Origin of the sequence: Pseudomonas syringae, from assembly GCF_001698815.1 — a bacterium.
In the GTDB taxonomy this organism is placed as follows: Bacteria; Pseudomonadota; Gammaproteobacteria; order Pseudomonadales; family Pseudomonadaceae; genus Aquipseudomonas; species Aquipseudomonas syringae_A.
In genome coordinates this window covers 1-108,233 of the sequence record NZ_LGSI01000035.1, presented here as the reverse complement: position 1 = coordinate 108,233, position 108,233 = coordinate 1, and the positions used below count along the sequence as shown (strand labels likewise).

Below are 108,233 nucleotides of genomic sequence, written 5' to 3'. Positions count from 1 at the left end.
GTACGCCAATGTTAAAGAGGAATAACCGGGTACTTAACAGTGCCTTTGTAGAGGCTTGAGCCGTGTGCTGGGAAACTCGCATGCACGGTTCTTAGGGGGTTGGACGCGGGTAACCGCGTCTGACTACCCGACAACCAGATCAGGCCATGGGCTCTTGGGCGCAAGAACTGGCTCTTCGCAGGATCGCTACGCAGCGGAAAACGGGCTGCGGCGATCATGAGTTTGATCCAGTCTTCACGGCTGAATGGGCATGATCCGTATGCTTATTTGAAGGACGTCCTCACGCGCCTGCCGACGCAGCGGGCGAGTGCGATTGCCGAACTGCTGCCGCATAGATGGCAACCGGTTTAGTTGCGCAAGACGGGATGCCCGGACGCATACGGTGGGGTAGGAAAAACCACAGTTGCGGCCAATCTCGGTGGACTGCTGGCGGATGCCGGCCTCCGCGTCCTGCTGCTCGATCTGGATAGCCAACCCACCCTCTCCAGCTATTACGCTTTGAGCCAGAAGGCTGATGCAGGTGCGTACGAGTTCATCGCACTCAACCTAATAACTCTTGCACAGATTGTTTCCAATACAGTGATCCCAGGGCTCGACCTGATCCTCTCTAACGACGATCAACGCCGGCTGAGCGCCTTGCTGCTGCATGCCCCTGACGGGCGATTACGGCTGCGCAATCTGCTCGACAACTTCCGTCCCAATTATGACCTGCTTTTGATCGACACCCAGGGTGCACGTAGCGTGCTGCTGGAGATGGCCATCCTGGCTTCTGACCTCGCCCTCTCTCCCATCACTCCGGAAATGCTCGCCGCCCGCGAACTGCACCGCGGTACCTTGAAGCTGATGAGTGAACTCGAGCCGTTCCGTCATCTGGGCATTCCACCGCCACCCTTGCGACTGCTACTGAACCAAGTAAACAGCATCCGGGTAGACACGCGAATGATCATCCATGGCCTACGCGAGACCTTCACTGAAGCTACCAATATCTCGGTTTTAGACACGGTAGTTCCAGACCGAGTGGCTTATCTCAATGCGGCGTCCCGTGGCCTACCGGTCCACCGAATCGAGACGCGCCGGCCACGCGAACGATGCTCGCCCTCACCTTTAGTAACCATGCAAGCGCTGGCCATCGAACTGTTTCCGGAATGGCGCGAGGCAATCTCTACAGTGAGCCGATGCACGGAGGTTCAATGAGACGAATCACCAAGCCCGCATTTCTCACCCAGTCATTGTGTTTGATCGACCTTGAGGCCAACCGTGTTTGGCTAGGAGTCTTCTGATGTTGGATCAACTTCCCATCATCGTTCCACCCTCCATTCAACCACACCACCCACCTTGCGAGGAGTACTGCACCGTGGTCTTTCGCCTGCAGGGTGGGCGCTCGGCCATGGGTTGGTTCCTCGCAGAACTTTCCCAACATTTCGAAGGTTCGGGCACTGCCGAGATCGTCAAGTTCGAGGTCGGTGACCATTTGCGTAACCGGCGTTAACTGAGGTTGCTCCGATGAAGAAGCTCAGTCAGGAGGAGATCACCGACAAGCTGCATCAGGACCATTTCCCTCGAGGGCCAGAACTGGAGCGGCTGTCCGATCCACTTGCTGACACGCCCATGCTGGTCACGTTGGAGCAGTTGCGGCCATACGAACACAACCCGCGTTTCATTCGTAATCCGCTGTACGACGATATCAAGGCTTCGATCCGTGAACGCGGGCTGGATCAACCGCCACCGATTACCCGCCGCCCGGGTGAAACCTATTTCATCATCCGCAACGGCGGTAATACGCGCTTGGCGATTCTCGCCGAGCTGTGGCAGGAAACCCGCGACGAGCGCTTCTTTCGCATTCATTGCCTGTTCCGACCTTGGAGCAATGAAATCACCGCCCTACTCGGCCATCTGGCCGAAAGCGATCTGCACGGCCAACTCACGTTCATCGAACGGGCTCTGGCGGTAGCCAAACTCAAAACCATGCTCGAAGCAGAGGGAGCTGTGCTCTCACAACGTGAGCTGGTTCGACGTCTTGCCGCTGGAGGCTATCCGATTTCGCAGTCGCACGTCAGCCGAATGCTGGACACCCTCGAACACTTATTGCCCGCCATTCCACAAACCCTGTATGCCGGTTTAGGTAAACCCCAGATAGAGCGCCTGATCGGTCTACGTAGCCAGGCTGAACGAACTTGGAACCGATATCCAACCGCCCCCGTTGCGTTCGCCGATTTTTGGCTCGACACCCTGGGCTACTTTGATACCGAACCCGAGTCCTTCGATCTTGAGCAGCTCCAGGATGAACTGCTCGAACGCATGAGCCGCTTGCTCGGACAGTCATACCGTATGTTGGCCCTGGAGCTGAGCGATACCCAACGGGTCATCTCGACGCCTGGCATTGTCATTACCACCCCCTCAGAGAACAGCCATCTGCCGAGTGTTAACGAAGCCGCGGCAGAACCTCTCTCCTCCGATCCTCATCCCAAATCAACTGAGACCAAGTCCCACACCGAAACAGCGCAAGAGGAACTGCTCGCACCGCCCGAAACGAATGCCGTATCAGCCGTCAGCCCTCCGTCACGCGTTCAACAGATTCGCGAACAGATAGATCGTGAGACCGCCGAAGCAGCACTCACCGTCGAGGTCTGCGCGATCGACGACATCTGGACCATCGCACCAGCACTAGATAGCCCCGAACAACTGCGTTTAGCCATTGCTGGACTGGCGCGGGAAATGGTGGTCTATGCCGGACATCCCGAGAGCGTCATCCATCAGAAGCTTGGCTTGGGCTTCGCTCTGAACATCGAGCGACTTGGTCTTTCCACACCTCGCGCGACCAGCGTTCACCTACTACTCCTGGCCCTGTTGCGCGCTCATGACAACGTGAACTGGGAGGATCGCAAGCAACTGCCCTCAGCCCTGTTCGGCCAGTTGTTGTTGGGGGTCTATCAACTCCCGCTGACAGATCGTCCCGCCGTGGATGTGGGACTGGAGCGATTGCCCGACAGTCTGCTCATCAAACTGTATCGCCTGATCCGCCTAGCCCGTCGCCTGATCGACTTAACGCTTACCCCTGAAGATGACTCACCGAAGGAGCTGCCATGAACCTGTCCTTCAATGTGCTCACCCAGGCCATGCTGACCCAGGTGCTACACGAGTTGCGCCAGGGCAACCTGCAGCGCTGCAAAGCACTCGGACTGGGTGAGGACGACATCTTCCTGCTGCAATCCTTACCGCCCACCACCCTGTCGCGTCTGGCCCATGCCACTGTACCCTGGGTTGAGGTCAAGATTGACTCACCGGTGCTGCATCGGTTGATCGAACAATCTGAACGCGACGAGCAGAACGAGCGATTGATCAACCGAGCGCTCAAGCTTAGCGCCAGCAGCACCATCATGTATCAGTGCTTCGGCCTGGCGCATTCGGAAACCGCCCTGCGTCGGCGTCTGCTCAAGATAGAAACCCGTAAGGGCCGTCCTCAGCATTTGAGTGGAGCCCAGGAACATGCGCTCTGGCAGCGATGGTGCCAGCTACGCGCGCAAGATGGTACCGAGGATCAGCTCGACGCCATGATGATGCTGGCGGAGGAGCAACAGATCAGCTTGACCATCGTTTGGCAGCAGATCGACCATTACAGCAACGGAACATGAACACTGCCCCTTCCAGTCGCTGGCAGCGTGTCCTGCAGCAATGCACCCAGCAGTTGAGTGGACGTTGGCCCGCACGCCCCACCACTGAACATCCCTCCAACCAGGCCCTGCAGGCGGGCTTTTTGTTCAGTGGCCAATCTCACGAAGTCGTGCCACGTCGGCTGCTGTTGGATAGTCGGCTGACGCCATTGGAACGCAATGCCTGGCAGGTGTTTCGACTCATGCTGCAAGGCCAGGGCGTGGTCACACCGCGCTATGAGGATTTGCAGCCTTACCTGTCAAGCGTGCCCTACGGTGCGTCAGCCTCCCGTGAAACCATTGCTCGGGTGTTGACGATGCTCAGGTTGACACGCTGGCTCAGTTTGGTGAGTCGCGGACGCGATCAGCTCAGCGGACGTCTTCAAGGTTCGCTGTACGTTCTGCACGATGAGCCGTTAACCCCCGCCGAAGCCATCGAACTGGATCAGGATTACCTGGCGCTGGTCGGACATGCCCTCGGCCATGCAACCAAGGCTGTGCGCATTGTCGCGCAGCACATTGTGGAAGAAATCCGCCAGGACACGGATATCGATCAGGGTCGACTACCGACACGGCTCGACAGCTGGGGCGAACACTGGACGCAGCAAGGATTGGATCAGGCAACCGATGCCGCTCTGCACGATTCCGAACGGGGGGAAGATGCCCACGTTCGGAATCGTACAGGCCCTCGTTCGGATTCCGAACCGAGTCTGAGCGCCAGTGTTTCCCGCACCGTTCGGAATCCGAACGCCGCCTGTACTGTATTAAAAGAAAGTATTTGTACAGTACCGCGCGCGACCCCGGCGGTGGATAACCTGCTCTGGCCCACTCCGCTGCACCTGAGTCCAAACGAGCATCAGGCCGTCGCTGTGGCGCTGAACAGGCTCAAACCAGTGGATCGGCAGGCGGTGCGCAACGAAGCCGGTGCACGCTGTGCGGCCGGTGGAATCCGCAAGCCAGCGGCGTATCTGATGGGTCTGATCCAGCGTGCGCTGAAAGGTGACTTTCGTCCTTGGGCAGGTCAGGCCGAACCGTCACCCATTGCAGAACCGCCCCCTCGCGGCCATCTCGACAACAGGGCGAACCCGCTTCTGCCCTTGCCCAAGCGTGCCTGAATGAGCTGCGCCAACTGCGCGGCAAACGCGGTGGACGTCAGTAGATTTGATGCCACTGGCATCAAATCCATGGAGTTCCACTCTACGAACACGTCGGACAAAGCTATGGAGCTTTTAGGGGATAGTGGACTCGCGTCATGTCGCTGAAGAATCAGATCTACCTTCCAATAACGTCAACGATGACCCAATGACAGATGAAGAAAGTAAACGACCATAAATATTCCGCTGCTCCATGGAAAGGGCTCCTTTACAAGAGGCCGGTGATGAATGATCACCAGCCATCTAACTCATTTTCGCCGTGGACGCAGACTATGGGCGCACCGAACATTGGTCAGTACTGCGAAGGAAATACCCCGCGTGGCATGCGGATGTGTGCGCCCTGGCGGGTGTCGACGACCTGGGTAATCCCCATGTCCCCGGCGACGCTCATCAGTGAATAGGCGTCGTTGCGCGACAGCCCCTGATGCTCAGTGAGGAACGTGAGCATGTCCAGCGAGGCGTTGCGTACGGCTTTGTTCAGGTCCTCGTCGAAGCCATGGACGATCCAGCAATCCTGGGTTTCCAACAGCGGTGATGGGAAAAAGAAATCCTTGCGCAGAATCACCTGGAACATCACGTTCAGTGAGGACTCGATAGCCGTCCCGCTGACCTCACCATCGCCCTGAGATACATGAGGATCGCCGATTGAAAACAGAGCACCGTCGACGGCAACCGGGTAATACATGGTCGCACCGGCACCGATGCGCCAGTTGTCGATATTGCCGCCATGCAGGCCAGGTGGAATGGTACTGACCCGACCCCGGACATCCGGCGCCACGCCTGCGGTGCCCAGGTGCGGACGGATCGGGATGCGTACGCCCTCAAGAGTCGTTTGGCGCTCGCAGTGCGCGCAGCGGGTGACACGCCCAGGCGTGAGGTATTTTTCTTTCACATCGTAGGCGTACAGCGCACGGGCGTTATGGGAGTTGGGGTCCAGCTCATAAATGGTGACACGCTCGGTCTCGTCAAATTCCTTGTACAGATAGCCCCAGTTGGCTGCGAGGTTGGAGCCATAGTTGTTGCGCGGCGTCATCGACAAGTAGCGCACTTCCAGCATGTCTCCAGGCTTTGCACCTTCGACCCAGATCGGGCCGGTCATGATGTGTACGCCCGGGTTGCGGTCTTCTTCGGGGATCTCGTTGAACAGGCGCCAAATGGTCTCGTCCATCATCAGCTCCGGCGCATCGCCAGCATGGTGGGTAATGGCCTCGGCCTGGATGATATCGCCGCTTTTCACTTTGATCGCAGGCGCCAGCGCCGGGTCGAAATACCCCCAGTGAACGTTCTCAGGCGTTGCCCGAAGTGTGTGCAAAGCGCCAGGTGTCGGATGGGTGCGTCCTGCTGAGAGTGGGGTTTTGACGAGCATGGCGGAACCTCGCGAAGGAGTGGGCGGTTAGAGATCGAGCAGCAGTTTTGCGCCCCGTGCGCGGGAGCAGCAGGGGGTGAATTCCGTGCCTTGAGCGTGTTCTTGCGGTGTGTAGAAGTAGTCACGGTGATCCACCTCCCCGGCAATGACCCCGGTGCGGCATGCGCCACAGACACCGGAGCCGCAGGAGACATTGAGATAGATCCCATTTCGTTGCAGCGCGTCAGCGACGGTTTCTTCGGCGCCAACGGTGATGCACTGCCCGGTGGACTGGATTTGCACCTCAAAAGGCACGTCACCTTGCTGCGGTATTGGTGGCGCACCGTGGAAATGTTCGAAATGAATATGGTCGTCGGCCCAACCTTTGGCTCGCGCCGTCGCGCACACGTCATCGATCAGGGAAGCAGGACCGCAAACGTACAAGTGCCGGCCCAAAGTCGCTGCCGGGATCACCTGTTGCAATTGCATTCTTTCGCCATCGTTCAGGTCAGGAGCATAAAGTCGCGTGGCGTCCTTCAACCGCTCGCCCACCAGCGGCAGGAACGCCATGCGATGGCTGGCGCGCCCGGCGTAATGCAATTCGAAAGGACGCCCGTTAGCCTGGCATTCCAGCGCCATGGCGAGCATCGGTGTAATGCCAATTCCGGCGGCAATCAGTAACGGATGGGGATCATCGGCGTTCAGCGCAAAGTGGTTGAAAGGACCGCTGACTTGCACCACGTCGCCTACGTGCAATGACTCGCAGATCTGTCGCGAGCCCCCGCGGCCATCCGCCTCCAGACGCACGGCGATGCGATAGCAATCACGATCGTCAGGCCCATTGCACAACGAGTACTGGCGTATGCCCACGGACATATGCAACGCGATGTGGGCACCTGCACTGAAGTCCACCATGGTCCGCCTGTCGAGCGATACAAGCTCGAACAGGGTGACGCCTTCTGCAGCCTGTTCGCGCTTGACGACCTGCGCCGCCCAGACCTGATCCATCTCGGCGGGATCGGATTCGGCCTGACTCTGTATGGAAATTGAAGGCATGGAAATTGAAGCGTTCACGTTGCGCTGCCTCACCGATCACTGAAGCCGTCAGTTTAGGCAGCCAGGCCTGGATTTCTTGGACGCACGCGCACGAGAAGTTGGACGCCTGCCCAAGAGCAGCCAAGGTTTCATGCGTTCCCGAACAAGAACCGTTACAGGTCTGCTGAGACACTTTCCAGACACGGAAACTCTCGAGCAGCAGGGGCAAAACGGCAATGGCAACAGCGATTGATATGGAACCGGTGAGGACTTCGGCGGCATGGCGCGGTGATGAGCTGATCAAGCGAGGGGACTGGATCTATCGACTCAGCGACGCACAGATCAAGGAGCTTGAGCACCTGGGGGCGCAGTTGGTTGTCGATGACCCGGATCTGCGCAGGGTCGAGCCTGAGGACTACCCCCTGCTCGAATGCCATGACGCTATCGAAGAATGGAAGCAGCGCATGGACATCGGCCACGGCTTTGTCCTGGTACGTGGTTTGCGCACCCAGCTGTATTCAGATGCGCTGAGCGCCGCCATCTATTACATCCTCGGTCTGCACCTGGGCGAACCGATGCGCCAGAACGAACAGGGTGATCTGATCGACCATATCTACGCCACATCCGACAAGAAGCTGGAAGATCCCAGCGCCCTGTCGAAATCGATACGCGACAAACTGCCCTTCCACTCCGACAGCTCCGACGTGGTTGGCCTGATGTGCCTGAGGCCATCGAAGGAAGGTGGCGCGTCGTGCCTGGTATCCGGTGCGCAGATCTATAACGAGATCCTGCTGCGCCGCCCCGATCTCGCGCCGCTGTTATTGGAACCCTTCCATTGGGACTGGCTGCGTCAGGACCCGGCCGCCCCGGCGAACACCTACAGTTCTCCGATCATCAGCATCGTCGACGGTGTATTCAGCATGTACGCCGGATCGCTGTACATCCTGACGGCACAGGACTATCCCGAGGTCCCGCGCCTTACCCCGCAACAGCACGAAATCCTCAAGCTTTTCGAGGATATCACGTACGAACCCGGTATGGCCATCGAAATGGACTTTCGCCCTGGCGACATCCAATGGCTGTCCAACCATGCCGCGCTGCACTCACGTACCGAATTCACCGATTTTGCTGAACCGCAACGGCGTCGACACCTGCTGCGGCTTTGGCTACACCGTCGCGAGCAACGCCCGATAACAGCGGGTTTTGGAAAAAGTGTGGTGCAAAACCGCACGTCGCACCGGGATATCGAGGCAGACGATTCGAAAGGCAACTTCCGGATCTTCAATGCTGCGGTGCCCCGAATCATTGCATGACCCACTGCTTATTCCATCAAACCAACTATGAGAAATGGGAAAGATTGCCATGCGACGTAATACGTATTCGACGCTAGCGTTAGTGTGTTCCATGTGTGTGTTGTCCGAGTCTGCGTTTGCTTCTGGGGCTGAGGATCAGCAACTGAGCCCCGAGGCCGAGGCGCGTATTCGGGCAATCGTCGAAAAGGTCGTCCGGGACACCCTGGCCAAGCAGCAACAGACAGCCAGCGCACAGGCGCCAGTCAACAACGACACCAAAGAAGCGATCCGAGGCATCGTCAAGGAAGAAGTGACCCAGGCCAAGGCCCAGGCCGCCACACGGGATAGCAGCCATACGGCGGACATCATCAACGAGGTCACCGAGAAGGTGAAACTGTATGGGGTGCTCGATTATGGCTTGACCTACGTGAGCAACGAAGGTGGCAGCAGCAAAACCGGCGAGCGAGATGGTGTCAACTGGGGCAACCGCCTGGGTCTCACCGGCTCGCAGGATCTGGACTGGGGGCTCAAGGCGGTCTTCACCATTGAGCACGGTTTCAACCTCAGCGATGGCACGACTTCACAGTACGGCACTACTTGGGGGCGACAGGCCTACGCCGGGCTTGAAAACAAGTGGGGACGGCTGACCTTCGGGCGTCAGTACGATTTCGTCTATGACTACATGAACCAGCTGAATATCGGCGGCTATGCCACCACCTACGCCGGTCACCATGGCGACTTCGACCGCATTTCCGGTTGGCGCGTGGACCGCTCGATCAAGTTCCAGAGCGCGACGTTCGACGGGTTCAAGTTTGGCATCATGTATGCAACGGATGATGCGGCCTACCCAGGTCAGGCCTCAGGTAACAAGGAGACCCTGAGCCTGGGCGCCAGCTACTTTGCAGGCCCCTGGAGCCTGGCTGCAGCCTATGTTCGCATCGACAACAACGACATCTACCCAGACCTGCAGATCGGTGTCAGCGAGTTGCTCGGCCAGAAATTGACCTTTGATGGCACCCCTTTGATCGTCAACCAGGAGACCGCAATCGTCGGTGGCCATTACCAACTGGGCAAATTCACCTTGGTGGGCAACACCTCGCAAACCACGTTCAAACGCGATGGAGAGAAGGCCACCCAGAACGTCTATGAGATTGGCGGCTACTACCCGGTCGCAGAAAAAACCACGGCGATTGTCGGCTATCAATATTCCAAGCTGGAAAATGACGATTGGAATCAATACACCGTGGGGGTCAAACGCGATCTTTCCGAAAAGACCTGGCTCTACGCCTCCTACTCCTGGATGAAAGCCTCAGATGGGGTGAGGGCCAACCAGGGCGCGGGCTGGTATCTGGATAACTCCAGCGACAACCGTCAGGACACTGCGCGGCTGGGCATGGTGTACACATTCTAAACAGCACCCGGTTCTGAACAGACCTTTTCAGAGGAATACGACAGTGCACCGAAGAACATTGTTAAAAGCTGTACCGATCAGCGCTGTAGCCCTGTTATTGGCCCAGGTGGGCCTCAAGCCTGCGATGGCCGCCGGTCGCAATGTGTCCCTGGCGTTCCCGTTTGACGTCACCAGTTGGGACCCAACCGCGCGCATCATTCCCCACGCGACATCGCTGTACAAATGCGTGTTTGATCAACCCCTCGAATACGGCCCCGACAACCAGTTGAACGCAGGCGTCATCACCGCTTACAAGTGGCAGAGTGACGGCCTTGAGTTGGTGCTGGATTTTCGTGATGACGTGTACTTTCACAATGGCGACAAGCTGACATCGGAAGACTTCAAATACACCTTCCTTGACCGGCCAAAAGCGGACAACACCCTGCAACTGGGCTACATCTGGAACACCATCGAAAGCATCCAGACGCCCACTCCCACTCAGGCGGTGGTCCGCTTTACCAAGCCATTCGTGACGGCGCCACAGTACCTGGGGTTTGCCGGTTCATTCATTTTGCCGAAGAAATACATCAGCGCAGTCGGCATGGACGCGTTCCTGGCCAAACCGATAGGTTCAGGCCCCTACAAACTGGTGGATTACCAACGCAACAGCCGCATCGTGCTACAGGCTTTCGATCGGTATTGGGGCGGCAAACCCGAGCTGGAAAACGTCACCATCCAGATCATCCCCAATCCGACCTCTCGTGCATCCGCCACGCAGTCCGGCCAGGTGGATTTCAGCTTTGCGCTGCCCATCCGCGAGGCCTTGCGCCTGGGCAAGCTGCCGAGTATCAGCAGCGCGCTGACCGTGACGGTGGATACTTACCTGATCCATATGCTCAACAAACCGCCTCTGGACGACATCAACCTGCGCCTGGCGATGCACCACGCCATTGACAAAAAAGCCCTGGCGCAAGCACTGCTCAACGACCTTCCCGAACCACTTTCAAGCCCGTCGCCACCCGGCACGCCGGGCTACGAGGCCGCTTTCAACTTCCCTTACGACCTGTCCAGGGCGCGGGAATATCTGACCAAAGCCGGGTACAGCGAAAGCAAGCCAGCACGCTTCAAGTTCTTCGCCACCAACGGCGTACATCCGGTGGACAATCAGATGGCCCGCGCGATTGTGCAGATGTGGAGCAAGGTCGGCATCCAGGCGGAACTGGAAACCATCGACATGGGCGTGTACTTCCAGTCGGTGGCGGCGGGAACACTGCAAGGGCCGACATTGTGGTTCTGGAACAACTCCACTGCCGACCCCGAACTGTACGCAGGCAGTTATCTAAATGCAGACACCGCATTTTCGGTCTGGCGCAGCCAGGATGTAATGGAGAAGCTTTCCCCACTGTTGGTGGAGCGCGACTACGACAAGCGGATAGAACAATACAAAGCGTTCAACCGCTGGGTCGTTGAACAGGGTTACAGCCTGCCGCTGCTACAGGGCGTTTCGAGCGTAGCCCATGCCAAAACACTGCATTACAAGGCCTATCAGAACGGCTGGATACTGCCGTCACACTGGAATGCCTGACGCCTCTAGGCCCTGATATCAGGGCCTTTTTTTTGCGCGCCAAAACCCTGCCCATCGCAAAGATCAGTGCTGTAGCACCTTTATGGCGTGCATCCGGTGGATGCAAGTACGCCCGCTGCGCGTGCTGGCAGCTCATCGCGGGAATGCGCATTAAGGCCTAACTCCGTGCGCATCAGTTCAAGTGGGGAAACAGGGCGCTGGATAGACTTCTCTCATAGGCGAAAACCACCTCAAGTCACAGCGAGAATGCAATGTCCATATTCAAGTCAGACGAGTTCTTCAACAGCCTCACCAGTTCGGCAGGCGACGTCAGCCAGTCCAATACGCTGCCGCCGATGTGCTACACCGATGCCGAGTTCTACGCGTTTGAAAAAGAAGCGCTGTTCAATCACGAATGGCTCTGTCTGGGGCGTCAAGAGTGGGTCGCCAATGCAGGCGATTACTTCACCACCACCATCATCGGCGAGCCGCTGATAATCGCCCGCAATCGAGAGGGGCAAATCAAGGCCATGTCCGCTGTCTGCCAGCACCGCGCGATGCTGGTTGCCGAGGGCAAGGGCAACACCAACGCATTCCTCTGCCCCTATCACCACTGGGCCTACAACCTCAATGGAGAGTTGATCGGCGCGCCAGAAATGCAAAAGACCGAAAACTTCCAGCGCAAGGATTTTTGCCTGCCCACGATGAAGGTCGAGCTGTGGCAAGGATTCATCTTCGTCAACTTCGACCTCAACGCCCCGCCACTTGGCCCGCGTCTGCTGGCGGTGGACGAAGTGCTGAAGAACTATGACCTGCAAAACGCCGAGGGGCCGCGGCCGGAAGAGGGACCACGCTATTCGTGGAACTGGAAAGTCATGATGGAAAACAATAACGACGGCTACCACGCCAACCGTCTGCATCAGGGACCGCTGCACGATTTCGCACCGAGCGCCCTGGCGCGCTTCCCCGACGATCTGCCTGCCGATACCGCCGGTTATTACCGCACCAACGGCACCTTGCACGCGGACGCCAGCTTCAACCCAACGCAAAAGGCGGTGCTGCCAGTATTCCCGCAACTGACCGAGGAAGAACGCAATCGTTTCCTGTTCGTCAACCTGCCGCCCACGCTTTCTCTGGTCTTGACCAGCGACCTGGTGATGTACCTGATTCTGCGAGCCGACGGCCCCGAGACCCACTTCAACGATACCGGTGTGCTCTGCGCGCCAGGCGCCACGAAAAACCCGGCCTTCGCGCACCTGCTGGAGATGGTCAACAACGCCGCCTCGGAAATCATCGCCCAAGACTTGCATGTAGATGAGCTGGTTCAGCAAGGCCTGCGTTCGCGCTTTGCCGTCAGGGGCCGGTATTCATGGCAAGAGCAGGCGCAGAGCGATTTCAACAAATGGGCGGTATCGCGTTACCAGAGCACTTGGCAACGCCTCAAGCCCGAGGCCGCGCCAACCCTGATTGCGCTGCAGGAACTGCCCCACATTCCCGCTTGATTTGCCTTCTGGGATAAGACACCGATGAGCGTAACCCCTTCATATGCATACAATATCGCAGCACATCTGGTATCACGGCCTGGCCGCTTGATCTGGCTGGCGCTCAGGCAGGCGTTATGGCGCGTGCCGATGCTGGTGCTCATTTCGCTGATTGTTTTCTCCATTTTGCGAGGCATCCCGATCAACCCGGTGAACATGCTTATGCCACCGGGTGCCTCCGCCGAAGACATCGCCCGGCTGTCCCAGCAACTGGGCCTGGATCGTCCCGTGATCGTGCAGTTTTTGTTCTGGCTACTCGGCGCGGTGCAAGGCGACTTCGGCACCTCGATCCAGACCGGCACGCCAGTGCTGCCCATGGTCTTGCAGGCGTTGCCGACAACCCTGCAATTGCTGGCGTTCGGATTTGTGATCGGCTTGGCCCTCGGCCTGGGCAGCGGCCTGCTGAGCTTTCGCTTGCGCGGTACCCGCTATGAACACGCAATCATGGCGCTCAACGGCATCATGATCGCTATCCCCGATTACCTGTGGGCGATCATCCTGATCGTAACCGTCGGGGTCACCCTTCAATGGCTGCCGTTCGTTGGCGCGATAGACCCGGGACTGCAAGCCCCACACGTCAGCGGCTTTTCACTCATTGACAGCCTGCTCGATGGCAACTTCAGCGCCTTCGCCAGCGGCATCAGCCATCTGACCCTGCCCGCCTTGACCCTGGGACTGTGCATCGCGACGCCTATCGCCCGAATGATGCATTCGAGCCTGATCGAGGTGTACCACGAAGACTACATCCACGCGGCCCGCCTGCGCGGCATTGGCGAATCCACGCTGCTGGTACGTCACGCCCTGCGTAACGCCGCACTGCCCACGATCAGCCTGATCGGTGTGCAGGCCAGTGTGGTGATCGGCGGCACGCTGCTGATCGAATCGATATTCGGCCTGCCCGGCATCGGCGCAATGATGCTGCGCGCGCTGGGGGCCTATGACCTGCAAACCATCCAGGCATTGGCACTGACCTACGCCGTCACAGTGCAGGTGGTCAACATGCTGACCGAGTTCGCCTTGCATCAACTCAACCCAAGACTGCGGAGCCAGGCATGAATTTCCGACTCGCTCCTTCATCACTGTGGTACCGGGCGCTGCGTGAACGCAGCTTCTGTATCGGTGCTGGCTTCATGCTGCTATTGGCGTTGCTGGCCTTGTTCGCGTCGTTCCTGGCACCCCACGCGCCAAACGAGCAGGATCTGGCAGGGGTTCTGCTGCCGCCCTTCTGGGTGGACGGCGGCACACTGAATTATCCGCTCGGCACTGACGGTCTTGGCCAATGCGTATTGTCGCGTCTGCTGTATGGCGCTCGCGTGGTCATCACTATCGCCATCGCAGCACCGATCGGCGCGGCGGTGCTTGGCTGTACCCTCGCTTTGCTGGCCGGTTATCAAGGCGGCTGGCTGGACTGGTTGGTCAATCGGTTCGTCGATCTATGGCTGTCATTCCCCGCAGTATTGCTGGCCTTGATTCTGATGGTTGCGCTGTCACCGGGCCTGCAAAACGTGATCCTGGCCATCGTGTTCGTCGACTGGGCTCGCTTTTGTCGAGTGATACGGGCCGAGGTTCTGGTTATTCGGCGCCGCGAATACGTGGCGGCAGCACGCATCAGCGGCGCCAATACGCTGGGTATTATCTGGCGCGAAGTGGTGCCCGGCATCGTCCCGACGCTGATCGCCCTGATGGCGCTGGAAGTCAGCATTGCAGTGGTCGCCGAAAGCATCCTCTCGTTCGCCGGCATGTCGGTGGGCTCGCAGACACCGACTTGGGGGGCGATGATCAGCGACGGCCTAAACAGCATGTACTCCTCGCCCTACCCGCTGCTGCTCCCCGTGTTCTGCATGATTCTGACCGTACTGGCAGCGACCTTCCTCGGCCAGGGGCTGCGCCAGGCCACCGATGTTCGAATGCTTGAACGCAACGGAGCCGCCTGAGATGACCCTTTCCCTTATGTCCGCACAACCGCTGGCCAAACCCAACCCGAGCCCCTTCACGCCGCCGCAAAAATCATCGCTGCTGCTCCAAGTGCAACACTTGAACGTCACCGCGCAAACACCGCAAGGGCCCAGCCTGGTGTTGCGTGATCTCAGCTTTGACTTGCGGCCTGGGCGTACCCTTGGGCTGGTGGGCGAGTCGGGTGCTGGCAAGAGCATGATCGGGCGAATCCTGTCTCGTCAGTTGCCGGGCGGATTTGAAGTCAGTTCGGGAAGCCTGCATTTCGACGGTGAAGATTTACTGGCAGCCTCTTCGGCAATCCATCGTCAGTGGCTGGGGACCCGCATTGCGTTCATCCCGCAGGAACCGATGACGGCACTCAATCCGGTGTTGACCATCGGCCATCAGTTGACCGAGCACCTGTTACGTATTGGCGTGCCAGCGCAGGAGTGCCGCGAGCGAGCGATCAAGGCGCTGGAGGAAGTTCGCCTGCCCCGCGCCGCATCTCTGTTAGGCAAGTACGCCTTCGAACTCTCTGGCGGCATGTGTCAAAGGGTGATGATTGCCATGGCGTTCGCCAGCCTGCCAGACCTGGTGATCAGCGATGAAGCCACCACCGCGCTGGATGTGAGCAGCCAGGCGCATGTCGTCAAACTGCTGCGCAATCTTCAGGAGCGCCATGGTACGGCGGTGTTGTTCGTCACCCACGACATGGGCCTCGCCACTCACGCGTGCGACGAGGTGGCAGTTCTCTATGCTGGCGAAATCATGGAAAGCGGACCCGCCAAACAACTGTTCTCCTCGACCCTGCACCCCTACACCCAAGCCTTGCGCCAAGCCATTCCGAACCTGACCGGGCCGCTGCATACACTGCGCGCGCTCAATGGACAGATGCCCAGCGTCGAAGACTTTACCCACCTCCAGGGTTGCCGTTTCGCGACCCGTTGCGAGCATACCCAGCAAGCTTGCCATCAGCAGCAACCGTCATTGGACTGGGTGGACGATGAACATCGCGTGCGCTGTCTACGCTGGTCGCAAATCAAACCTCAAGCCCAACGGCAAGACACCACCGATACCCATATGAGCGGACAGGCCATGAGCTCACTGACCAGCCTGCGTATCAGCGGCCTGAGCAAAACCTGGCCAGGTAACCGCTCACTCTTCAATCGGCAACCCGACGTTCAGGTGCTCCAACCACTGGATTTGACGGTTGCACCGGGAGAGTTCATCGGGATTGTCGGCGAGAGCGGCAGTGGCAAATCGACGCTGGCACGGCTGATCATGGGATTGGAACGCCCCACCGGCGGCAGCATTGTGCTCAACGAGCGGATGCTGATCGACGAGCCACAGGATTGGAAGCGCCGGGTCTCGTCCATTCAGATGATTTTCCAGGATGCGCGCGCGGCGCTGAACCCTAGGCGGCGTGTCGGCCAACTGCTGACCCAGGCCATGGAATCACGCAGTCATTTGCACACCGAGCGCACCCTGCGCGCCCAGGAACTGGCCCGTGACGTTGGCCTGGCCACGTCGGCGGTCGAGCGATTTCCGTCGCAACTGTCGGGCGGTCAACGCCAGCGGGTCAACATCGGACGCAGCCTGTGCGATATGCCACAGATCCTCATCGCCGACGAAATCGTTTCCGGTCTCGATGTCTCGGTTCAGGCGCAGATCATGAACCTGCTGTTGGAGCTGCGCCGCGAACACAAGTTCTCGCTGCTGTTGATTTCCCACGACCTGGGGGTCGTGCGTTACCTGTGCAGCAAGATTCTGGTTCTGCACCAGGGCCAGGTCGTGGAAAGCGGAGATACCGAACAAGTGCTTTCGGCCCCCCAGCATCCCTACACCCGAGCCCTTATCGCTGCAGTCCCTCCTACAGACCCAAGTGCTGTCTGGCCACCCACATTTCATCCCCTGACTGAAGAATCAGCATGACCACTACCCTTCCCTCGACCCGACTGCCGACCTTGTTCATCGGCCACGGCACGCCGATGAACGCACTGGAGCGCAACGAGTTCAGCGAAAGCTGGGCTGCCCTTGGCAAATGCATTGGCAAGCCAAAAGCGATTTTAATGGTTTCCGCTCACTGGATGACCCGTGGTGTCGCCGTTACCGCAATGGCACGTCCGCGCACCATTCACGACTTCGGCGCGTTCCCCCAGACGTTGTTCGACAAACGCTACCCCGCACCGGGAGCGCCTGAACTGGCGAAGCGAATAGAAGCGCTGCTGAACCCGCTTCCAGTAACACTGGATCGCAATTGGGGTTTCGATCACGGGACCTGGTCTGTTCTGGTTCATCTGTACCCAGAGGCTGATGTACCTGTCCTGCAGCTGAGTATGGAAAGCAGCCAGCCACCGTCCTTTCACTATGAGCTGGGCGCTCGCCTGCAAAGGTTGAGGGATGAGGGGGTGCTCATCATCGGCAGCGGTAACGTCGTGCATAACCTGCCGATGATTAACTTCGCCAAAACCGAAAGCGGTTTCGATTGGGCTGTCCGCTTTCAGGATCGCGTACGGAAAATCATCACATCGGGTGATGACCGCACGCTCACCGACTTCCCGAACATGGGCGCTGACGCAGATCGGTCCATTCCCTCCGCCGATCACTTCTTGCCGTTGCTGTATGTCCTGGGCGCCCGCGACATGCACGACGACGCAGTGGAGTTCATTACCCCGCATTGCATCTTTGGCTCGCTGAGCATGATGAGCATCGCGTTATGGCCCTCCGCGCGGCCATGACGGTTGAGCAGTAAACAGGAGGTCCGCCGCAGGCAGGCCTCCTTTCTCCTGAAACACTCCGATAAAAAAGGCTTGAAACACATGAAAATCAGCATCTTCGGCTACGGCAACATTGGCTCGGCACTGACCAAGCAATTGACCAAGGCCGGTCATGAAATCGTCCTGAGTGGACGCAATCTGGACAAGGCGCGTGAGGTAGCTTCGCAGTACGGCGCAACCGTTCTGCCGATTGCCCAAGCAGCAGCGGCCAGCGACCTGCTGGTGATGGCTGTCTACTTCGACGGTGTGAAGGACATCGTCGCTGCAGCGGGTGATCTGAGTGGCAAGACTGTCATCGACCCGACCAACCCACTGACGGCCGACTATATGGGTCTGACCCTCGGCTACAGTACTAGCGCCGCAGAAGAAATCGCCAAGCTTGTCCCGCAGTCCACAGTGGTCAAAGCATTCAACACCTTGTTCGCCCAAGTGATCGATCAAGGTGCTGATTTCGCGGGTACTCCCGCCAGCGGCTTCATTGCTGGCGATGATGCCGCAGCCAAGCAAACTGTCAGCGAATTGCTGAGCAGCCTGGGCTATGCCGTCGTAGACGCAGGCGGCCTGAAAAACGCTCGCTATCTGGAACCATTGGCCGGTCTGAACATTTATCTGGGCTACGGCGCTGGCAAGGGAACTCAAATCGCTCCAACCTGGCTCTCTCGCTGATAAACCGGAGAACCGGCCAGCCTAAGCGCTGGCCAGTTCGCTTTTCTGACGACGGTATTCGCGCGGGGCAACCCCAAACGCATTGCGAAAAACCCGGCTGAAATGGGCTGCATCGTTAAAGCCCCAACGAAAGCATATATCCGACACCGAAAGGTGCCGATATTCAGGATTGCCCAGTTCGCAACGGCAACGCTCCAAGCGCCGCACGCGAACGTAACTGACGAAGCTGCTCCCCGCCGCCTCGAACAATTTCTGTATATACCTGGCTGATACGTGATGCTCGCCGGCAACACGTCCCAAAGAGAGTTCGGGATCAGCCAGATGTATGTCGATACCCTGACAAATTCGCTTGAAATGCAGCATTTTTGCCGTACCGCCAAAGTCCTGAACCCTGCCCTGCTGAGTCAGGTTCATCACCAAAAATTCAGCTAATGCAATTTCCACCGGTCGAAGCGTGGACGGGTCAATACTTTCAATGTTCTCACTCACGGACTGGAGCATATTGGCAAAGATGCGATTCACGCCGGTTTCGCAGGAAAGATAGCCCACATCAATCAACGTCGGGTTCAATACCCGCGAATGCACCAGATCCGGTGGAATTTTCACATACAGCATCTTGAATTCGGACTCGGCAGTCAGTGACATGTCCAGCCCCGTCGGCGCGTAAATGATATCCCCTTCACGGGCGGGTAAGTTCAGGCCTTTATAGCGCAATGAAAAAGTGCCCTCTATCACCAAAGCCAGCCAAATCGTATAAGGCTGATCAGCTGACTTTCCGGCAATTTCCAATGGTGTGCCAAATACTCTGGCAAACTCCACACCTTGGGGGGTAGACACACAATGGACATGACCTCGAAAACTGTCCGCTCCCTCCCTGTAAGTACAACCGGGCATATAGAGTTTATCCATGGCTCGTCGCCATATCTTCGCGCGCTCTACAATAGGGCAGTGTTCAGTTGAAGCTTTCCAAGATTCCACTTTTAACTCTCCTCACGTAATTCCGCAGATCCTTTTTGAGACGTAGTCGCGTTATGTCGTCAGTACTCGAGGTACCTTTGGGTCATCCGTGAGATGCAGATTTTGACGATGGCTCGCCCTCTGGGAGAGGACGCCATTGGCAAGCGGTGCGAATGAAATAGAGCAACTGAAAAGGCCCCAACTGCCAGCCAAAGCAAGGCTGAAACTTCTGAACAAATGATTAGCAAAGGCTGTGCCAGTTTTCGACACCAAGCCTCAGAACGACAACCCTGACTGGCCTTGGCAAGCTAGCAATTAAACGCTAAGCGCTGCGGCCAGTTGAACATAGATGTATTATCAATATCAGAGCCTACCGTCGTGTTTGGACAGTTCTACTGTTTGCGGGAAGTTCCTGCATGGTGCAGTTCATTAATCATTTGTTCGAGCATGGAACAATCCGAAGAAAAATCGAGAAACATTCTCATTAGAAGAATTATCAACTCGTGTGCCAATTTCGAATGGAAGATCGGCAGTGGATTGATCACTGCCTTTTATCCTCGTCACGCACCTTGAGTCGGAAAGTGTGAATATCTAAACTCAATCCAGCTGTCGTCGTCGATTTTTCAGCCATCCCAATAGACTGGAACAGATTCGACGCTGGGCTGTTAAGTCAACCGGCTGGCGGCGCAAAAGCTGATGCTCGCTTTCCAGAGTTATGACTACAGCACCTGCCCGATGGAGGAGTTCAATGAAAAGCGCTTGCAGAAAATATTATCCCTGCCCAAAGGAGCTATTCCCATGATGCTCCAGGTGGTAGGAATGCCTAGTGAGCATGCGATCTGGAATCCCCGATTACGCTTTCCTCTCGACAAAGCATGACGTGGTATTGACTACCGCGCGCGCCCAAGCGGGGGATCCTGCTCTGGTCCCACTGCCCACTGCGCTGCACCTGAGCCCAAGCGAGCGTAAGGCCGTCGCCGTGGCGCTGAACAAGCTCAAACCCGCGGATCGGCAGGCGGTGCTCAACGAAGCGGGGGAACGCTGTGCGGCCGGTGGAATCCACAAGCCAGCGGCGTATCTGATGAGCCTGATCCAGCGTGCGCTGAAAGGTGACTTTCGTCCTTGGGCAGGTCAGGCCGAACCGTCACCCATTGCAGAACCGCCAGCACCAACCCCCTCGCGCCCCATTCGAAAACAGGGCGACCCCGCATCCGCCCTCGCCCAAGCGTGCCTGAATGAGCTGCGCCAACTGCGCGGCAAACGCGGTGGACGTCAGTAGATTTGATGCCAGTGGCATCAAATCCATGGAGTTCCACTCTACGAACACGTCGGACTAAACTATGAAACTCTTAGGGAAAAGCCGGGACAGGCGCAACAGGTCAATCTACTCATTCGTCAATTCGCTACCCTCGACACGTTGACGCAATAGGCATCCAAGTACGAAGCACCAGACTCCAATGCGTGTTATCGCTTTGACTATCCTCGCCTGACTCAGGGCATCCAACGCATTCGCCAAAGAGTGCAGAACTATCTGTCTCCCTCCCGTGCTCAATCTCGCGATCCTGGTGACCTGATCGGTGATTCGGCGTTGGAAAGCGACAAGCTGCGGGTTCAACACCCAACAGCCCATCAACAGCGCCGTGGAGCGCGACAGCTTCAGTCGCAGCATAAAAAACACATTGATTGCTGTCACTTTTTGACGCTCATTGCACATAGCTCAATGAAAGACCCACGTCGGCCAGCCACTGCATGAGAATCCAACATGACCAGCCTGAAAGTTCGTTTGGGCAATCATTCAGCGCCATCGCCCTGGGTCGCACAAACGCCCTGTGCCACGCCCAAGACCCACCACCTCCGACTTTGGGTAGCGGGCGGTTTGACCGCTGTGGCCGCCCATTGCCTGCTGATACTGGCGATGCTCATGAGCCCTTCGACCAAACGACTCGAGCTGCTCAGCGCCCCCGCGGCACCGGCCAGCGTGCGGGTAACGATGATCGCAGCGCCCACCCCACAACTGCCTCCCGTGGCCGAGGCTGCGCCTGTGACGCCGACACCGCCTGCGCCGCAGGTCATGACCAGTGAAGCAGCCGAACGCGCTGTGGCAGCACCGCCGCCCAAGCCGACTCCGCCGAAACCGCCCAAGCCCGCCAAGCCACCACGCGCGCCAGTAGCACCCCACAAGCCAGCGCTGACGGAACCCACGGCCCAGCCGCCTGCGGCCCCAAACGTCCCGGCAGCGGCGATCACCGCACCGTCCGCCGACGGCCCCGAAAAAACCCTGCAACTGCCCGCGGCCGGCCCCAAAGACGTCAATACCATTGGTTGCCGCGTCCCGGCCCCCGAATACCCACGCAAGGCCAAACGCCTGAAACTCGAAGGCGAGACGCTGATCCGCCTGGTGGTCAATGCCCAAGGCAAGATCGATCAAGCCGAGGTCGCCCGCAGCGCCGGCAATGCCGATCTCGATGCGGCGGCGCGGCAGGCCGTGCTGGGCGCCTCCTGTACGCCTTATATCGAAAATGGCCATCCCGTGGCCGTACGCGCCCTGCAACCCGTCAGTTTCCGTCTAACCCGCTAGCACTCATTGTTTCAGAGGTAATCGAAGATGCAGGAATTAGGTATGAGTTACGCCTGGGCCCAGGCCGATGGCGTGTCGCGCAGCATCGCCGTGATCTTGCTGATCATGTCGGTGCTGTCCTGGAGCGTCATTGTGGTCAAGACCTTTCAGTTACTGCGTTTGCGCAGCATGACCGTGCGCGCCAGAAGCTGCTTCTGGCACGCCAGCAGCTTTCAGGAAGGTGTCGAAGCCCTGGGGCCACAGCAGGACAATCCATTCGTGGAGTTGTCGATCGCAGGCCACGCCGCCGACTCGCATCGCTTCCGGCGCAGCTCGGAATTGCACACTCAGTTCGACCTCAGTGACTGGCTGGCGCGCTGCCTCAAGGACGTGCTGGACGATCGCATCGCTCGCATGCAATCGGGCCTGGCGATTCTTGCGTCCATCGGCAGCACTGCACCCTTCGTTGGCCTGTTCGGGACCGTGTGGGGTATCTATCACGCCCTGAAGGTGATCGGCATCAGTGGGGACGCGTCACTGGCACAGGTCGCCGGGCCAGTCGGTGAATCGTTGATCATGACCGCCTTCGGGCTCTTCGTCGCCATCCCGGCGGTACTGGGCTACAACGCCCTGGCCCGTCGCAACAAGGCGGTGATCCACCAGCTCAACCGTTTCGCCCACGACTTGCATGCGTTCTTCCTGACTGGCGCCCGGGTCAATATCAGTGACACGTCACTGCACAAGGCAGCGGATAACGGGCAGCCTCTAACCCGCACAGCGATGGGAGGCGCGGTCAAATCATGAGTATGTCCGGTTCTGCTTTTGACAATGACGACGACCTCGTCACCGATATCAACATGACCCCTTTGATCGATGTGATGCTGGTGTTGCTGATCATCTTCATCATCACCCTGCCGGTCATCACCCACGCCGTGAAAGTCGATCTGCCACGCGGCGATACACAGAGCACGGTAAAAGAAGATGTCGCCGTGGACATCTCGATCACCGCCGATGGCAGCATCTTGTGGAACAAGGAACCGCTGGATGATCAGCAGCTCCAGCAACGGGTCGCCGAAAGCGCTCAACTTATACCGGCGCCAACCTTGCGGGTGTACGCAGACAAGGAAGTGCGCTACGACCGCGTCGCCCACCTGCTGGCGGCGGCTCAGGGCGGCGGCCTGTCCAAGATCGACTTTGTGACGCAGGCGATAACAGCACCTTGAACGCTGGTAGCGCATACCGCGGGGACGGCGATGACGCCATCGCCCGCTCCCGATGCGGGCAACTTCCTGGCGCTGACGCCGACCTGTGTCAGCGTTAAACCCCCGTGTTATTCTCCTTTTCGCGGCGCTTTCGCCGTCACCCCAGCCACCCGACACGATGATCCGGTCATCCCGAGACGGAGTCCCCATGACCGATGCAACCGACTTCGCCCCTGAACTGAACTCGTCCTGGAGCGCATTCCATGGTGACCCGCAACTGGCCGAGTTTCTCCTCAATCGCCTGCGCTGGCACGCCAAGGCAGGGCACCTGGAAGTGTCTCGCCGCCCCTACTGGCGAGCAGGCAAGGGCACTACCAGTGCGGCATTGGTCCACAACGCTGACCCGCAGGTTTTCGAACGTATCACTGGCCTCCCGTACTCCTTGGGGCTGGTACTGGAACTGGCGGCAGTACGAACGGTGGCCGAGGTCGAGCAGATTGCCGCCGCGTTGCGCCCGGGACTGGACACCGAGAATGTCGCGGCACGCGTGCTGCACAGCTGGTTTGTCGAACCCGCCAACCGCTGGCCGGAGTTGATCGATGACCCCGAGGTCAACCAGTTGCGCCTGGACTGGCTAAACGCATGCGAGCAATGGCTTTCGGACCAGCGCGAGGTCGATTGGCAAAGTCTCGCTGCCCGCGCCAAGGCCTTGATCCGACCAGAAGTGGTCCTGCGCACAGTCCAGAACAGCTTGCTGGAGATGTTTCAGAAGCTGTGTCCACCGCCACCTTCGAGCGAAGTGGATACCTGGATCAGCCTCACGGTGGGTGCCGGCGTGCATTGCAAGTTCATGGTCGCGCAGTCGGCCTTTGGCTGGACGGCATCCGACTTCGCCAAGGAAGTGGAGCTGTTCCAGTGGTTCACCGAGCGTGAGAAGCAGGAGCCGGGCGGCAAATTCAACGACGCCACGCTACGTGTTGCTCAAGCGGAATGGGCGCAACTGCCCAAGGACCTCGACTACATAGCCAAGGAGCACTATTTCTTTCAGCACACAGAGAGTGCGTTTACCCCCATCAACGCGCGACTGCGGGCCATTCTGGTGACTCACCTGAATGCATTGGGCACACCTGCCCGACGCTGACGTTCAGGCTGTTATATCGGCCTAACCAAATGATATTTCTCCAAAAACGCTGCGCTTGATACTGTGCCCCACGGCCTCATGTATAGGCCGTTTGGCGCATATCCACAGACGATACCAACTTGGCCTCGCTCTTGCATTCACGCCTTCGAACCTTCACCTGAACGCGGGTATGGCAGTCATGGCCAAGCAAGCATTGGACACATCAGAGTTGCTTGATGATGTGTTTCGCAGCGACTACCAATGGTTAACGCACAAGCTGCGTTATCGCCTGGGCTGCGGCGAAAACGCCGAAGACGTGGCCAGTGAAACCTTCACCCAGCTCGCCGCCCTGCCTCACCTCGACGAGGTGCGCGAACCCCGCGCGATGCTCATGACCATCGCCAGCCGGGTGGTTTATGAAGTCCGCCGCCGCCGTGACCAGGAACGCTCGCACCTTTACTACCTGGCGCAACGCCCTGATCGTCAAGCCGACTCGCCGGAGCGAAGGCAACTGCTGCTCTGCGAGCTAGATGCTATCGAGGCTGCCCTCCTGGGGCTCTCCGACAGGGCCCGACAGGCCTTCTACCTCAGCCAGCTCGATGGCCTGACCTACGCCGAAATCGGCCTGCGCCTGGGCGTCTCCGCCAGCATGGTGCGCCAGTATGTGGCTAAGGCCCTGGCGCAATGCCGAAGCGTCGCCCATCCCGACGGAAAATAATCGTCCACGCCACTGTCACTTTCCCCGGTTGATTGCACAAACAATGCAAATCATCTGAAACGGATCACCGTCGGTGAGTGACACGACTTCTTTCCCTGCGGGGCGCCCGAGCATTGCCGGGTTGATACTGCCTTACTGGCGCAGCGCCGATTGCTGGAAAGCGCTGGCAATGCTGACCATCGTGCTGACTATCAGCTTTACCACCATCTATGCCTATATCGCCCTCAATGATGTGCACGGCAAAGTCACCGATGCACTGATCAAGCTTGACTGGCCAACCCTCAAGCCGTTGCTGGCGCTAACGTTCGGTTACGGGCTGATCACGGTGCTGTTGCCCATCACCTCAACCATCCTGCAGGACTACCTGCAACTGCGCTGGCGCACCTGGCTGACCCATGGCTTGATTAAGCGCTGGACTGGCCACCTTGCCTACTACCAACTGGAGCGCGATGGGCTGCTGAGCAACGCCGACCAGCGTATCGCTGAAGATACCCGCGAGTTCGTCGAAAGCACGCTGCGTTTGTTCATCAATATCGTCAGCGTGGTGGCCAGCACGGTGTCCTACACCGCGGTGCTGTGGTCGCTGTCCGGGACTTTGGCGTTTAGCGTGCAAGGCGTCGATGTGGCCATCCCCGGCTACATGGTGATTGCCGCCTACGGCTATTCCTTTGCCCACTTGGTAGTGACCCATTGGCTGGGAAAACAGTTGATCGGGCTGAACATCCATAAACAGACGGTAGAAGCCGATTTCCGTTTCGCCGGTATGCAAGTACGCGAAAATGCCGAGCAGATTGCTTTTTATCAAGGCGGCCGGCGCGAGGGTGAACGCCTGTCAGAACGCTTTGGCCGAGTACGCGCCAATACCTTGCAGATCCTGGTTCGCACCTTCAAGGTGATGCTCGGACAGAGCCTGTTCTCGCATGTCTTCAGCCTGCTGCCGACCTTGCTCGCGCTACCGCTGTTACTGAGCGGCAAGATCAGCTATGGCGACATGGTGCGCCTGATCGGTGCCTACGGCATGTTGGTCGGCAGCCTGGCGTTCTTCCAGCAGGCTTACCAGAACTTCACCCAATGGATGGCCTGGACCAACCGCTTGCGCGACCTGCTCTGGTCGATCGACAAAGCGGACAACCAGATGCCAGGAATCTACCTAAGCACAGCACCCTGCGCATTGCTGCGTTGCACTGCACTGACGTTGCATTCACCGCAGCATCAGCCGCTAACCTACCTAAAATCCTGGCAAGTCAGCCCCGGTGAACGCTGGTTGGTGCATGGCCCTTCTGGCTGTGGCAAGAGCACCTTGCTGCGCGCTTGCGCCGGGCTATGGCCGTACGGCAGCGGCCACATCAACTTACCCGAACAGCGCCGCAGCCTGTTTCTACCGCAACGCAGCTATATTCCGGCCGGCACTCTCAAAGCGGCCCTGTGCTATCCAGCCGAACCCGAGCAATTCACCGATGCCCAGTGCCAGCAAGCGCTCGAAGACTGCTGCCTGGGCGACCGTCGTGATGCCCTTTCGAGCAGCGACCGCTGGCAGCAGGTGCTGTCGGGTGGCGAACAGCAACGCCTGGCCATCGGCCGCGTGCTGCTGCATCGCCCCGAGTTCATTTTCCTCGATGAAGCCACCAGCGCGCTGGATCCGGACACAGAAGCGAAGCTCTATCACGCGCTCATTGAACAGTTGCCCGACAGCGCCATCGTCAGCGTCGCACACCGCAAGGCCCTTGAGGTCTTCCACCCTCATCACCTGGACCTGGCTCGCGCTGGCGACCATTGATTCACCTCTGGAGATACCCATGTCCCACTCAGTCATCACCGTTTCAGAAGACTCGCTGAATGAGTATTTGACGGGCTCTGATCAGACCCTGTTGCTGGACCTTTGGGCGCCCTGGTGTGCGCCCTGCCGCGCCATGGCGCCTACCCTGGAACGCCTGGCCGAAGAGGCGGGCGAATACCTGGCGGTGCTCAAGATCGATATCGATGTTTTTCCTGCGGTGCGCGAGCGCTTTGCGGTGCGCGGCATTCCAACCTTGATCCTGCTCAAAGCCGGCGACGAACTGGCTCGGATTTCGGGGGCCCAGCCCTTGGCTAAGTTGCGCGAGTGGCTGGATGAAAGCGGTGCGGTATTACCGGCCAACAGCCCCGCTGCCGGGCGCACTGCGCAAGCTTGGGGCGCCTTTTATGGTGATGCCCAACTGCGTGATTTTCTTGTCACCCGGCTCAAGCAACATGCCGACAACGGCGACATCAAGGTCAGCAGAGCGCCTTTCTGGGTCGACGGCCAGGGCACTCTGTGTGCGGCGTTGGTACACAGTGAAAGCCTGCGAGTGTTCGAACGCCTGAGTGGCCTGCCGATCAATCTGGCGCCGGCTCTGGACTTCGTCAATGCCTGCGAAGAGCACCAGATGGCTAGCTTGTTTGATGGTTTGCGAGTCGATGCCGACGTGCGTCAGGTGCCTGTGCGTTTGCTTCGCCATTGGTTGAGTGATCCGCTGCATGACTGGACAGCGCTGCTGGCTGAGCCTGAGTTGGATACCCTGCGCTTGCAGTGGATTGCCCTGTGCGACCAGGTACTCGCCGGCCAGACCGTGCCGGCGTCAGTGTGGGCAACACTGGGTAATGCTTCATTGGCGTTGCGTAACCACCAACAGGACCCCTATCGCGAGCTGCACGACATGGTTGCACAGTTGCTCGCCAACCTATCGCCCCTGCCCGACATCGAAGATGTCTTGGTGTGGAGCGAGTCGTTCACCCTCGCCGCCAGGTGCAGTTTTCATCTGTTAATGAGCGCTGTTGGCTGGAGTGATGAGGAGCGTGCCATGCCAGGTTTGCGCAACCGCTGGTTCGAAACCCATGAGCGAGAGCTGGGAGGTTTCAGCAGTGAGCAACTCAGCGCGCATCGTGAACGCTGGCAGGCCGAGAATGCCGCCTTCATGGTCAAGGAGCAGGCGTTCCATGCGCACTATGGCGAAAACAGTAAGGTCGCAAACCAACGTTATATCTCGGTGTTAGCGGACTTGCTGGCCAACGCTCCCCTCTATCTACCCGCGTAACGCATCAGGAAGCTCACATGTCGACCTCACTCGAACAGGCTCCGGCGCAGCTTGCGGCCGCGGCTGAACAACTGCTGGATTACGCCCGCCAAAGTGGCGCCAGCGATGCCCACGTGCTGGTGTCCAGCGGTCATGGCCTGAGCCTCAATCTGCGCCAGGGCCGCTTGCGCGCGTGCCGCGCCGAAAGCCACAACAGCGTTAGCCTGACGGTGTATCGTGGGCAACGCCAGGGCACGACGCACTCAACTGATTTCAGCTCCGCCAGCCTTGCCGATATGGCCCGCGCCGCTTGCGACATTGCCACTCACACGGCGCAAGATCCCTGCGCCGGGCTACCCGATGCAAGCCTGATGAACCAGGCACCTGTCGACCTGCAACTGCATCACCCTTGGGCCGTTTCGGCCGAAGAAGCTCAGGCGCTGGCCGCACGCATCGAGCAAGGTCTTAGTGACCAAGGCCCACAGGTGCAGAGCGACGGTGCTTTTGTCAGTGCCTATCAGGCTTGCAGTTTTCTTGCTAACAGCCGCGGCTTTGCCCATGGCTATGCACAATCAAGCCACGTCTTGAGTGCCCATGCGCTGGCCAGCGAGGGGCAACGCCGCCATTTAAGCCATTGGCGCAGCCACGAACGACATAGCAAGCACCTGCAACTACCCGAGCAGGTCGGTGCCAAGGCTGCGAGTAAAGCGCTGGCTTATTTGGATGAACAACCCCTGTCCACAGGACGCTATCGGGTGCTGTTCGACCCCGACATGGCGATCAGCTTGCTGACGGACTTTGCCAGCGCCGCCAGTGGTCGTGCGCTATACACCCACAACAGCTATTTACGCGATCGTTTGGGTAGCCGGGTAATGGCTGAGCACCTGAGCCTGAGGGAAGATCCATTCCAGGTGGCTGGTCTGGGCAGCGCGCCGTTCGACAGCGATGGCCTTAGCGGTCAGCGCCGAGCGGTGGTCGAGTACGGGCGATTGCAGGGTTACTTCCTGTCGACCTACAGCGGTCGCCGCCTGGGTATGCCGTCCACCGGCAATGCCAGTGGCCCTTACAACCTGCGTCTGCATAGCCAACTCACCCGCGTCAGTGACGACTGGCACGCCATGCTCGCGCAACTGGACTACGGCCTGCTGGTTACCGAATTGGCCGGCGAAGGCACACGCCTCATCAACGGCGACTACTCACGCAGCGCCAAGGGCTTCTGGGTCGAGAACGGCGTGATCGCCCATGCCGTGACCGGCATCACCGTCGCCGGTGACTTGAACACTCTGCTCGGCGATATCCTAGCGGTCGGCAACGACGTCATCACCCGAGGCAACTTCAGCAGCGGTTCGGTACTGATCGCCCATATGCAAATAGGTGGGCGCTGAGCGCTCGCGGAGAATTCCAATGACTGATACACGGCTGACGATTGCCAGTGAACGATTGCTGGCACCTTACGGTGTAGACCTGAACGACTTACGCAATACCCTGGACCAGGTTATGGAGCACCAGGTTGATTTTGCCGATCTGTACCTCCAATCCAGGCGTCATGAGAGCTGGTCGCTGGAGAACAGCCAGGTCAGCGGCGGCACCTTCAGTGTCGACCACGGCTTCGGTTTGCGTGCCAGTGAACTGGACCAAAGCGCCTTCGCTTACTCGCAACAGATTACCCGCGAACAACTGCAAAAGGCCGCGTTGTCGGTGCGTAGCATTGCGGGCAAAGGCCGCAACATCAAGGTGGCGATGCCTGAGCAGCCTGTATTGACGCGTCCAAGTTACGGCACCGACGATCCGCTGCCGGTATTGGCGTCCGCTGCCAAGGTGGCGCTGTTGGAACGGATCGAGCAACTGGCGCGCGCGGTCGATCCACGGGTCAGCCGTGCGGGCGCGACGCTTGAACTGACCCACGAAGCAATGATGGTGATGCGTCACGACGGCCGTCTGGCTGCCGATGTACGCCCGCTGCTGATGCTGCATTTGTGGGTGGTGGTCGAACACCATGGCCGTCGCGAAAGTGCCAGCGGCGGTATGGGTGGACGCAACGGTTTCGAGCACATTGAGATGTCATTGGTTGAGGCTGAAGTCCGTCGTGTGGTCGATAGCGCCCTGACTAATCTGGATGCCATCCAGGCTCCCTCCGGGCAGTTGCCGGTGGTGCTCGCCAGCGGTTGGCCCGGAATGCTCCTGCACGAAGCAATGGGCCACGGTTTTGAAGGAGACTTCAATCGAATGGGCAGTTCGGTTTATGCGTCGCAGATGGACAAGAGGGTGGCGGCTCCCGGGGTGACCATTATCGATGACGCTACGGTGCCGGGTGCCCGTGGTTCGTTGAATATCGACGATGAAGGTGAGCCAGGACAGCGCACCACGCTGATCGAAAACGGTGTTCTGCGCAGCTACATGCACGATGACCTCAATGCCCGCCTGATGGGGCAAAGCGTCACCGGCAACGGACGGCGACAGTCCTATGCCCACCTGCCAATGCCTCGAATGACCAACACCTTCATGCAGCCCGGCCCCTACGCCGCAGAGGAGATCATTGCCTCGGTCAAACATGGTGTGTACCTGGCCGATCTGGGCAGCGGCCAGGTGGACATCGTCAGTGGCCAGTTCAGCTTCCAGAGCGCCCTGGCCTGGTTGATCGAAGACGGTCGGCTGACCACTCCTATTCGCGGAGCCACGCTGACGGGTAGCGGTCCGCAGACCCTGCGCCAGATCAGCATGGTTGGCAACGACCTGGCCTTGGATCGCGGTCTGGCGTTATGCGGCAAGGCTGGCCAAAGCGTGCCGGTCGGGGTCGGTCAGCCAACGCTGAAGATTGATGGATTACTAGTGGGCGGTACGGCCTGAACAACAGGACTCAATAAAAGAATATTGACGACCCGCTGTCACTTTTTATTTCTGATTGCACATTAATAACAACTGCACTGCGCGGCAGGCGAACTTTCTAATAATTCAAAGGGGGGAGTTATACATGGAAAACTTATCCGGATTCAGGACTGTTCGACCGTTACCACTGGCACTTGGTATCTCCTTGGCATTGGGCAGTTTTAGTTTCATCCCTAAAGTTATGGCGGCGCCTGCAACAGCAAATATTACCCAACAAAGTCGCTATGACTTGCCTGTCGATACGTTGCAGCAAACGCTCAACCGTATCAGCCAGAAAAGCGGCGTAAGCATTGAATTACGCCTGACGGACATCAGCGCTTACCGTTCGCCCGCTATCAGCGGCAACTTGAGCGCTGTCCAGGCATTGGCGGCGGCTCTAGCGGCAACCCCGTTGCGCTCCAGCCTTGCGGCCAACGGCAATCTGGTGGTCGATGCCCCTGCTAGCGCTGCGAGTAACCCGGCTGATGCGGGTGCCGCAGTCCTGCCGGCGATTGCCGTCGAAAGCACAACGGATGACGACTACACCGCCAGCGAGTCCAGCAGTGCCTTGCGCACCAATACTTCGCTGCAGGAAACCCCGCAGTCGGTGAAAAGCATCACCCACAAAGTGATCGCCGATCGCCAGGCCACCAGCATCGAAGACGCCCTGCGCAATTCCGCTGGCGTGGTCGATCAAAAGGGCAACCGTGGCAATTCGGTGTATTTCATCCGCGGCTATGAAGTCACTCAGACTTCCACCGATGGCGTGACCACGCCGGAGACTCGCAATGGCTTGGTGATACCGTCCACCCCAATTGATGGCGTCGAAGGACTGGAAGTCATCAAGGGCCCAGCGGCTGTTATGTCGGGCAGTTCCTCGCCTGGCGGCACTATCAATATCATCCGCAAGGCACCGGTGACCGATCCGCTGCACGTAATTCGCGGCGAAGTGACAGATCGTGGTGAATACAAGACCGCCATCGACTTGGGCGGAGCCTTGACCGACGACAAGGCGTGGAGCTATCGCCTCAACGTCGCCCGTACTCGCTCCAGCGAAACCTACCCTGATTACAACGGTTCGCGGGCCGATTTCGTGGCGCCGGTAATTGCCTGGAAAGGCGACTCGACGCGCATCAAGGTCGGTGCCGAGTTCAGTGATACCCGCGCCGCCCAGGGTCTGGCGGGAACTTACTACGACACCACGTTGCAAAAAATTCGCAAACTCTCGACCTACCGCATGGGCGACAAAGACGATCACATTTCCGGGGTATCGAAAACAGGCTACTACGAGCTGTCCCAAGACTTGGTAGAGGGCTGGACCTTCAACAGCAAGGCTACCTACGGCGACACCAAAATGAGCTTCAAGATCAACGAGCCCTTCGCGATCCTTCCCGACGGCCAACAGATCGCTCACCAATTCTCCTCAGTGGATACCACTCGCTACTGGAGCACCCAGAACGACGTGCGCGGCACCTTCAATACCGGACCGGTCAAGCAAGAAGTGCTGTTGGGTGTCGACTACATGCACAGTAATAACACCCAGTACGAGTTCAATGATGGCGCTATCGATGTCGATGGCAACGTCCTGGATAAAAGCAGCCTTGATTATCCGCACATCCCAACTGCCAAGGACAAATCCTACGACTCCCGCAATATCCAACGCGGACTGATCATTCAGGACCAAATCACTATTCTGGAAAAACTGCACCTGCTGTTTGCGGGCAAGGAGTCGGTGTGGGAAAACCAGAACAACATCGTAGGTTCAGGCTCGTCATCGTTTCGACAGACCAAATGGGTACCCAACTACGGTATCGCTTATGATCTGACCCCGGAAATCACCGCGTACGCCAATCTTATGCACGGCTTTTCTGGCAGCTACAACATCGACAGATTCGGTAATGCGTTAGCGCCCAGCAGCAGCAAGTCCAAGGAAGTCGGCCTCAAGTTTAGCCTGCTGGATGACCGTATTACCATCACCACAGCGTTGTTCGATATCGAACAGACCAACGTGCCGCTGTCAGACCTGACCGGTCAGTACATCGGTTCCGAAGGCCGGCACAGTAAAGGCTTCGACCTGGACCTGAACGGCGAAATCCTTCCTGGCTGGAACCTCACTGCCAGCTACACGTATTCAAAGTTCAGCGATCCCTCTGAGGTCAACGGCCAGGTCAACAAGGTTACCGGACAGCCGAAAAACTCGGCCAATATCTGGACTTCCTATGAGTTGCAGACGGGCCTGCTGAAAGGCCTGGGCGCAGGGATTGGTGTCACCGCTGCAAGTGACATGGTCAACGGCTACCGCACCAGTGCCTACTACGACGTCGGCGGCTACGCGCAAACCGATATCTCGGTTTTCTACCATCAGAAGGACTGGTCATTGAACCTGGGCGTTAAAAACCTGTTTGACCGTGATATTTACTCTTACAGCACCGCAACGACTTGGATGGGTGTCAAGGATGGGAGAACTGCGCGTTTGACAGCAGAATATCGTTTCTGAATTGACTGCAACAAACTCGGACTGCTTTGCAGAACAGTCTAACTATATTCACTTCAATATAGTTTACACTCCAGAAACATGGCACGCCGTTGATTTTGTCTAACGAATTTCGACATTTCAATTGGACGCTACGACGGCGGCCAAATCTCAGATGTGGATGGTGAGACGCAACTCCTGCCCCGGCGTGTCTAAACTCAGGCTGCAATTACGGTATTTGATGAAGATCAACTAGCTCCTGAGAGCTACATCAGTTTTGATATTGATCCTACAGCCTCGTATCGGGATGCTTGAATAGGTGCGAATAGAACGAGCCGAATCATTTCTCGTAGAGGTGTAGCAGGAGCAAGGATATAGAGTCCAACAAAATAAGGTATTAAGCCCCCCTAATTAGACAAAAAAATGGCAGCACGTGATTAAACAGCAACACATGCCCCTAACCGATTGGTGCATGACCCACGCTGTTACAAACTTGCCAGTTGAACTGGTTTCGACCAAAGCAGAAGGGGTTGATCAAACGTTTACTAAAAAGCGACTTATCACGTCTCATATTTTCTACTGAATAATTCGACCTCTGACTTGATGCTGTCCTCAGATCCATATGGGCCAGCATCATGTCAATTACCGTCTTTCGCTGCTTACTACTCTCGCTGGCTATCGTCGATGGCAGCAGCAATGCCGCATCTGCTCATGAACGGGATCAGCTCAGCCTAGTCCAGCAGCAGCTCGACACTCTCGAACGCCTTGCAACGCAAGCTGAGGCAGCCAGCACGGCTGAACCCGACGATCGCTATCGCTTCGACTACCCCCGATTGACTCGAGACATACAGCGCATCCGTCTTGGTGTGCAGGGCTATCTGTCCCCCTCTCGCGCTCAACCCCGCGATCCCGCTGAATTGATCGGCGATTACCGCCTCGACACCCCGTCCGGGGGGCCCTTGCCATGAGCATGACCGACGCGCAGACCGCTGCCTTTCAAAACGCTTCCGGCTTCTCACCGCAGAGCAGTTCGACGCTGTGGCAGTCCCTGGTTCTCGTTCTGGCTTTGCTTTGGTGTGCCTGGGTGATGTGGACGGCTTACCGGGGTTGGGCCACCGGCAGTGTGCGCTTCGGCGCGTTTGGCGGCAGCACCGCGCGCGTGCTGCTCACCTTGCTGGTTCTGATGTTCTTCACCCTGTCCTAACACCGGAGATCACCGTCATGCTCAAGTACCTTGTTCCCCTAAAAAACAACCTACGGGATCGTGCGAGCCAGCGCTTGGTAGGTCTGCTCCTAGTGCTCGGTCCAAGCCTGGCTTTTGCCGAACTTCCCACCATGGAAGCCCCTTCGCGTGGCGAAGGTTCCGGGTTGATCGAGACGATTAAAAACTACGCCTACGACGGCGGGATCCTGCTCGGTCTGCTAATCGCACTACTCGCTTTTCTCGGTGTGGCTTGGCATTCCCTGACCGTCTATGCCGACGTGCAGAACCAGCGCAAGACCTGGAAAGACCTCGGCGCCGTAGTCGGCATTGGAGCCCTGCTGGTGGTGATCATCATCTGGTTCCTGACCAAGGCCGCCGCGATTCTGTGAGGTCGACATGAACGACACTATCGAACGCCTTGCCGACGGCACCTTGGTCTTTCTGCCGGAGCGACTCAATCATGATCCCGCCGTATTGCGTGGTTTGACCAATGATGAGATGTGGGTAGCGCTCGGCACCGGCGCCGTCATTGGCCTGCTGCTGGGCGTTCCTCTGGCGATCGCCACCGCCTCCATTGCCGTAGCGCCGACCAGCATGATCGCAGGCATGGCGGTGGTGCTATTTGCCGGTGGCACGCTACTGCGTCGGGCCAAACGGGCTCGCCCCGAGACCTGGTTGTACCGCAAGCTCGAATGGATACTCGCCAGCCGTTGGCGCCTGGGGCGCGGAAGTTTGATCCTCCACTCCGGCGTCTGGACCGTTCGCCGAATCAACACTGCGGATATTCAGCACCAAGCAATACCGGGATCAGGTGACGAAGACCAGCGGCGTAGGATTCTTCAACAAAGACGGCAGCTCAAGAAATCCTCAGGACGTTTTCGGGGACTTGAAGCGCAAGTACGACAAGATGAAGTCCGATGAACAGCGCGCAAAATTCATTGGCACCGTTTTTAAGGGAATGGATCTGGATACCGTGCGCGGGGCACGCTTCATGCTCGGCGGCAACCTGCTGGATACCTTCGCCAGTCAATCCAAGCAGATATCCGAATCGGCACCTATCATCGGACGAGACCTGAAAGAAAATACCCAGAGCGCCAGCGCCACGGCGGCCCGAATGAAAGCCACCCTGGGCCAAGCCATCGACCGCATGGCCACACCACTGAATAAAGGTTTCGCAGAGCTTGGCACGTACATGCTCGACGACCTGAAACTGTCCGGCGAACAGATGCTGGCCGGTGGCGCAGCACTTGGTATTGGCAGCTATTACGCGGGACGTGGTGCCAAAACAGGTGCCGGGGCACTATTGAATAAAGTAATGGGCGGCCCAGAAACGCTAAAGAACATCGCCGTTGGCAAAGTATTGGAGGAAGCCACAGGGGTTTCTTCAGTGTTCGTTACCAACTGGCCGCAATCGTTGGGTAATGGCGGATTACCAGATTTGCAACGTCGCTCCCCTTCACCAGGAAAAGATAAAACTGGCCTGATCCCACCTTGGCTGGGGCCAGCGGCGCTGGGTGTTGGGGCATCTCAAATCGGCAGTGCGTCCGGCAGTAATACCGACAGGGATCGCCTGAACCTGGTGTCTCGAAACAAGCTACTGAACTCCGGCCAGCGTGAATATCAAACTGCGTTCTACCAAAATCGAATCGATCTGGCAGCGCAGAACCCGGAGCAGTCACAGGACTGGTTGTCTTCCCAGGCACAGCGCCTTACCCATCAACAAACAGGAATGACCGCAGCCGGCACCTCGCTTGAGGGTGCTAACGCCTGGGCCGCTGGCGTTGTGGGTCGCGCCCTTGAGGCTGGAGCCGCAACCAAAGCAGCTGTCGAGCGACTGCAAGGATTGCTCGGTCAGCCATTGGTAATCGAGGTGCGCACAGATTCGCGCATGATCATGGCCGAAGTCGAACGGCGAACGGATCTGCAAGTGAGGCGCGGCCAATGAGCTGGGAACAGACGTTGCTCGATGCCTCGTTTCGTGGTGTCGCGCTGCAGGTTCTGGGCGAAAATCTCCAGGCACAAAGGGCTACTGCAGAACATGGCACGCCCTTTAAAGACGGCGATAAAGTGGTCGATCTGGGGCGTGGGGCGCGACGCTTTGCAGTCCAGGCGGTCGCGTTCGGCACCAACTACGAGATTGAGCTGCAAAACATCCTGTTGGCCGTCGACACCGCTGGTCCAGGCGAGCTGATTCACCCTATTTACGGCAGCCTGAGCGTGGTCTGTCAAAGCTGGGACGTGAAGCATCAGGCCGAAAAACCGGACTATGCCGAAGTCAGCCTCCAATTCCTGGAGGACATTCCTGACTCGCCTTTCTTTGAGCGCCAGTTCGAGTTCGTCGATGTCGGTGTATTGGAAGCCGAGGATGAATATCGTTGGCAGGATGGCATTTTCGATCTGTTCGGGCGTATCGATTCTTTGGTTAGCGAGATTCAGGCGTGGATAGGCGGCGGTTGGGTCGGTTTGATCGAAAAAGCCCTGGGTCTGCCCGGCATAGGCTTGCGGCTACAGCAATTGCGCTCGCAAATACTTGGCGTGGTGTCTGGGGTGTCTTCCATGGCGGGCAACCCCGGCACGGCGTTTGATCCACTGGTCGACCTGATGCGGACACCGACGCAGATCCGCAGCGCCATACAAAGCAGCACGCCTGAAACACCCATCTCGCTACTATCTCGGGCAGGCGTGCCCGCCGCTATCCCCGGTGATGCGAGCATGAACGCCGATGCAGCCCGTGCGGGAACAGGCTTTCTCATCGCGGCGCGCCAAGGTCTCACACCTGCGGCAGACCTGCTGCCGGAAGGCATGCCTGATGATCCAGTGGCCGCGAGCGGCTTCGGCCTGGTGGTTTTGGTGATTACGGAGTTGGCCTTGGCCCATTCGCAGGCAGTGGCAATTGTCATCGAGGCGGAAAGTGAAAAACCGCAGCTAAGCCCCACCGACCTGGAAGGTCTGGTCAACCTGACCCGCTCTTTATTGCAGGCGGCAATCCTGCTCCAACGCCGTCTGTACGACGTGGAAGTATCGCGACCCATCGTTGAAGCGCTGCGCAACGTTGCCGCGCTGCTCCAGGCTCGCGCCCGGCAGGTCATCCTGCTTAGCCCCCCCATGATCGAGCGGGTGATCGAAGCCCCAACCAGCCTGCGGCTGCTTGCTCATCACTGGTATCGCGATCACCGCCGCGCTCTTGAGTTAATCCGCCTCAATCCGGGCTTGAAGACACCGCACAATATCCAGCCCGGCGAGGTGCTACGTGCTTACGCTGAATAAAGGCATCGGCCTTTCCATCGGCGGCCTGGCTCACGATGCGTGGGACGGTTGGTCCGTCGAATCCGACTTGCTGACCGCTGCTGATGGTTTCGAGCTAGAGCTGCACACCAAAACATCCACCCGGCTACCCAACGTTCTGGCCGAAGGGGCGCCATGCTCGCTGACCCTCGGTCGCGACCGGGTTCTAACCGGGCAAATAGACGAATTCGAACACGACATATCCCGCCAGGGCATTGCGATACGGGTCACCGGCCGTGACCGGGCCGCAGTGTTAGTCGATTGTTCCGCGCCTTTCGTGGCGATGCGGGAGGCGTCGCTGGCGCAAGTGATCGAGCAGGTCGTCAAACCACTGGGCATTTCCCAGGTTGAGATTCGGGCAGCCAAGGAAAAGACCCGTCGCCGCGTCCAGATCGAGCCGGGACAAACAGCCTGGGAGGCATTGCTGCAAGTGGCCGAAGCCAACGGCTTATGGCCTTGGATGGAGCCGGACGGACGCATGATCGTGGGCGGCCCCGATTACACCGCAGCTCCGGTCGGGACGCTAATGCTGCGTAAGGATGGCGTAGGTAACAACGTTCAACGCCTGAGCGTGCGGCGGTCCATCGCCAATCGGCATAGCCAGATCACAGTCCTCGGCCAGCACGGTCAATACGATAACGATGGCCTCGACTCCAAACGTGGCCAACTCCGCTCAGTGATCCAGGACGAGAGTCTGGCTCGACGCGGCATTTTTCGTCCGAAGGTCATCGTTGATAGTGCCAGCGAAAATCAGGACATGGCTACAACGCGCGCGCGCAAGTTGCTGGCTGACAGCCGTCTGGAAGGTTTTGAAATCAGGGCCGTGGTCATGGGCCACCGTGCCGCAAACGGGCGGGTCTGGAGCCCGGGCCAGCGGGTCATTGTGCGCAGCGAACCTCACGATCTGGACGCCACTTACTTTCTTATGGCCCGGACTTTGCGCCTTTCTCGCAGTGAGGGAGCTATCACCGAACTGCGTCTGCGCGAGGACAAAATGTGGGTGCTGGACGCTAAACCACTGAAAAGACACAAAGGCAAAGCCGACCAGGATGCTGCCTTTATCGAATTGATCAAGGGACTCTGATGAGCAGTATGGCGCGTCTGGTGCGTGAGCAGGTCAGCCGGATAATCACCAATGTCCGCTTGGCATTCCGAGCCACTGCGGCCCGCAACACCCACGGTAAATTGATAGGCGTAGACATGGAGGGGCTCGCGGGGGAAACGGTGTCCGGTGAGCTATTCCAGCACTATGGATTCAGCTCCGCGCCACTACCAGGTGCCGAGTACCTGGCGGTGCCCGTAGGGGGCAACAGCAAACATACCGTCGTAGTCGCCAGCGAAGATGGCCGCTATCGCATCACTCTGCAAGACGGCGAAGTATCGCTGTACACCGACGAAGGCGATTACGTCCATATGAAGCGTGGCCGGGTGGTGGAGGTGGTGACTGACTCATTGCTGATCAAGGCGGCGAGCAAGGTTCGGTTTGAGACACCCTTGGTTGAAATGACGGGAGATCTGCAGGTAGACGCGAGTATAAAGGCCGATGGAGAGGTGGCGGACCACAAGCGAAGCATGCAAGGCGATAGGGATATCTACAACGTCCATACCCACGCGCCTGGGGCGCCGCCTAGCCAGCAGCAATGAATTTTGCTATCAAAGGTTTAGTTAGACACTCCCAACCACTTTTAACAGGTAGTTCATGACAACGAACATTTATGTATTCGTGCGTTTCTTCAGGGAAGAACGGCATCGGGATAGTTTTCTACGTGGCGACCTTTACATGAACCGTTTGAGGTATTTCAGGGACTACGAGGAAAAGGGAACGGGAAACATTGGAGACCAAAATGAGGGCGTGCATACGTGGTTACAGCCGCAGGACGCCGCCATAATCATCTGGGATGAGGAGACTGGCGAAGAGCAACGAATTGACGGCTTCGTTGCTCCTTCCTCTATCTCGAACCGCCGATTTTACGATTACCACGTCTATTGCATGTCCGCTCTTTACCTGAAAGATGAAGATAGGTTTGATTCGTCTGAAGCGTTGCAAGCCGCACTTATGCCGTTTCTGGACACGGGTGATTTAGGTGATTATTGCGTGGCAATACCAGCAGAAAGCTTCATTGAAAGGCTTGAGTCCGCCTTCAATGCTGATCCCAAATTGGCAGAAAGCTTCGGCCATGACCTCGTCAGCTATTACGATCCGGCAACATTCAGCGGAGCATTCACGCAGAATGACGCAATTTTCATGAAGCAAATTTCCTACAGCCATCAGCGTGAATATCGTATCTACGCCTATAACAACACCACAGGTGCAGACGGCCGCACGATTAATATTGGACCCCTTTCCGATATCGCGACGGTTCTTTCGAAAACAGAACTTCGTACGTCTTTGGTGCTGGACGACGATCTCGCCATGTACATTCGCAATCCAGCTTAAACCCTCCTGAAACGCCGCCCCGTCCATACGCGGCGCATTCTGTCCGACATGGACTCAGGCATAAACCCAATTACAGGCGACTTGACGGGCCAGCGTATAACTACGCTGGCAAACGCCGTTTACCTTCGCCTCGCAACCCCTCTAGCCAGCTGGTGGGCTGATCCGCTCCTGGGCTCACGCCTGCATGAGCTACGCCGCGAAAAAGACCGGCCACGAGTTGGCATTCTTGGAAGGCAATACGCCGAGCAGGCGCTCCTACCACTGCTGGACGACCAGCGCGCCAAATCGATCCTCGTCGCCAGTGACCAACCCCATAACGGCTGGCTTCTGCTGCTGATAACTATTGTCGACAGCACCGACCATCCCCAGATATTCCGCCAACCGGTGAGGGTAATCTGAGATGGCCTATACCTCACCTTCGCTTGAAAACATCCTCGCCGGAATTTTGCGGGATATCCGCAACGTACAAAGCGAAGCCGATACCGGCACTGACAGCGACCATTATGTCCGCTCGGCGGCGGTTGCCGCCGCCATCGAAGGCATCTATCAAAAGCTCGCATGGCTTTATCGGCAGATATTCCCGGACACCGCCGACGAAGAGGAACTGATCTATGCGGCAGCTATCCGGGGCGTCAGTCAAAAAGAGGCTGTCGCGGCCTCAGGCAACGTGGTTCTAACCGGAACGGCTGGCGTTGAGCTGGTGCAAGGCTCGGTAATGAAACACGTGGTCACTGGCGAGGATTTCGTGACTACTGATAACGCAACCATTGGCAGCGACGGTACCGGCTCTGTTCCCATTAAATCGCAGACGCTTGGCACTGCACTCAACAACCTCTCCGGTTCGCTTTCGCTGATCAGTCCACCATTGGGCATAGACTCGTCGGCCCAACTCATCGCTCCCACAACCGGCGGTGAAGATCAGGAGAAACCTGAATCCCTTTTGGCCCGGCTGTTGGAAATTATTCAAAACCCGCCTGCGGGTGGCGCCGTCTACGACTACCGGCGCTGGGCCAAAGAGGTGGACGGTATTACTGATGCATTGGTGCTACCAAAAAAACGAGGCGCCGGAACGGTAGACGTGGTGGTTACTGCAAGCGATGGATTACCGTCCGCCGAAGCTATCAGCAAATGTCTGATCCACATCGAAACTCAGTGCTCGGTCATTGCGGATATCTGGGTCTATGCCCCAGCCATAAAAGTGGTGGACTGCACTGCGCTTGTTGAACTCACAGAGGATTACACTATGGCGGATGTTCAGGCCGCCGCGCAGAAAGCCTATACCGGGCTGTTGGGTGGTTTGAAGCCACGCGAACCGCTCAAGCGCTCACAGATCGAGGCCATGATCAATAACCTGGCCGGGGTGATCGATCGTGCTGTCACCATTCCAACCGGCAATGTCCCAGCCGCAGACAAACCGAACCACATTGGCTGGATTCGCCCCGGCGCCATCACTCTCGGGCTACTGGTATGACCCGTCTCGCTGACCAGCTCAGGTTGCTGCTGCCGCCTGTCTCCTACGACGGAAATGCACCTAACCTGTCCGTGACCATCGAAGCCGAAGCCCGCGCATTGACAGCTACCGAGTCTCAATCTGAATCGGTCTACAGCAGTATTTTTGCTGATACCGGCCAAGGCCTGACCGATTGGGAGCGCCTGCTCGGTCTGCCTGATCCCTGCCTGATTGGTGAGTCCCAAACTGTGCGGCAACGCGTCCAGTCCGTCATCAGCAAGCTGCAGGATCGCGGGGGGCAGAGCAAACCATTCTTCATCGCCTTGGCGAATACGCTTGGTTACGACATCACTATCATGACTTTCAAGCCCGCCCGTGCTGGCATTGCGCGGTCGGGTGACCCCATTTACGGCGGTGATTGGGCATTCACTTGGCGAATACAGGCGCCAGCTGTAACCGTTATTCATGCCGTAGCGGGTATTACCGGCGCAGGTGATCCGTTGGCGGCATGGGGCAACAAGGCACTCGAATGCAGGCTTAGCCAGATGAAACCCGCAGAATCCATCCTGCTGTTCGGCTACGGAGACCATTGATGCAAAAAATCAGCGACAGCACCTCGACCGCCAATGCGCTGGGGGAATTCACCGAGGGTAATCCTGGAGCAGGAGTCGATGCCACGCTTTTAAAGGCACCTTGGCTGAACAGCCTCCAGCGAGAGTTGATCAACGCTATTGAAGGTCTTGGCGGCGAGCTTGATCCGACCAACGACCAGCAGCTACTGGAGGCTATCAAGCAGATCGCGGACGACGTTTCCACCTGGGAGAAAATCAAAAATATTCCTCCTGCGCTACCGACCTTGAGCAGGATCGTGAATATTTCCTCGGACACCCGACTCAGCGCCCATCAGATGGGCTTGGTCCTGATCGATGCCGAGGATTCGACCCGAGCCATTACGCTCCCACCGACTAGCAATGCCGGGGTGGCAGATATCATCGTCTTTCGGGTCGATAACAGTGGCTATCGCCTGGTCGTGAATGCAAGCAGCAGCGATTCGATCAGGTTCCACACCCACCTCAACCCAAACGGCTATCCCTTCCTTGTGCTTATGGGGGCCGGGGACTGGTGGCATCTGCGCAGTGATGCTAAAGGAAATTGGTGGCCCATCGGTCGTTACGACAGCACCTCGCTTGGAAGGCCCGTGATGGAAACGACCATTGCCTTCCCGCCAGGGGGGTACGGAGCGCTCAACGGCGCTTTGTTATCAAGAGTCGAATGGCCTTGGTTATGGGACCACGCCGGGCAGTCCGGCATGCTCGTTACAGAAGCGGAACGTGTGGGCAATGAGGGTGCATGGACGTCAGGAATTGACACACTCACATTTCGTAGCCCTGAAGTCCGTGGCGAGATGTTGCGCATACTTGATGAAAACCGAGGAGTCGACAATGACCGTCGCCCGGGCTCATGGCAGGACGGCACCTGGATAAGGACAGTCGCACAGGAGTGGACGGGTTCTGACATCAGTACAGGTATTCATCAAATCGGTACCGCTTACGCTAGCGCCGATGGGCATATCAAAAATGGAGGTCCAGGCGGCGCCCTTCCTCCAGGTGCACTAGCCCCTTCAGGTGAGGGCCCGTTCCCGGCAGTTGTGAGCGACAACACCATACAAGGAACCGCAACCATAGATACCAAGGCAGTCAATAACTGGATCCGGTTGCGGGTCCGAAACATTGCCTACCCGGGCCGATTCAAGATGATATGAGGAGCTTAAATGGCGATTTATACAATCGATGACGTGTCGCTTTTGGTAGGTCCTGTTGAGTTCCCTGTCGTACCGGGCGTAGGCCTCCAACTGCCCGGGAACGCGGTTGAGCTGGATATAACACTGCCAACACCTGATGCTGGCCATCTTTGGGTGTGGCAGGACAACGCTCCGGTCCAAGTGCCCGATAATCGAGGCACCGTTTACCACACCGAGACTGGTGCGGAACAACAATGGATATTACCGGGTGACTTGCCATCAATTTACACACCTATCACCTGGCCTGGCGCGCATCACATATGGAACGGAGAGGATTGGCTTCTTGATAAGCAAGCATTGAACGCGGCGCAGGTTGAGCACGCGTTAAGCCAGCGTGATGGATTATTGGCGGCCGCCGCGATACGCATCGCTCCATTGGAGGATGCAGTGGAGTTGGGTATAGCTACCCAAACGGACGAAGCCGCATTAAGGGAATGGAAGATTTACCGTGTGGATCTGAATCGCATCGAAAATCAGGAAGGCTTTCCGTCGGATATCGCCTGGCCTTCGCTGCCAGCAGCCCGGAGAGCACGCTAAGAAAGAGGGCTGCCAACTCCAGTGTTCAAGCACCGGAGTTGGCCGCCGATTCGCAGCACATACCTGCAAACCCGCCAAGGCCCCCTGCTCACGCGCGAGCGGCGGGAAGCCTACCAGAATCGGAAGGTTTGTAGACATGCAGGAAATACGTTGTGGTCATTGCGGCCGCAAACTTGCCGCCGCGTGCGGTTATGTGGAATTGCAAATCAAGTGCCCGCGCTGCCGGACACTTAATCACTTGAAGGCCCAGAGCCTCCTTCCAGAACGCCAAGAGCATCCGCCCACCGGAGTTAGTGGATGCCAACCATTGGAAGCCTGTTCGCAGGCATAGGGGGTTTTGATGTCGGATTTGAAAACGCAGGCTATCGCAGCGCCTGGCAAGTTGAACTCAACCCGGTTAACCGGGCTGTGCTTGCCGATCGATTTCCTCATGCCCAACAGTTCGAAGATGTGCGTCACTGCGGCGCACACAACCTGTCACCCGTCGACGTCATCACCGGAGGATTTCCCTGCCAGGACATCAGTCTTGCAGGAGGCAAGCCCAACGGACTACGCGGCGCGCGCAGCAGCCTTTTCTGGGAAGTCATACGCATCCTCAAAGAAACTCAACCTCGCTGGGTGGTGCTTGAGAACGTCGTTAACCTGCTCGCTGTCAACGATTGCCAGGACTTTGAAACAGTCGTCCGGGCCCTTGCGGACTGCGGGTATGTGGGATTTTGGCGAGTGCTTAATGCTCAATATTTCGGAGTCCCCCAGCAACGTCGTCGCGTATTCCTGGTCGCCGGTTATCGACAAATGCCCCCCATGGAGCTGCTGGCTGACGCCGCGCCAGTGGACGCAATACCTCCGGCGTCTGGCACGGTCCAGTGGCCACGGCCCGCGGATGCATGGGCTGCCAATACTCTGTTGGCAAACAACTCAGGGTCACAGATCGCTATGGGCTGCACAACTTTCGTCGCTGAGCCGAACGCATGGCATCAGATGGTTGAGCGGCAGCGAGCGCCTGAAGATGATGGGCTTTGCCTCGGACTGGATGCGGCCAACCTTGCGGAGGCTTTCGCTGCCGGAAACGCCGTTGTGCCGCAGGTCGCGGAGTGGATTGGGCGGAGGCTAATTGAGGCAGATTTAATCTGCGGACGGTGAAGTCAGGGGGGAATTACCGGTCGTCGGAATACGCTGATTTTTGGTTAGAACCTGTAACTTATGACAGTTGCGGTGCCTCGTTAAAGATTGGAATATCGAACTGTCCATTCGAACAACCAAGGAGAGGTGCGCTATGAAAAGGGCTGAGATAGTTCTCACATTTCGAGGAATCGTTGCTGACGAACTTGGCGCTGACGTCGAGAAAATCACGGAAGCTTCTACATTTAGCACTGAAAGCTAGTGAATTAGACATGATATCTATTGTTGGTACTGCCGAAACAGAGTTCGGGATTCACCTTGATGATGCGTCGTTAAGAGCGGCGAAAACAGTAGGTCAAATGGTTGATTTGATTGTCAAAAAAAAGGCATGACGCATATCGAACGGGGCTGAGCTGAGTAGTGCAGCCTCTCTTGCGCGCCACCGAGCGCTGAATAATCCCCAGCAGTTTGGTTTCCACCTCTTTGTTGCACAAAAAACATATCGTACTTAGTGGGCATGATTGGGGGCGGACCTTACGAAGCTAGCGGAAGCATTCGTTGCCGGAAACATCGTCGATACGCAAGTCGCGGAGTGGACCGCGTGGAGCCAAGCGCACGTATGAACGCGCTGGTGCCAAACAAAGCGCGAAAAACAGAGAGGGATTCACTGCGGGGTGGTGCCAAAAATCCTGCAAAGTGGTGCCAAATCCAGCGCGAACTTACATATCCGTGGGAGTAAATGTGGGAGTAATTTTCCAGGCATGAAAAAGCCCAACCTGAAAAGATTGGGCTAAGACATTGAAAAATATGGTCGGGACGGAGTGATTCGAACACTCGACCCCTAGCACCCCATGCTAGTGCGCTACCGGGCTGCGCTACGCCCCGACTAGGCGTGTATCAGCTTCGCTGTGTGCGAAAACTTCGAGGAATATACCCTAAGCTTTTGAATTATGGAAGTATCCCGTAAATGGCTAGTTAGCCAGAACGACCAGAACATCTTCCAGTTCGGCAATCATCTGCCGCAGCAATTGCTTGTACTGCTGGGTGTCATCTTCGGTGTCACCGTTGGTCATCCGCAGGCGGGCGCCACCGATGGTGAAGCCTTGCTCGTAGAGCAAACCGCGAATCTGCCGGATCATCAGCACGTCTTCGCGCTGATAATACCGGCGGTTTCCGCGGCGCTTGACCGGGTTGAGCTGAGGAAACTCCTGCTCCCAATAGCGCAAAACGTGCGGTTTCACCGCGCAGAGCTCGCTGACCTCACCAATGGTGAAGTAACGTTTGCCTGGAATGGGCGGTAGCTCGTCGTTATGACTTGGTTCCAGCATAAGCCTCAACTCGGGCCTTCAACTTCTGCCCCGGACGGAAAGTAACCACACGGCGAGCCGTAATCGGAATTTCTTCCCCGGTCTTTGGATTTCGACCAGGCCGCTGGCGTTTATCGCGCAGATCGAAATTACCGAATCCGGACAATTTCACCTGCTCGTTATCTTCCAGAGCGTGCCTGATTTCCTCAAAGAACAGCTCAACCAATTCCTTGGCTTCTCGTTTATTCAGGCCCAGCTCTTCGTACAGACGTTCGGCCATCTCAGCTTTCGTCAGAGCCCCCATACGCTACTTCCTTAACGTGGCGTTTAACCGGTCCTCGAGAGAGGTGAGGATTTTATGCGTCGCCGCATTCACCTCATCGTCATTAAGAGTGCGCGATGGATGCTGCCAGGTCAAGCCGACTGCAAGGCTTTTTCTATGCGGATCAATGCCTTTACCTTGGTAAACGTCAAATAACCTGAGGTCTGTGAGCCATTCGCCTGCATTTTCACGAATAACGTCAAGAACTGCACTGGCCGCAACGCCTTCATCCGCCAGCAATGCCAGGTCACGACGCACTTCAGGAAAGCGCGATAACTCCTGGAATTTAGGCATTTTTCCGAGTGCTACTTCAGCCAGAACCAGCTCGAAAACGAAGACCGGACGGTCAAGGCCGAGGTTTTTCGACAACTCAGGATGGATGGCGCCGACATAGCCCACTTCACGACCATCACGCTCGATGCGCGCAGTCTGCCCAGGGTGCAACGCTGGGTGTTTACCCGGCACGAAAGTGAACGAATCCAGTGCACCGGCAAAACCGAGCACTGCTTCAACGTCTGCCTTGACGTCGAAGAAGTCGACCACGTCGCGGCCCTGCGCCCAGCCTTCCGGCAGACGGCTGCCGCAGACCACACCGGCGAGCATCGGCTCTTGTTTCAGACCTTGCAGCTGACCGACAAAACGCAGACCGCTTTCGAACAAACGAACCCGGTCTTGTTGGCGATTGAGGTTGTGCTGCAAGGACTTGACCAGACCCGGCCACAGCGAAGCACGCATCGCAGCCATGTCGTTGGAGATCGGGTTGGCCAGCAACAGTGGCTCGACGCCTGGACTGAACAGCTCGAATTGTTTCGGATCAATAAAGCTGTAAGTGATCGCTTCCTGATAACCACGCGCCACCAGCAGACGGCGCAGTTCAGGCAGATCGCTGCGGGCTTCAGCCTTGGCTTGCGGCGCCAGACGCGCTTGCGGATAACGAACCGGCAGGCGGTTGTAGCCGTAAAGACGCGCCAGCTCTTCGATCAGGTCGACTTCAAGCGAGATATCAAAGCGATGGCTTGGTACTTCGACCTGCCATTGCCCAGCGACTTCTGATGAAATTTCCAGGCCCAGCCCTGTCAGCAGGCGCTCGACTTCCGCCGAGTCCATCGGCATGCCAAGCATTTGTTCAATACGGTCGGCACGCAATGTGACCGGGGCAATCGATGGCAGGTCTTTCTCGCTGACCGCTTCGATTACCGGCCCGGCTTCGCCGCCGGTGATTTCCAGCAGCAGGCCGGTGGCGCGCTCCATGGCCTTGCGCGCCAACTGCCAGTCCACGCCACGCTCGTAGCGGTGCGAAGCATCAGTGTGCAGGCCATAGGAACGAGCCTTGCCAGCGACTGCGATCTGATCGAAAAACGCGCTTTCAAGGAAGATGTCGCGAGTCTTGGCGGAAACACCGCTGTGCTCGCCACCCATCACGCCAGCAATGGCCAATGCACGCTGATGGTCAGCGATGACCAGGGTGTCGGCACGCAGGCTGACTTCCTGGCCATCCAGCAGAACGAGCTTCTCGCCCTCTTCCGCCATGCGCACGCGAATGCCGCCGTTGATTTCAGCCAGGTCGAACGCGTGCAGCGGTTGACCCAGTTCCAACATCACGTAGTTGGTGATATCGACTGCAGCGTCGATGCTGCGCACGTCTGAACGACGCAGGCGTTCAACCATCCACAACGGAGTCGGACGTGACAGATCGACGTTACGAATCACTCGGCCCAGATAACGCGGGCAAGCAGTCGGTGCCAGCACGTCCACCGGACGCACTTCATCGTGAGCCACGGCAACAGGGGCGACCTGTGGCACCGTGACTTCGGCAGCGTATAGCGCACCAACTTCACGAGCCAGACCGGCCACCGACAGGCAGTCACCGCGGTTCGGGGTCAGGTCGACTTCGATACTGGCATCGTCCAGTTCGAGGTAAACACGGAAATCCTCGCCAACCGGCGCATCAGCAGACAGTTCCATCAGGCCATCATTGCCCTCGCCCACTTGCAGCTCGGACTGGGAGCACAACATGCCGTTGGATTCGACGCCACGCAGCTTGGCCTTCTTGATCTTGAAGTCGCCAGGCAACTCGGCGCCGATCATGGCGAACGGAATTTTCAGGCCCGGACGCACGTTTGGCGCACCGCAAACCACCTGGAAGGTTTCCGAACCGTTGCTGACCTGGCAAACGCGCAGCTTGTCAGCATCGGGGTGTTGTTCGGTGCTGAGCACTTCGCCGACGATCACGCCGCTGAAGACACCAGCGGCCGGGGTGACGCTATCGACTTCGAGGCCGGCCATCGACAAACGAGCAACCAGCTCGTCGCGGGAAACTTGCGGGCTTACCCAGCCACGCAACCATTGTTCACTGAATTTCATCCTGCTCTCCTAAAGATTCGTTACGACTAGCGAAATTGCGCAAGGAACCGCAAGTCGTTATCGAAGAACAGACGCAAGTCGTTCACGCCGTAACGCAGCATGGCCAGACGCTCAACGCCCATGCCGAAGGCAAAACCCGAGAACTCTTCCGGGTCAATGCCGGACATGCGCAGCACGTTCGGATGAACCATGCCGCAGCCCATGACTTCCAGCCAGCCAGTCTGTTTGCAGACACGGCAGCCTTTGCCGCTGCACATCACGCATTCCATGTCGACTTCAGCGGATGGCTCGGTGAATGGGAAGTACGAAGGGCGGAAACGCACCGCCAGCTCTTTTTCGAAGAACACGCGCAAGAACTCTTCGATGGTGCCTTTCAGGTCAGCGAAGTTGATGTCGCGATCGACCAACAGCCCTTCGACCTGATGGAACATTGGCGAATGGGTGATATCCGAGTCGCTACGGTACACACGGCCAGGGCAGACGATGCGGATCGGCGGCTTTTGCGCTTCCATGGTACGGACCTGAACCGGCGAGGTATGGGTGCGCAACAGCATGTTCGCGTTGAAATAGAAGGTGTCATGCATCGAACGGGCCGGGTGATGGCCTGGGATGTTGAGCGCCTCGAAGTTGTGATAATCGTCTTCCACCTCAGGGCCTTCGGCGATGCCGTAGCCAATGTGGGTGAAGAATTGTTCGATACGTTCCAGAGTACGAGTAACGGGATGCAGACCACCGGAGGTCTGTCCGCGGCCAGGCAGGGTCACGTCAATGGACTCGGCGGCGAGTCTGGCAGCAAGATCTGCCTCCTCGAACGACGCCTTGCGGGCATTGAGAACCTCTGTGACACGCTCCTTGGCAACGTTGATCAGCGCGCCGACATGCGGGCGCTCTTCTGCCGGCAAACTTCCCAGGGTCTTCATCACCTGAGTCAATTCACCTTTTTTGCCAAGGTAGTGGACCCGGATTTGCTCCAGGGCATTGATATCTTCGGCGCTATGCACAGCCTCAAGTGCTTGAGAGACCAGCGCGTCCAGGTTTTCCATGTACAGACTCCAGATACGAAATAGGGGAAGAGCTTAAAAGGCTCTTCCCCTATTTATGACGTTTAACACCGAATCCCAGAAGCTGGGACCCGGTGATTGTCGGGGACTTAGGCCAAGGTGGCTTTAGCTTTCTCGACAATCGCAGCAAACGCCGCTTTTTCGTTCACTGCCAGATCAGCCAGAACCTTACGGTCGATCTCGATGGACGCTTTTTTCAGGCCGGCGATGAAACGGCTGTAGGACAGACCGTTGATACGTGCACCAGCGTTGATACGAGCGATCCACAGAGCGCGGAACTGACGTTTTTTCTGACGACGGTCACGGTAGGCATATTGGCCTGCCTTGATTACCGCTTGCTTGGCAACACGGAATACGCGTGAACGCGCGCCGTAGTAGCCTTTAGCAAGTTTCAGAATTTTTTTGTGACGCTTACGGGCAATGACGCCACGCTTTACACGAGCCATGAGTTACTTCCTCTATTCTTGATCAAAAAATCAGCAAAGGCGCAGCATGCGCTTGACTTTTGCAACGTCAGACGGATGCAGCAAGCTGCTACCGCGCAGTTGACGCTTACGCTTAGTCGACATTTTGGTCAGAATGTGGCTCTTGAAAGCGTGTTTGTGCTTGATGCCGTTAGCAGTTTTCAAAAACCGCTTAGCTGCACCACTTTTAGTCTTCATCTTTGGCATGTTCGGATACTCCGCATTCAGTTGATAAACATAACCGCAAGGCCTGCCGTGCCCTGGTGGTTATTTCTTCTTTTTCGGGGCGATGACCATAATAAGCTGGCGTCCTTCCATCTTAGGATGCTGCTCCACGGCGCCGTATTCGAGCAGGTCAGCTTCAACCCGCTTCAACAGCTCCATGCCCAGCTCCTGGTGGGCCATCTCACGGCCGCGGAATCGCAAAGATACCTTGGCCCTGTCCCCATCACTCAGGAAACGTACCAGGTTGCGCAGTTTTACCTGGTAATCCCCTTCCTCCGTCCCTGGACGAAACTTGATTTCTTTAACCTGGATCTGCTTCTGGTTTTTCTTGGCAGCGGCAACCTGTTTCTTCTTCTCGAAGATCGATTTGCCGTAGTCCATCAGCTTGCAGACAGGTGGTACTGCATCGGCGGAAATCTCCACCAGATCCAGTTTGGCCTCTTCAGCCTTAAGAAGCGCGTCTTCAATTGACACAATCCCAAGCTGTTCACCCTCAGCCCCAATTAAACGAACCTCACGTGCCGAGATATTCTCGTTGATCGGGGCCTTCGGTGCAGCTCGTTTATCTTGTCTCATTTCACGCTTAATAGTAATTACTCCGAATCATGGCGACCACGCCGGGAAACCGCTTGTGCGAGGAACTCAGCGAATTGGGCGACCGGCATCGAGCCAAGGTCAGCACCTTCACGTGTACGCACAGCGACAGTTTGCATTTCGACTTCCCGATCTCCGATAACCAAAAGATAAGGAACCTTGAGCAAAGTATGCTCGCGGATTTTAAAGCCGATCTTTTCATTTCTCAAGTCGGACTTGGCACGAAACCCGCTTTCAGACAGAGTTTTTTCTACTTCAAGGGCAAAATCTGCCTGTTTGTCAGTGATATTCATGATCACTGCTTGAGTAGGAGCCAGCCAGGCTGGAAATGCACCTTCGTAATGCTCGATCAAAATCCCGATGAAACGCTCGAAGGATCCGAGAATTGCACGGTGCAACATGACCGGATGCTTGCGATCGTTGTTTTCCGAGACGTACTCGGCACCCAACCGGATAGGCAGGTTGAAATCGAGCTGCAATGTACCGCATTGCCATACACGACCGAGACAATCTTTCAACGAAAATTCGATTTTCGGACCGTAGAACGCACCTTCGCCCGGTTGCAGGTCGTAAGGCAAACCCGCGCTGTCCAGTGCTGCGGCCAATGCGCTTTCGGCGCGATCCCACAAATCATCGGAACCGACACGCTTTTCAGGGCGAGTCGAGAGCTTGAGTTCGATGTCCTTGAAGCCGAAATCCGCGTAGACATCCAGGGTCAGCTTAATGAAGGCTGCCGATTCTGCCTGCATTTGCTCTTCAGTACAGAAGATGTGGGCATCGTCCTGTGTGAAGGCGCGCACGCGCATGATGCCGTGCAACGCGCCGGACGGCTCGTTACGGTGGCAGGCACCAAACTCGGCCAGACGCAGCGGCAACTCGCGGTAGCTCTTCAGGCCCTGATTGAACACCTGCACGTGGCATGGGCAGTTCATCGGCTTGATCGCGTAATCGCGGTTTTCGGACTCAGTGGTGAACATGTTCTCGGCGTAGTTGGCCCAGTGCCCGGATTTCTCCCACAGAGAGCGATCAACCACCTGCGGCGTCTTGATCTCCAGATAGCCATTCTCGCGCTGCACTTTGCGCATGTACTGCTCGAGCACTTGATACAGCGTCCAGCCCTGCGGGTGCCAGAAGACCATGCCCGGCGCTTCTTCCTGGGTATGGAACAGGCCCAGACGCTTGCCGATCTTGCGGTGATCGCGTTTTTCGGCTTCTTCGATGCGCTGGATATAAGCCGCCAGTTGTTTCTTGTCAGCCCACGCAGTGCCATACACACGTTGCAGCTGCTCGTTCTTCGCGTCGCCGCGCCAGTAGGCGCCGGACAGCTTGGTCAGCTTGAACGACTTGAGGAAACGAGTGTTCGGCACGTGCGGGCCGCGACACATGTCGACGTATTCTTCGTGATAGTACAGGCCCATGGTCTGCTGCTCGGGCATGTCTTCGACCAGTCGCAGCTTGTAGTCTTCGTGACGGGCGGAGAACACCTCGATCACTTCGGCACGCGGCGTGACCTTCTTGATGACGTCGTAGTCTTTTTCGATCAATTGCTGCATGCGCTGCTCGATCGCCGCCATGTCATCAGGCGTGAACGGGCGCTCGTAGGCAATATCGTAATAGAAGCCGTCATCGATGACCGGGCCGATCACCATTCTGGCGGTCGGGTACAGCTGCTTGACTGCGTGGCCGACAAGGTGAGCGCAGGAGTGGCGGATAATTTCCAGGCCTTCCTGATCCTTGGGCGTGATGATTTGCAGCGTTGCGTCGTTTTCGATCAGATCACTGGCGTCGACCAGCTGACCGTTAACCTTGCCGGCAACGGTGGCCTTGGCAAGACCTGCGCCAATTGAGAGCGCAACCTCGGCTACGGAAACCGGGTGATCGAAAGAACGTTGACTGCCATCGGGAAGAGTAATGGTGGGCATGGCGCCTCCTCTCCTAGTGGTGACCCCTACCAAAGGTCACGTGGGTTGGGATGAGCCAGTAATTGATCCGGTGGTGTGCCTGCCTCACAGTGGCAGGAGCCGTTTCGGGCGACCTTGAACCGAACCAGATGACTGGATTGGACTTGAAAAATGGACCTGTTCAGGCCGGACAATCATTCAATTGTCACCGACCAGCGAATCTACAGGACGCGCATCCTAACACAGCTGGGCAAAATGACATGCACGGGCGCAGAAATGAATTCCATGAAGGCGCCTGCGTCAATGGATTTGCATGTCGCGCTGAACTGGTGCCTCTGATCGCCGTCAGATGGTCGGAGAGCCCGCACGAGTCTCTACCGTCCCTATAAAGGAGAACGTCATGAAGCTGTTACCCATTCTGGCCCTGCTCGCCCCTGTTGCCTTGGCCTTTCCAATGAGTGCCCAGGCGGCGATGGATAAGGAAACCCGGAGCACGTTCATCACACAATGCGAAGCGACTGCCGGACAGAAGCTGGATGCCAAGTCGGCCGCCACACATTGCAAATGCGGCGCCGATCAGGTCGACAAGAATTTCAATGACAAGCAGATCGCTCAACTCAAGGACACAACCAAGGCGCCGGATCCGGAACTGACCGCCAAGCTGCAGAACGTCATTGCGAAAAACTGCGTTCAGACAAAAAAATAAAATTATTTTGTCGATGCGGCGAGTATGCAATGGCACAGCTGTTCAGTACCGGCTGACTCGGCTGAACCCCGCGTGGGTCGTGGCGTGTACGGGTAGTCAGAGAGCCACCGAGGCACCTTGCAAGCCTCGTTTTCAGGACGCTATAAACGCCTAATGCCGTTCATATTTGCGACTAGTACTCAATCTTCTTACCGAAATGACTCCACATTCCCACAATTGGACTATGATAGCCCGGTGTGCCCAGTTGGCCTGAGCAGCACGTACTACTGAAAAATTATGTTCTTGGAGATACACCATGTCTAATCGCCAAACCGGCACCGTCAAATGGTTCAACGATGAAAAAGGCTTCGGCTTTATCACTCCACAGGGTGGCGGTGACGACCTGTTCGTACACTTCAAAGCTATCGAAAGCGACGGTTTCAAAAGCCTGAAAGAAGGCCAGACCGTTTCGTTCGTGGCAGAGAAAGGCCAAAAGGGCATGCAAGCAGCTCAGGTTCGCGCGGAGTAATCCACGCGATCAAAAAAACCCGTCTCGCTAGACGGGTTTTTTTATGGGCGCAATTCCTGCGAAATCAGCCGCAGTTGACCCGAGCGACCTTACCGCCCGCCTCAGTATTGAGATTGACCCGGTCAGAGCGGTATTCCAGGGTGACCATGTCGTTGGGACCGATGAAGCGTGCGTCTTGCGCACCGGCCTTGCTCTTGGCTTGAGCCAACAACGCAGCAGAGGCCTGCTGGCCAATGGCGAACTGGGCAGCGGCGGCATCACAGCGAGTACCCGCCGCTGCGGCAACCGGCGCGGAAGGACTTGATTCAGATGAGTTTGATTCAGGATTGCTGCTGCAACCTGCCAGCAACGATGCAGCGACAACCAAACCCAGTGATGCGGACTTCCACGGCATACAGCCTCCTTTGACAATAAACGTAACCAGAACCCTTGCGACAGCATGACTACACGATGGTTGCATTATGCAGGTCAGGCGATTCGCAGGTTCCAGGACTTCAAAGAGGCGAAGTGTGCCCGAGGGTTTTCAAACAGGCGCAGGCAAATCGTCACTAAATATTAGTAGACGTCTACATAATCTAAACGCGGATCGGCCCAGTTATCCTTCAGGGCGTTGTAGATCTGCATGACCCACACGCCATCACTGGCCGGGGTTGCACCTACGCAGCCGGAACCTGCAGACCACGTTTCCAGGCGAAACAACAACCCGTCAATGTTCGCTCCGCCTACCGCATCGGTGGAAAGCCAGGCCATGCCGTTTTTGCTGACGCGCAGCTGGTTGTGCACAGCGTCGTCGCCCGACGCGATCATCTGGCGTACCGCATCGAGGGTGAAGCTGGCGGGATCTGTGAGGTTGATTGGCACGGCATCTGTCCTTGGCTATTTGCCGGAAGTTTGCCACGGCCCGGACCTCATGCCTAAGTAGCAGTGCCAAAAAACGCCGAAAATGTTTAACTGCGCGCACGGTTGTCCGTCTTACCAGCAAGAGACGGCGCTCCGGCTCTGAATTTCAAAGAAGACGAGACAGTAATGGCAGTCGTTTCCATCGATGCGGATATCAAGGCCAAATGGCCGCAAGGACAATGCTCACACAGCCCAGGCAGCCCGGAAGAACTGGCGATCATTGCCATTGATTTGCTGGTCAAGGAACTGGGCACCGAGGGTGCCCAGGCTTTCATAGGTCAGGTGCTGGGCCGCTACCCGGTTCAGCCATAACCTGCCAATAAGCGTTCTGGTCAGCCAGGGCTTATTTCAATCGGGCAAGCCGGCTGGTCAGCAGATCGAAAAAGCCCTGTGCATCGCCGTTTTCGATCCAGAACACATTCTTGTCGTGTCCGAGCGTGTCATACCAGTCGGCCACCGTCTGACCGAAACCGATGCCTTCACGGCTGTCGACCGCGACGTTGATCTGTTTGCCGGTGAACAGCTCCGGCTTGAGCAACCACGCAATCACGCTGGCATCATGCACCGGTCCACCCGGCAAACCGTAATGGACCATGTCCGCCTTGACGTACTCATTGAGAATGTCGCCCACCAGCTTCCCGGCCTGATTATTCAGGGCCGCGATCTGCGCCAGGCGCGGTTCGCTGGTGAGAATCCTGTGGGTGACGTCCAGCGGTAGATAGGTCAGCTTCACGCCACTGGCGAGCACGACCTGCGCCGCATGCGGGTCGGCGAACAGATTGAATTCCGCGACCGGCGTGATGTTACCGCCGTTGAAATGCGCCCCGCCCATGACCACGACTTCCTTGATGCCCTGGGTAATTTCAGGCGATTGAACCAGCGCCAGAGCCAGATTAGTCTGCGGACCGAGCATCGCCACGGTAATGCTGTGGGGCTTGGCCTTGGTCAGGGTCTCGATCAGATACTCAACGGCGTTGCCCTGGGCCAGGCCTTGCTTGGGCTCATGCACTGCAACGCCGGGCAAACCTTCCTGACCGTGGATGTTCTCGGCGTAGATCGGCGTGCGAACCATAGGTTTGGAGGCCCCGGCATAGACCGGCACCTCTTCGCGCCCTGCCCACTCCCGAGCCAGCCGGGCGTTGCGTGAGGTCTTGTCGATTCGAACGTTGCCCGCCACCGTGGTTATCGCCAGGACGTTCAATTCTTCGGGCGATGCCAACGCCAGCAGCAACGCCACAACATCGTCGGCGCCGGGATCGGTGTCGATGATCAGATCGCGTTTTTCGACTGCATGAACGGCGGTTGCGCTGAGAAAAGACACAAGCAATAGACTCCGAACCAGCTGTTTGATGAGACACAGATACTGCATGAGAAACTCCCTGTTTCCGGTTTAGTGTTTTCAAAAAAAGCCGCCGGTCAAAAGACCACGCCGGCGACCAAAGCGATATTGCTGTACGGCTGACATTCCCCCGTGCGCACGATGGCCCGGGCAGTACGACTCAGTTCCTTCAACGCCTCATGACTCATCAGGCGCTGCTCGCCCAATTCTCCATCCAGGCTCAAGCCTTCAATCACACTCAGCGCCGGAGGTTGCACGCGGAGCATTTCTTCGGCCAGCACATGGCTTTCAACCTGCATTTCCGAGAGCACGGTATCGAGCACGCTGACGAAGTCAGGCACACCACGGGTCAGGGCCAGGTCAATCAGCTCCACACCTGCGGGAACCGGCATGCCGGCGTCGACAATCATCAGGATGTCGCCGTGCCCCAGGGAAGCGATGACCCGGGACAATGCAATATTGAGTAAAGGTGTCTTTTTCATGCGGGCTTGAACCCCTGAACTTCGCGGGATGTTGGAATCGATGGCTGCGCCCCGGCGCGCGTTACGGAAAGCGCGGCCGCGGTCTGGCCAAATCGTATGGCGTCGTCCTCATTGCTGCCCTGTGCCAATGCAGCGGCGAAACCGCCCACGAAGGTATCGCCGGCAGCGGTGGTATCCACGGCAACGACTGCAGGTGCCGGATAATGCCGAACGCCTTGGGCGCTAGCGAACAGCGAGCCCTGCTCACCCAGGGTAATGATGACCTTGGCCGCACCCGCCGAAAGCAACGCGTTGGCAGCCGTTTCTGCGGAGCTCAGCGAGTCCACCGTTATGCCGGTAAGGATCGCCGCCTCGCTTTCGTTGGGGATCAGGTAATCAATCAGTGGATACCATTGCGGCGGTAGCGGTGCCACAGCCGGCGCAGGATTGAGGATGACCGTCTTGCCCAGCTCCCGGGCACGCATCAGCGTATGGCAGACGGTTTCCATGGGCACTTCGAGCTGACAGACGACCACATCAGCAGCCGTCAGTAACGCATCGAAGCGAGTCACGACCTTGGGCGTCAACAGCCCATTGCCGCCTGCCACGATGATGATTGCGTTCTGGCTGCTTGCGTCGACCACGATCGAGGCGATTCCCGTCGACACGTCAGCTATCGTTGTCACCGCTTGGCAATCAATCTGCTCTGCAACCAGCGCCGCACGCAGTTGCTCACCGTAGGCATCGTCGCCCACGCAACCGATCATTGCCACACGAGCGCCGAGACGAGCTGCGGCCACTGCCTGGTTGGCGCCCTTGCCGCCCGGCACTGTTGCGAACGATTCACCCGCCAGGGTTTCACCGGCCCTGGGCAAACGGCGAGCGCGGGTCACCAGATCCATGTTCAAGCTGCCCACTACCACTACTTTTCCTGACATGACGTCTGCACTCTTTTTTCCGGTCATTACGCCGAATCAGCGTAACTCATTGAATACGTTGGTGGGTGGCGCGGTGGACTCACGCACCACAATGCTCGGCGCCACGATCACCTGCTGCACGTCGCCGCCGCAAGGTTCGGTGATGCGCCGCAACAACAATTGCGCCGCAGTCTCGCCCAGTTGCAGGATCGACTGCCCCACGGTGGTCAGCGCCGGGTACACGAACTGGCTCATCTGGATATCATCAAAGCCCACCACTGACAGATCCCGTGGTACGCGAATGTTGCGCTCGGCGGCAGCGCGCAGCACGCCGATACCAATCATGTCGTTACCGGCAAAGATGGCGCTGGGCGGATCGCGTTCCAGCAAAGTCACGGCAGCCTGATAACCGCCAGGGCTGGTGTAGTCGCTCTCCACGACCCAGTGCCCGGCTGTTTCGATCCCGGCTTCCTGCATCGCGCGTCGGTAACCGGCCAGTCGCAGCTGAGCAACGCTGGTTTGCGCTGGCCCTCGGATACAGGCGATGTGACGGTGACCAAGGTCGAGCAAATGCCGCGTCGCCAGGTAAGCGCCCAGCTCATGATCGATTCGCACCAGATCTGCTGCGACGCCTTCCAGCTCGCGGTCGACAATCACCAGCGGCGTACGCACTCCGGCGAGGCCGCCCGCCAGCCAGGTGTCGCCGCCCACCGAGGAGACGATCAAACCATCGACACGCTTCTCCAGCAGCACCCGAAGGTAGCCCCGTTGTTTTTCCGGGTTGTCGTCGGAGTTGCACAGGATCACGCAGAAACCATTGCGCTCGCAGTAATCCTCAATGCCCCGGGCCAGTTCGGCGAAATACGGATTGATACCGTTGGGAATCAACAAGCCGATGGTGGAGGTGGTTTTTGCCTTGAGCGAGCGGGCGACGGCGCTGGGCACGTAATCCAACTGCGCAATCGCCGCCTCGACCTTGATCCGCACCTGCTCGCTGACCGGTCGGGTTTTGTTCAGCACATGGGAAACTGTCGTGTAGGAAATCCCTGCCAGCGCCGCTACATCCTTGATGGTTGCCATGTCAGATCTGCCGCCGGGCGCGGTTGCTGCGATAAGTGTCCAGCACCACCGCAACCACGATCACCGCACCGGTAATGATGCGTTTGGTCGGTTCGGTCGCGCCGATCTGAGCCAGGCCGGCCGCCAGCACCGAAATGATCAACACCCCGAAGAAGGTACTGATCACCGAACCTCGACCACCCATGAGGCTGGTACCGCCGATCACCACCGCAGCGATGACTTGTAACTCCAGGCCGGAACCCGCATTAGGATCAGCCGCTTCAAGCCGGGAGATCTGGAACAGCGCCGCGACCCCGGCCAACAGGCCCATCAGGGAAAACACCAGAATCTTGTACGGTTTGGGATTGATCCCCGCCAGACGCACCGCCTCTTCGTTGGTGCCGATCCCGATCAGGTAACGGCCAAACACTGTACGAGTCAATACGGCTTGAGCGACGAAGATCACCAGCAGGGCAATGATGAACGATGGCGAAATGCCAAACGCGATGGGGTTGGACAGCCACGCGAACGAATCACCGATGTAGGCCGTGCGCGAATTAGTCATCTGATACGCAACGCCCCGCGCCATCTCCAGCACGCCCAGCGATACGATAAAAGAGGGGATGCGCCAGGCGACCGTGATCGAGCCGGTGATCGTCCCCGCCAGCGTTGCGCAGGCCATGCCGAGCAAGGCCGCTGGAAATACACTCCAGCCCCAGCCCAGTATCGCCACGCTGACCGCCGATGCAGCCAGTGCCAACACCGAACCCACCGACAAGTCGATGCCGCCGATGATCAACACAAACGTCATGCCAACCGCCAACACCATCAGGTCCGGAATCTGGTTGGCCAGCGTGCTGAAGGTCTCATACGACAGAAAGTGATCGCTGAGCAGGGAAAACAAGACTGTCATTGCCAGCAAAGCGCCAGCCAGGCCCAGGTAAGTGCCCAGGCCGAAAAAGTTACCGCTGCGCTTGCCCGGCGACGGCAAGGCCTGGGAAGTGGTGGAAGTTTTCATGAGTCATTCCTGGGCGCGGCTTCGGTGAGCAGCGCATCACGTTTCTGGTAACCGGCAAAGGCGGCGGCAAGCAGTTCATCCTGGGTCCAGGAATCGCGCTCGAAGGTGTCGATCAAACGTCCGGCAGACAACACGCCGATGCGATCACAGATCAGCATCAGCTCGCGCAAATCGCTGGACACCACCACCAGCGCCCTGCCCTGACGAGTCAATTCGCCCAGCAGTGCATAGATATCGAATTTGGCGCCGACATCAATGCCACGGGTCGGCTCGTCAAACAGCATGATGCTGCAATCGCGCTCCAGCCAACGGCCGATCACCACCTTTTGCTGGTTGCCGCCGGACAGCTGGGAGACCAACTGGGTCGGGCTTGAACTGCGGATACGCATGGCATCGATCTGGCGTTGGGCGAGTGCCATTTCTTCGCGCCCGTTGACCAGCCCGCCGTGTGAGATGGCGTCCATGTTGCCCAGCGCAATGTTGGCGCTGATGGATTGCGAAAGCAGCAGCCCTTCGCCTTTGCGGTCTTCGGTAATCAGCGCAATACCTTGCCGGACGGCATCGACCGGGGAGCGAATCGTAACGGCTCGTGGCGGACTGCCCAGCTCAATGCTGCCGCTGTCAGCCGGATCGGCGCCGTAGATCAGGCGCAATAGCTCGGTACGACCGGCACCAATCAGCCCGGAGATACCAAAAATCTCGCCGCTGCGCACCTGGAACGAAACGTCCTGCACCTTGCCGGCACGGCTCAGGCCTTTGACCTTCAGCGCGACTTCGCCAATCTGTCGCGGCCCCAGATCAATCTGTTCGCCCAGCTCGCGACCCACCATCAAGGTCACCAGCTGCTCACTGTTGTAACTCGATATCGGCTCGACACAGACCAGCTTGCCGTCGCGCAGCACTGCGATGCGCTGGGCGACCCTGGCCAGCTCTTCCAGACGATGGGAGATGTAGATGATCGACACGCCCCGCGCCTGCAAGCGAGTGATCTGTTCGAACAACATCTCGACTTCGCGGGCAGTAAGCATGGCGGTTGGCTCATCGAGGATCAGCACATGGCAGTCGCCAATCAGATTGCGCGCGATCTCCACCATTTGCTGATGACCGATGCCCAGCTCACTGACCAGCGTATCCGGATCAATGGCTTCCAGTCCGACCTGAGCCATAGCCTTGAGCGCGTCTGCGCGCAGGCCCTTGCGATTGATCCAGCCCGCACGGCGCGGCAGATTATCCAGAAACAGGTTCTCGGCCACCGACAGGGTCGGCAGCAGATTCAGTTCCTGCATCACCATGCGGATACCGAGTTTTTCAGCTTGGGTGCGACTCAGCGGCTGATAGGGCTGCCCCTGAAACTGCATCGTCCCGGTGGTAGGAATTTCCAGGCCACCGATGATTTTCGACAGGGTGCTTTTACCCGCGCCGTTTTCGCCGGTCAGGGCCAGCACTTCGCCGCGCACCAGCGTCAGGTCAATGTCGCCCAGCACAGGCTGAGCGTAGGTTTTACCGATACCTGTAACGGATAGAACAGCGGCTTGAGGGGATGCCGACATAAAGCTCTCCATGCACCTGCCCTGGTCGGGCAGATGCAGTTGTTCGGCAAGGATTACGGCTTGGTGACCAGTTCAACCGGCGTTTCGATCACGCCGTTGGCGCTGTCGACTTTCTCACCCTTGAGCATCTTCAGAGCAGTCTCGATGCCGAAGATAGCCTGTTTGGCGGCAAACTGATCGGCGGTCGCCAGTACGCGACCATCCTTGAGCATGGGCTTGATGGCGTTGATATTGTCATAGCCCACCACCTGGACCTTGCCTGCCTTGCCAGCGGCACGAACGGCAGCAACAGCGCCCAACGCCATGCTGTCGTTACCTGCCAGCAAGGCTTTCAGATTCGGGTATTCAGTGAGCATCGCTGCGGCGATCTTATTGCCCCCGCCGATTTCCCAGTTGCCAGACTGCGTGGAAACCACCTTCATCTGCGCAGCGTCCATCGCATCCTTGAAGCCTGCGGTGCGCTGCTGGGCGTTGGTGGTGGTCGACACACCTTCGATGATGCCGACCTCATCGCCAGCGGTCAGCTGTTTGGCCAGGTACTCGCCCACCAGACGTGAGCCCTTGCGGTTGTCAGGACCGACAAACGGCACAGTGATGCCTTTGCTTTTCAGCACATCCGGGTCGAGCTGGTTATCGATGTTGACTACCGTGATCCCGGCGTCCTGCGCCTTCTTGATCACCGCGACCAGCGCTTTGGAATCGGCCGGAGCAATGACCAGCGCATTGACCTTGGAACTGATCATCTGCTCGACAATACGGATCTGACTGGCAGTGTCCGACTCGTCCTTGATGCCGTTGGAAATCAGGTCGAAATCACTGGAGTGCTCTTTCTGATAAGCCTTGGCGCCATCTTCCATGGTCAGGAAGAATTCGTTGGCGAGGGATTTCATCACCAGCGCGACTTTTGGTTTATCAGCGGCCTGGGCAATTTGAGCAGTGAGGGGCATGACAGCGGTAACGGCGGTCAGCATTGCAACAGCGAGGAGACGTCCAGCAAAGGGCAGCTTCATGGGTTCACTCCGATCTTATGATTATTGTGTCGGGCAAGGTTACGAAGTAATGGATGCATCACTGCGCAAACGTTTGCGAGAAACGAACTATGAGAACCGGCCTAAATTTTGTCAACCCTGAAAACGGCCGCTCATACCGCAGCGGCCGGGAAAATACAGAAGAACATTGCAGCGGTTTTACGCAGTAGTGCTGATACCGCCAGACTTGGACATTTCCTTCACCAGCTGAGCAGAAACCTGCTGGATAGCACCGGTGATGGAAGATACCTGGCTCTGAAAGCCCATCACTGCGGTGGTCTTGGCTTCAGGTGTCGGATAGCTCGCGTTCTCGGCGGCCTGCATTTGCTGTTGGACTTTCTCCAGTTGCTGCTGCAACTCGGCCAGACGCTTGAGCAGATTGGCGGTCGCTGCGTTGACGCTCCCCGAGCCGCTGCTGCCGGAAGCACCAATTTCGTTCATGTCGACGTTGACATCGCCCTTTTCATCTCCCTCTTTATCATCGGCAGCAGCTTGAGTGGACGTCTGCGCGATCAGGGTTTGGGATGCCGTAGTAGCGGCCGCGACGGTCTGACCATTGATCAACAGGGAAGACGCTGGAAATCCGATCGAGAGTGACATGCTGATTCCTGGTGGGTGAGTACTGCCAGGTACATCGGCCGCAACCTCAAAGTCTTTACCCCGCTCAGACTCGATACAGAGCGATCGCGTGCCTGATCCTGATTCAACCAGGCACGCGCGACTCCTCAATCCTCCGGCTTGACCGTGGCAACCTCATCGGCGCGCACCTTGATCATCTTTCCAGAGATGTCCTCGAACTCATAGAAACCATCCTTGGTCTTGGTCTTCGGCGCGTCCTTGGTGATGTATTGAGTGCCATCCTGCAGTGTGACGACTGTCGGTGAAGAACAACCGGTCAACACGAAGCAGCCTGCCATCACTGCGGGCAAAACCCAATGTCTGATATTCATGTTCCCTCCTTGATTCGTTTACGACCGGACTAGGCAAATCTGCCTGCTGAGTTCATCAGATTAATTCAACGGACAATGGTTCGAATCTGCGGGTAATCCTTGGGAAAAATCGCCATGTCAGCACCATCACCCGCTTGATCCTACAAGAGAGTTGCGAAACAGCGCGCACTGAAATACTGTATGCACGTACAGCAAATCAGGAATCCTATTCGTGGCAAGACAACCTTCAGCAACTCCGGCGACTCCCAGCTCCTACGAACGCCTTGGTGTTCGGGTGCAGAAAATAATCAATTCACCTACTGCTCAAAAAGCCAAGGCCGCCCTGGTGTTTCGTCTGCCGGATGAAATCGAGGACGAGTGGAATCAGATGCTCGAAGAAATCGCCGAGAACGACAACGTTACACTCGCGTGGCGGGACGACGGCGGCGTGCAGATACTCTGGACCGTGCCGAAGGAAGACTGACGGCATGAGGGTTCGACTGTTTACCCTGCTCTGTACCACCCTGCTCCTTGCTGCTCCAGTCACCACTTACGCCGATGCGCCCCACACGTTCAGCCAGGCAAAGAAGATCGCTTGGGGACTTTATGCGCCGCAGTCGACCGAGTTCTATTGCGGCTGCAAATACAGTGGCAACAAAGTGGATATTGCCGGCTGCGGCTACGTCCCGCGCAAGAACGCCACTCGCGCCAAACGCATTGAATGGGAGCATATTGTCCCGGCGTGGCAGATCGGGCACTTACGTCAATGCTGGCAAAATGGCGGGCGTAAGAACTGCACGAAAAACGATGATATCTACAAGCAAGCCGAAGCCGACCTGCACAATCTGGTGCCAAGCATCGGCGAAGTAAACGGTGACCGAAATAATTTCAGCTTCGGCTGGCTACCGGTAAAAACCGGACAGTACGGTTCCTGCCTGACGCAAGTGGATTTCAAGGCGAAGAAGGTCATGCCACGCCCGTCGATACGCGGGATGATCGCCCGGACTTATTTCTACATGAGCAAGCAGTACAACCTGCGCCTCTCGCGTCAGGACCAGCAGCTTTACCAGGCCTGGAACAAGACTTATCCGGTTGAGGGCTGGGAACAGCAGCGCAACCAGCGCGTCGCCTGCGTCATGGGTCACGGCAATGAGTTCGTCGGCGCAGTGGATCTCAAGCGCTGCAGCTGAACCCGTACGAACCTGCGCTGAAAAAACAAAGGGCCCGACGCTGCGCCGCGTCGGGCCCTTTTGCTTGTGCAGGAACGCCGGTCAGGCGTTGTCTGCGGCATCCTCTTCAGACTGGATACGCGACGCCCGTTGGATCATTAACTGGGACGCATAGTCAGCGGCCAATTGAGCCGCATCGGCGGGCTCGATAGCACCACGAGTGATCAGCCCGGTCAGCGCCGAAGCGGCAAACATATCCCAGATATCCTGTTCATCATCCAGCAATGACATGTGTAGGCCCTCGTTTGATTTTGAAGCGGCACTGTATCACTCACGGCCACGCAGATCTTCGGCCAACCCAAACGAATAGACGCTGAAACGCTTAAGTCAATTTCATCCATCCAAGCGTATCGAAGACAAAGCTGGCCTATTGCCGCTGATCGGACGAAGGCTCAAATCAGTGCAAATCCGTGTAATTTTTCCTCCTGGGATTTTAAAAACGAACTACGTTTGGAGACCTGACCCGCAGTACGATTCATGGCCGCTTGGAGTTTATTGCACGCCTGTATCGATCTTGAAATGAAATGGCCACATCCAGAGCGAAATGGCAGCTCACCGTGGCAAGTACAACGGAAGTACCCATTTTTTTAAGATTATGAAGCCACTACCTCCACAGGCGGAAACGTTGATGACTGAGCAGACGGATTTCGAGATTCATTACCAGTTTCGCGGAGAGCCGCGCCACTTCAACCATCAGGCATGGCATCTGTGCGAGAGCGATGCCTTGCATTTCGCAACCCTGCACGCGGGCGTCTGGAGCGTCAGCGAGAACATCGCCGCAGGCCCGATCAGGCTCGCCATTCTTCAGGCCGAAGGCGTAGGCGTGACGGCCGTTCACTGGAAAAAAACGTTCTCGGGCACGCAGATCTAAACAAAATGGATTCGAGACTGTCCCAATACCAAGCAGCGCTCATTAACCAGCAACGCGAGGTAAGCATGACAATCGACAAAGCACTGGAAAAAGAAGTACTGACCCGACTCCTCCACGCTCATCCGAATGGCTTGGGCAAGGAAATCCTGGACAACTACAGGGGGGAGAACGCAGTTGCCGATACCCTTGAGTATCTCCAGCAAAACGGTTTGATCCATGATGGCAGCGTGGATGCCGCAGGCAAATCCGGACGTAACCTCAATTACCCGATCAAGCTCAGCTCTTCAGGTGTAAATACCGCGAAAAGTCTCGAAGCCTGACCCAGCTTGTTAAAAGACCCGACCTGTTACCAGGCCGGGTCTTTTTGTCTGCGGGCTTAAATGGCGGGATATTCGCCCGTGCCATCAGGCCATGGAGTCAGTAATTCAAACCCAGTGTCAGTCACGGCGACCATGTGCTCCCACTGGGCTGAAAGCGAGAGATCCCGGGTCAGCACCGTCCAGCCATCAGCAAGCACCTTGGTCCCCGATTTTCCGGCATTGATCATCGGCTCAATGGTGAAGACCATGCCCGGTTTGAGCTTCATGCCTTTGCCCTGCGCACCGTAATGGAGAACCTGCGGATCTTCGTGGTAATTACGGCCAATGCCGTGACCGCAATACTCCCGGACAACGCTGAAGCCTTCACGGTGCGCGACGGTTTGAATGGCATTGCCAATGTCGCCCAGGGTGGCGCCTGGACGGACAGCATGAATACCCGCGCGCGTCGCCTCGTATGTGGTTTGCACCAGTCGCTTTGCCAGAGGGCTGACTTCACCCACGAAATACATGCGGCTGGTATCGCCGAACCATCCGTCCTTGATGACCGCGACATCTATATTGATGATGTCGCCGTCCTTGAGGATATCCGACGCCGACGGGATGCCATGGCAGACCACTGCGTTAGGTGAAATGCAGGTCGTCTTGGTGAAACCGTGATAACCGACATTGGCCGGGATCACCTTCAGCTCTTTGACAATGTACTCATTGCAGATGTCATCCAGCGCCTCGGTACTGACACCGGCCTTGACGTAAGGACCGATCATCGCCAGCACATCGGCAGCAAGCCTGCCGGCAATACGCAGTTGAACCAGATCTTCTTCGGTCTTGATGCTGACTGCGCCACTCATCGCGAGGCCACCCTTGCGTGCTCGGTAATATCGGAAATATCGCAGGTTTGCGCGCTGAGCACGGTGCCGCCTGCGTGCTCGGCACGAATGAGCATCTGACAGATCTGGCTGTAATCCAGCGTTGGGTGCAATTCGGCCAGCATACCGATGCGCATCCAGTGTTCGGCCTGGGCGTTGATGGAACGGCTCAGCGCAGCACTGGCCGACCGGATATTGGCATGCATCTGCTCGGAAATTTTGACGAGACCCATGATTAACCTCAAATGGAATATACGAAGCATATATGTTTCGTATATCCAAAGGCAATACATAGGCCGTTGGTGCGAGGGGGTTATTCAGCGACTGGCAGGCATTCAGAGAGGGACTGCGCCAATTGACCAATGGCGTCCTGATCGACGAGGGTCAGGTTACGGTAATTAACGATGACCTCGCGCTCGGCATCATTAAGCGCTTCGGAACTCAACGGCGTGCGCCGCCCGGAAAGCAGATAGAGGATGTCCACTCCCTTGATTCCGAGCGCGGCAAGGTAGTCCGAACGCGGCGTTCGCTCGCCACTTTCATACTTCCCTTGCGCGTTTGCCTCTACACCACCGATGGCTGCAAACTGCTGCTGCGAAAGCCCAAGAGACTTCCGTTCTTCTTTCAATCGTGCGCCAAGGTTATTCATTAGGGTTTACCCGAAGCGAAATGTCATCCATTACCATACTCTCCATTTGCGTGGATCGTTGCCTTAATAGAGGGTCAAGTCCCACGATCTCGGTCTAGCGCGAAGGGAATACGGTGTTTGACGATATAACGCTACAGACCTGATCGACGTATTGTCAGGACGGCGTACAATGCGCAACTTGTCGCAAAAGTACAGAAGTAGTCGGAGACTCTATAGTGGTGACCTTCCTGCTGGGCTGGTGTGTGCTCTCTATTCTTGGCACCTTGCTGGCGCTTCAGCTGATCCGCAGTGGCAAAAGAAGCCACCGGGAACGCCGAGGCGACACAGATGTGCAGGCCGAATCCCGTTCACCTGCAACGAAATCCACCACCGGGTTTCCTCGCTGACTATTCGCCAACCAGGCTCGCATAGCGCTCGCCACCATACTGAGCGTTGGCAATGACCATCGAGACCGGCGACTGGCAAGCATTGAATTGACGCAATGCGCTAGCCAGGGCGAGAAAATCCTCGCGCTGCATTTCATGGATACCGCTCATTGCGATTGAGTGATCGGTGGTGACGTTTTCAAATTGCTCCAAGGACATGGCGAACCCCTTTTCTCGATATACTGTTTGAATATACAGTAGTTGCCTCGCAAGCGGAACGCAAGCAGGTGTACGACGAGCGGTCACTTCAACAGATGCCTTGCAGACATACCCTCCCCAACCGACGGCGAAAGCCAATCACATTCACCTAGGCGCAGGACGCTCAGGCTGTCTATAGAATCCGGGGCATACATAGGGGTGGTATTACATGCAGTGTGCCGCGTTAAGAGCCAGCAGTTCAGGCAAACAAGCCGAGCAACCCTGCGGTCAACAGCATCAGGCAATAACCAGGCAGCAATCGGCTAACGCTCAGGCGCGGTGACTCTTAAGCTGGACTCTTGCTTAAGAGCCACCCTGGAGGACAACTCATGAAAACCACATTGACCTTTTTTGCCGCATTGCTGGTCGCTGCCTTGAGCGCCAGCGCCCTGGCGATGCCTTGTGGGCAAAATCGCCAGGACGAGGAAGTGATTCCGGGCAACAGCCAGTTAGTGCGCCTGAATGTTGCCCAGGCTCGAACCGTCAGACTGTTGCCAGCGATCTAGACGGCCGCCAGTTGTTCAAGCCCCGCCCATTCAGCGCGGGATATTGCGATGCCTTGGGTCAGGGATTTGGCCCGCTCCGCATAACGGCGGTCACCGGGCATGCGCTCCTGGCCGACGCCGTGCATCTGCCTGACCAGCTCTTCACTGCGCTCGGCGAAATGTTGTCCGCTGCCCTTGTCTGGATCGATGACGATAAACAGCTGGCCCGTCCACGGGGTTTGGGCGCCAGGGTGTTTCGACCAGTCGAACTCGAAGGAAAAGTTGCCGCCGGTCAGGGCGGCGGCCAGCAGTTCGACCATCATCGACAATGCCGAGCCTTTGTAGCCACCGAATGGCAGCAGCGCGCCACCGTCGAGGATCGCCTTGGGATCTTGCGTCGGCTGACCGGCTCGATCGACGCCCATGCCGGCTGGCAACTGGCGCCCTTCCCTTGCAGCGATCTGCACGTCCCCATTGGCGATGGCGCTGGTGGCCAGGTCGAAAACAAGCGGATAACCGCCGGCGCGTGGCGCCGCGAAGGCTATCGGATTGGTGCCGAATAACGGCTTCTGTGCGCCATGCGGTACGACGCAGGTCATGCTGTTCACCACGCTCAAGGCCACCAGACCTTGAGCGGCAAACGGTTCGACGTCCGGCCATAATGCCGCGAAGTGGTGCGAGCTGCGGACCGCCAGAATGGCAATGCCAGCATTACGGGCTTTTTCAATCAACAAAGGCTGCGCGGCGGCCAGGGCCGGCTGGGCAAAACCATTGGCGGCATCAACGCGGATGAACGCGGCGCCGACGTCCTCGACCACCGGCACCGCCTTGCCATCCACCCAACCGCTGGCCAGTGACGACAGATAGCCAGGAATACGGAATATCCCGTGGCTGTGTGATCCATCGCGCTGGGCACTGGCGCAGTTGTGCGACAAGACCTGGGCAACTTCAGGCGACGTACCGTGCCGCAGGAATATCTGGCGCAACACCTCCGCCAGTTCGGTAAACGTGACGTGATGCAGGTCGAGACTGTCGCGAGGTACAGACATCTGAAGCTCCGGTGTCGTTATTGGAAGAGCAGGATTGATGAGGCGAACGTCGAGATTACTGCTCATCTTCAGGCAGGTAAACCGGACGCTCCGGCGAGGTCCAGACGTTTCTGGAAGAAAAATCGCTGATGACCCGGCGGATAATCAGCCAGTGTTCCGAACTCGGTAAAACCAAGACGGCGGTAGAACTCCGGCGCCTGGAAGTCGAAGGTGTCGAGCCAGATCCCGACACAATTTTTCTCCAGCGCCAGCTCCTCGGCCATTTTCATCAAGCGCGACCCGAGTCCCTGCCCGCGCGCCTGCTCCGGCACAGCCAGCAGTTCGATGAACATCCACCGATAAAGCAATTTGCCGGACAGCCCGCCGAGCACTTCATTGCTGCTGTCGTCGCGCACCAACAGTGCGAATTTTTCCGCGCCGGCATCTCCGGCCTGGGAAACGTTATAAGCACGCAGCGGCGTGAGGATCGCCAGGCATTCCTGTTCTGTGGGGTTCAAGGTCGTTTCGATACTGAGGCTCATTCGTTGCTCCTTCAAAAAATGATGACGACAGGCAGCCTAGGCGGCTCGGCAGTCCAAGTAAATAGCCTCGCCGAGCTATGCGGGAATGGGAATCGTGCTCTGTTACGGGAAAAAGCTGTAGGACATTGATATTCAAACGCCATGCCTGTTCTCGTCGACTCCTGCGCGGAGGTAGAATGCAGGCATTACCGGAGTGCCAATGAGCGATCCCATTTTTAGCGAAGCCGAATACGATGCCATCACCGATGCCGCTGCGCATTGGTGCATGCGTCTGCACGCCAGCGATTGCACCGTCCAGGAACGCCAGGCGTTCGAGCAGTGGCTGCACGCGCATCCGCTGCATGCCGTCGAATACGAGGCGGTGCTGGAGATCTGGGATGTCTCCGAGCAGATCACGCCGGTCAATCCTGCGCCGGTATCGGGCAAGGTTGAGATGCTCGATGTCACCCGGATGCGCACCGCCCCTCGCTGGCGCGCCTATGCCGCAGCAGCGGCCGTTGCGCTGCTGGCGCTACCAACGGTGGGTTATATCGGTTGGAGCCAGGGCTGGCTGCCCAATGCTTACGACTCTTACCAGGCATACGACACGACTCGTTTGATTACCTTGGCCGATGGCAGTCGAGTGGAGTTGAATCTGGGTACCGAACTGACCTTCGCCAATTACAAAGACCGTCGCAGCGTGACGCTGAACAAGGGCGAAGCGTTCTTTGAGGTTAGCCATGACCGCCAGCATCCGTTCGTGGTAAAGGCAGGCGCAGGCAGCGTTACCGTGACCGGCACCCGCTTCAATGTCTGGATGTATCAGGATCAGGTCAAAGTGATGTTGGTTGACGGCTCGGTCCAGGTCACCAGCAATGCCTCACAACCGGGCATCGGCACGCACCTGGATCCCGGTATGCAGGCCAGCTACAAAACCGGCGACTTTCAGCCGCAGATCAGCGAAACCTATGCCAACGACACCAGCCTGGCCTGGCGCAGTGGCAAGCTGGTGATCAACAACCTGCCGTTGCATCAGGCCTTGCCGCTGATCAATCGCTATCTGCCCCAGCCCATCCTGCTGGCGGACAGCGCCACGGGTGCAATCCGACTCGGCGGCAGTTACAACACCGGCGACATGGCCAGCCTGCTGGCGTCCCTGCCCAAGGTCTTGCCGGTGTTCCTGACCCACAATTCCCAAGGCAACCCGGTCATCAACAAACGACCCGCCGGGATGCCCAAAGGCTAGGCGCTTGACGCCAACCCGCCTTACCGCTGCCCTTCCTTGATGACTTGCACGCGATACTCCGGATCCTTCTCGATCTGCTGTTCGGTGAACGGCAATACGCCCCAGCGCTTATCGGAAAATGCCCGGGTCTGGTCGTTGCTGTGGGGCGAGTCTGGGTTGCTGGACTCCGATGACGCCAAAAGCCCCAAGGCCTGAGGGCCGTGCTCGTCGAACGTCACAACCTGCAGATAGCTGCTGCCACTGACCACTTCGCGCTTGCCATCGTTGCGCGGTATTGCAGTCATCGCGTTGTAGATGCCCAGCACTGATGGCCCGCCATGGATTGGCGTCTGCTGCGTGCCCACGGTCGAGACCTGAACATCGCGCCAATGGCTGTCGCTGCCCAGACCAGCCTTTTCCAGCTGCTCGGCCGAGGCCAATAACGCAGCATGCAGCGCTTCACCTACTGCCGGCTGGCTGATGTCCAGGCCTCGCGGGGTATGCAGCGGATTGGCCGGATCGAATGCGATGCGCCATGCGTTCGGCACCTTCTGCAATGCCTTGGCGAGATTCTGGAAATGCACGAAGCCGATACCCGCCTCCAGATTGGCGCTGCGATCCCACTTGGCGAGGCTGGTGCAGACCGCCTTGATCGTCGCCACATCCGCCCCTGTATAGCCGGCGCAGAATTGCAGTACGTCATCGAGCAAGGCGCCGCCTTCGGCCTCGGCCATGTAGACCCGGTTATCCATGACCATGGCCTGCAGATCGCCGATTCCGATCTTGCCCGCCTGCTTGCCTGCCTGCTGCACGTCACGCAGACGCTCCACGGCAAACCGCGCACGCATGCCAAGCGGCACAGCGTCACGGCTGATCAGCGGCGAAAAGCCGGTCAGCGGTTGCGCCGGATTGGTCATCCAGGCCGAGTCATTGGAGTTTTGCAGGTAATCGTTGCGCGCAAGGCTGGGCAATGCCGAGGCCGGAAAGATGCCCGCTTGCGCCGCATCCCTGGCGTTGTCCCAGGCGCAGATGCTGCGCGAGCCGTCGAGCACGATCATGTCCTGCCCCGCTGCCGGATCACTGCATTGCGCCAGCTTCTGCGCGGTGACGTTGGGCACCACCGCGTAATTCATGTACAGCGCCTGCCCGCGATCATCCACCGCTACCGTGTTGACCCACGGGATGCCCTGGATTTTCTGCAACGAAGTTTGCAAGGCTGCAAGACTGGTCGCCTGATTCATCGAATACCACTGCTGCAATACCCGATCATTGGTCTGGTTTGCATCGCGCAGGCTATAGGCGTATTCACGGTTCCAGTCCAGTTTGCCCGGCCACTGCACGATGGGGCCGAACTCCGAGCGATACTGGTCGCGGGATTGCTGCGAAGGTTTGCCATCCTTATCAGTCGCCGCCACCTTCACTGTGGTCTTGAGCATGGCCCGGGATTGGCCATCTACCAGATAACGGGTCGGATCCTTGGGGTCCAGCTTGAGGCGATACAAGGTGAAATGCTTCGACGCATCCACGGTGTGGGTCCAGGCCAAGTGTTGACTGAAACCGATATTGATCAACGGCAGGCCAGGTAACGAGGCGCCCATGACGTCGAGTTTACCGGGAATGGTCAGGTGCATCTGATAGAAACGCATGCCGCCCACCCAGGGAAAGTGGGGATTGGCCAACAGCATGCCGCGACCGTTGGCGGAGCGCTCGCTGCCGATTGCCACTGCGTTGCTGCCGCGCTCGAAGGCGAAGCTCTGCTGGTTGGCTTCGGCGACCTCAAACTCCTTGCCGGCAATGCTTGCCTGCTTCGCCGCAGCACTGGGCGGAACCGCGCCAGCCACCGCCTCGGCAAATTGCCCGAGACCACCTTCAACCAACAGGCGGCGGGTCAGCTTGACCAGATCTTCAGGCGTGATCGACCTTAACCAGGCCGCCTGCAAGCATTGACCCTGCCCGTTTTTGTCACGGACCTCGGCCAGATAGCGGTTGTAGCCAGCGACGTAACCTTCGACCAACTGACGCACCTGCGGCGTCTGCGCCTGCCAGAAAGCGCCGACCGCCTGCGGGCTGTTCAAGCCCTGGAAAAACACATCGCTGGTCAGGTTATTGCGTTGTTCAAGGGTTTGCTTGTCCGGACCAAAAAAACGCGAGCGCTCGCCATTGACCGTCACCACTTCATTGGCCAGCAGACACAGATTGTCCTGGGCATAGGCGTAACCGATACCGAAGCCCAGGCCTCGCTCGTCGTTGGCGCGTATGTGCGGCACGCCAAATGCCGTGCGGCGTATCTCGGCGCTGGCATGCCCGGCGGGCGCCAGGGCGTGCACATTGAAACTCAGGCAGAACAACAGCCCTGAAACGCAAATCGTCGGCATCCGCTTGGAAATGATCACTCTGACTCCTGATGGCTTGGCTGACCGGCAGGCGCGAGCTCGCCGCCGCTTGTCGCCCCCATTAAACGAAGCCGGCCTGGAAAATTTAGCCGGGCATGCCTGGGGCAAAGCGTGACGTCATCTGCATTCAGGAAGTTTTTTGCATTTCAGGTTGAGGATTTCTCGCGCTCATTCGTCTTAGTAAGGAGATAGATCACAAGAAGGGCCTGAAAAGGAATTTGCGCATGTTTAATCGTCACGCAACCACTACTCGAACGATGCTTCGCCAATCAGCCGTCGCAGCGCAGACGCCTGCCGCTCCGGCGGATGCGGAGCGTCCTGGCAACGAGCCCATCCGACAGCTGCTTAAAAGTTTCGGTCTGCGCACCAGTCTGGTCCGCCTGAAAGTCCTGGACGCCTTGCTGACCGCCACTGGCGAAGGGCACGCATTGGGCGTGCGCGGCGTTCACAGCCAGTTGCTGAAGCTGGATATCCCGCTGTCGTTTCTAAGCGTGCGCGAAGTGCTCAAGCGTCTGTGCGATGAAGGCGTCATTCACCTCAACGCCGACAAAAGCTACAGCCTGCATCCGCGCGCCTGGCAATGGCTGAACGAGCCGGGCAAGCCCGCCGAATGATCGGAGCGCACGCCCCACACGCCTTTAGCGTTTGACCTTGCGCCGCATGAAGCCATTGAGGACTACCACCATGATGGCGACGAAGATTGCAATGTATTGAAAGGTCTTTTCGGTAATCACACCGATGGTCTGCAAATGCGACAGACCCAGCATGATCGCCAGCACGCTTAAAGCGATCAAAATGGAATACATCAAACGCTGTTTATTGGTCATTGCGGGTTTCCTGAATTCTTCATGGACGGCATTCGTCGCCAAATGCGCGCCCATATTACGCCCATGAGCGTCGCGTTACATCGCCCAGCCACTTCCCTTGACGGATGTCACAGCACATCCAGACAACGAACCGTAGCCTGCACATGGTTTAATGGCGGTCTATTCAAGGTCGATCAGCTGACCTTTCGCTAGATGCCAAGGAGTTCACCATGCCCCATGAAGGCAGCCTGTTACAGGCCGCAGTCGTGTTTTTGCTCGCCGCGGTTTTGACCGTTCCATTGGCCAAACGGCTGCAACTGGGCGCAGTGCTCGGCTACCTGTTCGCCGGCGTCATCATTGGCCCGTCGGTGCTGGGGCTGATCGGCAATCCTGAAAGCGTCAGCCATATTTCCGAGCTCGGCGTGGTGTTGCTGCTGTTCATCATTGGCCTTGAGCTTTCGCCAAAACGCTTATGGGTGATGCGCAAATCGGTTTTCGGCGTGGGTCTGGCCCAAGTGTTGCTGACGGGCCTGGTCATCGGCGGTGTCGCGTTGCTGGCGTTCGGCCAACCGCTGAATACCGCTGTGGTGCTGGGGCTTGGCCTGGCGTTGTCGTCCACCGCATTCGGCCTGCAAAGCCTGGCCGAACGCAAGGAGCTCAACCTGCCTCACGGCCGACTGGCCTTCGCCATCCTGCTGTTTCAGGACATTGCTGCGATCCCTCTGATTGCCATGGTGCCGTTCCTCGCAGGCTCCGATCACAACCTCAGCGCCAGCGAAGGCCTGAATCACGGGCTGCGCGTATTGGGCAGCATCGCGATTGTCGTGGTCGGCGGCCGCTATCTGCTGCGCCCGGTATTTCGGATTGTCGCCAAGACCAAAATCCAGGAAGTGTCCACGGCGACCGCCTTGCTGGTGGTCATCGGCACCGCATGGTTGATGGATCAAGTCGGGGTGTCCATGGCCCTGGGTGCATTCCTCGCCGGGCTGCTGCTCGCCGATTCGGAATACCGTCACGAACTTGAGTCCCAGATCGAGCCCTTCAAGGGTTTGCTGCTAGGGCTGTTTTTCATGAGCGTCGGCATGGGCGCCAACCTCAGCCTGTTGCTCAGCGAACCAGCCATCGTCCTGGGGCTGACGCTGTTGCTGGTGTCCATCAAGCTGCCGCTGCTGTTTCTGGTCGGCCGCCTGGCGGGCGGTTTGGGCAAACAGAGCGCCTTGCGCCTGGGCATCGTGCTTGCTGCGGGCGGTGAATTCGCCTTCGTGGTGTTCAAGATCGGCAGCGATCAAGGCCTGTTCGATGCCCGGCTTTACGACATTCTCGTACTGACCATCACCTTGTCGATGGCCATGACGCCCTTGTTGCTGCTGGCCATCGCTCGATGGCTCAAGCCCAAGACCGTCGCCGTCGAAGTGCCGGATGAGTACCGGGACATCAACACCGATTCGCCTCGGGTGGTGATCGCCGGTATGGGCCGCATGGGCCAGATCGTGGCGCGTATCCTGCGAGCGCAGAATATCCCGTTCGTGGCGCTGGATACCGCCGTGGAATCGATCGAGTTTTCCCGCAGTTTCGGCAATGTACCGGTGTTTTATGGCGACCCGTTGCGCCCGGAAATCCTGCGCGCCGCAAAGGTCGATCAGGCCGAGTTTTTCGTCATCGCCACCGACGATCCGGACACCAACATCAAGACCGCCGAACTGGTGCGCAAGCTCTACCCCAACATGAAAATCATCGCCAGGGCGCGTAACCGCCAGCATGTGCATCGGCTTATCGACGTGGGCGCCCAGGCGGTTCGGGAAACCTTTTATTCCAGTCTGGAAATGAGCCGCCAGACCCTGCTCGGCCTGGGCTTGAGCCAGGCGCAGGCCGACGCGCGCATCAATCGCTTCAAACGGCATGACGAACAGGTGCTCGCCGCACAGCATCTGGTTTATGACGATGCAGCCAAAGTGCTGCAAACGGCGCGGGAAGCGCGCAAGGAACTGGAGCAATTGTTCGATGCGGATCGACTCGAGGAAGAGTCGGTAAAGGATTGATACAAGCTCGCTCTCGCCGGTGCGCCTTGGGGAAGTTGCTTCCCCAGAGAGCACTTGCGACCAGCATCTCAGCCCAGGACTTCACTCAATGGAATGAAATTGACCCATTCGCCTTCGGCAAAGGTGCGCTCTTCCAGGACTTCGATCAGCCCATCAGCCCAGGCGGCGCTGCGCAAAACTCCTGAACTCTGGTTGCTGTAAAACACCGCACGGCCTTGCTCAAGACGCCCGCGCAGATATTCGCGACGGTGACCCGGCCGGGTCCAGGCAAATCCCGCAGGCACGGGGAATTGCAGCGGAGTGACGTCTTGCACGCCCTGGCGACGCAGCAGATAAGGCCGCGCCAACAGGGCAAAGGTGACCAGGGTCGAAGCGGGGTTGCCCGGCAGGCCGATCACTGGCACGCCGCGAAAATGGCCGAATGTCAGCGGTTTTCCGGGTTTGATCGCCAGCTTCCAGAGGGACAATTCGCCCTCCTCGCGCAATGCATGGCCGAGAAAATCAGCCTCGCCCACGGAGACGCCGCCGGTGGAGAGAATCAGGTCCACATCGTTGAGCGCAGCCAGGGCCGTTCGGGTTTTTTCCAGGTCATCCGGAAGAATCCCGGCATCAATGACTTCGCATTCCAGACGTTTGAGCCAGCTGCATAACAGCACGCGATTGCTGTTGTAGATCTGCCCTGGCCCCAATGGCTGCCCTGGTTCGATCAACTCGTCGCCGGTGGACAACACAGCCACGCGCGCCCGGCGTACCACGTCAACTTCAGCCAGCCCAAGGGAAGCGGTCAGCCCCAGTTCGATGGGACCGAGACGCGTTCCGGCTGCCAGCACCTTGTCGCCCACACGGGTTTCCTGGCCTTGAGGACGGATGTTCTGGCCATCGAGCATCGGCTCGAGGAACGAAACACGCTCATCGGCCTGCACCACAGCGTTTTCCTGCATCTCGACACAATCGGCCCCTTCAGGAACCGGAGCGCCGGTGAAGATCCGCGCACAGGTGCCGGGAGTCAGGGGTTCGGGGGCCTGGCCGGCAAAAATCCGTTGACTGACCTGCAGCGGTTCTCCGCGCCAGTCAGCGAGACGCAACGCATACCCGTCCATGGCGCTGTTCGGCCATGGCGGCAGATCCAGCGTGGAGATCAGATCCACGGCCAATACACGACCCTGCGCGTTGGCCAATAGCACCCGTTCACGTTCGGTAATCGGCGTGGCCGCAGCCATTTCCAGCAGACGCGCGAGAGCATCTTCGACCGGCATCAAAGGCTTGCTCATCGACGGTTACCCACGCGTTGCGCAGGGTTCGGCCTGCTTGAGGTGCGGCACGAAGTTGCACGGGCGAAAACGCGAATCCAGCTGCTGGGCGAGAATCCCGTCCCAACCAGTGCGCACCGCGTTGGTCGAGCCCGGCAGACAGCACACCAGGGTGCCATTGGCCAAGCCTGCCAGGGCGCGGGACTGGATAGTCGAAGTGCCGATATCGGGAACGGAAATCTGCCGGAACAGCTCACCGAAACCATCTACCTGCTTGTCCAGCAGGCAACCCACGGCTTCTGGCGTGCTGTCACGCCCGGTGAAACCGGTACCGCCAGTAATCAATACGACCTGCACCTCATCATCGGCGATCCAGGTCGCAACCTGGGCGCGGATCTTGTACAGGTCATCCTTGAGCAGCACGCGCTCGATCAGGCTATGGCCGGCCTCGGTTAGACGGTCGACAAACATCTGGCCGGAGGTATCGGTTTCGCGGGAGCGGGTGTCGCTGACGGTCAGCACAGCGATGTTCAAGGGCACGAAAGGTGTGTCAGCCTTGGCTTTCATAGGCTCAATCCAGTTGTCGGGGAAACAGGCCGGTGTTATATCACAGCACTCCTTTTCACTGCCTCGGTTAAGTCTGCCATGCCCGGTTCCGCTCCTCTCCCACCCTGCTCGATCCTGCTGCTGGCTGGCGGCCAGGGCCAGCGCATGGGCGGGCGCGACAAAGGCCTGATCGAATGGCGCGGCGAACCGCTGATTCAGCACCTTCAGCGCCTGACACGACCATTGACCGATGATCTGATCATTTCCTGCAATCGCAACATCGAACAATACGCCCGCTATTCTGATCAACTAGTGCAAGACAATAACGCTGATTTTGACGGGCCATTTGCGGGCATTCGCGCCGCGCTGAGCGTGGCCCGTCACGACTTTCTGCTGGTGCTGCCTTGCGATGTACCACTGATAGATGGCCAGTTGCTGCAAGCGCTACGTGAAACGGCGTTTGCGCACCCTGATCAGCCGGTAATGATTCGTGATGGTGAACACTGGCAGCCGTTGCTGTGTATGATTCCCACCCGGCATGCCGCAGCCTTCGAAGCGGCCTGGCAGGCCGGAGAACGAAGCCCGCGTCGGGCCATGGAGCAGTTTCAGCCGGTTGCCGTGCAGTGCGCGGCAGGCGACCCTCGTCTGGCGAACCTGAACACCCCGGATCTGTTGACGCGGATCACCATTTAACGTCGTGCAGCCCGCAAGGGTTACTATTCATGGAACTTGCTGGCGGCGCATACGTCTGAACGTCAGTTAATCAAAAGAATCCTCTGGAGACACAGTAATGAAACAACGGACCCTTCCCGCTGCCTTTCTGCTCGCATTGAGCCTCGCCTCCCTCGCTGGCTGCGCCTCGCCCACTGTGATCACCTTGACTGACGGCCGCGAAATCCAGGCTGTCGATACCCCTAAATACGATGAAGAGTCGGGTTTCTACGAATTCAAGCAACTCGATGGCAAAGAAACCCGCGTCAACAAGGATCAAGTACGTACCGTCAAAGACCTTTGATGGTGACGTGATCCAGTTGCTGAAAAACCCGCCTGGTGCGGGTTTTTTAGCGTCTGGACGGCTTGTCTACCAGTCCAGCTTGATCTGACTTTCGAACGATCGCGGCTCACCGCTTAGTGGATCGATGAAACGCAGGCCTTGCGCCAGAAGTTTCAGCGGCCGACTGTAATCGTCCACGGCATCCTTGATGACCTCGGGATAAAACGGATCGTTGCAGATCCCGGCACCCAGCGCCGCCATGTGTACCCGCAACTGGTGCTTCTTGCCCGTCACCGGATAAAGCCCATAGCGCCACAGATCGCCATTTTGCTCGCAGACTTCAATCCGGGTTTCGGTATTACTGGCGCCCGGACCTTCCTGCATGCGGAAGAACGGCTCGCCCTCGATGAGTCGAGTCTTGTGCAGCAGCGGAAAATCCACTTCAGGCAATGCCGCAGCGATAGCTTCATAGCGTTTGTCGATCTTGCGCGTGGGAAACAGCGACTGATAAGCCGAGCGCGTCTGCTTGTTGGCGGAAAACAGCACCAGGCCTGCAGTGTGCCGATCAATACGATGCAGCGGCACCAGATCCGGATTGTCCAGACGCCGGATCAGGCGGCGCAACAGCGTTTGTTCGACGTATTCACCGGCTGGCGTCACGGGCAAAAAATGCGGTTTGTCCGCTACCACCAGATGCTCGTCGGCGTACAGAATCGACTCCACAACCGGGATCGGCGTTTCGTTGGGCACTTCGCGAAAATAGTGAATCCGCAGGCCTTCCCGGTAAGCCAGAGCGGGCGCAATCGGCGCGCCCTGAGCATCCAGCACCCGGCCTCGCGCCATGCGATCCAGCCATTGCTCGCGACTGATGGCCTTGAAGTGCGCGCACAGACAGTCCAGCACCGTTGTCCATGAGCCCGGAGGCAAATAGAGCGTGCTGGCCTGACTGTCGGCGGCAGAAAAAACGGGATCGGACATGCGCGGACTCTTGGTTGACTGGCGCGGCATTATCGCTCAAGCCAGGCGCAGAACCCAGCGTGCCGAAGCTGTATCAGATCACCCCGCAGGCCATGCGCTCGCCCCCGCCGCCCAAAGGCTTGGGCACATCCGCATGGTTATCGGCACCGGCATGGATCATCAGTGCGTGATCCTTGACCTGGGATAGCTTCTTCAAGCGAGGTGCCAGCACCGGGTATGTCGCCATGCCGTCTGTGCTGACATAGATTGCCGGAAGATCCCCAAGATGCCCTTCGGCGTAAGGTCCCAAGTGCTTGCTGGTCTTGCCTGGATCGAAGTGCCCGCCCGCAGCCTCGGCAGCCACCTTGACCCCGTCCTTCATGGCAGCTTCGCAACTGGCGTTGGCATGCACATGAAAGCCATGCACACCGGCGGGCAGTGATTTCAGATTGGGAGTGAATAACAGGCCGTAGGGCGTTTCGCTGATGATGACCTCGCCGATCGGCTGAGGCGCGTCGGTCGCGCTGACCAGATTCATGGGCACCGAGCGGGTTTCGGCGAAAGCACTGTTAAGGGATACAGCGCCAATCAAGCCAAGCCATAGATAAGATTTCATCGGTTCTCCAGTTCGTTCGAGACGTGGGGATGGCAGGAAAAAACGCCAGGCGTTTCGCTGCGCAGATGAAAGGTGTACTGCGTTTTTCCTGCTCTCACCCGTCAAAGGTTCTCGAAGCCTAGGGAACCTGGACCGTCAGGTCAAAGTTTGGTCGTCTGATTTCATGTCTTGCAACACTAAAGCGGCGCGACGAAGCCTCATCCGTTGGAGCTAGGCTTGCCCGCGAAGGCGCCGTTTCGGGCGATAAATAGAGTCGTCTGAAAATCCGCTTCGCGGGCAAACCTCGCTCCAACGAGTGGTTAACAGGTGCCAGGTATTGGCAGCGCTCACTCGCGCAAAAACGTCACGATCTGCTCGGCATCGAACGGCCAGTCCAACTCTGCGCCGGTATCAACGCGCCGCAGGACGGGAATGCGCAGAGCGTAATCATCGATCAGCCTTTCGTGTTCGACGATGTCCACCAACTCAACCAGCAAACCATGCTCGACCAGCGGCAACAACTCGGATTCAGCGACTTCGCATAAATGGCAACCCAAGGTACCGAATAGCTGGCATTCCGGTGGCATGGCAAGGCCCTCAAGCGGGGAAACGGGCGGTTATTTTAGGCCCGCGCGACATAGGCGTCGAGCCATGCGCATCACTTCAAAATCTGAATCGACTCGTTTACAACGGTACGGCCGGAGTACGCCAGTCCGGCGCCCGGAATGCCGCGTCGGCGCCGGACATTTTCATCGAAATACGATCCAGCAGGGACTCGGCGGTGTACTTGGTCGTGGTTGAACTGAAGGCAATCAAGAGCAATCCGGCCACCAGCGCGGAGGACGGGATTCTCCCGGGGCGAATATTTTCCAACCCGAGCAGAAACACCAAGGCCCCGAGCGAACCCACCAAAGCGCCGGCAATCGCTTCCGGCAATGGATGGATGAAAGGCGCTACGCAAAAAATGCTGAATGCCCAGCCCAAGGTCAACCCCAGCGCCGCTGCCGGCCAGCGCAAAGCCTGGTGCAGTTGCCGAGCCAGGAGACTCAAGCCGACGATGAGCACCAGGCAGGTATTCATCGCGTGGCCGCTGAATACATAAATACCCAGGCTTTCGATGGCCACGCCCCAGCCCTTGAACAGGATCTTGCTGGTAATCACGATGGAATACGCCACCACCACCGTTGCGATCCACAACATCGCCGAGCGGTGCGAACGTGTCGTCCATAACCACGCGGTAATCACCAGTACGGCAGGCAGCATGACGGTGATGCCGCCGTAGGGCGTGAGGGTATGGAGATTCATCGTGAATTATTCCCCGCAGTGACGTGCCTGGACACCTATAAGAGCAGAACGGCCGCCTTTCCTGCTAGCAGATTTTCACACCGACAGGTTCGCCCTCGCTCTGGCAATTGGCCCTTAGTCCTGACTCACTGCGCCGATTTTGTGGATCGACAGGTCGGCACCGTAATACTCCTGTTCCTGGCTCAACCGCAGACCAATGATCAGCTTGATCGCGCCGTAAACGGCGAAGCCGCCGAGCAGCGCTACCAGCACACCGAGCCCGGTGCCGATCAACTGGCTGATCAGGCTCACGCCGCCCAACCCGCCGAACGCTGTCTGACCGAAAATGCCACAGGCGATACCGCCCCAGACGCCGCACAGACCATGCAACGGCCACACGCCCAACACGTCGTCGATTTTCCAGCGCACCTGTGCTGCGGTGAAACACCAGACGAACAATGCGCCAGCGATAACGCCGGTGATCAATGCGCCCACGGGATGCATCAGGTCCGAGCCCGCGCAGATTGCCACCAACCCGGCCAAGGGGCCGTTATGCAAAAAGCCTGGGTCGTTGCGCCCGACAATCAATGCCGCGACCGTGCCGCCGACCATGGCCATCAGTGAGTTGACCGCCACCAGCCCGCTGACGCCTTGCAAGGTCTGGGCGCTCATGACATTGAACCCGAACCAGCCGACAATCAGAATCCACGACCCAAGCGCCAGAAACGGGATGCTCGAAGGTGGATAAGCCACCAGACGCCCTTCCCGATAACGCCCGTTACGCGGCCCGAGCAGCAACACCGCAGCCAGCGCCAGCCACCCACCCATGGCATGAACCACGACAGAACCGGCGAAATCATGGAAACTCGCGCCAAAGGACGAGGCCAGCCAGCGTTGCAGACCGAAATTACCGTTCCAGACCATGCCTTCAAAGAACGGATAAATGAACGCAACGATCAATACCGTGGCGCACAACTGCGGCGCAAACCGCGCACGCTCGGCGATGCCTCCGGAAATGATCGCCGGAATGGCCGCAGCGAACGTTAACAGAAAGAAGAATTTCACCAGCACATAGCCGTGATCGGCACTGAGCACCGCAGCAGGCTGCAGAAAGCTGACGCCGTAGGAGATCCAGTAGCCTATAAAGAAATAGGCAAGGGTCGAGACCGCGAAGTCACTGAGGATTTTCGCCAGCGCATTGACCTGGTTTTTGTGTCGGACAGTGCCGACTTCCAGGAATGCAAAACCGGCGTGCATGGCCAGTACCATGACCGCACCCAGCAGCAGAAACAGGGTGTTGGAACTGTGGACCAATGTGTCAACGGCGCTTTGTAAGTTATCCATCAAGGCAGGCCTGCAAGCCGGAAAGGCACCAAAACAGCGCGATACAACAGATGACGCACTGAAGTGGCTCAGCCGCTCTGTACCGCCACAAGCCTCGCGACCTGCTTTGGCGCGTCATCGATGTGCCTGACGCGCGGTTCAGGATTTCCCAGGGAGTTTTTAAGAAGAAAATACCGGTTTTAGCCACTTCCGCTGTACTTGTGCTCTTAGTCGGCGCAACGGTGCGGATGGCGCACCAGCAAGAAGCAAAAGCTGTACCAATCGCCGCAAGCGGATCACGCTGCAATTGAAATGAACCTTCCGCAATTCGTCGGACTCGAAACATCCATACGCCACTGAACGGAGAACACTATGTCGCGCCAAACAGCACAGAATGCCCAGGAAATTCTGATGAACGACTTTCAAATCCTGGTCGCAGACACGGAAAAGCTGCTCAGCCATACAGCCTCATTGGCCGGCGAACAGGCAGACGAGTTGCGTGGCCAGATTCAGGAAAGTTTGTCACGGGCTCGCGAGACCCTGAAAGTCACTGAAGAGTCGCTGCGCGCGCGCGGCCAGGCTGCCGTAGTGGCCACCGAAGATTATGTCCAGACCAATCCATGGCAATCGGTCGGCATCGCTGCCGGCGTTGGTTTCCTGATCGGTCTGCTGGCTACAAGGCGCTAACGGCTATGGCTTTGGGAACGGAATCCGGTCCTGAACAGGACCAAACCTCATCGCCACGGCGATTGGGCGCGGCGTTCCTGGGTTTGCTGCACAGCCACGTAGAGCTGTTCGGCATAGAACTACAGGAACAGAAAGCTCGCACCTTGAGCCTCCTATTGTTTGCGGGCCTTGCGCTGGTTTTCGCGCTGCTGTTATTGACCGGGCTCTCGGCCTTGTTGCTGATTGTGCTGTGGGACAGCTATCGGCTGGCCGGCATTATCGGCCTCTGCGTGTTCTACACCCTGGCCGCGCTGTTTTGTGCGATGCGTTTAAAAGCCGCCATATTCGACGAGTCCTCGCCATTCAACGCGACCCTCGAAGAACTGGCCAATGACCGTGAGCGACTGATGCCATGAGCGTGCCCGAATCCCATCAAAAGCATACTCGCCGTGAACTGCAAAAAGCCCTGATACGCCTGCGCATGGAAATGCACCGCCAGGAGATCCGCCAGGAATCGAGCCAGCTGCTACAGCCGCTGCGCCGCGTTCGTGGCATGACGCAAAACTGGCAAGGCACTCTGGGCATCAAACATGCGCCGCTCTGGGGTATGGGTGTTGTGACGCTGCTGGGTTTTCTCAGCGGCAAAGGCGCCAAAAGCGGTCGCAGCGGTGGCTTCAGTCGGATCGTGAAGTTGGGCGTCAGCCTGCTGCCTGTCATCCGCCTCGCTCTGCAAGGGCCGCCGCGCAAGCACTGACCCTGGCATCCTTGTACAGGTTTGCAACTGTTTGGCTGCATTCTTGCAACGGGCTTGCAACAGGTACTGAAGCGTCCATTCAAGGCTCTGCCTTGGGTGGACGCTTTTTGTTTGTCCGACAAAAACTTTTTCCAGCGTTCAACTCTACTAAGGAGGCCATGTGATCGATGGGCAACCACTTGCCTGCTTTCAGCCGTTCATCGATACCGCTACTGGCCGTATTGCTGGTGTTGAAGCCTTGGGCCGCTTGCGTCAAAGCGATAATCGACTGACATCAGTCGGCCCGTTGTTTGCCGATCCGAGGATGCCCGGCACTGAGTTGCGGCGTCTGGACCGAATCATCCGCGACGACGCGCTGAGTCGACTCCATGAGGCCCCGGATGACTGGTTCCTGAGCTTGAACATTTCTCCCAGATGGATCAGTCGTCTGAGACCCGATCAGGCGCTGCCCAGCCTCAAGCAGTTGAAAAAGCACGGCATCGCGCCGGAACGAATCGTGTTCGAAATCACCGAGCTGGGCGGCAACAGTCAACGCCTTGCCGAGGTCGTCAGTCGTTACCGTGAAGCGGGAGCCAGGATCGCCATTGATGATTTCGGGGCCGGCTATTCGCAACTGGACCGCGTGCTGGCCTTGCAGCCGGACATCCTCAAGCTCGACATGCGCCTGTTCCAGGCGGCTGCGCGCGGCGGGCCGAGCTGTGACGTGGTGAAAGCCCTGGCGCAGATGGCCGAGAAAACCGGTTGCTGGATCATTGCCGAAGGGGTTGAAACCGAAGCTGAACTGCATTTCGCCTTGGAGTGCGGCTCGCGCTATGTGCAGGGTTTCCTCTTCGCCCAGGGCGAGCTTGAGTTCTTCCGGGCGGATGCATTTGTCGCGCAATTCGCCGAGTTACGGGATCGTTATGTGCTGCGCAAGGTGGCCGAACGCGCCAGACTGATGAGCCTGCGTCAGCAATTGACCACCTTGATGTCGATCCTGCAATGCTGGGACGAAAACCACAGCCCCGTCAGCGATTTGCCAAAACTGCTCGATTACCCTTGGCTGCTGCGTTTCTACCAATGTGACCGACACGGAACGCAACTCACGCCGAACCTCGAATGGCGCAACGGAGCCTGGCACTCGGACGCCAGATACCTGGGGCATAACTGGTCATGGCGCCCGTATTTCTACCACTTGCTGGCTGAGGGGTGGCATGAGCGACGCCTGAGCCTGTCGAACACTTATCGCGACGCGACCAGCAATCAGTATTGCCTGACTGCGGGCCAGTTCTTCGACAATGGACAGCGGCTGCTGCTCATTGATGTCGATGCGGCGGGAATGTAAGCCAATACCCACCAGCCGCTTGCTGTCAGCGTTGTGAAACGGGAAGCTAGGCGCACTTAATCTATGGAGTGAGAGCCTTGGACTGGCAAACCCTGCTCAACCGCGAACGTCTTGGCAAAACCCTGCACAGCCCCGAAGAGTTGGGGCGCAGTCCTTTTCACAAGGATCACGACCGGATCATCTTCTCCGGGGCGTTTCGCCGCCTCGGGCGCAAGACACAGGTGCATCCCGTATCGAGCAACGACCATATCCATACCCGCCTCACCCATTCGCTGGAAGTCAGTTGCGTCGGTCGCTCGCTGGGCATGCGTGTCGGTGAAACCTTGCGCAGCGCCCTGCCCGACTGGTGCGACCCGGGTGATCTGGGCATGGTCATCCAATCGGCCTGCTTGGCCCACGATATCGGCAACCCACCGTTTGGCCACTCTGGCGAGGATGCGATTCGCAACTGGTTCAATCAGGCGGCAGGGCGCGGCTGGCTGGATGCAATGAGTGCAGTCGAACGGGATGACTTCCTCAACTTCGAGGGCAATGCCCAGGGTTTTCGGGTCCTGACCCAACTGGAATATCACCAGTTCGATGGTGGCACGCGCCTGACCTACGCAACGCTGGGTACGTACCTGAAATACCCCTGGACCGCGCGACATGCCGACTCGCTCGGCTACAAAAAACACAAATTCGGCTGCTACCAGAGCGAGCTGCCGATCCTCGAACAGATCGCCCACAAACTGGGCTTGCCGCAACTTGAGGAACAACGCTGGGCGCGCCATCCGTTGGTGTACCTGATGGAAGCCGCCGATGACATCTGCTATGCCCTGATCGACCTGGAAGACGGGCTGGAGATGGACCTGCTGGAATATGCCGAAGTCGAGGCCTTGCTGCTGAGCCTGGTGGGCGATGATTTGCCGGACACTTATCGGCAGCTCGGCCCGGACGACTCGCGGCGGCGCAAACTGGCCATTCTGCGTGGCAAGGCCATCGAACACCTGACCAACGCTGCCGCGCGGGCGTTCGTCGAGCAACAGGACGCGTTGCTGGCGGGCGCCCTCAGTGGCGACCTGGTGGAACACATGCACGGCCCGGCAAAGCGCTGCGTGCTCGATGCCAAGGACATGGCGCGCAAGAAGATCTTCCAGGACAAGCGCAAGACCCTACACGAGATCGGCGCCTACACCACCCTCGAAATTCTCCTCAATGCGTTTTGCGGCGCAGCAGTGGAACAGTTCGGCGGGCGCACGCCGTCGTTCAAGCATCGACGCATTCTCGACCTGATGGGCAACAGCGCCCCCGATCCACATGCGCCACTGCACGCATCATTTCTGCGCATGATCGACTTCATCGCCGGGATGACCGACAGCTACGCCAGTGAAATGGCCAGGGAGATGACCGGGCGTTCGAGCCCCATGTAAGGCACTGAAGAGATGCCGTCCCACGCGTTGCCACACGCCGGGACGGCATCCATTTGAAGCATTTCAGCACCAGAGGGTGCGGGATGCGCATCAAAACTTCAGAATTTCCCTACGCACATATCAGAAAGGTCCTATCGCTTGGGTGCTGGCACTGCCCAATAATCCCGCCACTTTGATTGCCACTACTGGCACATCTCCCATTAGTCCAATAGCCACCGCCGATGCCGTTCGAAGGCTGCCGGTCCGCCTCGATCCGCATCCGCGTTGCGCCAGCACGTTGCCGGAAGCTCCTCCCATGTTTAAACACAACTTGCGCATCCTGCTGGTGGAGGATCATCCATTTCAACTGATCGCCACGCAGATCCTGCTCAACAACCAGGGCATCAGTTGTCATTAAATCTCGCACTCGATTCATTAAAAAATAAACTCGAGCTCAACCCATTCGGGTTTGGGACGCCTGCCGACATAATGAAATATAGCCCGATATACTGATGTATAGCGAAATCTGCTATACATCAGTATATCGGGCTATATTTCACTAAAGTTTTTCTCTGGATATCTCGTAGCACTTACGAACAGGCCTAGCTCGCTAGGGCGTACGAATATCTATGTCTCTTTAGTGACGATTACTGTTTAGCGAGATGCTGGCCGAAAGAGAGCCGTTAGATCAGGCGCACTCTGGGTCGGAGCCTACCTTCCGTAATAAATGCCTACCAGACTTCACTAATGCTAGGCCTGCCATCGTTAGAGCAATTACCAGGCCTATTTCAAACAACTGAAAATGAAGAAAAAAGCGTGCGAAGCGAATAATGACGAATGTGCACTAATCACATTTATCCAGAGATTTTACTTAGGAGCGTGTACTTTTTGCCCTTTTATGTCGAGTTATCGCACCATTTGAGTACGAAAACGGGGCCAGCAAATTCCCTGGATTAAAGGGGCGTTATTCCGATGCGCGAGTGCTTTGGGTAGACCGGGTTTTATGACAAATTGGCGAGTAAGGAGCGCACGTGAAACCGTTGAGCAATTTCAGACTCCAGTCGATAGGCACGAAGCGATCATCCCGACCCCAGGTGATCAAGGTCGGCGTTTTGATGTCTGGCAGATTGGCGGTGAAGTCGCCCATCTGGAACTTGCTCAGATCTACGCTCTTGAGGAAGTTTTCCAGGTGTTGCGGATTGGCCAAGATGCTCTTGTGGCGCAGGCTGATCAGCCAGCGACATGGTTAAAACCATCGGTAGCTACCTAAGAATCTCGGTCTTTAGTGTCTATTCCTTCATCGTCACGACATTCATAATTCGCTCAATGTCCAAAACTGCTACGGAAGGAACTTTTACGACTGGCATTTACTATATTTTTCTGATGTTCCTGTTGCTCTCGTTGAGTACCCTCTTCTATGCCTATAGGGAATCCGAGGCTGAACTTGATCGGTTCAAGGCAACCTATCAGTCGTTCAAAACTCGCTATGATGACCTACTGTCGAATAGCGACAGAGATCGAATTCTGCAGAACGACACCGACTTCAAGCGTGATTGCGAGTATATAAAACGGTCGCGCCGACGTGCCTTGATTCTCTGGATCTCCACGCTTGGGGCAGTCTTTGCGTTTGTTTCGCTAATCAAGCTGCTCAACTACTTAAATAACGCTTCTCCCTTGAATATACGTCACGTCTTCTCCATTTTTTTTGAGCATGCATTACGCCAATACGCAGCCTGAGTCGCCACAGGTTTTTTGGTCGCTTATTGACTGTTTTTGGCGGAATCCTGCCTGTCGCGAACGGCAAGAGCCGACCCAAAGCAGGCACTCAGTGCACTCGACGGAAGTCTACGTACCTGTTGACCTTGAGCAAGTTATTCTTCGTTTCAATCCCCAAAATCCCCAGCCCGATTTGTTCGATTAGAATGCGAAAAGCTACTAACCTCGCGAGCATTGGCTCAAGATAATGTTTCCCGAAGAAGCAGGTTTATCTGCACAGTCGTCACTGGGTTATAAAACGGCGTATCGCCTGGATGATTTGAGTGGGCGCTTCCTCCATCAGCCAATGTCCTGCGCCCGGAATTACCAGTTCCTTGACGTTGTCTGCGGCATTGCGCATCACGATCGCTTCGTTGTTGCCGAAGGATTTTTCACCGCCGACGGCCAGCACCGGCATGGTCAGCTTTGTCTTCATAGACGCTTCGTTGTCCACTGCATCCTGGCGAATGCTGCGAAACTGGGCGAAGGCTGCGCGCATGCTACCGGGGCGGGCATAGAGTTTGGCGTAATGCTGGCGGGTGGCTTCATCGACCTTGGTAGGATCACCTGCAAACTCGTTCCAGAAACGGTCGAGGTAAATGCGCTCACGGCCAGCCACCAGACGCTCGGCGTCTGGGCCGCCAAAGTCGAAGTGCCATAGCATTGGCGAGCGAACGATGTCGTTCCACGGCGCAATACCGGGCACGGGCGCGTCCATCACCACCAACCGATCGGTCAGTCGCGGATAGCGAGAGGCGTAGGCAAAGGCGACCATGGTACCTATATCGTGACCTATGATCACCGCATGCTCGATGCCCAGCGCCGCCAACACCCCACGAACGTCGCCCGCCTGGGTTTTCTTGTCGTAGCCATTCTCCGGAATCGACGATAGGCCCAGACCGCGAAGGTCGGGCACCACGACGGTGTGATCCTTAGCCAGGTCGGCGGCCAATGGCGCCCACATGTCGCCGGTGTCGCCGAAGCCATGCAGCATCACTACGGCCGGCCCTTTGCCACCAACGCGCACATGGATTTTGGCGCCATCTACCGCTATGTCTCGCGTATGAAACGTCGAAGGGAATGGTGTCACGTCAGCATGGGCTGGAAAGCCTACGGCAACTAGCATGGAAGCGATCAGCAGGGCTCGGATCATCACGGCGTCTCCATATGTGAGTAATGGAGAAGCGTAGACCTATATGCGAAATTCGGATTTGCGAAGCTATGTGTTTGTTTACTGGATGCGATTTTCCCCGCGAACCTACAGCGATATCATTTCTTGAGTGGCCTCTTATAGCCGAAAGCGACGGGATGACTGCCCCGTCGCCGTTGCCCGCTCATACTTCAGTCTGCTCGGCCACCTCAAGCGCGTCGTCCACTTCGATGCCAAGATATCTGACAGTACTTTCGAGCTTGGTGTGACCGAGAAGTATCTGTACTGCTCTGATGTTTTTTGTTCTCCGGTAGATCAATGAAGCCTTGGTCCGACGCATCGTATTAGTGCCATATGGTACTGGGTCGAGGCTGATGGAGGTTACCCAGGCTTTCACTATGCGTGAGTATTGACGCGTGGATAGGTGCTCGGAAGTTTTTAGCCGACTTGGAAACAGGAAGTCCCCATTTCTGAGTCGAGCCTGGTGTACCCATTCCTCCACAGCGAGTCGCGTATGAGCAGTTATCTCGAATTGAACGGGCCGTTTTGTTTTTTGCTGCATCACCATTGCCCTAGCTGCAACGTGATTTCCGCGACATCACGAACACGTAGCTTCGTCAGATCGCATGCACGTAACTTGCTGTCGATTGCTAAATCGAATAGGGCTAGATCCCTCACGTTTTGCGCAAGCTCGAGCCTGATTCTGATGCCCCAGATCTCACGCAAGCGGAGCGGTGATTTTTGACCGACCAGTTTGCCTTTATTCCAAGACTGATATGAGGAAGTGGTTTTTGCGTTCATGTCATTACCTCCGTTGATGGAGGTCCAGCATGCCCCTCGTGCAAGAAGGGCAGCAGTTGGCCAACTGCTTCCGTCCGCGACCGGTATCTGTTGCTGAGGTGGGCGCACTGATAAGGATGCGAGATCCGCAGTTCAACACAGAAAATATCAGGCCGGATCTGGAGAAAATGTCAGTCAACAGTGATATCAGGGCCCACTATCAAGGTGTAAAAAAAGGACGCAGGAGTGATTCTGGCCATCCTGCCGACAGGCTTTTCAAAACCTCTTCAGGGACGAGGGCGAGGTACGAACCTTATGTTCCTGTGGTTCATGGTATTTGGGTATTAGAGTACGACTCTTCAGGCGGGGGCACTGTATACAAGGCGCCGCAAACATTGATTGCTCGTGCTGCGGCATTAGCTCGTCGTGAAGTCGACGCGATTGAGATAGCACCGATCGATGATGAACTCGATGGTCGAAAGCGAGTGCTGATGCAGGTTGCCATGCGCCAAGGGGCAGTTTAATTTCCGTTCGCTGATACTAGTCGCTTACGAAGAGAAATGCGCAGTCACGGGATGCTCTACGGTCGATGTGCTTGAGGCCGCCCACATCGTTCGTTATCGGGGTATCCACACAAACCGCGCTGACAATGGACTGCTTCTTAGGTCGGACATTCACACACTGTTCGATCTGGGACGCCTCTGGATTGACCCAGGCACTATGACTGTTCGTCTCGCTCGTGATATGCGTGATAGCGACTATGGGAAGTATGAAGGAATTAAGATCGCGCTGCCAAAATCTGTAAATGATTGGCCGAACCCTGAGCATCTGGCCAGACACATTCATGATTTAGAAACTCCAAAAGAGAAGTGATTTTTCCCGGTGACTGGTAGGGAGATAATCTCGAATGTCCGCTTCTGGCTGTGGGTTCAAGAGGCGGATGCATAGGAGCTATTGGGTCTGCAGCGAGAGTTTGTGCTGGTTTCTTCAGGGGGACTGCTAACAAAATATGAACCCATTTGGCCGTTTATAGCTATTCAGCGTCCTCCGGCCAAGGTTTTTCGCTGCCTAAGACTACAGGCTGCTTCTGGCCGTTTTTGCCCGTCGCGAAGGACGGCAACCGACCCAAAGCGGCCTCTTGCGAAAGGCAGCTAACGGCCGTTCTATGCCGGTCATGGCAACGAAACGTAATGGTCGAATACGATGCAAATGACTGCTCATGTCGAATGCAAATGGGTGGTCAAGTCTGCGCGATTGCCCACTTGCCAACCTCCGCCAGAATGATGTTAATGTGCCTTCCTATCAAAGATGGCATAGGCAGGGACTCTTATGCACAGTGACATCGAAGTACCCAATGCGCTTGGGAGCATCATCCTTTGAGCACCCTTCCGACAGCGAGTGATCGTCAGAGTGCAGTACGCCTTCTCGCCTGTATAGATGCGGCGTCTACGCAAGTAATGGACTCATCCTGGGGGGAGGATGTTGTAGCAACCCTCCGCGCCCAATCTCGCCTCCAGGCCCTGGATTTCTGGATGCGGAACCCCGATTACCTTGCCAACGAACTATTGAATGAGTTCGAGGTAACTGGCGACCCAAATTCAATAAAACTGGCGCAACAGATACTTGATTCCCGCGAGCCCGATTTGCGCCGTCTTCCAATGGTTCGTTTTCTATTTGGCGCCTTCGAGCCGCTGGACAATGCGTTGTCCATTCTTCGGGCAGCTGAGTTCATCAGGATTAAACGCCAAGGCACTCCAGGCAACATACAAGAGCACATCTACCTACTTACCACCAAAGGCCGGGATGCAATAAAAGCACTATCGGCGATGGCTGAAGAACTCGCCTGGTATAGAGACCGAGCAACAGTCGTCGCCAGGGTCGCTGCCGATACGGGCGGCAAGGCCCTCAAAGATCGCCAATACCTTCAGGCCGAGTACGCCAACACCGAACTCAAGCATGTCATCGCTCCTATTACAGAACGTGTTCGCATTCGTCTGGACGTACTACTGCAAGGAAATGCTGCATGACCATGAGTTGGATTGAGACGGTCGCCGATGGCGCCGGCCTGCCAGTTGCAGAAGCAGAAGTAATGCTTCAGCAACGCAGAATCTTCGGAGATCGGCCAGCGCGCCCGACACCCACCCTAACGATTTCAGACGTGGCGTTCAAAGGCGAAAAGCAAGGCAAATTCAAAGGCTCAATTGACTTTAGCTGGTCCAATCTGGGACCAGGAGTCTGGGCAGTTGCCAGTCACGGCAGCTCGGGAAAATCCAACTTGGTCGGCAAATCAAGTGTGCTTGAAATAATTCTATGGAGCCTGCGAGGGGACGCCAAAGCGCTTCAGGATGATGTACGAAGCTGGTTGTCCTGGGTAAATGTCTCCTTCAAGTTGGATGATCGTCAGTACGCTGTCGAATTTGAGGTACTGAGCAAAAAGCCCAATGGGGCCCTGAAAAGGTTGCGTCCCGATGGAACATTTGATGATGTCGACCGATTCAGCAGCGACGAAGGGTTCGCTGCTGCAATGTCTCGATTCATGATGAGTACCTTTGACCTTGAGCCTATCTCTTCCCGAAAGGACAACGATGAAGGCGGGATTACGGTATCCCACGGATGGACAGCCCTTTCCGGCGCACTCTACTTTGGAGGAGACCACAAAGCCCTATTAGGCGATGTCCTCATGGCAGGACTACCTGGACGCATGCTTCAGCTCTATATAGGCCTGCCTTGGGCTAGTACTGTTATGCAGGCTGGAACTGCGAAAAAAGAAGTGGAGCAGCAGCTTACCTACGCGAACCGAAACCACTCCGCCCGAAATGATGGAGCATCTGACTCAAGGGAGCGTATTACTAAACGGCTTGATAACGCGCGCCTCAAACTCTCATCAGCAGCTGATAACAGCGCGACGGCAGAGTCTTTAGATCGACTAGCTTTTGACCTAACTGAGCAGTCCAAACTTGCAGCAAACCTCGAGCAGCTATCTGCCCGTTCGGACTTAGATCTCGCCACGTTAAGAAGCATTGCAGACCAAGACGAGCGCGCACTCCGAGATCTACGTGAGAACGTCATAACAACCGCTTTCTTCAATGGCCTGGAACCAACTTGCTGCCCTCGCTGCGAAAAATCTGTACCCAAAGAGCGGATAAAACGCGAAGCCACAGACCTGAATTGCTCTCTCTGTTCCGAACCCATAACCCATGATCAGCAGGACGATAGCTCGGATGCACTTGAAGCCGCAGAATCCCGTGCCAAAGCCTCCCGGCAAGCGTTCCGCGAGGCGAAGGAGAATGCTAAGGAAGCGAAAAGCGAGGCAAAACTAGCAATAGAAAAACTGGTCTCTACGCAGGCAAAACTGGTAGCGGTGAGCGCCAGCAACCCGTTTCGACTACAACGAGAAGCAGAACTTGTTGTAGCTCGACTCGAAGGTGCTCTACAAGAATACACCGCTGCCGCCCCTGCTCCAGTACCGCCCCGCGATGCTTCGTTGATCGATATCGCACTGAAGGAAGCAAAAAAAGCATTTGATGCCAGGAAAGGTGAGCTTATGGATGCGCTCAACGAAGAAATACTTCGCCTTGCCAACGAATTTGGTGCGCTTGGGCTGGAGGCAGTTGACCTTGGGTCTGATGCAAGAATGAGCGTACTCAAAGGCGGCCAACGATCGTGGTTCAGCAAACTTACGACTGGTGAACGCCTCAGACTGCGTATCGCCACGGCCATAGCGTTACTGAGAGTTGGCCAAAAACTCGGCGTCGGCCGGCATCCCGGCTTGCTGATCATTGACTCTCCAGGCTCTGAAGAGACCAGCGAAAGTGACCTCGCCAAACTGCTCAGCGAACTTCGGCGTGTCGCCGGTGAAACCACGGGCTTACAGATATTTGTCGCCAGTGCGAATGCACCTGCAGTGATCTCAGCGCTAGGGGACAAACAATGTCGCGTCGCGCCGGAAGGCGGCTATGTCTGGTAAGAGTTCGTCTGTTCTAAGCGTCATTGAAGTGCATCTGCAGACGGATGCACCTTTAACCATTGCCTCGTTCGGCGGCCTCAAATCGCTCATGGATCAGGCTGACATCCTGGTTGCAGCGCCATATCTTGATGTGATCGCCCAACTGACAAGCGACTCATCGCCGGAGGATTCTTCCCAACTGGACAAGTTGCTGCTGCGAGGCTTTGCCGAAGGTCAAGATCCGTCTGCTTTTCGCGCCGCGACCGGTACGGTAATCCATGACATTGCGCTCCGCAGTCGAGTGCGCAGGCAACTGACCGGCGTGCTGGAAAAGCGTATCGAAATGCAATCAACCCCCAAAGATGCATTAGTCGCGGCCTATTCATTGGAGGCGCTATTTCGACTTGCCCTTACAGGCGCTATCTCCAAATTCATCCCGCTAAAGATCCTAGCGTGCATCACTCCTAGCGCAGACGGATTGTTCGCACAACACGCTGCAAAGCTGGCCGGGGCCGCTTTCCACATATGGGCGGAGGATGATCTGCTTACAACTTTGGATAATCTGCGAAAAGTAGAGGATGCCGAAGGCGAAGCTTCTTTTGAACTGGCGCTCGCCAAGATCTCCCAGGCTCTGAATTCTGAAGTCTATGACCATGTACTAATGTATTTGGATACAGCTAAAGGGCTTCTTCGCAATGCGCGACTAGCAGATGAAGATCGCGCTGACGCAGCGGCGTACGAAGCCGTGATCGACATTATTCAAGGTTTCTCCAAAGGGAGCGCAGGACATCTAATCAGCGGTAGCGTTGATATCCTTATCCAATCCGTTTCCGATCACAACCGTCAACTGGGAAACCAATTACTCCCAGAATGGCTAGTTGGAAGAACGGATCGAGAAATTCAGTGGGTGCGCCTGACTAGGTCAGTTCAACAAGCTGCCAAGGATCTGACACGCCCTAGCTGGCTCAAAGCCTGGTCTGTCATCGAGAACCTGCTGGCGGTGTATGACGCAGACCGTTCCCTCAGCACCATGGGAGGGCTCGGCCTGCTCCTTAGACCACGAATAGAATCCAGCTTCGTAAAAGAACGAGGTCAATTAGCCCATCTTGACGATCTATTGTCCGGTTCCAACTGGGATCCTGATCAACAGAGCACCGCGAGTGCGTTACGCCATCGTGTCACACAGATGTCGGAGGTCAATGCCTCATTGGATGGTTTAATGACGGAAGAAAATTACCCCATTCTCTGTGAGCTGCTCAAAAGCAATGAGCTGCCATCGGAATGGTCAGACGAGGCACTGCGCACTGTTGAAATAGCATTGAGTCAGCGTCGCGTCACTTCCCGAGACATTAGCAATCCAATTGTCCAGCGACTCCTCAAAAACACTTCCGATAATCTAGTACGCTGCCAGGACTACGGGGGCGAAGTCCGTGATCACTTCGATGAATTGCTCCTGCAAGTACTCCTTTTTTGCCACAACCGACAAGACGCCGGACTCAAGGAACTACAAGATCTGGGTAGGTATCTACGTGATCCCGATGCAACTGAATTCAACCTACAAAGAGACTTGTGGCAATGGCTGTGCGGCAACTACCCTCACGCCGATATCAAGACGGAGGTTGAGGGGGTCGCAACAGGACGAGCAGACATTTACGTTACCTTCGGTGCATTCCGTATCGTCTTTGAGATGAAACGGCACCATGGGCATCTAGATCGAACATCAGCGAAAAGCTATTGTAATCAAGCCGTCAGCTACCAAAACACCAATGTGAAGCTCGGCTTCTTGGGAGTCTTGGAAATCGCTGAGCGCAACGGACCACCTCCTAGTCTCGAGGAGTGCGTGTGGTATGAGTCCGTAGTACCAGAAGGTAGCGAAGTTGTTCGTCATCTTGTCGTTTTCCGAGTCCCAGGAAATCTCAAACCACCTTCGTCAATGTCCCCGAAAACTCAGAAGCCTAGAAAGAAGAAGCCTCAGGTTAAAGCCGCTCCTCAGCTCCCAGACTGAATTCTGCAATCCAACTCCTATCTGTATGTGGCCGGCCGTTAGCCGAAAAACAGATGCACTCCACTGGCATCATTTCGACGTTTAAGTCCCGCGCCCCAATTAGGGGTGGTGGCTTCAAGGGCACGCAGCAAGCCTAACAAGCATTATGACGAGAATAGGGGCAGGGATTGAGCTGCGTAATTGCATGGACTTGACCACCCATTTGCATTGCCACTGACCAGTCGAATGCATCCGTGCTGATCAACCGTTTGCATTCGACTTGACCAGCAGGTGCCTTAGTGACAACCGGCAGAGGACGGCCAATTTCTGCCAGCGCTCGAGTGCTTGATTGCGGGAGAAAGGTGGCAAGCAACATGCAATGCCCTGCCATCGCTCACCGAGCTGATAAATTAATACGCCTCCCAGGTGACTAGCTCGTAGAATTCTGACGCCGTTGAAATGAAGCGAACACGCCAAAAAGCGCTGCGAGCCCACCAAAAGCCATAAGCCACGAGAACACAAGTAATAACTTAATAAGACTAACAGAGTGCGCGGACCAAACCTTATCTGTATCATACTGCGCAGAAGCAAGCAGAGTTGATAGCTCACCAGGACAAACGCTGACTGGTTTAAATGCTGCCTCCGAAATTATAGCTATAGCTTTCTCCGACAAGCCACAACCTAATACGACTCTAGTAGCCCTATTCGGGATCTGATACACAAATACGGCATTTAAAGTTGCATAAACTGCGCTCATAAAAAAGATAATTATTGCCAGACAAGCAATTACGCGATTCGCTGTTGACCGATTTGCGTGAGATAGCAATTGATAAACAACAATTAAGATAACCAGCTCTGCCAAAGAAGTAATCACCGCGATACCGCTTGGCCAAGGTGGTGTGTAGCCACCCAATCCAGCTAGGATGGGCAATAGTACTAATCCTCCAACCGCCACTAATGCAATTTTTTTTACTTCACGTACGATATTAAAAAAATCATCCATCCCTGTTTTCTGATTGCGTATCATTTTAATTGGTATCCTCTTTTTGTTTTTAAATTATACCAAAAAGTTTGCTATCCTAAGGACACCTTTGTGGGAGGCACAACTTTTTTTCGCGCTGCTGATTTACTGTTAACTTATCACGCACTACGTTTCCGTTCGACCATTCAATGCTGTATCGGTAAGTTCCAACGAGGCCTATATCTTTCGAGCCGATTACGGACCAGCCTTGGCACTTCATGTCCCATGGATCTACATGTAAGGCCTCACAAAGCTGGGCATCAATATCACTGATCATTCGGAGCTTACCTCCAGGTGGAATTATTTCAACATCATAACTAGTCTCGCCAGCTCCACATCCTTCTTCCACGCCCACCAGTATTGGGAACTTAACTTGTTGGCTTGTTGGAAGTGAATGCACATAGAGATTCCAACTACCAGCAAAGGCTCGCTCCAGCTTGGCGCTAGTCTTGTCATTATCTATGTCGTTCGACGTTCCCAATCCAGTCTCAAGTCCGTTTTTTTTAATTTTAATTGGCATATTTATTCTTCTCTGTATATTTTTTAATATAGCTCCATTCATGGCGTTAAATTGTTTTTCTAGTATTGAATTAGGTACTCCATATTTTCTTGCTATCTCGTGCAAAAAATAAAGATGCCCTATACGTGACTTTGTCCAAGCCCACTGCCCCTCCGTCTCAATCTCAGTTACCGGAAACATCCCTAATTGACAACCTGTACTTATATCTATTAAACATTGTGATTTAGAATCGACCTCTCTATACTTTCCCGAAGGGGATAAAATTTCTACCTTGCCTAGATTATATCCGGTTTGTGCAAAACTATTATCACTGCAGTCAAGTTTTGGCATTTCTGTTTTGTCAGTGTTCTGGATAAACTGACGTTGCAACTCATTATAGATGAGAGCCTTCTTGCCAGGCTCAGGAGAAGCAACTAATTCTTTAGCATTGCCTAAAATAGGAAACAAAGCGGATAACAAAACTGTATATATAGTCAGTTTTGATACGCCTTCACCATGCGGACTCATAGCATTCTCCATTGTAAAAAACAAAGTGACTGCACAGTTAAGTATTAAATAATATAGTTCATAAATCTCTAGAATTTGGGAGATTTTATTTTTAATTTTTGTCAAAACACCTTCTACGATGCATCACCTCAGGCGTGACCGTCGCTACCAGTCGCATAGGGGAGCGTAGCCTTGAGGGACACGCCTGAGGCGAGGCCGTTTGAACCAACGTTTCGTCTTCTTGGGTAAACACATCATCCCGAGCAGGCAAAGGTCTTTTGCAAACAAGCTTTGATCTGCGATGTGGCAAACCGATCTGAATATTCAACCCTGCGCACATCGGCATTCGGATCGAGCGAACCGATCCCTTGTTACCTGACTACTTATTCTATGCCCTGCTCATACCGATCAGTCAGGAATGTGATAGCGTCCATTACTAATGATAAAATACGTTATCACCAATTATCTAAGGGGCGTGATCGATGACGTCAAGTGAACCGTTCCGGGTTCGCGATAGCTGGGTCATTGCCGATTCTATGGTGGAGACCTACGCAGAAATTGCGGAAGAGGCTTTCGGCTGTTTTTTATTCGAGAAGGGCAATCCAATCCCTAAACCGCAATGGCCTAGCGATGCGACAGCCTACGACCAACAGGAAGCCAGAAAAAACGTGGCTGGCATTAAAACCATCGTGTTTTCTGCGATGGCTCTCGAAGCGGCGGCCTATGAATTTGCGCTCATCCAGCTGGGTGAGCCTCTGGCGAAAACGTATCTGGACAAGCTGGATGTGGTAGGCAAATGGGTTGTCATCCCACGGCTGGTGTGTGGTCGATCCCTGCGCGAGGATGGCCCAGCCATTAATGGGCTTAAAGGACTGGTAGCGGCACGTAACGCGCTGGTCCATCACAAAACCAAAGAATGGGACCGTGCGGGCAAGGCTGAAAAAGCCATGAGGCAGCGGTGGGCATCCTTCGAAGCAGATCAGGTGCCTAATGCATTCAAAACGCTGATTTTGCTTTCATTGGAATTGAATGCGGTGCTGGAGACCGATGGGCCGCTCCCACCTTTTGAGGATAGTTGGATCCACGCCACCCCACGCAATTCGCTGGTAGAGCAAGTGGTACATCGGTGCCGCGAGGTTCATCGGAATAACTGGCGAGGGGTTTGACGTGACGGGACTTATTACCCAGCAGGAACGCCGGCTAACCGCTGCAGAATTTCATCACCTAGCCGCCGTGCCGGCGGCGGTCGAGTGGTTTGCCAACATCGACAACCCACGCACGCGCCGTGCGTACCAGAATGATCTGCAGGACTTCTGCAGCTTTGTCGGACTGTCTGCAGCGGAGGAGTTTCGCGCCGTGACCCGCTCCCACGTTTTAGCCTGGCGCGCCCAGCTGGAGCAGCGCAAGCTGGCTGGATCAACGATCCGGCGCAAACTGGCGGCCTTGGCCAGCCTGTTCGATCACCTGCTGGAAAACAATGCGGTCGCCGGCGGCAACCCCGTGCATGGCGTAAAGCGGCCCAAGATCGAAACCAACGAAGGAAAAACGCCAGCATTAGGTGATCACCAGGCCAAGGCCCTGCTCGATGCCCCCAATCCAGCAACCCTCAAAGGGCTCCGTGATCGCGCGATCCTTGCTGTGCTGCTCTATCACGGCTTGCGTCGTGAAGAGGCGGCACAACTGATGGTCAGCGATATTCAGGAGCGCCGAGGTATCAAGCATCTACAGATCCACGGTAAGGGCGGAAAATTGCGCTACCTGCCGCTGCACCCAGTCGCCGCAGAACGCATCCATGCCTACCTGCAGGTTTCAGAAAAGCACCAGGCAGACGGCAAGGCGCCGCTCTTTATGCCGCTGCGCGGTCTTCAGACCGGCGCCGGTATCACCGCCAATGGTATCTATGCGATGGTCGGAAGTTACGCCAAAGCGGCAGGCATCGAGGTCGCCGGCTTGGGCGTGCATGGCCTGCGGGCAACAGCAGCGACTAACGCCCTGGAGCACGAGGCAGACATAGCCAAGGTCCAGGCCTGGCTCGGGCACGCCAGTATCAGCACAACCCGGATCTATGACCGTAGGCAGCTGCGAGCGGAAGACTCCCCTACGTACAGGGTCAAATACTAAGACCTATTATCAGATTCGAAACTATCTGGCAGGCTTCACCGAGATAACCTCAATGTATTTGAATTTCTTGCGTGCAGCCTTCGTTGCCTCTAGCTCCGCCTGGAGCGTGCTCAACGTATCCGCTTCATGGATGAACATTTCAGTCTCACCTTCGAACTCATTGCCGACCCGCAGGGTGACTTTCATTCTTGGAATCCTCGACTTGCGTGGCGTCCCTTTCGCTACCGCTTGCGGCGGTATTACGGCAATGGTGGTGGGTTCTTCCTGAGCTTGCTGTACGGATGACAGAGCAGGCACCCCTGCCGGCCCAAATAACGCCTGGCGCATTTCTTCTTCAGTCAGTCCTGCGATCATATCTATTCGTCCAGGCAGTGTTTACGCCGAAGGTGGTCGCTCAGATGTGAGATGCGCTTCTGCACGATTGTTAGCTGCGCGTCTCGAATCCCAAAGTCGTCAGGTGCCGTGCTGATTTCGATTTCAGCAGCTTCCTTAAGCGCGGAAAGCAAAATGACATTTTTTTTACTAGGCCGGCGACAGGCCTGGCCGCTGCTGACCTGCTAGCTTTATCGGAAAGCTCCTGCAGAACAAAGCCGAGCGTAATTGGTGGGAGCTTGGTGAGACAAAGTTGTTCCTCACAAGCATCCAGACTCGGCATATTGCAGAAACCCAAGACAACGGGAGCGCTTAAGATGCAAGACATTAACATTGGAAGACGCCACGTCCTACTCGAAGCTACCTTTGTCGGCTTAGCCGCAATGCTTCCTATCGCTGGAATGGCGCAGCAGTCAGGTTCCGCCGCATCGTTGAAGTTACCATCAACCGACATTGGCAAATATCATCGAAAATTCTTAATCGAGACTACTCTACTGTTGAACGCTCAAACTCTGTTCACTGAGAAAGCCTTTGATGTGCAGATTGACCGTCTTGTGAAGAATGGGATCATCGATGAGGGCAATGCCGACATCCTCAAAGCGTTCAGCAGGAGACTGCTAAGCGGTCAAGCGTTCGAAGAGATTTTTCATGACTTACAATCAATTGCAGAGAAACTCAAGGGTGCCAATAACGAAGTTGCGGCGGCGATCGGTAGCATTGTTGAAGATAGTCTTCTCTACGTTCAGGAGTTCGGTAAGAAACTTGATAATAAAGATTTAGCATTAGTGATCGCCCATGACTTCCAAGGCGCTATAAGCGGCGCGGTGCTCGGGGCTGAGCTAGGTGTGATCATAGCGGGTCTTGGAGCCATCCCTGGTGCAGTGTTCGGAGCGCTAGCGGGAGCAGCGGCCTCCTCCACTATTGGTGCCTTAGGGCCGAAATAGCCCCCATTGGCACGCCCACATCTAATTAGCAGGTAGTTTGGCGCTTGACTGTTCGAAATTGGATGCTAGAGAGGAAGTGTCAAATCGAAACACGTTGGACCCTTATTGTCGATGTGCAGGCAAAATTCACCTTTACCGGAGTCGGGATCTATCAGCCAGTAAGCCGTCTTGCCGTTCCGGTAAGGTGTATCTCTCAAAGCTTCAATAGGAGCCTTGACGACTCGGTAGTGGGCAAGGTCTCCTCTTGGCCGCTTGCTGCCAGGCACGAAGGGCAGAATTCATCCCAAAGTGTAAAAAACACTTTCGTAACCGCGAAAGCGCCGTCGGCTCAGGGCTGGGACACGGTTTATAGGGAATTATAGAGCGACTATAGAGCGATTATAGGATGAAGTGAGGATGGCCATTTCTGGCAGTTTTCCGTCTCCGCCGATCTGCTGAAATCGACCCAAAGCTGCTCTCGGCGGCGTGCCGCAGCCGGCTGACGGTTAGCATTGATAGCGGTCGCGAACCACCCGATCGTAATAAGCTCCCACGGATCCGGCATTCATCAACCCTTGATGCACCTCAGGGGGCACACCGCAAAAGTCATAGGCTCTACCTTGCTTAAACGCGATCTTCATTCGGCGAGTTGCTGAGTCGTAACCGACAGCCGTGATAGCCGAAGATCGAACAGGTACCATTTGCATGACTTTCACTCTCCCATGTGTGGCCATATTGGGTGAGATGATGGCAGTTGAGCCCTTGCTTTCATAGCCATCGCAATCTGCGGCCGCAGCATAGACGCAAGAGCGGCTTATGGCCGATTGCTATCGGTCGCATATGCATCGGCGTAGGATATCGATCAATTCATCGGCCGAGAGTAGAGCGAGTGCCCAATGAGTGAATCAGTGCAGATGACTGTGAGATGCCAGGATCCGGGCGATGGCAGCGGAGACCTCATAATCGATCTTCCTCCGGATGTCCTGGCGGCCATGAACATTGGTCTCGGTGATTCACTGAGCATCGAGTTGGTTGACGGATCGATAGTGCTTAAGCCAAGCCGCGTTGGTGATACGAAATCCTGAGACCGGTATTGGCCAACTGCGGTAGGTCATAGAGACATTCGGCCGAAAATGGATAAGCAGGCGAGTGGCTAGACCTCTAGACTTACAGCGCTATCACTCAACCATGAATGAGTTCGTACGCTTCAGAGTGCAAATGCCATAGCTAGGCATGCGCCCCTGCCCTCACCCCCAAAGGTCATCATGATCAATCTTCGTTTGCAGCAGATTCTCCCGCAAGTGATTGAAGCTGTGGAGCGAGTAGGTGTTCTACTGGCAAGCGAATACGCCCGCCCAAGTGGCCGGAGAGGGTCAGGAGACAAAGCCGAGATAGATGTTGAAATCGAGGTTTTGCTTCGCGCGGAACTGCTGGCAATTCTAAGCTGTGATTGGTGGGGCGAAGAGACCGGCCATGTACTTTCTGGAGACCCTTTCTGTTGGGTCGTCGACCCGAACGATGGCACCAGCGACTTTTTGAGAGGCCTCAAAGGCTCGGCGATATCTGTTGGCTTGCTCCATGACAGCCAACCCGTGCTTGGGGTGGTGCATGCACCGGTCGCTGTATCGGGTATTTCCGACTGCATTGCGTGGGCAGAGGGTATGGATCACCTTGTGAGAAATGGCCACCGCATCGCCGCCGATCTCTCAGATCAACTGCTCACAGAGAAGACGACTGTAATGGTTAGCGCTGCGGCTGATGACAAACCCAAAATCAACAGTCAGTTGTGCGCGCCGGCGGCATTCCACGCTATGCCATCGATTGCTTATCGGCTTGCGAAGGTTGCCGCCGGCGATGGGGTGCGGTTGCTCGCTTTATCCGGTTTCTGCACATGATGTTGTGGCCGGGCATGCGTTGCTGATTGGCGCAAAGGGGGTAATGGTTGATGAAAATGGAGCCCCAGTTCGGTACACCACAGAGGACACCATGACACGGGTGTCAGGGAGAGTATTTGGGGGTTCGGCCAGCGCATGTTTCGAATTGAGTAAGCGCGATTGGAGCAGGCTGTTCAAATAAACATCCAGTTTGATTACGACCAGATTGAAGCAAGTCTCACACCTTACGCGATGAATCCGGTTGCCACTTATGCAGCAACAACTGATCGATTTCACTCGCCCACTGCGTCGGCAGGCGGCCATAAGCCGTAATTTGCGCCGTATTGGATGCCAAATCAAAGCACCTCAAGGCAAATAATACACTACGTCAATGCCGACCATAACGCTGAAGACACGCACATCATTTGCCGCCAGGTAGTCGCCGACGCGGGCCCTGCTAACTCAAGCGATGGTGATACGAGGTCTTCATAGAGTCCCGCGAGGTTTGCTCAAAGATACGCCGAGCAACCTCCGCCTATTGCTTCGCGGTCAACTGCACCCCTTTCGTCACTGCTGCAGCATTGAACCTGGGTAAAGGGTATCGACCCCTTCTAGGCACGCTTGACGATCTATTTTGCAATATCCTCAGGAACGGCTTTCGCGCCGGGGAAATCGCGGCTCATCGGGGTATCGATCAGCCTTGGTAACACCGCCATAACCTGCACTGCAGAACTGGCCAGCTCTGCTCGCAGGCATTCGGTCAGCCGCAAACCTGCTGCCCTTGGAGCCGCAGAGAGAATCCATCGCTGGCAACGCTGCCTGGGCCAGAATCGACACCGCGTTAACCAAACCGAGGAAACACCAATGGGCGAGTGTTTCATTGCTAACGATGGTCGCCTCGTAGACGCTTACTCGACGGCTGCAAGGACAGTATGAATAGCAACTGTACTAAAGTTCGCGAGTTTATGTAGATGACATAAACTTGCTAACTTTAGTACAAATGGCCCATGTTAAGCCATTGCGCAGCTGCCCCTGCCATGACCAACGGGATGCTAAAGCGCTAGCAGGTATTGCCGGTAAGGGTACTTGGTGAGAATCCCCGTATGCGTCCGGCCAAGTCATCTACCCAACCCCGCAATGCTTGGACATGGTGTGCACTTAAATTTAAGTGGGCACCAGTTCTAGCCTTTTAAGCGGGTATTTCATGCAGCCAACACGCCGTTCCTATTCCAAATCCTTCAAGGCTCAGGTCATTCAAGAGTGCGCCCAGCCCGGCGCTTCAATCGCCAGTATCGCCCTCGGCCATAGCCTCAACGCTAACCTCGTCCACAAATGGATTCGGGTGCAAGCGCAGAAAAACACGGCGCTTCAAACTGCATTCATCCCATTGCCTATGCAAACAACGGCGCACAGATCTTCATCGAATATCAGCGTTGAGATTCTGCACCCGCGCGGCACCGTCAAAGTGAACTGGCCAACCAATAGTGCTGCTGCCTGCGCCGCTTTCCTTCGAGACCTGTTGCGATGATCCGCATCGACGCCATCTGGCTCGCCACTGAGCCCATGGACATGCGCGCCGGTACCGAGACCGCGCTGGCCAGAGTGATCGCGGTCTTCGGTGCGGCGAAGCCGCACTGCGCTTATCTGTTTGCCAATCGCCGGGCCAATCGCATGAAAGTGCTGGTACACAATGGGATTGGTGTTTGGCTGGCCGCACGTCGCTTGAACCAGGGCAAGTTTCACTGGCCAAGCCTTCGACAAGGCAGCGAAATGCAGTTGGATACCGAACAACTTCAGGCCTTGGTACTCGGTCTACCTTGGCAACGTGTTGGCGCTGGCGGTGCAATCATGCTGCTTTAAAAACTGTAATTAGCGTGTTGGCTGGCTGTCGTCAGTGGTCTGCTTTGGTAAAATCTACGGCTTGACTTCCTCGCCCAATCTCGATCAAATGACTCCCGACCAACTGCGTGCATTCGCTGCGCAGTTGCTGTCGCAAGTCGAGACCATGGGCAAGACAGTTGAAACCATGAGCAAGAAGATCAACCGCGATCAAACGGTGATCGAGAAGCTGACCCACGAGATCGCACAACTTAAGCGTTTGAAGTTTGCCAAGCGCAGCGAGCAGTTGAATCCTGAGCAGGCCAGCCTGCTTGATGACCTGATCGATACCGATATCGCAGCGATTGAGGCCGAGCTTCAAGCCTTGCAAATAGCGCCAGTGGCGACTGAGAAAAAGCAAAAGCCCAAGCGCACTGCATTGCCGGCAGAATTCCCACGCACGTTGATCCATCACGAACCGGATAACATCCACTGTCCATGCGGCTGCGCACTCAAGCGCATCGGTGAAGATGTCAGCGAAAAGCTGGACTACACGCCGGGCGTATTTACCGTTGAGCGCCATGTTCGTGGCAAGTGGGTTTGCGATGACTGCGAAACGCTGATCCAGGCACCCGTTCCGGCGCAGGTCATCGACAAGGGCATCCCGACTGCCGGGTTACTTGCCCACGTCATGATCGCGAAGTTCGCTGACCATCTGCCGCTTTACCGTCAGGAATCGATCTTTGGTCGTGCCGGCTTGGCGATTCCACGCTCCACTTTGGCTCAATGGGTGGGCGTTACGGGCGTGCAGTTGCAGCCCCTGGTCGACGCCCTACGTGACGTCGTGATCGGGCAGCAGGTCGTGCACGCGGATGAAACACCTGTGCAGATGCTTGCTCCGGGCTCGAAGAAAACCCACCGTTCTTATGTTTGGGCGTACGCCACCAGCCAGTTCTGCGAAACAGCCGCTGTCGTCTATGACTTCAGCCCCAGCCGCGCCGGTGAGCATGCTCGCAACTTCCTGCAAGACTGGAGAGGTAAGCTGGTCTGCGACGATTTTGGCGGTTATAAGGCCAGCTTCGAACTCGGCGTGACCGAGATCGGCTGCATGGCCCACGCCCGGCGCAAGTTCTTCGAGTTGCACGCAACGAACAAGAGCCAGATCGCCGAGCAGGCGCTGCGCTACATCCAGTTATTGTACGAAATCGAGAGCGAAGTGCGTGACCTGGAGCCGGATTTACGGTGCCGAATCCGGCAAGAAAAAGCCGTGCCGGTGATGGATCGGCTGCATGCCTGGATGATCGCCCAGCGTGATCTTGTGCCCGAAGGTTCGGCTATCAGCAGAGCACTCGATTACAGCCTCAAACGCTGGGCAGCGCTGTCGCGCTATCTCGATGACGGGGCGGTGCCCATAGATAATAACTGGGCAGAAGTGCGACACGAAGTCGCTTACAGAAGTTGTTCCCCTTTGAGGGAACCACCCGTGTCACCGGGTGAATCTAGAAGGCTGAATCAAGAGCGCCTTCGACAATGTGACGAGGCATCGCAAGGTGCTGGGTACTAATCGTGAGAGGCGTACCCTTCT

At 56.9% G+C, this 108,233-nt stretch carries 112 protein-coding genes, 1 tRNA gene and 10 pseudogenes; 77 read left to right on the top strand and 46 right to left on the bottom strand.

The genetic code is table 11. The features are described from left to right. Positions 1–129 precede the first annotated feature (129 nt). The 6 genes and pseudogenes from AFK24_RS09805 to AFK24_RS09780 form a co-directional block, all read left to right on the top strand. Positions 130–351: pseudogene (locus tag AFK24_RS09805) on the top strand (transposase domain-containing protein); the annotation flags it as partial. After that, on the top strand, positions 352–1,194 hold the full coding sequence (locus AFK24_RS09800) for a ParA family protein (protein ID WP_065833050.1): 843 nt from the start codon (positions 352–354) through the stop codon (positions 1,192–1,194). It abuts the pseudogene before it with no gap. A gap of 85 nt (positions 1,195–1,279) precedes the next feature. Next, positions 1,280–1,489: a hypothetical protein gene (locus tag AFK24_RS09795; protein WP_065833049.1), complete on the top strand. Its 210-nt coding sequence runs from the start codon at positions 1,280–1,282 to the stop codon at positions 1,487–1,489. A 14-nt stretch (positions 1,490–1,503) separates the two neighbouring features. Beyond that, a complete protein-coding gene (locus AFK24_RS09790; RefSeq protein WP_065833048.1) occupies positions 1,504–3,087 on the top strand; it encodes a ParB family protein in 1,584 nt (527 codons plus the stop codon). Next, entirely contained in the window at positions 3,084–3,632 is a 549-nt protein-coding gene (locus AFK24_RS09785; protein WP_065833047.1) for a DUF2857 domain-containing protein, read from the top strand. The genes AFK24_RS09790 and AFK24_RS09785 overlap by 4 nt, the downstream gene beginning before the upstream one ends. After that, positions 3,629–4,809: pseudogene (locus AFK24_RS09780) on the top strand (STY4528 family pathogenicity island replication protein). The gene AFK24_RS09785 and the pseudogene AFK24_RS09780 overlap by 4 nt, the downstream one beginning before the upstream one ends. Before the next feature lie 287 nt (positions 4,810–5,096). On the opposite strand, the gene AFK24_RS09775 reads toward AFK24_RS09780, so the two are convergent. Then, positions 5,097–6,170 carry an acetamidase/formamidase family protein gene (locus AFK24_RS09775; protein ID WP_065833046.1) on the bottom strand — a complete coding sequence of 358 codons (1,074 nt, stop codon included), beginning with the start codon at positions 6,168–6,170 and terminating at the stop codon, positions 5,097–5,099. 27 nt (positions 6,171–6,197) lie between these two features. Continuing rightward, entirely contained in the window at positions 6,198–7,223 is a 1,026-nt protein-coding gene (locus AFK24_RS09770; protein ID WP_139110478.1) for a PDR/VanB family oxidoreductase, read from the bottom strand. A gap of 197 nt (positions 7,224–7,420) precedes the next feature. Between AFK24_RS09770 and AFK24_RS09765 the strand changes: the two genes are divergently transcribed. The 9 genes from AFK24_RS09765 to AFK24_RS09725 all read left to right on the top strand — a co-directional run bounded on the left by AFK24_RS09765 (position 7,421) and on the right by AFK24_RS09725 (position 18,349). Beyond that, entirely contained in the window at positions 7,421–8,497 is a 1,077-nt protein-coding gene (locus tag AFK24_RS09765) for a TauD/TfdA family dioxygenase (protein ID WP_065833045.1), read from the top strand. A 49-nt stretch (positions 8,498–8,546) separates the two neighbouring features. Next, the gene (locus tag AFK24_RS09760; RefSeq protein WP_170826311.1) at positions 8,547–9,887 is read left to right on the top strand and encodes a porin; all 1,341 of its coding nucleotides are present in this window, start codon (positions 8,547–8,549) and stop codon (positions 9,885–9,887) included. 43 nt (positions 9,888–9,930) lie between these two features. After that, positions 9,931–11,451: an ABC transporter substrate-binding protein gene (locus AFK24_RS09755; RefSeq protein WP_139110477.1), complete on the top strand. Its 1,521-nt coding sequence runs from the start codon at positions 9,931–9,933 to the stop codon at positions 11,449–11,451. Positions 11,452–11,702: 251 nt separating this feature from the next. After that, positions 11,703–12,932 (top strand): aromatic ring-hydroxylating oxygenase subunit alpha, encoded by a 1,230-nt coding sequence (locus AFK24_RS09750; RefSeq protein WP_065833042.1) that lies wholly within the window; start codon positions 11,703–11,705, stop codon positions 12,930–12,932. A 24-nt stretch (positions 12,933–12,956) separates the two neighbouring features. Next, positions 12,957–14,027, top strand: a complete 1,071-nt coding sequence (locus AFK24_RS09745; protein WP_080482100.1) for an ABC transporter permease — start codon at positions 12,957–12,959, stop codon at positions 14,025–14,027. Continuing rightward, positions 14,024–14,905 (top strand): ABC transporter permease, encoded by an 882-nt coding sequence (locus tag AFK24_RS09740; RefSeq protein ID WP_065833040.1) that lies wholly within the window; start codon positions 14,024–14,026, stop codon positions 14,903–14,905. Before AFK24_RS09745 ends, AFK24_RS09740 begins: the two co-directional genes overlap by 4 nt. Before the next feature lies 1 nt (position 14,906). Next, a complete protein-coding gene (locus AFK24_RS09735; RefSeq protein ID WP_205884866.1) occupies positions 14,907–16,838 on the top strand; it encodes a dipeptide ABC transporter ATP-binding protein in 1,932 nt (643 codons plus the stop codon). Then, on the top strand, positions 16,835–17,644 hold the full coding sequence (gene ygiD / locus AFK24_RS09730; RefSeq protein ID WP_065833039.1) for a 4,5-DOPA dioxygenase extradiol: 810 nt from the start codon (positions 16,835–16,837) through the stop codon (positions 17,642–17,644). The genes AFK24_RS09735 and ygiD overlap by 4 nt, the downstream gene beginning before the upstream one ends. A 3-nt stretch (positions 17,645–17,647) precedes the next feature. Next, positions 17,648–18,349, top strand: a complete 702-nt coding sequence (locus AFK24_RS09725; RefSeq protein WP_276204942.1) for an NADPH-dependent F420 reductase — start codon at positions 17,648–17,650, stop codon at positions 18,347–18,349. Positions 18,350–18,370: 21 nt separating this feature from the next. Here AFK24_RS09725 and AFK24_RS09720 read toward each other — a convergent pair whose 3' ends face one another. After that, positions 18,371–19,258 carry a helix-turn-helix domain-containing protein gene (locus AFK24_RS09720; protein ID WP_080482099.1) on the bottom strand — a complete coding sequence of 296 codons (888 nt, stop codon included), beginning with the start codon at positions 19,256–19,258 and terminating at the stop codon, positions 18,371–18,373. A gap of 744 nt (positions 19,259–20,002) precedes the next feature. Between AFK24_RS09720 and AFK24_RS09715 the strand changes: the two genes are divergently transcribed. The 29 genes and pseudogenes from AFK24_RS09715 to AFK24_RS09575 all read left to right on the top strand — a co-directional run bounded on the left by AFK24_RS09715 (position 20,003) and on the right by AFK24_RS09575 (position 45,130). After that, a complete protein-coding gene (locus AFK24_RS09715) occupies positions 20,003–20,185 on the top strand; it encodes a nitroreductase family protein (RefSeq protein WP_065833036.1) in 183 nt (60 codons plus the stop codon). Between the two features lie 55 nt (positions 20,186–20,240). Next, a pseudogene (locus AFK24_RS09710) lies at positions 20,241–20,585 on the top strand (STY4528 family pathogenicity island replication protein); the annotation flags it as partial. Between the two features lie 174 nt (positions 20,586–20,759). Next, a pseudogene (locus AFK24_RS29820) lies at positions 20,760–21,059 on the top strand (RAQPRD family integrative conjugative element protein); the annotation flags it as partial. 9 nt (positions 21,060–21,068) lie between these two features. Beyond that, a complete protein-coding gene (locus tag AFK24_RS09700; RefSeq protein WP_080482097.1) occupies positions 21,069–21,884 on the top strand; it encodes an energy transducer TonB in 816 nt (271 codons plus the stop codon). Between the two features lie 42 nt (positions 21,885–21,926). Beyond that, a complete protein-coding gene (locus AFK24_RS09695) occupies positions 21,927–22,667 on the top strand; it encodes a MotA/TolQ/ExbB proton channel family protein (protein WP_240500367.1) in 741 nt (246 codons plus the stop codon). Then, the gene (locus AFK24_RS09690; RefSeq protein WP_080482096.1) at positions 22,664–23,086 is read left to right on the top strand and encodes an ExbD/TolR family protein; all 423 of its coding nucleotides are present in this window, start codon (positions 22,664–22,666) and stop codon (positions 23,084–23,086) included. The genes AFK24_RS09695 and AFK24_RS09690 overlap by 4 nt, the downstream gene beginning before the upstream one ends. 187 nt (positions 23,087–23,273) lie before the next feature. Continuing rightward, positions 23,274–24,206, top strand: a complete 933-nt coding sequence (locus tag AFK24_RS09685) for a hypothetical protein (RefSeq protein WP_065833031.1) — start codon at positions 23,274–23,276, stop codon at positions 24,204–24,206. 178 nt (positions 24,207–24,384) lie between these two features. Beyond that, positions 24,385–24,903, top strand: a complete 519-nt coding sequence (locus AFK24_RS09680; RefSeq protein WP_065833052.1) for a sigma-70 family RNA polymerase sigma factor — start codon at positions 24,385–24,387, stop codon at positions 24,901–24,903. A gap of 73 nt (positions 24,904–24,976) precedes the next feature. After that, the gene (locus AFK24_RS09675; protein WP_065833030.1) at positions 24,977–26,680 is read left to right on the top strand and encodes an ABC transporter ATP-binding protein/permease; all 1,704 of its coding nucleotides are present in this window, start codon (positions 24,977–24,979) and stop codon (positions 26,678–26,680) included. A gap of 19 nt (positions 26,681–26,699) precedes the next feature. Further along, positions 26,700–27,956, top strand: a complete 1,257-nt coding sequence (locus AFK24_RS09670) for a thioredoxin family protein (RefSeq protein WP_065833029.1) — start codon at positions 26,700–26,702, stop codon at positions 27,954–27,956. A 17-nt stretch (positions 27,957–27,973) separates the two neighbouring features. Next, entirely contained in the window at positions 27,974–29,320 is a 1,347-nt protein-coding gene (locus AFK24_RS09665) for a TldD/PmbA family protein (RefSeq protein WP_065833028.1), read from the top strand. 19 nt (positions 29,321–29,339) lie between these two features. Further along, positions 29,340–30,782 (top strand): metalloprotease TldD, encoded by a 1,443-nt coding sequence (tldD, locus tag AFK24_RS09660; protein WP_065833027.1) that lies wholly within the window; start codon positions 29,340–29,342, stop codon positions 30,780–30,782. Positions 30,783–30,906: 124 nt separating this feature from the next. Continuing rightward, positions 30,907–33,297, top strand: a complete 2,391-nt coding sequence (locus tag AFK24_RS09655) for a TonB-dependent siderophore receptor (protein ID WP_065833026.1) — start codon at positions 30,907–30,909, stop codon at positions 33,295–33,297. A 611-nt stretch (positions 33,298–33,908) separates the two neighbouring features. Beyond that, positions 33,909–34,241: an RAQPRD family integrative conjugative element protein gene (locus tag AFK24_RS09650; RefSeq protein WP_065833025.1), complete on the top strand. Its 333-nt coding sequence runs from the start codon at positions 33,909–33,911 to the stop codon at positions 34,239–34,241. Beyond that, positions 34,238–34,477 (top strand): TIGR03758 family integrating conjugative element protein, encoded by a 240-nt coding sequence (locus AFK24_RS09645; RefSeq protein WP_065833024.1) that lies wholly within the window; start codon positions 34,238–34,240, stop codon positions 34,475–34,477. Before AFK24_RS09650 ends, AFK24_RS09645 begins: the two co-directional genes overlap by 4 nt. A gap of 17 nt (positions 34,478–34,494) precedes the next feature. Beyond that, complete coding sequence (locus AFK24_RS09640; RefSeq protein WP_065833023.1) at positions 34,495–34,866, top strand: TIGR03745 family integrating conjugative element membrane protein; 372 nt, start codon at positions 34,495–34,497, stop codon at positions 34,864–34,866. A gap of 7 nt (positions 34,867–34,873) precedes the next feature. Further along, positions 34,874–35,245 (top strand): annotated as a pseudogene (locus tag AFK24_RS09635) (TIGR03750 family conjugal transfer protein); the annotation flags it as partial. Between the two features lie 118 nt (positions 35,246–35,363). Next, positions 35,364–36,422: a hypothetical protein gene (locus AFK24_RS09630; protein WP_139110476.1), complete on the top strand. Its 1,059-nt coding sequence runs from the start codon at positions 35,364–35,366 to the stop codon at positions 36,420–36,422. Continuing rightward, positions 36,419–37,744, top strand: a complete 1,326-nt coding sequence (locus AFK24_RS09625; protein WP_065833021.1) for a DNA circularization protein — start codon at positions 36,419–36,421, stop codon at positions 37,742–37,744. The genes AFK24_RS09630 and AFK24_RS09625 overlap by 4 nt, the downstream gene beginning before the upstream one ends. Next, positions 37,728–38,846 carry a phage baseplate assembly protein gene (locus tag AFK24_RS09620; protein ID WP_065833020.1) on the top strand — a complete coding sequence of 373 codons (1,119 nt, stop codon included), beginning with the start codon at positions 37,728–37,730 and terminating at the stop codon, positions 38,844–38,846. Before AFK24_RS09625 ends, AFK24_RS09620 begins: the two co-directional genes overlap by 17 nt. Beyond that, positions 38,846–39,406: a phage baseplate assembly protein domain-containing protein gene (locus AFK24_RS09615; RefSeq protein ID WP_065833019.1), complete on the top strand. Its 561-nt coding sequence runs from the start codon at positions 38,846–38,848 to the stop codon at positions 39,404–39,406. Before AFK24_RS09620 ends, AFK24_RS09615 begins: the two co-directional genes overlap by 1 nt. Positions 39,407–39,461: 55 nt before the next feature. Next, complete coding sequence (locus tag AFK24_RS09610; RefSeq protein WP_065833018.1) at positions 39,462–40,199, top strand: hypothetical protein; 738 nt, start codon at positions 39,462–39,464, stop codon at positions 40,197–40,199. Positions 40,200–40,247: 48 nt separating this feature from the next. Beyond that, complete coding sequence (locus tag AFK24_RS09605; protein WP_065833017.1) at positions 40,248–40,598, top strand: phage GP46 family protein; 351 nt, start codon at positions 40,248–40,250, stop codon at positions 40,596–40,598. 1 nt (position 40,599) lies between these two features. Next, positions 40,600–41,670, top strand: a complete 1,071-nt coding sequence (locus AFK24_RS09600) for a baseplate J/gp47 family protein (protein WP_065833016.1) — start codon at positions 40,600–40,602, stop codon at positions 41,668–41,670. After that, positions 41,667–42,242 carry a YmfQ family protein gene (locus AFK24_RS09595; protein ID WP_065833015.1) on the top strand — a complete coding sequence of 192 codons (576 nt, stop codon included), beginning with the start codon at positions 41,667–41,669 and terminating at the stop codon, positions 42,240–42,242. The genes AFK24_RS09600 and AFK24_RS09595 overlap by 4 nt, the downstream gene beginning before the upstream one ends. Further along, complete coding sequence (locus tag AFK24_RS09590) at positions 42,242–43,411, top strand: hypothetical protein (protein WP_065833014.1); 1,170 nt, start codon at positions 42,242–42,244, stop codon at positions 43,409–43,411. The genes AFK24_RS09595 and AFK24_RS09590 overlap by 1 nt, the downstream gene beginning before the upstream one ends. Before the next feature lie 9 nt (positions 43,412–43,420). Further along, the gene (locus AFK24_RS09585; protein WP_065833013.1) at positions 43,421–43,987 is read left to right on the top strand and encodes a tail fiber assembly protein; all 567 of its coding nucleotides are present in this window, start codon (positions 43,421–43,423) and stop codon (positions 43,985–43,987) included. Positions 43,988–44,123: 136 nt separating this feature from the next. Continuing rightward, complete coding sequence (locus tag AFK24_RS29815; RefSeq protein ID WP_080482094.1) at positions 44,124–44,318, top strand: Com family DNA-binding transcriptional regulator; 195 nt, start codon at positions 44,124–44,126, stop codon at positions 44,316–44,318. Next, a complete protein-coding gene (locus AFK24_RS09575) occupies positions 44,285–45,130 on the top strand; it encodes a DNA cytosine methyltransferase (RefSeq protein WP_065833011.1) in 846 nt (281 codons plus the stop codon). Before AFK24_RS29815 ends, AFK24_RS09575 begins: the two co-directional genes overlap by 34 nt. 787 nt (positions 45,131–45,917) lie before the next feature. Here AFK24_RS09575 and AFK24_RS09570 read toward each other — a convergent pair. From AFK24_RS09570 to thrS, 9 genes are all read right to left on the bottom strand, one after another. After that, positions 45,918–45,994 (bottom strand) — tRNA-Pro (locus tag AFK24_RS09570). Positions 45,995–46,080: 86 nt separating this feature from the next. Continuing rightward, the gene (locus tag AFK24_RS09565; protein ID WP_065833010.1) at positions 46,081–46,437 is read right to left on the bottom strand and encodes a MerR family transcriptional regulator; all 357 of its coding nucleotides are present in this window, start codon (positions 46,435–46,437) and stop codon (positions 46,081–46,083) included. Continuing rightward, positions 46,418–46,720, bottom strand: coding sequence for an integration host factor subunit alpha (ihfA, locus tag AFK24_RS09560; protein ID WP_002553164.1), 303 nt, complete (start codon positions 46,718–46,720; stop codon positions 46,418–46,420). Before ihfA ends, AFK24_RS09565 begins: the two co-directional genes overlap by 20 nt. Positions 46,721–46,723: 3 nt before the next feature. Continuing rightward, entirely contained in the window at positions 46,724–49,102 is a 2,379-nt protein-coding gene (gene pheT / locus AFK24_RS09555; RefSeq protein ID WP_065833009.1) for a phenylalanine--tRNA ligase subunit beta, read from the bottom strand. Between the two features lie 26 nt (positions 49,103–49,128). Next, positions 49,129–50,145, bottom strand: coding sequence for a phenylalanine--tRNA ligase subunit alpha (pheS, locus tag AFK24_RS09550; RefSeq protein WP_065833008.1), 1,017 nt, complete (start codon positions 50,143–50,145; stop codon positions 49,129–49,131). A 107-nt stretch (positions 50,146–50,252) separates the two neighbouring features. Then, on the bottom strand, positions 50,253–50,609 hold the full coding sequence (rplT, locus tag AFK24_RS09545; protein ID WP_007905879.1) for a 50S ribosomal protein L20: 357 nt from the start codon (positions 50,607–50,609) through the stop codon (positions 50,253–50,255). A gap of 30 nt (positions 50,610–50,639) precedes the next feature. Further along, a complete protein-coding gene (rpmI, locus tag AFK24_RS09540; protein WP_003442181.1) occupies positions 50,640–50,834 on the bottom strand; it encodes a 50S ribosomal protein L35 in 195 nt (64 codons plus the stop codon). 60 nt (positions 50,835–50,894) lie between these two features. Continuing rightward, positions 50,895–51,446: a translation initiation factor IF-3 gene (infC, locus tag AFK24_RS09535; protein WP_170826312.1), complete on the bottom strand. Its 552-nt coding sequence runs from the start codon at positions 51,444–51,446 to the stop codon at positions 50,895–50,897. Then, positions 51,446–53,368, bottom strand: coding sequence for a threonine--tRNA ligase (thrS, locus tag AFK24_RS09530; protein ID WP_065833007.1), 1,923 nt, complete (start codon positions 53,366–53,368; stop codon positions 51,446–51,448). Before thrS ends, infC begins: the two co-directional genes overlap by 1 nt. 379 nt (positions 53,369–53,747) lie before the next feature. On the opposite strand from thrS, the gene AFK24_RS09525 reads away from it, so the two are divergent. Next, the gene (locus AFK24_RS09525; RefSeq protein ID WP_065833006.1) at positions 53,748–54,053 is read left to right on the top strand and encodes a hypothetical protein; all 306 of its coding nucleotides are present in this window, start codon (positions 53,748–53,750) and stop codon (positions 54,051–54,053) included. A 295-nt stretch (positions 54,054–54,348) separates the two neighbouring features. Further along, positions 54,349–54,561: a cold-shock protein gene (locus tag AFK24_RS09520; RefSeq protein ID WP_007905882.1), complete on the top strand. Its 213-nt coding sequence runs from the start codon at positions 54,349–54,351 to the stop codon at positions 54,559–54,561. A 64-nt stretch (positions 54,562–54,625) separates the two neighbouring features. Here the strand turns inward: AFK24_RS09520 and AFK24_RS09515 are convergent, their stop codons facing one another. Together AFK24_RS09515 and AFK24_RS09510 are read right to left on the bottom strand one after the other, a co-directional pair. Further along, positions 54,626–54,955 carry an I78 family peptidase inhibitor gene (locus AFK24_RS09515; protein WP_065833005.1) on the bottom strand — a complete coding sequence of 110 codons (330 nt, stop codon included), beginning with the start codon at positions 54,953–54,955 and terminating at the stop codon, positions 54,626–54,628. Positions 54,956–55,116: 161 nt separating this feature from the next. Continuing rightward, entirely contained in the window at positions 55,117–55,422 is a 306-nt protein-coding gene (locus AFK24_RS09510; RefSeq protein WP_065833004.1) for a hypothetical protein, read from the bottom strand. Positions 55,423–55,587: 165 nt separating this feature from the next. On the opposite strand from AFK24_RS09510, the gene AFK24_RS09505 reads away from it, so the two are divergent. Beyond that, positions 55,588–55,773, top strand: coding sequence for a hypothetical protein (locus tag AFK24_RS09505; RefSeq protein WP_065833003.1), 186 nt, complete (start codon positions 55,588–55,590; stop codon positions 55,771–55,773). 31 nt (positions 55,774–55,804) lie between these two features. On the opposite strand, the gene AFK24_RS09500 is transcribed toward AFK24_RS09505, so the two are convergent. The 9 genes from AFK24_RS09500 to AFK24_RS09460 form a co-directional block, all read right to left on the bottom strand. After that, positions 55,805–56,830, bottom strand: coding sequence for a nucleoside hydrolase (locus AFK24_RS09500; RefSeq protein WP_065833002.1), 1,026 nt, complete (start codon positions 56,828–56,830; stop codon positions 55,805–55,807). A 47-nt stretch (positions 56,831–56,877) separates the two neighbouring features. After that, on the bottom strand, positions 56,878–57,282 hold the full coding sequence (gene rbsD, locus AFK24_RS09495) for a D-ribose pyranase (RefSeq protein ID WP_065833001.1): 405 nt from the start codon (positions 57,280–57,282) through the stop codon (positions 56,878–56,880). Continuing rightward, positions 57,279–58,199 (bottom strand): ribokinase, encoded by a 921-nt coding sequence (rbsK, locus tag AFK24_RS09490; RefSeq protein WP_065833000.1) that lies wholly within the window; start codon positions 58,197–58,199, stop codon positions 57,279–57,281. The genes rbsD and rbsK overlap by 4 nt, the downstream gene beginning before the upstream one ends. A gap of 36 nt (positions 58,200–58,235) precedes the next feature. Next, on the bottom strand, positions 58,236–59,258 hold the full coding sequence (locus AFK24_RS09485; RefSeq protein ID WP_065832999.1) for a LacI family DNA-binding transcriptional regulator: 1,023 nt from the start codon (positions 59,256–59,258) through the stop codon (positions 58,236–58,238). A gap of 1 nt (position 59,259) precedes the next feature. Further along, positions 59,260–60,255: an ABC transporter permease gene (locus tag AFK24_RS09480; RefSeq protein WP_065832998.1), complete on the bottom strand. Its 996-nt coding sequence runs from the start codon at positions 60,253–60,255 to the stop codon at positions 59,260–59,262. After that, entirely contained in the window at positions 60,252–61,805 is a 1,554-nt protein-coding gene (locus tag AFK24_RS09475; protein WP_065832997.1) for a sugar ABC transporter ATP-binding protein, read from the bottom strand. Before AFK24_RS09475 ends, AFK24_RS09480 begins: the two co-directional genes overlap by 4 nt. A gap of 53 nt (positions 61,806–61,858) precedes the next feature. Then, positions 61,859–62,815 (bottom strand): sugar ABC transporter substrate-binding protein, encoded by a 957-nt coding sequence (locus AFK24_RS09470; RefSeq protein WP_065832996.1) that lies wholly within the window; start codon positions 62,813–62,815, stop codon positions 61,859–61,861. A 177-nt stretch (positions 62,816–62,992) separates the two neighbouring features. After that, positions 62,993–63,433, bottom strand: a complete 441-nt coding sequence (locus AFK24_RS09465) for a hypothetical protein (RefSeq protein ID WP_065832995.1) — start codon at positions 63,431–63,433, stop codon at positions 62,993–62,995. Between the two features lie 125 nt (positions 63,434–63,558). Continuing rightward, positions 63,559–63,783, bottom strand: coding sequence for a YgdI/YgdR family lipoprotein (locus AFK24_RS09460; protein ID WP_065832994.1), 225 nt, complete (start codon positions 63,781–63,783; stop codon positions 63,559–63,561). Between the two features lie 211 nt (positions 63,784–63,994). On the opposite strand from AFK24_RS09460, the gene AFK24_RS09455 reads away from it, so the two are divergent. Both AFK24_RS09455 and AFK24_RS09450 read left to right on the top strand, forming a co-directional pair. Beyond that, positions 63,995–64,246 carry a DUF1654 domain-containing protein gene (locus AFK24_RS09455; RefSeq protein WP_065832993.1) on the top strand — a complete coding sequence of 84 codons (252 nt, stop codon included), beginning with the start codon at positions 63,995–63,997 and terminating at the stop codon, positions 64,244–64,246. Positions 64,247–64,250: 4 nt separating this feature from the next. Then, entirely contained in the window at positions 64,251–64,952 is a 702-nt protein-coding gene (locus AFK24_RS09450) for an endonuclease (RefSeq protein WP_065832992.1), read from the top strand. Positions 64,953–65,033: 81 nt separating this feature from the next. On the opposite strand, the gene AFK24_RS09445 is transcribed toward AFK24_RS09450, so the two are convergent. Further along, positions 65,034–65,222: a hypothetical protein gene (locus AFK24_RS09445; RefSeq protein WP_065832991.1), complete on the bottom strand. Its 189-nt coding sequence runs from the start codon at positions 65,220–65,222 to the stop codon at positions 65,034–65,036. Between the two features lie 397 nt (positions 65,223–65,619). Here AFK24_RS09445 and AFK24_RS09440 point away from each other — a divergent pair, with 397 nt between their 5' ends. Next, positions 65,620–65,862: a DUF6555 family protein gene (locus AFK24_RS09440; protein ID WP_065832990.1), complete on the top strand. Its 243-nt coding sequence runs from the start codon at positions 65,620–65,622 to the stop codon at positions 65,860–65,862. Between the two features lie 65 nt (positions 65,863–65,927). Then, positions 65,928–66,182, top strand: coding sequence for a hypothetical protein (locus tag AFK24_RS09435; protein ID WP_044901231.1), 255 nt, complete (start codon positions 65,928–65,930; stop codon positions 66,180–66,182). Between the two features lie 56 nt (positions 66,183–66,238). Here AFK24_RS09435 and map read toward each other — a convergent pair whose 3' ends face one another. The 4 genes from map to AFK24_RS09415 all read right to left on the bottom strand — a co-directional run bounded on the left by map (position 66,239) and on the right by AFK24_RS09415 (position 68,281). Continuing rightward, positions 66,239–67,030 (bottom strand): type I methionyl aminopeptidase, encoded by a 792-nt coding sequence (gene map / locus AFK24_RS09430; RefSeq protein WP_065832989.1) that lies wholly within the window; start codon positions 67,028–67,030, stop codon positions 66,239–66,241. Further along, positions 67,027–67,281, bottom strand: a complete 255-nt coding sequence (locus tag AFK24_RS09425; protein WP_065832988.1) for a ParD-like family protein — start codon at positions 67,279–67,281, stop codon at positions 67,027–67,029. The genes map and AFK24_RS09425 overlap by 4 nt, the downstream gene beginning before the upstream one ends. 80 nt (positions 67,282–67,361) lie before the next feature. Beyond that, entirely contained in the window at positions 67,362–67,697 is a 336-nt protein-coding gene (locus AFK24_RS09420) for a helix-turn-helix domain-containing protein (protein WP_065832987.1), read from the bottom strand. A gap of 386 nt (positions 67,698–68,083) precedes the next feature. Next, positions 68,084–68,281, bottom strand: a complete 198-nt coding sequence (locus tag AFK24_RS09415; RefSeq protein WP_065832986.1) for a hypothetical protein — start codon at positions 68,279–68,281, stop codon at positions 68,084–68,086. A gap of 368 nt (positions 68,282–68,649) precedes the next feature. Between AFK24_RS09415 and AFK24_RS31175 the strand changes: the two genes are divergently transcribed. Further along, complete coding sequence (locus AFK24_RS31175) at positions 68,650–68,826, top strand: hypothetical protein (protein ID WP_170826310.1); 177 nt, start codon at positions 68,650–68,652, stop codon at positions 68,824–68,826. Here the strand turns inward: AFK24_RS31175 and AFK24_RS09410 are convergent. Continuing rightward, on the bottom strand, positions 68,823–69,854 hold the full coding sequence (locus AFK24_RS09410) for an Ldh family oxidoreductase (protein ID WP_065832985.1): 1,032 nt from the start codon (positions 69,852–69,854) through the stop codon (positions 68,823–68,825). The genes AFK24_RS31175 and AFK24_RS09410 overlap by 4 nt on opposite strands. A gap of 68 nt (positions 69,855–69,922) precedes the next feature. Continuing rightward, positions 69,923–70,375: a GNAT family N-acetyltransferase gene (locus AFK24_RS09405; RefSeq protein ID WP_065832984.1), complete on the bottom strand. Its 453-nt coding sequence runs from the start codon at positions 70,373–70,375 to the stop codon at positions 69,923–69,925. A 199-nt stretch (positions 70,376–70,574) separates the two neighbouring features. Here AFK24_RS09405 and AFK24_RS09400 point away from each other — a divergent pair, with 199 nt between their 5' ends. Then, positions 70,575–71,600, top strand: coding sequence for a FecR family protein (locus AFK24_RS09400; RefSeq protein ID WP_065832983.1), 1,026 nt, complete (start codon positions 70,575–70,577; stop codon positions 71,598–71,600). A gap of 20 nt (positions 71,601–71,620) precedes the next feature. Here AFK24_RS09400 and AFK24_RS09395 read toward each other — a convergent pair whose 3' ends face one another. Beyond that, positions 71,621–73,972 (bottom strand): acylase, encoded by a 2,352-nt coding sequence (locus tag AFK24_RS09395; protein WP_065832982.1) that lies wholly within the window; start codon positions 73,970–73,972, stop codon positions 71,621–71,623. A gap of 224 nt (positions 73,973–74,196) precedes the next feature. Between AFK24_RS09395 and AFK24_RS09390 the strand changes: the two genes are divergently transcribed. After that, positions 74,197–74,586 carry a Fe2+/Zn2+ uptake regulation protein gene (locus AFK24_RS09390; RefSeq protein WP_065832981.1) on the top strand — a complete coding sequence of 130 codons (390 nt, stop codon included), beginning with the start codon at positions 74,197–74,199 and terminating at the stop codon, positions 74,584–74,586. A gap of 24 nt (positions 74,587–74,610) precedes the next feature. On the opposite strand, the gene AFK24_RS09385 is transcribed toward AFK24_RS09390, so the two are convergent. Then, complete coding sequence (locus tag AFK24_RS09385) at positions 74,611–74,799, bottom strand: hypothetical protein (RefSeq protein ID WP_020290132.1); 189 nt, start codon at positions 74,797–74,799, stop codon at positions 74,611–74,613. A 209-nt stretch (positions 74,800–75,008) separates the two neighbouring features. Between AFK24_RS09385 and AFK24_RS09380 the strand changes: the two genes are divergently transcribed. Further along, positions 75,009–76,817 carry a monovalent cation:proton antiporter-2 (CPA2) family protein gene (locus AFK24_RS09380; protein ID WP_065832980.1) on the top strand — a complete coding sequence of 603 codons (1,809 nt, stop codon included), beginning with the start codon at positions 75,009–75,011 and terminating at the stop codon, positions 76,815–76,817. A 68-nt stretch (positions 76,818–76,885) separates the two neighbouring features. On the opposite strand, the gene AFK24_RS09375 is transcribed toward AFK24_RS09380, so the two are convergent. Together AFK24_RS09375 and moaB are read right to left on the bottom strand one after the other, a co-directional pair. Further along, positions 76,886–78,088: a molybdopterin molybdotransferase MoeA gene (locus AFK24_RS09375; protein WP_065832979.1), complete on the bottom strand. Its 1,203-nt coding sequence runs from the start codon at positions 78,086–78,088 to the stop codon at positions 76,886–76,888. A gap of 6 nt (positions 78,089–78,094) precedes the next feature. After that, the gene (gene moaB, locus AFK24_RS09370; RefSeq protein ID WP_065832978.1) at positions 78,095–78,634 is read right to left on the bottom strand and encodes a molybdenum cofactor biosynthesis protein B; all 540 of its coding nucleotides are present in this window, start codon (positions 78,632–78,634) and stop codon (positions 78,095–78,097) included. 78 nt (positions 78,635–78,712) lie between these two features. On the opposite strand from moaB, the gene mobA reads away from it, so the two are divergent. After that, positions 78,713–79,306, top strand: a complete 594-nt coding sequence (mobA, locus tag AFK24_RS09365; protein ID WP_065832977.1) for a molybdenum cofactor guanylyltransferase MobA — start codon at positions 78,713–78,715, stop codon at positions 79,304–79,306. Between the two features lie 97 nt (positions 79,307–79,403). Continuing rightward, positions 79,404–79,628: a YgdI/YgdR family lipoprotein gene (locus AFK24_RS09360; protein WP_020290137.1), complete on the top strand. Its 225-nt coding sequence runs from the start codon at positions 79,404–79,406 to the stop codon at positions 79,626–79,628. Positions 79,629–79,694: 66 nt separating this feature from the next. On the opposite strand, the gene AFK24_RS09355 is transcribed toward AFK24_RS09360, so the two are convergent. The 5 genes from AFK24_RS09355 to AFK24_RS09335 form a co-directional block, all read right to left on the bottom strand. After that, the gene (locus AFK24_RS09355) at positions 79,695–80,585 is read right to left on the bottom strand and encodes a pseudouridine synthase (RefSeq protein ID WP_065833051.1); all 891 of its coding nucleotides are present in this window, start codon (positions 80,583–80,585) and stop codon (positions 79,695–79,697) included. Positions 80,586–80,658: 73 nt separating this feature from the next. Next, positions 80,659–81,180 carry a superoxide dismutase family protein gene (gene sodC / locus AFK24_RS09350; RefSeq protein WP_065832976.1) on the bottom strand — a complete coding sequence of 174 codons (522 nt, stop codon included), beginning with the start codon at positions 81,178–81,180 and terminating at the stop codon, positions 80,659–80,661. 326 nt (positions 81,181–81,506) lie between these two features. Further along, positions 81,507–81,746 (bottom strand): glutaredoxin family protein, encoded by a 240-nt coding sequence (locus AFK24_RS09345; RefSeq protein ID WP_065832975.1) that lies wholly within the window; start codon positions 81,744–81,746, stop codon positions 81,507–81,509. 97 nt (positions 81,747–81,843) lie between these two features. After that, complete coding sequence (locus AFK24_RS09340; protein ID WP_065832974.1) at positions 81,844–82,464, bottom strand: hypothetical protein; 621 nt, start codon at positions 82,462–82,464, stop codon at positions 81,844–81,846. A 114-nt stretch (positions 82,465–82,578) separates the two neighbouring features. Then, a complete protein-coding gene (locus AFK24_RS09335; protein ID WP_065832973.1) occupies positions 82,579–83,787 on the bottom strand; it encodes an ammonium transporter in 1,209 nt (402 codons plus the stop codon). Between the two features lie 351 nt (positions 83,788–84,138). Here AFK24_RS09335 and AFK24_RS09330 point away from each other — a divergent pair, with 351 nt between their 5' ends. The 6 genes and pseudogenes from AFK24_RS09330 to AFK24_RS29810 all read left to right on the top strand — a co-directional run. Beyond that, on the top strand, positions 84,139–84,453 hold the full coding sequence (locus AFK24_RS09330; protein WP_065832972.1) for a DUF883 family protein: 315 nt from the start codon (positions 84,139–84,141) through the stop codon (positions 84,451–84,453). Positions 84,454–84,458: 5 nt separating this feature from the next. Then, positions 84,459–84,848, top strand: coding sequence for a phage holin family protein (locus tag AFK24_RS09325; RefSeq protein ID WP_020290144.1), 390 nt, complete (start codon positions 84,459–84,461; stop codon positions 84,846–84,848). Then, positions 84,845–85,186: a hypothetical protein gene (locus AFK24_RS09320; protein ID WP_020290145.1), complete on the top strand. Its 342-nt coding sequence runs from the start codon at positions 84,845–84,847 to the stop codon at positions 85,184–85,186. The genes AFK24_RS09325 and AFK24_RS09320 overlap by 4 nt, the downstream gene beginning before the upstream one ends. A 160-nt stretch (positions 85,187–85,346) precedes the next feature. Continuing rightward, positions 85,347–86,510, top strand: a complete 1,164-nt coding sequence (locus AFK24_RS09315) for an EAL domain-containing protein (RefSeq protein WP_065832971.1) — start codon at positions 85,347–85,349, stop codon at positions 86,508–86,510. A gap of 77 nt (positions 86,511–86,587) precedes the next feature. Continuing rightward, complete coding sequence (locus tag AFK24_RS09310; protein ID WP_065832970.1) at positions 86,588–87,919, top strand: deoxyguanosinetriphosphate triphosphohydrolase; 1,332 nt, start codon at positions 86,588–86,590, stop codon at positions 87,917–87,919. Positions 87,920–88,214: 295 nt separating this feature from the next. Then, positions 88,215–88,301 (top strand): annotated as a pseudogene (locus AFK24_RS29810) (response regulator); the annotation flags it as partial. A 561-nt stretch (positions 88,302–88,862) separates the two neighbouring features. Here AFK24_RS29810 and AFK24_RS09305 read toward each other — a convergent pair. From AFK24_RS09305 to AFK24_RS09290, 3 genes and pseudogenes are all read right to left on the bottom strand, one after another. Next, on the bottom strand, positions 88,863–89,105 hold the full coding sequence (locus tag AFK24_RS09305; RefSeq protein WP_065832969.1) for an alpha/beta fold hydrolase: 243 nt from the start codon (positions 89,103–89,105) through the stop codon (positions 88,863–88,865). Positions 89,106–89,897: 792 nt separating this feature from the next. Then, on the bottom strand, positions 89,898–90,806 hold the full coding sequence (locus tag AFK24_RS09295; protein WP_065832967.1) for an alpha/beta fold hydrolase: 909 nt from the start codon (positions 90,804–90,806) through the stop codon (positions 89,898–89,900). A 181-nt stretch (positions 90,807–90,987) separates the two neighbouring features. After that, a pseudogene (locus AFK24_RS09290) lies at positions 90,988–91,604 on the bottom strand (tyrosine-type recombinase/integrase). 29 nt (positions 91,605–91,633) lie between these two features. Here AFK24_RS09290 and AFK24_RS09285 point away from each other — a divergent pair. The 6 genes and pseudogenes from AFK24_RS09285 to AFK24_RS09265 all read left to right on the top strand — a co-directional run bounded on the left by AFK24_RS09285 (position 91,634) and on the right by AFK24_RS09265 (position 97,534). Then, positions 91,634–92,107: a hypothetical protein gene (locus AFK24_RS09285; protein WP_065832966.1), complete on the top strand. Its 474-nt coding sequence runs from the start codon at positions 91,634–91,636 to the stop codon at positions 92,105–92,107. Further along, positions 92,082–92,282, top strand: a pseudogene (locus tag AFK24_RS31995) (HNH endonuclease); the annotation flags it as partial. The gene AFK24_RS09285 and the pseudogene AFK24_RS31995, both read left to right, overlap by 26 nt. Before the next feature lie 21 nt (positions 92,283–92,303). Then, complete coding sequence (locus AFK24_RS31540; RefSeq protein WP_240500366.1) at positions 92,304–92,456, top strand: hypothetical protein; 153 nt, start codon at positions 92,304–92,306, stop codon at positions 92,454–92,456. A 659-nt stretch (positions 92,457–93,115) separates the two neighbouring features. Next, entirely contained in the window at positions 93,116–93,610 is a 495-nt protein-coding gene (locus AFK24_RS09275; RefSeq protein WP_240500365.1) for a hypothetical protein, read from the top strand. Further along, a complete protein-coding gene (locus tag AFK24_RS09270) occupies positions 93,607–95,550 on the top strand; it encodes a hypothetical protein (RefSeq protein ID WP_065832963.1) in 1,944 nt (647 codons plus the stop codon). Before AFK24_RS09275 ends, AFK24_RS09270 begins: the two co-directional genes overlap by 4 nt. Beyond that, positions 95,540–97,534, top strand: a complete 1,995-nt coding sequence (locus AFK24_RS09265; protein WP_065832962.1) for a hypothetical protein — start codon at positions 95,540–95,542, stop codon at positions 97,532–97,534. The genes AFK24_RS09270 and AFK24_RS09265 overlap by 11 nt, the downstream gene beginning before the upstream one ends. Before the next feature lie 409 nt (positions 97,535–97,943). Here the strand turns inward: AFK24_RS09265 and AFK24_RS30635 are convergent, their stop codons facing one another. Together AFK24_RS30635 and AFK24_RS30630 are read right to left on the bottom strand one after the other, a co-directional pair. After that, positions 97,944–98,540 carry a hypothetical protein gene (locus tag AFK24_RS30635; RefSeq protein ID WP_139110475.1) on the bottom strand — a complete coding sequence of 199 codons (597 nt, stop codon included), beginning with the start codon at positions 98,538–98,540 and terminating at the stop codon, positions 97,944–97,946. 52 nt (positions 98,541–98,592) lie between these two features. Next, positions 98,593–99,561 (bottom strand): hypothetical protein, encoded by a 969-nt coding sequence (locus AFK24_RS30630; RefSeq protein ID WP_139110474.1) that lies wholly within the window; start codon positions 99,559–99,561, stop codon positions 98,593–98,595. A gap of 461 nt (positions 99,562–100,022) precedes the next feature. On the opposite strand from AFK24_RS30630, the gene AFK24_RS09260 reads away from it, so the two are divergent. Both AFK24_RS09260 and AFK24_RS09255 read left to right on the top strand, forming a co-directional pair. Continuing rightward, positions 100,023–100,706, top strand: a complete 684-nt coding sequence (locus AFK24_RS09260; RefSeq protein ID WP_065832961.1) for a hypothetical protein — start codon at positions 100,023–100,025, stop codon at positions 100,704–100,706. Position 100,707: 1 nt separating this feature from the next. After that, positions 100,708–101,661, top strand: coding sequence for a tyrosine-type recombinase/integrase (locus AFK24_RS09255; RefSeq protein WP_065832960.1), 954 nt, complete (start codon positions 100,708–100,710; stop codon positions 101,659–101,661). Positions 101,662–101,682: 21 nt separating this feature from the next. Here the strand turns inward: AFK24_RS09255 and AFK24_RS09250 are convergent, their stop codons facing one another. After that, a complete protein-coding gene (locus tag AFK24_RS09250; protein ID WP_065832959.1) occupies positions 101,683–102,015 on the bottom strand; it encodes a hypothetical protein in 333 nt (110 codons plus the stop codon). A gap of 335 nt (positions 102,016–102,350) precedes the next feature. Here AFK24_RS09250 and AFK24_RS09245 point away from each other — a divergent pair, with 335 nt between their 5' ends. Continuing rightward, positions 102,351–102,977, top strand: a complete 627-nt coding sequence (locus AFK24_RS09245) for a hypothetical protein (RefSeq protein ID WP_065832958.1) — start codon at positions 102,351–102,353, stop codon at positions 102,975–102,977. A 485-nt stretch (positions 102,978–103,462) separates the two neighbouring features. On the opposite strand, the gene AFK24_RS29800 is transcribed toward AFK24_RS09245, so the two are convergent. Further along, on the bottom strand, positions 103,463–103,657 hold the full coding sequence (locus AFK24_RS29800) for a KTSC domain-containing protein (protein ID WP_276204943.1): 195 nt from the start codon (positions 103,655–103,657) through the stop codon (positions 103,463–103,465). A gap of 195 nt (positions 103,658–103,852) precedes the next feature. Here AFK24_RS29800 and AFK24_RS31535 point away from each other — a divergent pair, with 195 nt between their 5' ends. The 5 genes and pseudogenes from AFK24_RS31535 to tnpC all read left to right on the top strand — a co-directional run. Beyond that, on the top strand, positions 103,853–104,041 hold the full coding sequence (locus tag AFK24_RS31535; protein WP_065832957.1) for an AbrB/MazE/SpoVT family DNA-binding domain-containing protein: 189 nt from the start codon (positions 103,853–103,855) through the stop codon (positions 104,039–104,041). A 180-nt stretch (positions 104,042–104,221) separates the two neighbouring features. After that, positions 104,222–105,032: pseudogene (locus AFK24_RS09235) on the top strand (inositol monophosphatase family protein). A gap of 1,002 nt (positions 105,033–106,034) precedes the next feature. Beyond that, positions 106,035–106,358 (top strand): IS66-like element accessory protein TnpA, encoded by a 324-nt coding sequence (gene tnpA / locus AFK24_RS09230; protein WP_065832956.1) that lies wholly within the window; start codon positions 106,035–106,037, stop codon positions 106,356–106,358. Next, a complete protein-coding gene (tnpB, locus tag AFK24_RS31530; protein ID WP_065832955.1) occupies positions 106,355–106,690 on the top strand; it encodes an IS66 family insertion sequence element accessory protein TnpB in 336 nt (111 codons plus the stop codon). Before tnpA ends, tnpB begins: the two co-directional genes overlap by 4 nt. A gap of 61 nt (positions 106,691–106,751) precedes the next feature. After that, positions 106,752–108,080: pseudogene (tnpC, locus tag AFK24_RS09220) on the top strand (IS66 family transposase); the annotation flags it as partial. Positions 108,081–108,233: the final 153 nt, after the last annotated feature.

Coding starts and splice junctions, on each gene's coding strand:
- AFK24_RS09600 (WP_065833016.1), top strand. CDS start 40,600: ATGGCCTATACCTCACCTTCGCTTGAAAACATCCTCGCCGGAATTTTG.
- AFK24_RS09345 (WP_065832975.1), bottom strand. CDS start 81,746: ATGCCACCGGAATGCCAGCTATTCGGTACCTTGGGTTGCCATTTATGC.
- AFK24_RS30635 (WP_139110475.1), bottom strand. CDS start 98,540: ATGATACGCAATCAGAAAACAGGGATGGATGATTTTTTTAATATCGTA.
- AFK24_RS09720 (WP_080482099.1), bottom strand. CDS start 19,258: ATGGATAAACTCTATATGCCCGGTTGTACTTACAGGGAGGGAGCGGAC.
- AFK24_RS09590 (WP_065833014.1), top strand. CDS start 42,242: ATGCAAAAAATCAGCGACAGCACCTCGACCGCCAATGCGCTGGGGGAA.
- AFK24_RS09335 (WP_065832973.1), bottom strand. CDS start 83,787: ATGGATAACTTACAAAGCGCCGTTGACACATTGGTCCACAGTTCCAAC.
- AFK24_RS09515 (WP_065833005.1), bottom strand. CDS start 54,955: ATGCCGTGGAAGTCCGCATCACTGGGTTTGGTTGTCGCTGCATCGTTG.
- AFK24_RS09625 (WP_065833021.1), top strand. CDS start 36,419: ATGAGCTGGGAACAGACGTTGCTCGATGCCTCGTTTCGTGGTGTCGCG.
- AFK24_RS09330 (WP_065832972.1), top strand. CDS start 84,139: ATGTCGCGCCAAACAGCACAGAATGCCCAGGAAATTCTGATGAACGAC.
- AFK24_RS31535 (WP_065832957.1), top strand. CDS start 103,853: ATGAGTGAATCAGTGCAGATGACTGTGAGATGCCAGGATCCGGGCGAT.
- ygiD (WP_065833039.1), top strand. CDS start 16,835: ATGACCACTACCCTTCCCTCGACCCGACTGCCGACCTTGTTCATCGGC.
- AFK24_RS09265 (WP_065832962.1), top strand. CDS start 95,540: ATGTCTGGTAAGAGTTCGTCTGTTCTAAGCGTCATTGAAGTGCATCTG.
- AFK24_RS09425 (WP_065832988.1), bottom strand. CDS start 67,281: ATGGGTCTCGTCAAAATTTCCGAGCAGATGCATGCCAATATCCGGTCG.
- AFK24_RS09390 (WP_065832981.1), top strand. CDS start 74,197: ATGTTTAATCGTCACGCAACCACTACTCGAACGATGCTTCGCCAATCA.
- AFK24_RS09475 (WP_065832997.1), bottom strand. CDS start 61,805: ATGTCGGCATCCCCTCAAGCCGCTGTTCTATCCGTTACAGGTATCGGT.
- AFK24_RS09470 (WP_065832996.1), bottom strand. CDS start 62,815: ATGAAGCTGCCCTTTGCTGGACGTCTCCTCGCTGTTGCAATGCTGACC.
- AFK24_RS09665 (WP_065833028.1), top strand. CDS start 27,974: ATGTCGACCTCACTCGAACAGGCTCCGGCGCAGCTTGCGGCCGCGGCT.
- AFK24_RS09525 (WP_065833006.1), top strand. CDS start 53,748: ATGAAGCTGTTACCCATTCTGGCCCTGCTCGCCCCTGTTGCCTTGGCC.
- AFK24_RS09765 (WP_065833045.1), top strand. CDS start 7,421: ATGGCAACAGCGATTGATATGGAACCGGTGAGGACTTCGGCGGCATGG.
- AFK24_RS30630 (WP_139110474.1), bottom strand. CDS start 99,561: ATGAGTCCGCATGGTGAAGGCGTATCAAAACTGACTATATATACAGTT.
- AFK24_RS09410 (WP_065832985.1), bottom strand. CDS start 69,854: ATGTCTGTACCTCGCGACAGTCTCGACCTGCATCACGTCACGTTTACC.
- AFK24_RS09355 (WP_065833051.1), bottom strand. CDS start 80,585: ATGTCCGATCCCGTTTTTTCTGCCGCCGACAGTCAGGCCAGCACGCTC.
- AFK24_RS29800 (WP_276204943.1), bottom strand. CDS start 103,657: ATGGTACCTGTTCGATCTTCGGCTATCACGGCTGTCGGTTACGACTCA.
- AFK24_RS09405 (WP_065832984.1), bottom strand. CDS start 70,375: ATGAGCCTCAGTATCGAAACGACCTTGAACCCCACAGAACAGGAATGC.
- AFK24_RS09740 (WP_065833040.1), top strand. CDS start 14,024: ATGAATTTCCGACTCGCTCCTTCATCACTGTGGTACCGGGCGCTGCGT.
- AFK24_RS09700 (WP_080482097.1), top strand. CDS start 21,069: ATGACCAGCCTGAAAGTTCGTTTGGGCAATCATTCAGCGCCATCGCCC.
- AFK24_RS09465 (WP_065832995.1), bottom strand. CDS start 63,433: ATGTCACTCTCGATCGGATTTCCAGCGTCTTCCCTGTTGATCAATGGT.
- AFK24_RS09655 (WP_065833026.1), top strand. CDS start 30,907: ATGGAAAACTTATCCGGATTCAGGACTGTTCGACCGTTACCACTGGCA.
- AFK24_RS09505 (WP_065833003.1), top strand. CDS start 55,588: ATGGCAGTCGTTTCCATCGATGCGGATATCAAGGCCAAATGGCCGCAA.
- rbsD (WP_065833001.1), bottom strand. CDS start 57,282: ATGAAAAAGACACCTTTACTCAATATTGCATTGTCCCGGGTCATCGCT.
- AFK24_RS09715 (WP_065833036.1), top strand. CDS start 20,003: ATGCTCGCTTTCCAGAGTTATGACTACAGCACCTGCCCGATGGAGGAG.
- AFK24_RS09760 (WP_170826311.1), top strand. CDS start 8,547: ATGCGACGTAATACGTATTCGACGCTAGCGTTAGTGTGTTCCATGTGT.
- AFK24_RS09270 (WP_065832963.1), top strand. CDS start 93,607: ATGACCATGAGTTGGATTGAGACGGTCGCCGATGGCGCCGGCCTGCCA.
- AFK24_RS09440 (WP_065832990.1), top strand. CDS start 65,620: ATGACTGAGCAGACGGATTTCGAGATTCATTACCAGTTTCGCGGAGAG.
- AFK24_RS09275 (WP_240500365.1), top strand. CDS start 93,116: ATGCGGAACCCCGATTACCTTGCCAACGAACTATTGAATGAGTTCGAG.
- AFK24_RS09565 (WP_065833010.1), bottom strand. CDS start 46,437: ATGCTGGAACCAAGTCATAACGACGAGCTACCGCCCATTCCAGGCAAA.
- AFK24_RS09285 (WP_065832966.1), top strand. CDS start 91,634: ATGCCCCTCGTGCAAGAAGGGCAGCAGTTGGCCAACTGCTTCCGTCCG.
- AFK24_RS09460 (WP_065832994.1), bottom strand. CDS start 63,783: ATGAATATCAGACATTGGGTTTTGCCCGCAGTGATGGCAGGCTGCTTC.
- AFK24_RS09585 (WP_065833013.1), top strand. CDS start 43,421: ATGGCGATTTATACAATCGATGACGTGTCGCTTTTGGTAGGTCCTGTT.
- AFK24_RS29815 (WP_080482094.1), top strand. CDS start 44,124: ATGCAGGAAATACGTTGTGGTCATTGCGGCCGCAAACTTGCCGCCGCG.
- AFK24_RS09435 (WP_044901231.1), top strand. CDS start 65,928: ATGACAATCGACAAAGCACTGGAAAAAGAAGTACTGACCCGACTCCTC.
- AFK24_RS09450 (WP_065832992.1), top strand. CDS start 64,251: ATGAGGGTTCGACTGTTTACCCTGCTCTGTACCACCCTGCTCCTTGCT.
- AFK24_RS09745 (WP_080482100.1), top strand. CDS start 12,957: ATGAGCGTAACCCCTTCATATGCATACAATATCGCAGCACATCTGGTA.
- AFK24_RS09400 (WP_065832983.1), top strand. CDS start 70,575: ATGAGCGATCCCATTTTTAGCGAAGCCGAATACGATGCCATCACCGAT.
- AFK24_RS09260 (WP_065832961.1), top strand. CDS start 100,023: ATGACGTCAAGTGAACCGTTCCGGGTTCGCGATAGCTGGGTCATTGCC.
- AFK24_RS09795 (WP_065833049.1), top strand. CDS start 1,280: ATGTTGGATCAACTTCCCATCATCGTTCCACCCTCCATTCAACCACAC.
- AFK24_RS09420 (WP_065832987.1), bottom strand. CDS start 67,697: ATGAATAACCTTGGCGCACGATTGAAAGAAGAACGGAAGTCTCTTGGG.
- AFK24_RS09605 (WP_065833017.1), top strand. CDS start 40,248: ATGGACTCAGGCATAAACCCAATTACAGGCGACTTGACGGGCCAGCGT.
- AFK24_RS09250 (WP_065832959.1), bottom strand. CDS start 102,015: ATGATCGCAGGACTGACTGAAGAAGAAATGCGCCAGGCGTTATTTGGG.
- AFK24_RS09480 (WP_065832998.1), bottom strand. CDS start 60,255: ATGAAAACTTCCACCACTTCCCAGGCCTTGCCGTCGCCGGGCAAGCGC.
- AFK24_RS31540 (WP_240500366.1), top strand. CDS start 92,304: ATGACTGTTCGTCTCGCTCGTGATATGCGTGATAGCGACTATGGGAAG.
- AFK24_RS09595 (WP_065833015.1), top strand. CDS start 41,667: ATGACCCGTCTCGCTGACCAGCTCAGGTTGCTGCTGCCGCCTGTCTCC.
- AFK24_RS09375 (WP_065832979.1), bottom strand. CDS start 78,088: ATGAGCAAGCCTTTGATGCCGGTCGAAGATGCTCTCGCGCGTCTGCTG.
- AFK24_RS09245 (WP_065832958.1), top strand. CDS start 102,351: ATGCAAGACATTAACATTGGAAGACGCCACGTCCTACTCGAAGCTACC.
- AFK24_RS09485 (WP_065832999.1), bottom strand. CDS start 59,258: ATGGCAACCATCAAGGATGTAGCGGCGCTGGCAGGGATTTCCTACACG.
- pheS (WP_065833008.1), bottom strand. CDS start 50,145: ATGGAAAACCTGGACGCGCTGGTCTCTCAAGCACTTGAGGCTGTGCAT.
- AFK24_RS09650 (WP_065833025.1), top strand. CDS start 33,909: ATGTCAATTACCGTCTTTCGCTGCTTACTACTCTCGCTGGCTATCGTC.
- AFK24_RS09340 (WP_065832974.1), bottom strand. CDS start 82,464: ATGAATCTCCATACCCTCACGCCCTACGGCGGCATCACCGTCATGCTG.
- rpmI (WP_003442181.1), bottom strand. CDS start 50,834: ATGCCAAAGATGAAGACTAAAAGTGGTGCAGCTAAGCGGTTTTTGAAA.
- rbsK (WP_065833000.1), bottom strand. CDS start 58,199: ATGTCAGGAAAAGTAGTGGTAGTGGGCAGCTTGAACATGGATCTGGTG.
- AFK24_RS09610 (WP_065833018.1), top strand. CDS start 39,462: ATGACAACGAACATTTATGTATTCGTGCGTTTCTTCAGGGAAGAACGG.
- AFK24_RS31175 (WP_170826310.1), top strand. CDS start 68,650: ATGAAAACCACATTGACCTTTTTTGCCGCATTGCTGGTCGCTGCCTTG.
- AFK24_RS09380 (WP_065832980.1), top strand. CDS start 75,009: ATGCCCCATGAAGGCAGCCTGTTACAGGCCGCAGTCGTGTTTTTGCTC.
- AFK24_RS09685 (WP_065833031.1), top strand. CDS start 23,274: ATGACCGATGCAACCGACTTCGCCCCTGAACTGAACTCGTCCTGGAGC.
- sodC (WP_065832976.1), bottom strand. CDS start 81,180: ATGAAATCTTATCTATGGCTTGGCTTGATTGGCGCTGTATCCCTTAAC.
- thrS (WP_065833007.1), bottom strand. CDS start 53,368: ATGCCCACCATTACTCTTCCCGATGGCAGTCAACGTTCTTTCGATCAC.
- AFK24_RS09645 (WP_065833024.1), top strand. CDS start 34,238: ATGAGCATGACCGACGCGCAGACCGCTGCCTTTCAAAACGCTTCCGGC.
- AFK24_RS09690 (WP_080482096.1), top strand. CDS start 22,664: ATGAGTATGTCCGGTTCTGCTTTTGACAATGACGACGACCTCGTCACC.
- AFK24_RS09615 (WP_065833019.1), top strand. CDS start 38,846: ATGAGCAGTATGGCGCGTCTGGTGCGTGAGCAGGTCAGCCGGATAATC.
- AFK24_RS09520 (WP_007905882.1), top strand. CDS start 54,349: ATGTCTAATCGCCAAACCGGCACCGTCAAATGGTTCAACGATGAAAAA.
- AFK24_RS09790 (WP_065833048.1), top strand. CDS start 1,504: ATGAAGAAGCTCAGTCAGGAGGAGATCACCGACAAGCTGCATCAGGAC.
- AFK24_RS09445 (WP_065832991.1), bottom strand. CDS start 65,222: ATGTCATTGCTGGATGATGAACAGGATATCTGGGATATGTTTGCCGCT.
- pheT (WP_065833009.1), bottom strand. CDS start 49,102: ATGAAATTCAGTGAACAATGGTTGCGTGGCTGGGTAAGCCCGCAAGTT.
- AFK24_RS09750 (WP_065833042.1), top strand. CDS start 11,703: ATGTCCATATTCAAGTCAGACGAGTTCTTCAACAGCCTCACCAGTTCG.
- tnpB (WP_065832955.1), top strand. CDS start 106,355: ATGATCCGCATCGACGCCATCTGGCTCGCCACTGAGCCCATGGACATG.
- AFK24_RS09670 (WP_065833029.1), top strand. CDS start 26,700: ATGTCCCACTCAGTCATCACCGTTTCAGAAGACTCGCTGAATGAGTAT.
- AFK24_RS09385 (WP_020290132.1), bottom strand. CDS start 74,799: ATGACCAATAAACAGCGTTTGATGTATTCCATTTTGATCGCTTTAAGC.
- AFK24_RS09775 (WP_065833046.1), bottom strand. CDS start 6,170: ATGCTCGTCAAAACCCCACTCTCAGCAGGACGCACCCATCCGACACCT.
- tnpA (WP_065832956.1), top strand. CDS start 106,035: ATGCAGCCAACACGCCGTTCCTATTCCAAATCCTTCAAGGCTCAGGTC.
- tldD (WP_065833027.1), top strand. CDS start 29,340: ATGACTGATACACGGCTGACGATTGCCAGTGAACGATTGCTGGCACCT.
- AFK24_RS09415 (WP_065832986.1), bottom strand. CDS start 68,281: ATGTCCTTGGAGCAATTTGAAAACGTCACCACCGATCACTCAATCGCA.
- mobA (WP_065832977.1), top strand. CDS start 78,713: ATGCCCGGTTCCGCTCCTCTCCCACCCTGCTCGATCCTGCTGCTGGCT.
- AFK24_RS09640 (WP_065833023.1), top strand. CDS start 34,495: ATGCTCAAGTACCTTGTTCCCCTAAAAAACAACCTACGGGATCGTGCG.
- AFK24_RS09360 (WP_020290137.1), top strand. CDS start 79,404: ATGAAACAACGGACCCTTCCCGCTGCCTTTCTGCTCGCATTGAGCCTC.
- AFK24_RS09325 (WP_020290144.1), top strand. CDS start 84,459: ATGGCTTTGGGAACGGAATCCGGTCCTGAACAGGACCAAACCTCATCG.
- map (WP_065832989.1), bottom strand. CDS start 67,030: ATGAGTGGCGCAGTCAGCATCAAGACCGAAGAAGATCTGGTTCAACTG.
- rplT (WP_007905879.1), bottom strand. CDS start 50,609: ATGGCTCGTGTAAAGCGTGGCGTCATTGCCCGTAAGCGTCACAAAAAA.
- AFK24_RS09575 (WP_065833011.1), top strand. CDS start 44,285: ATGCCAACCATTGGAAGCCTGTTCGCAGGCATAGGGGGTTTTGATGTC.
- moaB (WP_065832978.1), bottom strand. CDS start 78,634: ATGAAAGCCAAGGCTGACACACCTTTCGTGCCCTTGAACATCGCTGTG.
- AFK24_RS09295 (WP_065832967.1), bottom strand. CDS start 90,806: ATGATCCGAGCCCTGCTGATCGCTTCCATGCTAGTTGCCGTAGGCTTT.
- AFK24_RS09680 (WP_065833052.1), top strand. CDS start 24,385: ATGGCCAAGCAAGCATTGGACACATCAGAGTTGCTTGATGATGTGTTT.
- ihfA (WP_002553164.1), bottom strand. CDS start 46,720: ATGGGGGCTCTGACGAAAGCTGAGATGGCCGAACGTCTGTACGAAGAG.
- AFK24_RS09695 (WP_240500367.1), top strand. CDS start 21,927: ATGAGTTACGCCTGGGCCCAGGCCGATGGCGTGTCGCGCAGCATCGCC.
- AFK24_RS09320 (WP_020290145.1), top strand. CDS start 84,845: ATGAGCGTGCCCGAATCCCATCAAAAGCATACTCGCCGTGAACTGCAA.
- AFK24_RS09500 (WP_065833002.1), bottom strand. CDS start 56,830: ATGCAGTATCTGTGTCTCATCAAACAGCTGGTTCGGAGTCTATTGCTT.
- AFK24_RS09785 (WP_065833047.1), top strand. CDS start 3,084: ATGAACCTGTCCTTCAATGTGCTCACCCAGGCCATGCTGACCCAGGTG.
- AFK24_RS09735 (WP_205884866.1), top strand. CDS start 14,907: ATGACCCTTTCCCTTATGTCCGCACAACCGCTGGCCAAACCCAACCCG.